The organism is Sphingomonas beigongshangi (genome assembly GCF_016820445.1).
Lineage (GTDB): Bacteria > Pseudomonadota > Alphaproteobacteria > Sphingomonadales > Sphingomonadaceae > Sphingomonas > Sphingomonas beigongshangi.
The window spans coordinates 55,762-169,570 of record NZ_JADHDT010000007.1 but is presented as its reverse complement, the minus strand read 5'-3'; the positions used below and the strand labels follow the sequence as shown (position 1 = coordinate 169,570).

Here is a 113,809-nt window from a genome sequence, read left to right as displayed (position 1 = left end):
GGGCGCCTTCGCCTATCCGGCGATGAACGCGACGCTGTCGCGCATGGTCGACGCGACGCGGCAGGGTGCGCTGCAGGGCGGCATCGGATCGATGAATTCGGTCGCGGCGATCCTGGGGCCGCTCATCGCCGCGCAAAGTTTGGGCTGGGGCGCCGCCCATGGATTCGACGGCGCCGCGTTCATGGTCGCCGCCGCGCTGATCGGCAGCGCCGCATCAATCATCTGGCTGCGCGTACCGACGGCATCGCCAGCGCCGGAGTCGCCAGCGGCGATCAGTCGCTGATCGTCCAGCCCTGCGCGCTGCGGCCGCGCACGCCCTGCTGCGCGAGCAACAGGCTTTGATAGCTGGTCGGCGGCACGGCCACAGGGACGAAGGCGGCGGTCTCGACGGGGGCGATACGCACCGGTGCGGCGACCATGACCGGCAGGCGTGGCGCGACGCCGCGCATGGCGACCCGATCCACCGTGAAGGCGTGGAATTCCTGCCCCGCTACGAAGCGCGCATGCTTGCCCTTGACGAACGCGCCCGCGACGATGCCGCCGAACGCCACCGCCCCGATCGTCGCCGCGGTCGCGCCGTCCCCTTCCGCGCGGAAGCGCCCCGTCACGGGAATGGAGCGGCCCTCGACCTCGACCGATCGCAGCGCGATCTCCAGCTTGCCGGACCGCCCATAGGCGCCCTTGCCGGAGCGAACCGCCACCTCTCCGACGCCGGGCGTACCCTGCGGGATGAGCAGGCGGCCATCGGCGTAGACATCCCGACTGACGGTGACGCCGAACCGCTGGCCGACGTGCGCACCCGCGGAACTGAGGTCCTGATCCAGCTTGACGGCAATGTCGCTATGCGCGGGCAGCGCGGCCTCCTGCGCCTGTGGCGTCGCCTGTGCCGGCATGGCCAGCGCCGCCGAGACGAGCCCCAAAGCGACCTTCCCCAAATTCGCCATCGTTCCCGCGCCTCCCATGCGCCGTCATGTCCATACGGTGCGGATCTAACCGAAAGGCCTTCGCGAGCCATGAAGCGCGATCGTCAACGCCGCGCTTACCATAGCCATCGCCGACGTAACCGAACCCGGGTTTTCGACGATTGCGTATGGTCGTGGCGGCCAAAGCCGCCTAGCGTCGCGTCATGATCGAATACCGCGAATCCGACCTGCCATGACCGGCCTCAAGACGATCCTCGACACGCTGGAGCCTGCGGCGGACGGGTGGCGTGGGACGATCCCGGAGACCTGGCTGCAGGGGAGGACGTGCTACGGCGGCCTGTCGGCAGCCCTCGCGCTGCACGCGGCGCAAGCCTCGGACGTCGACCTGCCGCCGCTTCGTTCTGCGCTGGTGGCGTTCGTCGGCCCGTTGAGCGGAACCGTCGTCGTCCGCGCGACGCGGCTGAGGCGGGGGCGCAACGCCGCCTTCGTGCAGGCGGATGTCGAGGGCGAGGCGGGGCTGGGCCTGCGCGCGACGTTCGTGTTCATGGCGCCCGTGCCGTCGCGCGTCGATCACCGCGTCGAGGCGCCCCTGCCCTTTGCGGTGCCGGAACCGGGAGCGCCGACGCAGAACGGTCACCCCGCCGTGCGTTTCTCGCAGAATTTCGACATGGTCGACGACGTCGCCGGCACCGGCCCGGCGGAATGGCGGCGCTGGGTGCGGCTGCGCGACCGCGACGGCCTGGACCCGGCGGTGGAGCTCATCGCCGTCGCGGACTGTCTGCCGCCCGCCGCGCTGAAACTGATCGGCGGTCCCGCGCCGGTGAGTTCGATGACCTGGCAGCTCAACCTGCTCGATACGCCGACCCCGCCGCGCGACGGCTGGTGGTTGCTGGAAAGCGCCACCGATCATGCCCGGGCCGGAACGTCGAGCCAGCGCATGGCGATCTGGTCGCCGGACGGCGGTCGCATCGCGGAGCAGATGCAGAGCGTCGCGCTGTTCGGGTAGGCCTCGTCCGGGCGCAAGGTCGCGGCGGACGCGACAATTTGCGACATTCGCGCGGTCGGACGACACATGCATGGGACATAACGATGGCAAAGGAGGCGCAAGCGTAGACGGGATGGGCCCGTTGCGCTGGAGATCCTGATCCGCATGCGTATCCCCTTCATCACGCTGGCGATCGCCGCGAGCGGCTTTGCCGCGACATTTGCATCCGCGCAGACCGCAATGCCCCCGGCATCGCCGCCTCCGCCGCCAGGCGGCGCCATGATGCGCGCCGATGCCAATCACGATGGCGTGGTGACGCGCGACGAGGCGCTCGCCGAGGCCGGCGCCCGGTTCGACGCGATGGACGCCAACCACGACGGCTCGCTTTCCGCGGCGGAGCGCCAGGCGTTCCGCGCCTCGATGCGCGCCCACTGGCGGGGCCAGATGACCGGCAACGCGGCGCCGCCGCCTGCGCCACCGGCCCCACCGGCCCCTCCCCAGCCCGCCGCCGGCGGAAACGACGATGGTCCCGCGGTCGCGCGGGCCGACTATGTCGCGCGGGCCGGCATGCGGTTCGATCGCATGGATGCCAATCACGACGGCAAGCTCGACGCGACCGAGATGGCGCAGGCGCGTCCCTACGGGCGTCGTGGCATGCGTGGTGGCGACGCGCCGCCGCCCCCGCCCCCTGCCGACGCACAGTGACGGATCCGGACCGGGCGGCCGCAGGACGCCCGGCCGGCTTGCGGGAGGGCGCACGATGACTAATGCGGACGGAATGGGAGACATGCCGCATCTGCTGCTCGTCGACGACGAGCGCTCGATCCGCGAGCCGCTCGCGCATTATCTGACCCGGCAGGGCTTTCGGGTCACGCAGGCGGCGGACGCCGAAAGCGCCCGCACGCGGCTGGCCGCCTATGCCATCGATCTCGTGATCCTCGACATCATGATGCCGGGCGAGGACGGCCTGTCGCTGTGCCGCCACATCGCCGCGACGAGCGATACGCCCGTCATCCTGCTGACTGCCAAGGCGGAGGAGACCGACCGCATCGTCGGATTGGAGATGGGCGCGGACGATTATGTCGTGAAGCCGTTCAGCCCGCGCGAGCTGGCCACGCGGGTCAAGGTGGTGCTGCGTCGCCTGACCGCGGGCGGCACGCGCCAGCACGCACCGGAGAGCGGCTCCTATGCCTTCGCCGGCTGGGTGCTGAAGACGGGCGAGCGGACGCTCGTGGATCGCGAGGGCGTGTCGGTGCCCCTGTCGACGGGCGAGTACAATCTGCTGCTCGCGCTCGTCACCCGGCCGCGCCAGGTGCTGACGCGCGACCAGCTGCTCGACCTGACGCAGGGGCGCGAGGCGGCGGCCTTCGACCGCGCGATCGACAATCAGGTCAGCCGTCTTCGCCGCAAGATCGAGACGGACGCCAAGGCGCCGGAAATCATCAAGACCGTGTGGGGCGGCGGCTATACGCTGGCGGCGGAAGTCACGCGGCTGTGAGCGGCGCGATGGACGGCGCGGCGAACGGCGCGACGCGGCGCCTGTGGCGGCCGCGCACGCTGGCCGGACAGCTCGCGCTGCTCGTCGCGATCGGCCTGTTCATCGCGCAGGCGATCAACTTCGGCCTGCTGCTGCGCGAGCGGCGGGGGCTGCGCCTGGAGCAGACGACCGGGCCGGTCGTGGCGCGGCTGATCGACGCGGTGGAGCGGCCGGTGCGGCCCGGACGACTGCGCGGCGACCGCGAGACGCACGCGCGGGTGCGTCGCTACGCCGCCAATCCGATTCCCACGGCCGCGCAGCGGCTCCCCGAGGTCGAGGCCGCGCTGCGCGAGGCGCTGGCGGAAACGGGCCTGCGGCCGGGCCGGATCGTCACCGGCCTCGGTCGTATCGATCCGGCGAACCCCTGGCTGCGGCGCATGCCGCTGAAGCGCGCGGAGCGCCTCATCGCGCGCGGCAACGAGCTGCGCATCGCGGTCGAGCGGCCGGGACAGGACTGGCTGGTGCTCAACACCTTCTGGTTGAGCGACGACCGCGACCTGGTGTGGCGGCTGGCCGGGCAGACGGCGGTCCTCTATCTGCTCGTGCTGGTGCCGCTCCTGCTCGCGGGACGCCAGCTGTCCCGCCCCCTGCGCGACCTGACGCGCGCAGCGGAGCGATTCGGCCCGCGCGACGAGGGTGAGGCCGTACCGCCGAGCGGTCCGGAGGACGTGCGCCAGCTCATCACCGCGTTCAACGACCTGCGGCTCCGCGTCACCGCGATGCTCGACGAGAAGGACCGCATGCTGGGCGCGATCGGCCATGACCTGCGCACGCCGCTCGCCGCGCTGCGCGTGCGTATCGAATCGGTGGAGGACGACGCCGACCGCGCACGGATGGCGGACACGATCGCGGAGATGAACCGGACGCTCGACGACATATTGTCGCTGGCGCGGATCGGGCGGCCAAGCGAGGCCCCGACCGAGGTCGATCTCGCCGCGCTGGTCGATGCGGTGGTCGAGGATTTCCGCGATCTGGGGCAGGATGTCGCCTTCGAGGAGGCGGCGCGGCTGAAGATGCGAATGCGACCCGCGCTGATGCGGCGCGCGATCCGCAACCTGATTGAGAATGCGGTGAAATATGGCGGCGGCGCGGAGGTGCGGCTGGTCGTCGCGCCGCGCGAGGTGGCGATCGAGGTCGCGGATCGCGGCCCCGGCATTCCCGACGCCCGGCTGAACGACGTGTTCGACCCCTTCACGCGGCTGGAGACCTCGCGCAATCGCGACACGGGCGGCATCGGCCTGGGCCTGGCGCTGGCGCGGACGATCGTGCGCGAGGCGGGCGGCGACATCCGCCTCGCCAACCGCGACGGCGGCGGACTGTGCGCGACGATCGCGCTGCCGCGTGGATAGGGCGTGAATCATTTCTGGTAAGGCGGTGCCGGCCCTCACCGCCACCCGGCCGCCCACTCAGCATATTCTGGATGAGCGGCCGGGTGGCGGTGAGCGCCGGCACCGCGCCGATCCAGGTTCGCTGGATCACATCCCGGGCTTCAGTCCTCGACGATCGCACTGTCGACACGCGTGTCGCGCATCCGCCAATAGGTGACGAGCGAGACGGCGATCATCGCCGAGACATACCAGTAGAAGGCGTTCTCGGCACCGGCCTGCTTCAGCCAGAGCGCGACATATTCGGCAGTGCCCCCGAACGCTGTATTCGCGAGCGCATAGGGCAAGGCGACGCCAAGGGCGCGGACGTGCGCAGGGAAAAGCTCCGCCTTCACCACCGCGTTGATCGCGGTGTAGCCGGTGACGATCAGAAGCGCGACCATCACCAGCGCGAAGGCGAGTACCGGGCTGCGCACGGTTTCCAGCAATGTGAAGATCGGCACCGTCGCGATCATGCCGGCGATGCCGAAACCGATCATCAGCGGGCGGCGGCCGATCCGGTCTGACAGGGCGCCGGCAAGCGGCTGGAGCGCGGCATAGAGCGCCAGGGCGCCGGTCATGATCCAGGTCGCGGTCTCGCGGTCGAAGCCCGTGGTGTTGACGAGGAACTTCTGCATGTAGGTCGTATAAGCGTAGAAGGCGAGCGTGCCGCCGGCGGTGAGCAGCACCACGGTCGCCGCCTCGCGCGGATGACGGCTGAACAGCAGCCAGCCGCTCGACCGGGGCTTGTCGCGGGCGTTCTCGAACGACTGCGTTTCCGCGAGGCCGCGGCGGATGCGAAAGACGAGGATCGCGAGCAGGCCGCCGAGCGCGAACGGCAGCCGCCAGCCCCAGGCCTCCAGTTGCGCCTCGCTGAGCGCCGCCTGCAGCAGCAACAGGGTGAAGAGGGCGAGCAACTGCCCCGCGATCAGCGTGACATATTGGAAGGACGAGAAGAAGCCGCGGCGGTCCCGGCCAGCCATTTCGGACAGATAGACCGCGCTCGCGCCATATTCGCCGCCGACGCTGAGCCCCTGCATCAGCCGGGCGACGACGAGGAGCGCCGGTGCGCCCCAGCCGATCGTCGCATAGCCGGGCGACACCGCGATCAGCAGCGCGCCCGCGCACATCAGCGTCACCGACAGCGTCAACCCTGCCTTGCGCCCGTAGCGGTCGGCATAGATGCCCATGATCCACGCGCCCACCGGCCGCATCACGAAGCCGACCGCGAAGATCGCCGCGGTGTTGAGCAATTGCGCGGTCGGATCGCCCTTCGGAAAGAAATGCGGGGCGAAATACAGGCCGAAAGCGGAATAGACGTACCAGTCGAACCATTCGACCAGATTGCCCGCCGACCCGCCGAGGATCGAGCGCAGACGATGATGGCGGTCGGGTCGATCGGTCATGGCGGGATCATAGCCCGCCCGGCCGCAGCGTCACCCCCTTCGCGAGGCGCCCGCTACCAGGACCGGACCCGGACGAGGCCATGCCCCCGACCGATGCCCCGATCGATGCCGCAGCGCAGCCGGTAATGCGCCTCGTCAATAGGGCGTCATCGAATAGGGCCGGTCCGCCTTGGCGGTCGCCCAGGCGCGGTTCGGCGTCGCCTGCATGGTGAATCGCAGCTCGCCGCCCGCCATGATCTGCTGATGCGTCAGGTAGCTGCGCTCGAGCGCCTTGCCGTCGAGCGTGACGCGGCCGACATAGCGGTTGGCGTCGCTCAACCCGTCGGCGACGATCACGAACCGCTTCCCGTTGGGCAGCGCCAGCGTGGCGCGGCGCACGAACGGGCGTCCGATGACATATTGTCCGGAAGCCGGCGTGACCGGGTAGAAGCCGAGCGCGGTGAAGACGAGCCAGGCCGACATCTGGCCGAGGTCGTCGTTGCCGGACAGGCCGTCCGGCGTCGGCTTGTACTGGCTGGCGACGATCTGGGCGAGCCGCTCCTGCGTCCGCCACGGCTGACCGGCGAGCACGTAGAGATAGGCGACGTGGTGGCTCGGCTCGTTGCCGTGGATATACTGGCCGATCAGCCCGGCGATGTCTTCCGCATGGCTGTAGTCCAGCTTCGAATTGTCGTAGTCGAACATGGCATCGAGCTTGGCCACGACCTTCGCGTCGCCGCCGAGCAGGCGGAACAGGCCGCCCTGGTCATGCGGCATGAACCAGCTATATTGCCAGGCATTGCCCTCCGTATAGTCGGAGCCGTAGTTGATTGCGGTCGGATCGAAGGGCGTGCGGAAACTGCCGTCGCTCTTGCGCGCGCGCAGGAAGCCGGTTGCGCCATCGAAGCTGTTGCGCCAGTTGGCGGCGCGCCGGTCGAAGGTGGCGGCGATGTCCAGACGCCCCATGGCACGCGCCATCCGAGCGATCGTCCAGTCGTCATAGGCATATTCGACCGTCTTGGACGCCGCTTCGGGCTCCTTGTCGATCGGCACATAGCCGCGCTTCATATACTCGCCCAGGCCGCCATAGGGCGCGTAAGTCGCGCTCGCGACCATGGCGTCCAGTGCCTCGCGGGCGTCGAATCCGCCGATCCCCTTCAGATAGGCGTCGGCGATCACCGGCACGGCATGATAGCCGATCATCGTCCATGTCTCGCGACCCGCGAACTGCCAGACCGGCAGGATGCCGTCGGGGCTGTAGCGACGGCTGTCGACCAGCGAGCGGACGACGTCGGTCGACGTCTGCGCCGGCTGGATCAGGGTCAGCAGGGGATGCTCGGCACGGAAGGTGTCCCACAGCGAGAAGGTCGAGCGGAAGGTGTAGCCCTCGGCGCGGTGCACCTGATCGTCCGGACCGCGATACCGCCCATCGGCGTCGCTCCACACGCTGGGGGCGAGCAGACTATGGTAGAGCGCGGTATAGAGGCTGGTGCGCATCGGCGCGTCGGCGTCGATTTCGACCGCGCCGAGCGACTTGGTCCAGGCGGCCCGCGTCGACGCGAGGATCGCGTCGAAGCCGCCGGGCTCGGCGTCCAGATTGGCCACCGCCCCCGCCTCGTCGACACCCGACAAGGCGACGCGGACCTCGAGCGACCGCAGCTTTCCGAAGTCGAGCCGCGCCTCCAGCTGCCGTCCGAGCTTTTCCGCGACCGCGTCGCTGCCACGCCCCGGCCCCGCGAACCCGCTATAGGGTATGCGGCTGTCGCGATCGACGAACGCGTGATCGGTGAGCGGCGCGGAGAAGCGCATGGCGAAGAAGAGCTTGCGCCCGGGCGCCCAGCCGCGCGTCTCGCGGAAGCCGGTCAGCGTGCCGTCGGGGCGCAGATGCAGGCCGGACCAGAGGACCTTGCCGGGATAATTGTAGAGCGACGAGCGCAGATCGATGACGATGTGCGCAGGCTTTCCCCAAAAGGTGTAGCGGTGCACGCCGACGCGGGTGCCGGCGGTAAGTTCGGCGCGCACGCCGTAATCGTCCAGCATGACCGAGTAATAGCCGGGGCCGGCGGCCTCGCGGGCGTGATCGAAGGCGGAGCGATACCCGGAATGCCGGACCGACGGGTCGCCGGGATCCATCTTCACGTCATCGCCCGCGACGGGCATGACCAGCACGTCACCGAGATCGGAATGGCCCGCCCCGGAGAAGTGCGTGTGGCTGAACCCCTGGATCGTCGGGTCTTCGTAGCGATAGCCGGCGGCGTGGCCGTAGCATTGGCGGATCTCGCAACCGGTATCCGTGTCGGGGCTGAGTTGCACCATGCCGAACGGCGCCGTGGCACCGGGGAAGGTATGACCCTGTCCGCCCGTGCCGATAAACGGTCGCGCCGGGGGCAAGGGATCGCGACGGGCCGTCTGTCCGAGGGCTGTCGATGCGACGAGCATACCGCCCGCGGCGAGGAGGAAAGCGCGCATATCCCGCGTTAGAGCATGACCAGCCGCGGCTGGAAAGGGCGTGCCGTCGCTAAGCTGCTGCGATCAGGGGCACTTCCAGGCGCTGCAGTCGGAAAAGAGATAGTCCGGCTCGAACTCCGCGACGATCGCGAGACGGCGTTGATCGAGGATCTCCACCTGCCCTTCGCGAAACACGAGCAGTTCCTGCTCGCGAAGCACGCGCAGCGTACGATTGACGTGCACGCCGGTAAGGCCACAGGCCTCCGCCAGGTCGGGCTGGGTCAGCGGCAAGCCGAAGCGCCCTTCGCGCGCGAGCCCGACCATTTCCATGCGGGCGTTCAGCTCGCAGAAGAAGTGGGCGAGCCGCCCTTCCGCCCCCAGACGCCCGATCCGGAAAATCCACTCGCGGTGCATCGCCGCATCGGTCAGCGTCGAATACCACAACATCCGCGTCAGCCGCGGATGGTCCTCGGTGATCCGGGTCAGGACCTGGTGATCGAAGAGAGCGACCTTGACTGGTCCGAGCGTACCGACGTCATGATCGAGACGACCGGTGGGAAAGCCGTGGAGGTCAACGAAATCGCCGGGCACCTGGATCGACACGATCTGACGATATCCCTCGCGGTCGTCCATGTAGCGGCTGACGTACCCCTCGACGAGGAACATGCTGCGCTCCACGGGCTCGCCGCGCCGGACGAGGAGATGGCGGGGCGGGAAGGTCTTCACCTCGCCGGCCGCATCTTCCAGGACGCGGCACTCGTCGGACGTCATCCGATGCCGGCCGCGGCCCATCAGGAAGCGGCCCGTCAATGGATAGCTGACCAGATCGTCGCCAGGATCGTCCCTCATGGGGCGCTAAACCGATACGATCGCGCAACGTTCCCTGCCCGGACCTTTACACGAGGCAGAGGATTGCGAGGAGGGGCGGATCGATCGATCGCGCAGCGGATCGAAGCTCAAAGCCGCTAGACCGAAACGCGCTCGACCGGCGCGGTGGCCGGCGATCTTAACCGGTCGCGCGACGGCCGATCCGTCCGCGCCTTGCCGTCGATGGCCTCGCGCAGATGCGCTTCGAGTTCGACTGCCCGGTGATCGGAGTCATGCGCGGCGAGCACGCGGGCGCGAGCGGCATGGCCCATCGCCGTCGTATCGCGGGCCAGCGCGGCGATCACCTGCTCCGTCGTATCGGCCAGGATGATCTCGCGGTCGGGCGCGAACAGCTGGTCCAGCCCCTGCCAGCGGTCGGAGATGATCGGGGTCGCGCAGGCGGCGGCCTCGAACAGCCGTACGGAGGGCGACCAGCCGGCCTCGATCATGTCGGCACGGGTGACGTTGAGGGTGAAGCGGCTCGCGGAATAGAAATCGGCATGCTCGGCCGGCGGCAGGTGCGCGATCCGCTCGACGTTCTCAGGCCACTCGATCGTCGCGGGATATTGCGGCCCCGCGACGGCGAAACGACGGTCCGGACAGGCGCGCGCGACATCGATCAGCAGCCGCGTCAGTGTCGGCTGTCGATCGTCGCTGTAGGTGCCGAGATAGGAGAGGTCCCAGCGGACGGGCACGTCGCGCGGGCGATAGGCCCGGCTGTCGACGGAGCAGTAGAGCGCCCGTGCCCTCGGGCTGCCGAACTCCCGTTCGAGACGGGCGAGCGTCGGCCCGCCGGTGAAGGACAGATACAGGTCGTAGCCGGGGATGATGTCGGGCGCGAGATATTCGAAGTCGCCGCGCGCGAGCTTTGCGAGCGTCACGGGCGTATCGATGTCGTAGAACGCGGTGACGCCGCGCGCGACGCGCTGGACATGGCGGCCGACAGCGACGCCGTCCGGAACATAGCTGCCGACGATCACCGCATCCGCGGTCGCGATCTCCGCGCGCCATCGGTCGAGGTCTTCGAGGTCCCGATAATAGCAGAAGCGGCAGAAGCCCGGTTCGGGAAGGTCGCGATGGTCGCCCGCATACCATGGCACCTCCCGCTCCAGAAACACTACGTCGTGCCCCCGCGCCGCGAAGGCGGCGAGCAGCGCGCGATAGGTGGTGGCATGGCCATTGCCCCATGACGATGCGAGGCTGAGGCCGAGCACGACCAGTTTCATGCCGCAACCTCCATCAGATGACGGCGGAACAGCATATCGACGTCGCGCGCGCGAAGGTCGTAGGTGTGTTCGGCCAGCACGCGCGCCAGCGCGGCGCGCCCGATCGCCTCCGCCCGCGCCGGAGTCAGCGCCGCAAGATGGTCGGCGACGTCCTGCCCGTCGCGGGCGACCAGAATTTCGCTGTCCGGCTTCAGGAACTGCTCGATCCCCACCCAGTCGTCCGTGATGAGGCAGGCCGCGGCGCCCGCCGCCTCGAACACGCGGGTCGCGGGCGAGAAGCCGATATGCGCCATCGAATCCCGCGCGACGTTGAGCACGGCGCGCGGCGTGCAATTGAACGCATTATGCTCGGCGGTGTAGACATGGCCGCGGTGACGGACGTTCTCGGGCATGGCCTTCGTCTCCCAGCCGTTGCCACCGATCAGGAAGCTCTGATGCGACAGCGCCGCGGCGGGCTTGAGGAAGAATTCCTCCACCCGCGCCTCGCGGTCGGGCAGCCGGTTGCCGAGGAAGGCGAGGTCGCACGCGAAGCGTTCGTCGCGCGGCACCGGATGATGCGTCTCGGGGTCGAGCGCATTATAGACGGGCACGCACCGCGCCGCGCCGAAGCCGCGATAGGCCTCCACCACCGGGGGGCCACCGCCATAGGTGAGCACCATGTCCAGATGCGGCAGCGCGCGAAGCACGGGATGACCGGCGTCGGCGCGCATCTCGTCGAGGGTCGCGGCAGCGTCGACATCCCAGAACACGCGCAACGCACCGGGTCGCGCATGGCGGACGATGCCGTCGAGCAGCTCCGCGTCGAACACGCCGACGCCGTTCGCCTTGACGACGATGTCCGCCCCGCCCGCCTCGGCCAGGACAGCGTTCAGGCCATCGGTCGTCGCGGGATAGACGACCGAGCGGGCATAGGGCGGCGGGTCGATGTCGCGATGCTGCTGCCGGTCGAAGGCGTCTGGCTCGTAGAAGGTGATGTCATAGCCGCACGCGTGCAGCGCCTTCAGCATGCCGCGATAATAGGTGGCCGCGCCGTTCCAGTAGCTCGACACGAGGCTGGAGCCGTAAAAGGCGATCTTCATGCGGCGTCCTTTGCGGGATGGGCGGCGATCCTGGCGACGATGGCGAGCAGTTCGTCGACGCGGTGCGCGCAGGTGTGGCGGGCGAGGATCGTCTCCCGGCCCGACTTGGCGAGCGCGGCACGCGCATTGGCGTCGTCGCGCAGCAGACGCAGCGCATCGGCCATCTCGTCGCCGGACCGGACCATCAGCAAGTCCTCGCCTATGCGGAACAGTCCCTCCGTATCCGACCAGGGCGCCGACACGAGCGGAATGCCGCAGGCGAGCGCCTCGAACACGCGGATCGTCGGGATGCCGGGCAGCAGCGTCGTATAATAGCGGCGCGGCACATGGACGGTGGCGAGGGCGCTGGCGAACAAGGCGGGCGCGGCGGCGTTGGGCGCCCATCCGTAATAATGCGCGCCGTAACGGGCCAGGGTCGCGCGGGCCTCGTCCGGATAGCGGACGCCATAGATGTCGAGCGGCAGGCCCGCCTCCCGCGTCGGCGCTAACAGGAAGCGTTCGAGCTCCTCGGTCCGCTCCCCGTCGCCCCAGTTGCCGATCCAGACCAGGCCCTCGCGAATGCCCTCCAGCGCGGGCGGGCGGAAGCGGCGCGTGTCGGCCGCCTCGTGCCACGTCCAGACGCGGCCGCCCCATCCCCAGCCGCTATAGACTTCGCTCAGCGTCTCGCCGAACGCGAGGACGCCGTCATAGCCGGACAGGTCATAGGCGCGCATCTGCGCCGGCGCGCTGACCGCGCGATGATGCGTGTCGTGGAACAGCAGGGTCCAGCGTGCGCCGCGCGCCCGCAGCGCGCCGAGGTCGGCGACCACCCTGTGCGCATTCCATTCATGCACGATGACCAAATCCGCGCCATCGACCAGCGCCTCGACATCGGCGTCCTCCGGATAGCTGACCGAGTTGAGTTCCGGATAGGCGGCTCGATAGGGATCGAGCCCCTCCGCGCCATGGTCCGCGAGCAGGTTAACGAGGCTCCAGCCGTTTTCGGGCGCATAGACGCGTACGTCATGGCCCCGGTCGATCAATTCGCTGATCACGCCGCGCAGGAAATGCGCGTTGCCGTGGTTCCAGCACGAGGCGAGGCTGTGAGTGAAATAGACGATGTTCATGCGGCGACCCTGCTGGCGGACGGACGAGCGGCGATCAGTTCGCGATAGAGCGCGAGCATGCGGGCGGCGGTGGCGGCGGGCGTGTAGCGCGCGGCGCGGTCGCGGGCGGCGGCGGCCAGATCCCGGCGGCGCGCAGCGTCCAGCATCAACGCCTCGATCGCGTCGCACCAGGCGGCATGATCCTCGCCGTGCGCGTCGAGCGGCACGAAGAGAGCGGCCTCCTCCCACAATTCGCGGAACGTGGGGGTATCGGACAGAACGAGTGCGCAGCCGGCCTGCGCCGCCTCCAGCACGGCAAGGCCGAAGGGCTCGAACCGCGCCGCCGACACGAAGATCGGTCGCTGGGCCAGGTGGCTGCCAAGTTGCGCGGCGGACAATTGCCCGAGCGGCCGCAGATGGTCGAGACGCACCGTCTCGCCATGCGGCCCGCGAACCGCGCCGGCGGCCAGGAACGGGATCGGCAGGCGCGCCGCGACCCGATCGAGCAAGGCGGCGTTCTTGACCCCGTCCCACAGCCGGCCGACGGTGAGCGCAAGATCGCCGGGCGGCGCGTCGGGCTCAGGCAGGCAGAGCGGGCTGCGCCCGTTGTGCACGGTGACCGGCGCCTCGGCGAGGCCGTAGCGGCGCTGGACGATCGCGCCATAGGCGGCGCTGGGTGCGACGACGCGATCGACCGCGCGCAGCCCGGCGGCGGTCAGCACGCTGTGCCAGCGATAGTCGCGCGCGAGCGGGACGCCGGGCCTCGCCGCCTCCCACCAGGTGCCGACGCATCCGTGCGTGACGGCGATGGTCGGTACCGGCATCGGTCCGGCCGCCGCGAGCGTCGGCATGTTGAGCTGCACCAGATCGACGTTGAGCGCGGCCGCGAGCGCGGCGATCGCCTGTCCTGCGGCGAGCACGGGCGCCGCGTCGGCGCAGAGCCAGTCGAGCGGCAGGTCGGTTTCCATCAGCGTCACCGACCCGGCCTGCGCATCCGCCCCGAGGTGCTCGTCGGGCCGGATCATCGCGCGCTGGGACGCGCTGGGCGGTGGCCCAAGGCAGGCCACGATCACCTCGACCCCGCTGCGCGCCAGTGCGTGCGCGAGTTCGACGGTATATTCCCAGACGCCGCCGACCGCGTCGGAGGTGACGAGCAGCCTCATCCCGCCGCCTGCATGACCGGCGCCGGAGCGAGGATCGGCCGGTTCAGCCCACGCTCGACCGCGAGCCATTGCGCCAGCGCCGCAACGCCGTCGCGCCAGCCGACCTTGGGCGAAAGGCCGAGCGCGGCCTCCGCCGCGCGCGTGTCGGCGACGAAATAGCGCTGGTCCCCGGCCCGCCAGTCCGAAAAGCGTACCTCCACCTCACGGCCGATCAGGTCGCCGATATGCGCCAGCAACCGGCGGAGCGAAATGGCGTTGGCGGGGCCGCCGCCCAGGTTGAAGGCGCGGCCGGCGACGCGATCGATCCTGCGCCAGGCGTTGCAATAGGCCTCCACGGCGTTCGACACGTCGAGAATGTCGCGGACCTGGCAACCGTCGCCGTAGAGCGTGATTGGCTTGCCCTCGAGTGCCCGGATCAGGAAGTGGGCGACCCAGCCCTGATCCTCCGTCCCCATCTGGCGCTGTCCGTAGATACAGCTCATCCGGAGGACGGCGGCGGGTAGGCCGTAGCTGCGCGCGTAATCGAGGACATATTGATCCGCCGACCCCTTCGACACGCCATAGGGCGTGTGGAAGTCGAGCGGGCGCCCCTCGCCCACGCCATGGTCGCGCACCTCCCGGTCGAGCGGCACGTATCGCTCGTCCTCGCGCGCGAAGGCGAGATCGGCCAGGTCGCCGTAGACCTTGTTGGTCGACGCGAACACGAGCGGCGTCCCCCGCCCCTTGCGGCGCAGCGCCTCGAGCAGGTTGAAGGTGCCGAGGATGTTGATCTCGAGATCGTCGCGCGGATCGTCGAGACTGGTGGTCACCGCGACCTGTGCCGCCATGTGGAATACCGCCTGCGCCTCCGCGACCGCGCGGGACAGCGCGTCCGCGTCGCGGACATCCGCCCGGATCACGGTGATCCTGCCGCCGTGACGGTCCTGCAGCCAGGCGAGGTTGCGTTCGACACCCGGTCTCGACAGGCGGTCGTAGACGATGACGTCATGGCCCTCGCCCGCCAGTCGATCCGCGATGTTGCTGCCGATGAAGCCGGCGCCGCCCGTGACGAGGATCGGCGCCCCGGTCATGCGGACACGCCCCACGGCGCGCGGGCAACAGGAGGCCGGGCGTGCGCGCGAGCGGCCGCAGCCCGGCGGCGTGACGTGGCGCCCGCCCTCACGCGACCAATCCTCTCTTCTCGAGCTCGGCGCGTGCCTGCGCGACCCTGTCCTCCGCCGTCTGTTCTCCGACCCAATCGGCCAGCTCGGCGAGGCCGGCGATGAAGTCCGCGCGCGCGGTGAACCCCAGTCGATCCGCCGCCAGCGTCGTGTCGCAGAAGCAGTGGCGGATATCGCCGATCCGCGCCTTGCCGACGATGTCCGGCTGGGTGTCGTTGCGGCCCATCGCCTGGGCCAGCGCCCGTGCGACTTCGGTGACCGACCTGTCGTGGCCGGAGCCGATGTTGAACGTCTCGCCCGCCGCCTGCGGCAGGACGAGCGCATCGGCGAAGGCGCGGGCGACGTCGGTGACGTGGACGAAGTCGCGACGCTGCTCCCCATCCTCGAAAATCATCGGCCGCTGACCGTTGAGCAGGCGCGAGGCGAAGATCGCGAGGACGCCTGTATAGGGGTTCGAAAGCGCCTGTCCCGGGCCGTAGACGTTGAACAGGCGCAGGCACACGCCCTCGATGCCATAAGGCCGCGCCATGATATGCGTCGTGCGCTCCTGCACATATTTGTTGAGCGCGTAGATCGAGGCGAGATTGGGCCGCTTCCATTCGGGTGTCGCCACGGGCGACAGCCGCCGCCCCTCGCCGTCGACCGGATCCCAGTCGGCCATGCAGTCGCGGACCATACCGCGCTCGACGTCCTCGCGCAGCGCGCCGTCGGCGTCGCTGTACAATCCCTCGCCATAGATCGACATCGAGGATGCGGTGACGACGCGGCGGACGGGCTGGTCGATCAGCCGCTCGAACAGCACCGCGGTGCCGACGTCGTTGGTGGAGGTGTAGCGCTCCACCTCATACATCGACTGGCCGACGCCGACCTCCGCGGCGAGATGGACGACGCTGTCGACCCCGCGCAGCGCCCGCGCGACGGTGTCGCCATCGCGGACATCGCCGCGGATCAGTTCGACCTCGTCGGACAGAAGCGGCGGACGTTCGACGTCGCCGTGGACCTGGGGGATCAGGCTGTCGAGCACGCGCACGCGATCGCCCCGCCGCAGCAGCTCGTCGGCGACGAAGCGGCCGATGAATCCGGCCCCGCCCGTGATCAGAACGGTCTCCGTCATGCTCCGCGCACCTGCGCACGAAAGCGTACACTGATCGAGATAAAGGACAGCGTTGCTGCGATTGTGTCTGATCGGCTCATCAGGCGCCCCTCCCATCGTGCAAAACATTTGTCACGATAGCGGAACGAAGGTTCTTCTTCCTTGTTCCTAATCACTTAAGCAACAAACCTCCTAACCAATGTCAATAACATCGATGAGGGACTCGCGGGGGAGCGACGGTTGACGGTCACGTTTCTGCTCATTCGACATGCGGCGCACATCGATCTCGACAAAAGGCTGTCGGGGCGATTGAGCGGCGTCCCGCTGAGTGCGGCCGGCATGGAACAGGCCGCGGCACTCGGCCGCGCCCTCGCGAATACGTCCTTCGACCGGATCGAGTGCAGCCCGCTCGAGCGGACTCGGCAGACGGCCGCGGCGATCGCCGCGGCCATCGGCGCTCCGGCACCGCGCGAGGCGGATGCGCTCATCGAGATCGACATGGGGGATTGGACGGGCGCGTGCTTCGCCGATCTGGCCGGCCAAACGGCATGGGACCAATGGAACAGGGAGCGCGGCACCGCGCGCATTCCAGGCGGCGAGACGATGGCGGAAGCGCAGGCCCGCATCGCGAGCCATATGCGCGAGATCGCCGCAACGAGTCCCGACGGCGCGACGATCGCGCTCGTCACGCATTCCGACATGATCCGTGCAGCGGTGGCGGACGTCATCGGCCTCCCGCTGTCGCAGGTCGTCCGTTTCGCGATCGACCCCACGTCGGTCACCCGCGTCGCGATGGGCGATTGGGGCAGCTATCTGCACAGCCTCAACGAAAGGCTCGCCGTATGACCCCCGACACTCTGCGCGCGGAGGTCGGCCGGCTGGCCCCCTGGTTCCACAACATCGATCTCGGGCATGGCATTCGCACCGCGCCCGATCATTTCCTGGGCGACTATCCCAGCTTCAAGTTCGCGCGCTTCGCCGATGCCCTTCCCGCAGACATGACGGGCAAGAGCGTGCTCGACATCGGCTGCAACGCCGGATTCTACGCGATCGAGATGAAGCGACGCGGCGCCGCGCGCGTCCTCGGGATCGACAGCGACGACAGATATCTCGCGCAGGCGAGGCTGACGACGGATACGCTGGGATATGGCGACGTCGAACTGCGCAACCTCTCCGTCTACGACGTGGCGGCGCTGGGCGAGCGGTTCGACTTCGTCATCTTCATGGGCGTGCTCTACCACCTGCGCCACCCGCTGCTCGCGCTCGACCTGATCCGGGAGCATGTCGCCGGCGACCTGATGCTGTTCCAGACGATGCAGCAGGGCAGCGAGGCGATCGAGCCGGTGCCGGAGGACCATCCCTTCCACGTTCCTGGCACGCACCGACCGCCCGCCTATTTCGATGCGCCCGGCTATCCCAGGATGCACTTCATCGAACGCGCGTTCGCCGGCGACTGGACCAATTGGTGGGCCCCCAACGCCGCCTGCAGCCGCGCGATGCTGCGCGCCAGCGGCTTCACGATCCTCGGCCAGCCGGAACCGGAGGTCTACCTCTGCCGCGCCGCGCCCGTTCCTTACGCGGAATACGGCCCGGCGGCCGTCTATCCCGCAACCACGCCGCAGGGGGAGCCCGCATGATCGAAGCCGCGATGATCTGGAACGAACCGAACAACAAGTCGCACTGGGATCCGGAGGTCGATCCCGACTGGTCGCTCTTCGCCGATCTGGTGATCCGCGCCGGCGGCGCGATCCGCGACGTCAATCCGGCCGTCACCCGCGTGCTCGGCGGGATGAGTCCGATCGATCCGGGCTGGGTGCAAAGGATGCGGGGGCATGGCGCGCTCGATGCGATCGACGTGGTGGCCGTGCACGGCTTCCCGCTCGACTGGAACCTGTGGCCGATCCACGCCTGGCCCGACAAGATCGCCGAGATCGAAGCGGTATGCCCCGACAAGCCGATCTGGGCGACCGAGGTGGGCGTGGGCAGCTTCGGCGCGGAGGAGGTGCAGGTGTTCGGCCTGAAGCGCACCGCCGAGCTCTTGCTCGATCGCGTCCCGCGCACTTTCTGGTATTCGCTGTACGACCTGCCGCATGCCTGGGGCGCGACGACGCGTCATCGCGAGGCGGAAGGGTCAAGCTATTACCGCCATTTCTACATGGGGCTGATCCGGGAGGACGGCACGCCCAAGCCTGCGCTCGACGATTATGCCGCGGTCGCCGACCGCATGGGGCTGATGCAGTGGTTCCACTTCGAGGACCCGCGCCTGGACGATGCCGTCGCCTGGATGAAGCGGCTCGGCACGAAGCAGCTGCGCACGGGCCTCAGCTGGGCGGACAGCTTCCGGCCGAACGCGGTCGACTGGTTCGATCGCCAGATGGAGGCGCTCGCCGACTTCGACGTGACCGTCACCTTCTGCTTCACGCCCGAACATCTCGGCATCCAGCCGCATCACACCAGCGCGGCGCGCGATCCGCAGGCCTTTGCGGACTTCTGTGCGTGGATGATCGATCGCTACGCCCCGTCCCGGCCCGCCGCGGTCGCCGCCGAATGATCGCGCGCGTCCAGCGCGTCGAGCACCTGCTCGGGCGCGACATCGCGCTGGATCTCCTGGTCGGCGGGGTCCTCGATCGGCACGCCGACGGCCGCCGCGACCCGCGCCACGAGGCCGGCCAGCCGCGTCAGCTCGTGCTCCGCGAGGAGATTGATATGGAGGTCGAGATCGGCACGGCGATCGGCGGCGGCCGCCATGCGGTTCTGGCTGATCAGGACGAAGGTCGACAGGAAGATCGCTTCCACCGACGCCTCGGATGCGAGGATGACGAAGGTCGGATCGAACCGCGGCACCGCCGGCAGCCACCCGAGATTGGCGACGACCCACAATCCGTACACCACGAGGTGCAGCAGCACGAAGGTCATCGATCCGGTGAACGCCGTGATGCGATCGGCGACGCGCGCCGGCCATGGCGCCGCCGCCTTCTCCCGCGCAGCACGATCGGTCAGGCGCGCGATGTTGGCTTGCAGCGTCGAGGTCATTCCGGGCTCGATCATGGATGATAAATTGATGTTGGATCAGATGGTTGCGCCAAGGATAAGAGCAGCGGTGTTAAGTGCCCCCGGCCGGATCGACGTGGTCGAGGCCCTACGACCCGAGCCCGGACCGGGGGAAATCCGCCTGAGGCTGGAAGGCTGCGGCGTCTGCGCGTCGAACCTCGAACCCTGGGCGGGACTGCCGTGGAGCGACTATCCCGGCGAACCGGGGGGACTGGGGCACGAAGGCTGGGGCGTCGTCGACGCGCTCGGTAGCGGCGTCGCCGGACTGGCGGTGGGCGATCGTGTCGCCGCCCTCTCCTACCGCAGCTTCGCCGAGCATGACGTCGCGCGCGCGGACATGGTCGCGCGCCTGCCGGAGGCGCTCGCCGGCCAGCCGTTTCCCGGCGAACCGCTGGGTTGCGCGTTCAACATCTTCCGCCGCAGCGCCATCCAGGCGGGCCAGTGGGTCGCGATCGTCGGCATCGGCTTCCTGGGCGCGGTGCTGACCCGGCTCGCGACCGAGGCGGGTGCGAAGGTCATTGCGATTTCGCGCCGGCAGGAGAGTTTGGACCTCGCCCGTCATTATGGCGCGGCGGAGACGATCGTGATGGATGACCATTGGGCGATCATCGATCGCGTCAAGGCCCTCACCGGCGACGCCATGTGCGCGCGCGTGATCGAGGCGGTCGGCAAGCAATGGCCGCTCGACCTCGCGAGCGCACTGGTCGGGTTCGGGGGACGGCTGGTGGTCGCCGGCTACCACCAGGACGGCCCGCGGCAGATCAACATGCAGGACTGGAACTGGAAGGGCATCGACGTCGTCAACGCGCACGAACGCGATCCCGCGGTGCAGATGCGCGGCCTGCGCGAGGCGATCGACGCGGTGGCGAGCGGCCGGCTCGATCCCACGCCGCTCTATACGCACCGATACCCGCTGGAAGGACTGGGCGAGGCATTGGATGCGACCCGCGACAAGCCGGGTGGCTTCGTCAAGGCGCTGGTGATGATGGCGTGACGCACCCTCGCCGGGGCGGAGCACGGATGTGTCGGAGGATCGGGCAATGAACAGGCCGCGCGTGGGCTTTCTCGGCACGGGCTGGATCGGCCGCCATCGCATGGCGGCGATGATCGCGACCGGGGCGATCGAGGCGGCAAGCGTGTGCGACCCGTCGCCCGAATGCGTCGGCGAAGCGCTGGCGGTCGCGCCCGCCGCGCGCGTCGCCGACGATTTCGAAACGATGCTGGCGCAGGATCTCGATGCCGTCGTCATCGCCACGCCGAGCGCCCTGCACGCCGCGCAATCGATACGAGCGCTGGAGGCTGGCCTCGCGGTCTTCTGCCAGAAGCCGCTGGGCCGCGACGCCGCGGAAGCGCGGGCGGTCATCGCGGCGGCGCGCGCGGCCGACCGGTTGCTCGGCGTCGACCTGTCGTATCGACATACGGCGGCGATGCAGGCAATCCGCCCGTTGATCCGCGACGGTGCGCTGGGCGAGATATTCGCGGTCGATCTGACCTTCCACAATGCCTATGGCCCGGGAAAGCCATGGTTCTTCGACCGCAGGCAATCCGGCGGCGGCTGCGTCGTCGACCTGGGGGTGCATCTGGTCGATCTCGCGCTGTGGGCGCTGGCATTTCCGGAGGTCGACGACGTATCGGCCGCACTGTTCGCGAAGGGGCGCCCGCTCGGCCCGGACGGCGTGGAAGATTATGCCAGCGCGCGCTTCCGGGCGGGGGGCGCGGACGTGCGGCTCGCCTGCTCGTGGAACCTCAACGCCGGACAGGATGCGGTGATCGCCGCGCATTTCTACGGCACCGAAGGCGGCGCGGGCTTTCGCAACGTCGGCGGCTCCTTCTACGACTTCACCGCGCAGCATTTCATCGGTACGCAAGCGCGCGAACTGGCCACGTTCCCCGATCCCTGGGGCGCGCGGTCGGCGGCGGTCTGGGCACAAGCCCTTGCCGCCGAACCGCATTTCGACCCCGCGGCCGAAGATTTCGCGCGAAGCGCCGAGGTCCTCGACCGCATCTATGGACGCTGAACCGCCTATGCCCGATCCCGGCCGCTCCGTATGGCGCAACGACCAAGCCGACCGGTTCGCGGTGGTGATCGACGCCGACCGCTATTTCGCGGTCGCGCGCGAGGCGCTTATGCAGGCCGAGCGGCGGATCATGCTGATCGGCTGGGATTTCGACGCACGCATCCGGCTCGCGGGCAGCGGCCAGACGCTGGAGGGGCCGGAAGTGATCGGCAAGTTCCTCTACTGGCTGGTCGAGCGCAATCCCGCGCTGGAACTGTACCTGCTGCGCTGGGACATCGGCGCGCTGAAGGGGCTGTTCCGCGGCACCACCGCCTTCACCGTGCTCAAGTGGATGCGCCACCCGCGCATCCATGTGAAGCTCGACGGCCACCATCCGACGGGATCGTCGCATCATCAGAAGATCGTCGCGATCGACGACTGCCTCGCCTTCTGCGGCGGCATCGACATGACCGCGGAGCGGTGGGACACGCGATCGCATCGTGACGACGACCCCGGCCGGGAAACCCCGTCGGGCAAGCCCTACAAGCCATGGCACGACGCGACGACCGCCATCACGGGCCCGGCGGCGGCGGCGCTGGGCGAGCTCGCGCGCGAGCGGTGGCGCGTCGCGACCGGCCACGTCCTCGCCCCGATCGAAGCGAAGGGGCCGTGCTGGCCGACGTCGCTGACGCCGCTGTGCGAGGACGTGACGATCGGCATCGCGCGCACGCGCCCGGAGATGGCCGACCAGTCCGCGGTGCACGAGGTGGAGACGCTGTTCCTCGACCAGATCCGCAGCGCGCGCCGCTACATCTATTGCGAGAGCCAGTATTTCGCGTCGCGGCGCATCGCGGAGGCGATCGCGGCGCGGCTCGACGAGGCGGACGGGCCGGAGATCGTCATCGTCAATCCGGAAAGCGCACAGGGCTGGCTGGAGCCGCTGGCGATGGACACCGCACGCGCGCGGCTGGTCGAGGCGTTGCGCCGCCGCGACCGGCATGGGCGCCTGCGCCTGTACCACCCCTATACGCGCGGCGGCGCGGCGATCTATTGCCACGCCAAGATCACGGTGATCGACGACACGCAGTTGCGGATCGGGTCGGCGAACATCAACAACCGCTCGCTGCGGCTCGATACCGAATGCGACGTGGTGCTGGATGCGTCGGACAATCCGGGTCAGGATCTGGCCGCGACGATCGCGAGCGTGCGCGACGACCTGATCGCCGAACATCTCGACGTCGCGGCCGAACGCGTGTCCGCGGTCCTTGCGGAAACGGGGTCGCTGATCGAGACGATCGAGCGGCTGCGCGGGCCTGGCCGCACGCTACGGCCGTATCAGGTGCCCGATCTGCCCAAGGTCGAGAAATGGCTCGCGGACAACGAGGTGCTGGACCCCGAAGGGCCGGCCGAGATGTTCGAGCCGTTGTTCAAGCGCGGCCTCTTCCGCGGGCGGTTGCGGCGAAGCTGAAGTCAGATCGACTGAAAGCGGTACCGGCCCTTTCCCCCCGCCCGTCCGCCCACTCGGCGTATCGTGGGCGGGCGGCTGGGTGGAGGTGAGGGCCGGTACCGCGCCCGGTTCAGCTTTGCTGGATCGCACGCTAAAGATTGGCCTGCTCTTCCTTCGGCAGGTCGGCGTCGGGCGGATAGTAGAGCGTCGCGCATTCCTCGCGCAGGCAGCCGCCCTCGATGGCGATATCGTCGCGATAGGCGTCGGCTATGAACGACAACGTGTCGACATGTCGAGCCTCAAAATACATCGGGTGGACGTCCTCTCGGCCGGCCCCGTACACGACGCGCCCGACCTTCGACCAGATCGACGCCATCGTGCACATGCCGCACGGCTGGAGCGTCGAGTAGAGCGTCGCGCCGCGCAGCTCTAGCGCCCCCGTCGCCTCGCACGCCCGGCGGATCGCCATCATCTCCGCATGCGCCGTCGCGTCCGGCAGTTCCTCGGTCTGGTTTCGCTCGGCGCCGATGATGCGGCCGTCGAGCACGATCACCGATCCGAGCGGCGAGCTCGCCGGATCGGAGCCCTTCGACCGGGCGACCGCGATCGCCTCGCGCATCCAGCGTTCGTCTTCGTTCGTCATGGCATCACAACGCCGGGACGCGCGAAGCGCTCCGATCCGGGATCAGCGACCGATGGCCGAGGCGGCCAGACCGCGTACGTCGACGCGTGCCTTGAGCCGGGCGGCGAGCAGCGCGGTGCCGCTCACCTTGCGCTGGACGAACAGCGTCTCGACGTGCGGCACGTGCCAGGTGTCGCGGTCGGCGATCATGTCCTTCGCCTCCTCCCGCACCACGGGGACGAAGGCGCGATCGCCGAAGTCGAACGGCCCCGGCCGATTGAGCGCATCGTCGATCGCCGCGATCATCCTGTCGACCGAGGCTTGGTGCCGCGCCGCCGCCGCCGCGCCGAGGAAGCCTGTCTCGATCGCGACCTCGCGGATGCGGGCGCGGTCGCGCGCCAGTCCGGCCTCGATCAGACGGCGATAGGCAGCGACGGTGTCGCCAGGCACGTCGCGCGCCGCGCCGAAATCGAGCAGGACGAGCGCGCCCGTTTCCGGCTGCCAGCGGTAATTGGCGAAGTTGGGATCGGTCTGCATCACCCCGAAGTCGAACAGCTCGCGCAGGACGAGCGTGACGAGCGCCGTCATCGCGGCGTCGCGTGCGGCCTGATCCGCCTCCGCCAGCGCCTCGATCGGCCGGCCCTCGACGAAATCCATCGCGAGGACCCGGCGCGTGGTGAGTGCAGGTTCGAGCGCCGGCACGACATAGCGGGCATCGCCCGCCAGCCGATCGCGGTAGCGGCGCAGCTGCTCGCCTTCGCGGGTATAGTCCGCTTCCTCCGCCAGCTGCCGTTTGGCCTCGGCGAGCAACGGACGGATGTCGATGCTGTTCGGAAGCAGGTTGGAGACGCGCAGCAGCGTCGCGACATTGTCGACGTCGGCATCGATACTGTCCGCAACGCCCGGATATTGCACCTTGATCGCCAGAACGCGCCCGTCGGGCATCGTCGCGCGATGGACCTGTCCGATGGAGGCGGCGGCGATCGGCGCGGCATCGAAATGACGGAAGCGGCGTCGCCAGTCCACGCCCCATTCCTGACGCAGCACGCGGTCGAGCTGCGCGGGCGGCATGCGATAGGCCTGGTTGCGCAGCCGGGCGAGGATCGTCGACAATTCCGCCGGCAGCATGTCGCCCGCGTCCATCGAGATCATCTGGCCCAGCTTCATCGCCGCGCCGCGAAGATGCGACAGGCGATCGGCGACCCGCGCGGCATTGCCGGGGGTCAGGACGAGGTCGCTCATCCGCGGCCGCTCGCCCGCGGCGAGCCGTCGCGCCCCCTCCGCCAGCATGCCGCCCGCGACGCCCCCCGCCAGCCGGCCGAAGCCGCCAAGCCGCGCGAGGCGTCCGCTCGGCACCGCACGATGCCGCGCATTGTGTTCCATGTCGTCGCTCATGACCCTTCAACGCGGCGAGGCGCACCCAAGGTCCGCGCGTCGGCCGTCATCGCGTGCAGATCAGCGACACCGCACTTTCGCTATCCGCGAAGCGCAGCCTGAAGCCGTGGAGATCGGCGATCGCCTTGACGAGGCTGAGGCCAAGCCCTGCGCCTTCCCGGTCGGTGCGGACACGATAGAAACGCTGCGTGACGAGCGCGCGTTCGTCGGCGGGAATGCCCGCCCCGTCGTCGGCGACGGTGACGACCGGGCCCTCGCTGGAGGCGGTCAGCACGACGCGCACGGTGCCGCCAGGCGGACCAAATTTCATCGCATTGTCGATGAGGTTGGCGATGGCCTCCATCAGCAGGCTGGCATCGCCATGGACGGTGCCGACGGGCGTCAGATCGCACGCGAGCGTGATCCCGCGATCTTCCGCCAAGGGGCGATGGAGGTCGCACGCGTCGTCGACGAGGGTCGCCAGATCGACGGGCGCGAAACGGCTGCGACGCGCATGGTCCTCCAGCTCGCGCAGGCGGAGCAGCGCGGCGACGATGCCGAGCAGGGCATCGACCTGGACCAGCGCCTGGTCGGCGACCGCGGCGAAATCCTGCGCGGTCGAGGCGTCCCGCAGACCGCGATCGAGGCGCGCGCGAAGGCGCGTCAGCGGCGTGCGCATCTGGTGCGCGATGTCGTCGCCGACGCCGCGCATGTCCGTGATCAGCAGCTGCAACCGATCGAGCATCGTGTTGATGTGCGCGCACAACACGCCGAAGCTGTCGGGGTGCGCGGCCACCGGCAGGCGCTGCGTGAGATCGCCGGACATGATCCGCTCCGTCAGCCGCCGCACCGTATCGACCTGACGCGCGGCGCGGCGCCCCGCGACGAGCCCGAAGCCCAGCGCGAGCACCAGCCCCGGCACCAGCCCGAGCAGCAGCGACCGCCAGACGAGGCGCAGCGCCTCCTCGGTGTCGTCGAGGTCGACGCCCGCCAGCAGACGCATGTCTCCCGACAGGGGGCAGACGGTGACGCGCGCCTGGTCGATGCGCTTCCCCGGCAGTTCCGTCGGCGCGACGTCGGCGACGAACGATGCCCCGGCGGGCGTTTCGGCGGGCAGCCGGGCGACATTGCCCGCGATCAGCGCGCCTTTGGCGTCGAACAGGCCCAGGAACCGGTCGCGGTGGATATCGCGCGCGAGCTTCTCGCGCAGTTCCTCGCCGCGCTCTTCGGGCGGGGTGAGACGAAAGAAGGTGCAATCGTCGGCGAGCGCATGCTCGATCGCACGTCGGTGGCTGCCGTTGGCAAGCGCCCAGAAGGCGGCGGCGAGCGCCAGCGACTGCAGCACCAGCAGCGCGGCGAGCGCGCCGCCCCATCTCCATGTCGCGCGGCGTCGCGGATCAGTGGGGAAGATCAAGGATGTAGCCCTGGCCGCGGACATTGCGGATCAACTGTACCTCGCCCTCGGCATCGACCTTGCGACGCAGGCGCCCGATATGGACATCGACCACGTTGCTGTTCGGTTCGAACGTATAGCCCCAGACGTCCTGCAGCAGCATCGACCGCGTCACGATCCGGCCGGGGCGTCGGGCGAGATAGTCGAGCAGCTTGAATTCGCGCGGCAGCAGCTCGAGCGGTCGATTGCCGCGTGTCGCGCGTCCGGCGAGCAGGTCGAGATCGAGCGGCCCGGCGATCAGGCGGGTGTCGCGGCTTTCATCCGGCCGGCGCAGCAGCGCTTCGACCCGGGCGACGAGCTCGACCAGCGCGAACGGCTTGGCCAGATAATCGTCCCCCCCAGCACGCAGGCCGCGCACGCGATCGTCGAGGCTGCCGAGTGCGCTCAGCACCAGCGCCGGCGTTCGCCGCCCCTCGCCGCGCAGCGTCTCGATCAGCACCAGCCCCTCTCCGTCGGGCAGCTGGCGGTCGACGATCAGCAGGTCTATGCCGCCGCCGCGGGCGACCGATGCCGCCTCGACCAGCGTCGTGCGAAGCGTGACGCCATGGCCCGCCGATGTCAGCTCGAGTCGGATTTCATCGGCGGTCACCGCATCGTCCTCGATCAGCAGGATCTGGGTCATGCCCGTGCGTGTCGGCCGCCGGGCCATGTCCGTCAACTGACCATCGAAATCTGAACACGGTTTTAGTCGACGTCGAAGGACCCATCCCGCTACGGCGGACGCGGGGCGGGACACGGAGACACTTGCATGCGGCTGGCCGCGCTTCCCCTGTTGCTGTGCGTCGCGACACCCGTTTTGGCTCAGACCGCGCCGGCCATTTCCCTCGACGCGCTGACCCAGGACGTCATCGCCAACAACCCCGAACGCCAGTTCTACCAGCGGCAGATCGATGCGGCCGGCGTCGAACGGCAGGCGGCGGGTCGCTGGGCCGATCCGGAGGCGGTGGTCGAATTCGGCCAGCGTCGTGCCAACGACATCACCTCCGGCGCATTGACCGGCGAGGGGATCACCTACGCGGTATCGGTGGTCCAGCCGATCGAGTTCGGCGGTCGCATCGCCCTGCGGCGCGCGATCGCGGAGCGGCAGGTGGCGCTGGCGAAGATCGGGCTTCAGCAATTCGACGCCACGCTGGCGGCCAGGGTCCGCTCGCTCGGTTATGGCCTGTTCGCGGCGGACGAAAAGGCGACTGCCGCGCGCACCGTCGCGGCGCGGATGCGCACGCTCGCCCGCGTCATCGTGTCCCGCGATCCCGCCGGCCCCGCGCCGCAGCTGGAGGCGAGTTCGCTGCAGGCGAGCGCGATCGGCGCGGAACGCAGCGCGGCGGCGGCGGATGCCGAGGCGAATTCCATCCTCTACGAGCTCAACCAGCTGCGCGGAGCCCCGTTCGCGGCGCGCATCCGCATCATTCGGCCGGACATGGCGCTGCCGGCGCTGCCGGCGGGTACGATGCTCGCCGCCAACGCCACGGCCAACAATTTCGAGCTGAAAGCCCTGCGCGCGCAATTCGAGCAGCAGGGATTGCGCGTCGATCTGGCGCGGAAGGCGCGGATCCCGACGGTCAGCGTCGGCCCCTATTACGATCGCGCGCGATCGGACATCCGCGAGACCAACTACGGCGTCCGGCTGTCGACCAGCATTCCCCTGTGGAACCGCCAGGCCGGCGACGTCGCCGTGGAGGAGGGCAAGCAGGCGCAGGCCAATGCGACGCTCATCAATGCGGAGCGGCGGATCGCCCGCGACGTGTTCGACCAGGCCGCCCAATATGAGGCGAAGCGCGAGGCGCTGGCGAAATGGGACGGCGATTCCGCGCGGCGGTTCGCCGCGGCGGCGGAGGATGCCGACCGCAATTACCGGCTGGGGGCAATCCCGCTGACGACCTATACGCAGATGCAGCAGGCGTATGTCGAGGCGACGAACGCGGTGCTCGACACGCGTCGCGAGGCGATCGAGGCGCTGCTGCAACTGCGCGCGCTCAACGGCGGCAACGCGCTGACGCGATGAAGACCTGGCTTCTCTGGGTGACGCACCACCGTCTCGCGGTGGCGCTGACGGCCGCGTTGATCGCGGCGATCGGCCTCTGGTCGTTCGCGAACCTGCAGATCGACGCGATCCCGGACATCACCGGCGTCCAGGTCCAGATCAACACGCAGGTCCCGGCGCTCGCGCCCGAGGAGATCGAGCGGCTGGTGACGCTACCGATCGAGCGGGCGATGGGGGGCCAAGCCGGGCTGGACCAGACGCGCTCGTTGACCAAGACGGGCCTGTCGCAGGTCACCTTGCTCTACAAGGACGGCACGGATCAGCTGAAGGCGCGGCAACTCGTCACCGAGCGCCTCAACGCCGTGCGCGACCAGCTGCCGCCCGGCAGCACACCGCAGCTCGCGCCGATCACGACCGGGCTAGGCGAAATCTATTACTACACGCTCGAATGGCGCCGCCCGCCGCCCGGAATGGACGGACAGCGGCAGCTGATGGAGCTGTACGAGGCGCAGGAATATACCGTCCGCCCGATGCTCCGCGCGGTAGAGGGCGTTGCCGACGTCAATTCGAACGGCGGGCTGGAGGAACAGTTCGTCGTCCAGCCCGATCCCGTCCGGCTGACGATGCACGGGGTCACCGCCGGCGAGCTCGCGGCGGCGGTGGCGAAGAATGTCGAGAATGCCGGTGGCGGTATCATCAGCCGCGGGCCGGAACGCTTCACCGTGCGCACGGACGCACGCGTGATGAACGCGGCGCAGATCGGCGCGATACCGGTCAAGTTCGCCGGCGGCGTGCTGCCGCTGACGGTGCGCGACCTGGCGGATGTGGTGATCGGCTCCGCCCCGCGGCAGGGCGCGGCGACGCAGAACGGGCGCGAGACCGTGCTCGGCACCGTCATGATGCTGGTCGGCGAGAACAGCCGCGAAACCGCGGTGGCGGTCGAGAAGGCGCTGCCCGGCATCCAGGCCGCTCTGCCCAAGGGCATGATCATCGATCGCCAGTACAGCCGCGCCGACCTCGTCGAGCGGACCATCCATACCGTCGAACGCAACCTCGGCGAAGGCGCGCTGCTCGTCGCGCTGGTGCTGCTCTTGGTGATGGGCAACTGGCGCGCCGCGCTGATCGTCGCGCTCGTGATCCCCCTCGCCTTCCTGGTCACGGTGACCGGGATGCATGCGATCGGCCTGTCGGGCAATCTGATGAGCCTCGGCGCGCTCGACTTCGGGCTCATCGTCGACGGATCGATCGTCGTCGTCGAGAACAGCCTGCGCCTGCTCGCGGTACGGCGGCGGGAAAAGGGAGAGGACCTGGACGGCGAGGAACGCCGGACGATCATCGCGGAGGCGGCGCGACTGGTGGCGCGGCCGACCTTCTTCGGCATCGCGATCATCGCGCTCGTCTACGTGCCCGTGCTGAGCCTGGGCGGGGTCGAGGGCAAGCTGTTCCAGCCGATGGCGCAGGCGGTGATGCTCGCGATCGGCGCCGGCCTGGTCTGGACCTTCACCATCGTCCCCGCGCTGTCGGCCTGGCTGTTGCGCGCTCCAGCCGGCGAGGAAGGGACGCAGGACAAGGGTTTCGTCGGCGTCGCCAATCGTGCCTATACGCCCGTGCTCGACCGCGCGTTGGCGCATCCCGCGATTTTGACGATCACTGCGCTGGCACTGCTCGCGGTCGCCTATCTGGCGTTCGGGTCGCTTGGCTCGCAATTCACGCCGCAGCTGGACGAGGGCGCGATCACGGCGATGGTCTATCGCCCGGTCGGCATGTCGCTGGAGCAGAGCCTGGCGATCGAACGCCAGACGGAGGTCGCGATCCGTCGCGCCTATCCGCAAGTCACGCACACCTTCTCGCGCATCGGGACCAGCGAGGTGGCGACCGACCCGATGCCGCCGAACGAGAACGACCTCTACATCTTCTACGGCCCCGAGAAGGATTGGCCGAAGGGCGACGGCAAGCCGAAGACGAAGCAGGATCTGATCGCCGGCATCGAGAAGGTCGCGCAACGCGTCTACAAGGGCCAGAACTTCGAATTCGCGCAGCCGATCGAGATGCGCTTCAACGAAATGCTGGAGGGCGTGCGCGCCGACGTGTCGGTGAAGATCTATGGCGACGATTACGACGTGCTGGAAAAGGCGGCGGCCAAGGCGAAGGCATTGCTGGAGAAATTGCCCGGGACCGAGGGCGTCGAGTTCGAAACGGCAGGCCGTCCGAAGAGCGTCGTGGTCGAACTGGACCATGATGCGCTGCTGCGCCTCGGCCTCGGCACGCAGGAGGTGAACAACGCCATCCGCGACGCGCTCGCCGGCGCCCAGGTCGGCTTCATCCCGCACGGGCCGGCACGTCATGCGATCGTGATCCGCATGCCCGAATCGCTGCGCGCCGATCCGTCCGCCATCCTGGCCCTGCCGCTTCGCGTCGGCGAATACGGCATGGTGCCGCTGTCACGCGTCGCGCGCCTCAGCCAGACGCGAATCGTCGAGCCGATCCTGCACGACGGCGGCAACCGCCGCGCCGCGCTGATGGTCAACCTGTCGACGAGCGACCTTGCCGGCTATGTCCAGCGGGCGCAGGCGACGATCGACGGACAGGTCAGGCTGCCGCCCGGCTATCGCATCGAATTCGGCGGCCAATATCATCAGTTGGAGGCGGCGCAGAAGCGGCTGTCGATCGTCGTGCCGGCCGCGCTGATCCTGATCTTCGCGCTCGTCTACGCCGCGCTAGGCAGCGTGCGCGAGGCCGCGATCGTCTATACCGGCATCCCGTTCGCGGTGACCGGCGGCGTACTCGCCTTGTGGCTGCGCGGCATGCCCTTCTCGATCACCGCGGCGATCGGCTTCATCGCGCTGTCCGGTATCGCGATGCTCAACGGGCTGGTGCTGATCGATCATATCAACAGCCTGCGCGACGGGCGGGAGGGCGATCCGCTGCCTCCGGAGGACGCGGTGCGGCAGGGCGCGCACGATCGGCTGCGGCCGGTGCTCTCGACGGCGCTCGTCGCCTCGGTCGGCTTCATTCCGATGGCGATCGCGACGGGCGCCGGCGCCGAGGTGCAACGCCCGCTCGCGACGGTCGTGATCGGCGGCATCGTCACGTCGACCATCCTGACGCTGCTGCTGCTGCCGAGCCTGTATGCGTGGGTCGAACGCCGCGTCGCGAAGAGCCACGCGGCAAAGTGACGGCTGGTACCTGAGCCGGGCGCTAGGCCGCCTTGGGTCCGGCCTCCGGTGCGCCGTGCCAGCGGATCGCGGTGACACGGCGGCCATGCGGCGTGCGCTCGAGCTGGACCACGACATCGACCAGCCGGGCGATGTAGCGCCGCAGGTCCGGACCGTCGATGCGCGCGCCGGAGTGCAATGCGAGCATCGCCAGCTGGTCGAGCGCACGCTCCGGATCGTCGGCGTGGATTGTGGTCATCGAGCCGGGATGCCCCGTGTTGACCGCCCGCAGGAAAGTCAGTGCTTCCGGGCCGCGGATCTCGCCGAGCAGGATGCGATCCGGACGCAGCCGCAGGCTCGCCTGCAGCAGGTCGTCGGCATCGACGTCGGCCTCGCCCAGTCGGCCACGCGCCGCGATCAGCCCCAGCGCATTGGCATGGCCGAGGATCAGTTCGGCACTGTCCTCGATCGCGACGAGCCGTTCATGCGCCGGCACCTCGCGCAGCAAGGCGTTGACCAGCGTGGTCTTGCCCGATGCCGTGCCGCCGGAGATCAGGATCGTCTTCCGCCGCGCCACCGCCGCCGCGAGGAAGCCGACATGGTCGCCGGCGGCGTAGAGTTGTGCAAGGGTCGCATCCCGCGTCCCCTCCATGCCCATTACCGCGCCGTCGAACAGCGCGGCACGGGCAAGATCGGTCAGCGATGCATCGGCGCGGACCTGACGCCGGAAGGCCATCGCCACGCCGCCGCGCGTCGCTGGCGGCGCGACCACCTGCACGCGCGTTCCGCACGGCAGCGCGGCCGACAGCAGCGGCGCGGCGCGGCTGATCCCCTGATGCGCGACCCGCGCGATCTGCTGCGCGAGCTGCCACAGCCAGTCGTCCGTCAAAATCGCGACGTCGTGCCGAGCGGCTGCGTCGCCGTTGCGTTCGACCCAGATTTCACCGGCACGGTTGACGAAAAGGTCCGTGACGTCGGCCGCGTCCAGCCAAGGGCGGAGCGGCGCGAGGAAGGTGTCGAGATAGTCCGGGAGGATCGGCGCGTGGATCATCGGACGGCCGGCACGCCTGAAAAGTCGAGATCCCGCGCGACGAACACGCCGATCGCGGCGCCGGCCGGCACCGACACCGTCGGCGGCTCGTCCGCCCCGGGGACGAGGTTCTGGCCCATGACGTTCGACACCTGCGACGAATTGGCGACGATCACCGATCCATTGCCCGGCCGCGACGCGACATTGACGCCGATCTGCAGCGCCGATTGAAGCGCGGCGTTGGCGAAACGGGCGAGGAAGTGCGTATCGACCCGCCCGGGCATACCGGTGCCGCCGGTCGAATCCGCCGCGGGGGAGTCGATGCGGATCGCCACGCCGTCCGGCCGGATCAGCCTGGTCCATGTCGCCAGCACCCTGCGGCGGCCCGCCGCCGGATCGGCGCGATATTCGCCGACGAGGCGGCTGCCGCGCGGAATGAGGACGCGGCTGCCGTCGAAGCTGCGCACGTCGCGCGCGACGATCGCGCGGATTGGACCGGGTCGGCTGGACGATACCGGCGTCTCCAGGGTCGCGGGCAATATCTCGCCCTGGGCGACGACGGAAGGGCGATTGCGGATCAGGCTGGCGCGGACCGCCCCTTCTCCGGGCTTGTCGTCCCCCAGCCCCGCGCCAGCGGTGCCGGGGCCGCCGTCGTACACCACGGCCGAGCCCCCCGCGGGCACGCCGCGACCCGCGGCGGCACTAATCGGGCCGCCCGGCATCGGCTGGGTCGGGAAGCGCATGCCGGCGGGGCCGCCTTCGGAACCCGCGATCGGGGCGCTTGGCGGCGCATCGAATGCCGCCTGCGGCATCGCGCCGGCGAGGCGGGGACGGATCGCGATCGGGGTAGCGAAGGGCGCCTCCTCGGCCGCGGCGTCGAGCCGGGCAGAGGCTGAGCCGGCGTTGGAACCCGCGTCGGAACGGGGCTGCAACAGTCTGGCGCTCGCGTCGATCAGCGAGGGTGGCAGCGCGGGCGTCGCCGGTCCGACATAGGTCGCAGCGATGCCGCTGTGCACGCGCGCCGTGCGGCGTCCGTTCAACACCAGCAGCACCGTCAGGCCGAGCGCGAGCGCGAGCAGCGCGAGGACCCACCCCGGCACGCCGCCGGTGGGCGGCGCAACCAGCGGCCGACAATCCCGTTCGTCCAGCGCTTCGGGGCTGGCGGCCTCCACCGCCGCGACACGCGACAAGGTCATCGGATCGCCACCGGGGGCAGGCGCCGCGCCTCTGCCCGGGCATGCCCCAGGCGCAACACGTAGCGCGGCCAAACGCGGTCGACGATCCACATGTCATCGACCTGTCGCGCGGTGACAAGGACTTCGCGACCCTGGTCGTCTATCGCATAGATCGCGGGCAGGCTCGACGCATCGGGAAAGGCGAAGCGCGTCCGCACGCCGTCGTCGTCGATTGCCGACGGCCGCACGCGCCGATCCCCCGAAACCCGGTATCGGAACGGCGCACTGTCCACCTTTGCCTCGATCGGCCCGCCGGCGGCCACCGCCGGTCTGCTCGCCAGTGCCGGATGGTCATAGTCGAACGCGAGCCGGAACGCCGCCTGTGGATCGGCGGCGAAGGTCGGCCGCAACAGGAAACTATACTGCCGCTGGTCGGTGACCACCTCCAGATTGGTCGTCACGCCGGCGATCAGCGAACGGACGAACAGCCGATCACCGCTCTTGCTGGGCGTGACCTCCCATGCCGCCGCATTGCCAACGGCGACGCTGACCACGCGTTCGTCGGGACCAAGAACGATCGTCGTGACATAGCCACCCGCGACAGGCACGGTCGTCACCGTGTCGGGCACGAAGGACACCAGCTGCAAGCGCGGGTCCCCCTGCCCCCCTGCCGCGGCCTGCGCGAGCAGCGGCGCGACAAGCGCGGCCAGGCCGAGCCCGATCACAGGCCACCGCCCTGCTGTGCCGTGGCGGCGGGGGCCGGAGGCGTCTCTGCATCGACGCGATACGACTTGACCGCGAAGCCGAGCGGATTGTCGAGCCGATCCTCGATCCCCAGCGGTTCGCCCCGGAATTGGTAGGCGATGGTCGCGGCATAGGGCCGTGGCGTGCCCAGCCGGCCCGAATAGTCGACCGGCGCGACCTCGAACCGGACCAGCGCACTGCCGTCTGACAGCGGCGAAATGCCGCGGATGCGGGCCGCAAGGCCGATCTCGCGCTTCGCGGCGGAGAGCATGGTCGCGGGCGGATTGTGCCGCATCTGTTCGAGGTAGCTCGCCCGCGCCTGACCCGAGGACCAGAGCGCGACCTTGCGATAGGCGGCACGTATGCCGACGGGGTCGAAGCCTTCGCGAGCCGTGACATATTGCGCGAGCAGGGATTGCTGCAGCGCCTGATTGGCGAGCAGGGCGCGCGGCTGGTCCAGGTCGACGCGCTCGACGTTGCCGGTCGTCCGGTCGACGAGCACGGCGATCGGCTCGATCTGCTTGAGCGGCATCGCCAGGGCGAGCGCGGCCGCCTCCAGCGCGGCGATCGCGGCGGCGATGCCCGCGATCGTCCAGGCGAGACGGCGCGAGCGGGCTGCCGAAGCGTCCCGCTCGTCGGCCCAGCCGCGCGCGAGGTCGAAATAGGTGCTGTCGATCTGTTCGGTCATGATCCCAGTTCCAGACGCTTACCGGAGACGCTGCGGCGGCCGGCGCTGCGTAACGCTCCCTCGACCATCCGCATGCCGCGCCGCTGGCCGGTATCGAAGATCTCGATGACATTGCCGCTGTGGTTGCCGTTCATGGCGATGGTAACGGCCCTGGCGGCGCTGACCCGCGCATCGGCCGCCCGTGCGATGGCGAGCGCACGCGAAGGCGCGACCGGCACGGGTGGCGCGCGGTGTACGAGCGGCCGCGGCGGGTCGATCGTTGCCGCGGCAGGAGGATTGGCACGCGCGGGCGCGCCCTCGCCTGCAACGATCCGAAGCACCGCACGCGGGATGACGAGGCCGCCCGCCATGCGCTGTGCCGCGACGATCAGGGCAATGTCGACGATCACGAAAATCCACAGGATCGGTGCGATGCCGGGTATCTGCGCCAATCCGTCGCGTGCGGCGGCGCGGACCGGGCCTGCCAGGACCTGCAGCTCGAACGACACGCTCAACGACACGGCGAGGCTCGCCAGCGCCGTTCCGACGAGCGCACGCAGCCAGCCGAGTGCGAACCCCGCCGAGCTAGCGAACAAGGCGGCCGCGGCGGCGATCGGGCCGAGCGCGAGCAGCAACGCGAGGACGAGCCGCACTGCGATCCAGGTGCCGCCGGCGCTGATCAGCAGCAAGCCCGCCGCACCCTCGCGGCTCGATCCCGGCAGGCCGCTTCCCCCGGGCATGGCGGCGGCGGTCCGTTCGGACGGGATTGCCGGCTTGCCCTGCGGCTGAGGGTCGGTGGCGGGTGCGACGATGGGGCTGGCGAGGATCGCGCTATAGGCATTGGCGAGGCGTATCGTCAGTCGCGAACCGTCGATCGCAGCCGCGGGGAAGATCACGCCCGCCAGTTCCGCCGGGCCTTCAATGGCGACGCGATAGACGACGCGATCATAAGCGTTCCAGCTCGTCGCCAGGGCGATGACGATGCCGATCCTGGCCAGCAGCCGCACCGCATCGGCAGGGTAGACACCGCCGCCGCTGGCGAGCAGGGAATATCCCTGCCGGGCGACCGCGAGGACAAGCAAGCCGGTGAGCAGGCTGGCGAACAGGCCGCTGCCGGACAGCGCGTGCCAGCCCTCGCGGCCGAGCAACGTCGCCTGGCAATCGGCGACCGTCAGCAGGCTGCGGACGAGGTCGGCCGCATCGGTGGTGCCGCAGCCGGTCATGCCGCCTCCAGCAGGCGTGGCACCCAATGAATGGGATCGTCGCCGACCTCGGCGCGGATCGCGTCGAGCCGCCGCACCGTCGTCTCGCGTCCGGACAGGATGGTCAGCAGATCGGCCTCGCCGGTCAGGTCCAGCTGCGCGACGACGCTGTCGCGCCCATGTTTGATCAGGAAGGCGCGCGACGTATCGGGCAGCACGCGGATGATCTCGAACTCATGGGCGGTCAGGCCGAAACCGCCGCAATAATGCTCTGCCTTGGCGCGCGGATTGGGCATGAAGATCTGCGTCGCGGCCTGGTCGACGATCGCGGAGGCGATACGGCTCTCCAGCGCGTCCTCCGCGCTCTGCGTCGCGAAGCCGATGATGCCGTTGCGCTTGCGGATCGTCTTTTCCCAATCCCGGATGCGGGCGACGAACACGTCATCGTCCAGCGCCTTCCAGCCTTCGTCGACGACGATGATCGTCGGGCTGCCGTCCAGCCGCTCCTCGACGCGGTGGAACAGGTACATCATCGCCGGGGTTCGCGTGCGCGGGTCGTCGAGCAGCTTCGTCATGTCGAACCCCAGGATCCGGCTGTCGACGCCCAGCGTGTCGCGCGCATTGTCGAACAGCCAGGCGTGCTCGCCGCGTCCGATCCATGGCGCGAGCCGCGCGGCGAGGTCTCCGGCATGGGGACGCGTGCGTCCGCGCAGCAACTGGGCGAACGCGCCGAGCCTGCGCAGGTGCGGGGGCGCCGCCATGCTCACCGCGACCGCATGTTCGATCGCGGCGGCATCTTCGGGGTCGAGCGGCTTGCCATCGTCGACGAGCCGGCCGATCCACTCCACGAGGAAACGGCGGTTTTCGCTCGTATCGTCCAGCAGCAGCGGGTTGAGACCGGACGGCTGTCCGGGCCGCAGGACGTCGTAGACGCCGCCCATCGCGCGCAGGAACGGCTCCGCGCCGCGATCCTTGTCGAAGAAGACGACGCGCGGCGACAGGCGCTGCGCCTGCGCGAGCAGGAAATTCAGCACCACCGTCTTGCCCGATCCCGACGGGCCGATGACGGTGAAATTGCCCAGGTCGCCCTGATGGAAATTGAAGTGATAGGGTCCCGCAGCGGTCGTCTCCAGCAAGGCGATGGCGGGGCCCCAGTGGTTGCCGCGCGCGCGCCCCGTGGGGAAGCTGTGCCAGCTGGCGAGGCCGGCGAAATTGCGCGTCGATACCAGCGCGCGCCGCGCGATGAATGCCTCGTTGCCGGGAAACTGCGCCCAGAAGGCGGGCTCCAGACCGACATCCTCGCGCACCGCGACCATCCCGAGGTCCGTCAGCGTCGCCTGCACGTCCGCCACCGCGGCGTCCACCGCCGCAGGGCTGTCGGCGTGGACGGCGATCGTCAGATGATGCGCGCCGAACCCGGCGCGGCCGGACGCCACCGCATCGCGCGCTTCCGCCAATTCCTCGCGCAACGCCAGCGCCTCGTCGTCGGCCGCCTTCATGCGGCGCAGGGTCAGGTTGAGCCGCGACAGCGCCGCCGATCGATCGACGAAGGCAAAGCTTTGCGTTACCGTGAGCTCGACCGGCAGGCGGTAGAGGCTGTCCAGCATGCCCGCCGCGGTCAGGCCGGGATAATCCTTGACCGACACGATCGCCTGGAACTGGCGCGGCCCGCGCCCGGTCGCGGACAATTCGAGTGTCTGCGCGCCGAAGCTGACACGCCGGCCCGGCAGGTGCTCGCCGACATCGCCGTGCGGCAGGCGGACGCGCAACGCCTCCGCATTGTAGAGCGCGGCGAGATATTCCAGTGGCTGGGAGCCCGTCCCATGCGGCGTTTCGTACGTGCCGAGCAACGCCGGGCGGTACGCGGCCAGCGCGGCCGTCAGCGCCTCGCGCGCGGCGTCGAGCGCGCGTATTTCCGCGGCCCGATGCGCGTCCAGCTCCCGATCGCGGGCGAGGCGTCGTGCGATCCAGCTTCCCACGCCCCGCGCGCCGCCTTCGGGCCGGCGGATGATCGCCACATAGAGCGCATTCGCGAACAAGGCGCGACGGGCCCGCCGCTCACGCCAGATCGCGTCGAGGCTTTGCGAGAAGGCGTCGTCGAACTGGCCCGGAAGGTGGGGATCGACCCGTCGGCGCAGGACATGATGATAGAGGGCGAAGCGCGACGATCCGATCGCCTGCAGCATCGCATCGCGCAGTTCCTTGCGATAGTCGATCTCTTCGCCGTCCGCCGTCTCGAACAGGAACCCGTCGAGGCGCAGCACCTGCATCAGTCGTCCATCGCGCAGGACGATTGTGTGCGGGTCGATCTGCGCCGCATAGGGCAGCATGCTGCCGGCTGAGCGCTCCTGCGCCGCCCGATGTGCGGGAACTATGCGCGGTACGAGTTGCATCGCCAGTACCGATAATTGCGCACGCGGGGGCAGCGTCGTACCCGAACGAGCCACAGGTCGATCAGGCGCGGTTCGCGCAGGCAGGCCAGCCAGCATGCCAGGTGCGCGGCCGCACCCGCCGCGATCACCCACGGCGTACGAAAGATCAGGAACAATTCCAGCATGCCCACCGCGTTGCCGATGACGAAGCCGTAGGGCACGCCCGCGAGCATCGTCGGGCGCGTCATCGCGACGAACAGCGGATCGCTGCGCAGGCCGTCCATGACCGAGCCTCAGACGCCGGTCTGCGCGGCCGACTGGATGCCCGCGACGATACCCGCGGCGCCGAACAGGATGAAACACCCCAGGATCACCGCCGCGCCATGGCGCCAGTTCATCCGACCGGTCAGCATCATCAGGCCGACGAACGCGACCGCGATCACCGCGATCGTGGTCGCGACGGTGCCAAGCAACGTGCCCTGCAGCCACTGCACCGCGCCGACGATCGCGCCCGATCCGCTGGGATCGCCACCCATGCCGCCTTGCGCCGACACGGGCGAGGCCACCAGTGCCGAGACTGGCAGTGCGGCAAGTTGACGTGGCAGCGAGCGGACGACGAACGTCGGACGAGGCATCGGGCAAACTCTTTCGACCGGGGCGGGCATGATCGCCAGCCTTTCCGTCCGAAATGGGTACACCCGCATTCCTAACATCCCCTAAACTATCCCACCGCAAACGGCGGTGGGATGTCGCGAGGTCATCGGGCGAATATGCCGCCGGCCGTATCGGTGTAGACCAGCCGCGTCGCGTTCGGCGTCGCGACGGAGACGGCGCGTATGCCCAACGGCGTCCAGGCCTCGACCGCGTCGTCGGCGTTCTTCCGCCAGACCGATCCGTCGACGCTGACGGCCGTGACGGTACCGCTCGCCGATGCTGCGATAGCGGTGACATTGCGGCCGACCTTCACCGGCGCGGACACCATGTCGGACCGCCACACGTTGCCGTCGAGCCCGACATAATAGAGCGAGCCACGCTTCACGAGCGCGATCTGTTTGGCATAGACGCCCGGCGCCTGGGTCCATCGCACCGTATCGTCGTCGCCGCTTTTCACCCAGACGGTGCTGAACGTCGCGTTGATGACCGCGACCGTGCCGTCCGAAGCGGCGGTCACGCTCTTGGCGTCACCACCGACGACCCGCCAGCGACCGGTTGCCCAGCGATAGACCTGCCGATCCGTGCCGACGCCGTAATAGCGATCCGCCCCGATCGTCGCGGCATCGACATACTGGCCCGGCAGCATGGCCCAGTTCGTCCCCATCTGCGACACCCACAGCTGATTGTAGATGTTGACGGTGGTCAGCGTCCCGTCCGCCGCTGCATCGAGCGTGCGGGCCCCTGCCCCGATCTGCGCGCCCCCCTGGCCGATGACCGGCGCGGCCGGCTGTGATGGCGGCGAAGGCGGCGGTGGTGGCGCGGGCGGAGGCGGCGGGGGCGGCGGCGGGGGCGGCGGCGGGGGCGGCGGCGGGGGCGGCGGAGCCGGGGTCGGTGTCGGGGCGGGCGTCACGATCGTCGCCGGAGGCGCGGCAGCCGCGATCGAGACGATCGTGGCGGTCGAGGGCACGCCCGCGGTATTGACGACCGCAAGCTCATAATAGCCTGGCGGCGCCAGGTTCGCCGAGGCGGGCAAAGTGACGCGAATGCCGCCGTTGACCGGCACGAACGCGAGCTTCATCCGCCGCTGGTTGGAATTGAAGCTGTGCGTGCTCGATGCGGTCGCGATCAGCGACACCTCGCGGACCGGGTCACCGGTGGCGAGCTGCACGTCGATCGTCTCGCCATAGTTGGCGCTGTTACGGGAAAGACTGACCATCCGCGGCCGCTGCGCCAGCACGGAACCTCCGCCCTGGCTGGTGAAGAGATAGGCGGGATAATAGACGTCGGCGTTCAGGTTCGTGACGGGTCCAGGTACGCCGCCGCCGGCGACGAGCACCGCCCCGTCCAGCAACAGCGTCGCCGTCGAGTGATAGCTTCGGTAATTGCTCGTCGCGGCGCCCATACGCCAGCTGTTGCTGTTCGGGTCCCAGGTCTCGGTCGTGTAGACGCCGGCCTCGAAGCGATCGCCCTGCCCCGTGCCGCCGGTCACCAGCACCTGCCCGTCGGGCAGGACTGTCGCCGAGGCCCATTGCCGGGCCGCGTTCATCGGTCGCGCTTCGGTGATCGCGACGTTGCCCGATCCGATGTTATTGATGTCGAATATCGTCGCGCTGTTGCTCGACAGCGAGTCGTACCCGTTGAAATAGCCGCCACCGCCGACCTGCAGGATCTTGCCCGTGTCGTACATGACCGCGGTGGAGGTCGGACCGGCATTGACACGATTGGTCAGATCGGGCGCCGTCTTAAAGGTTGCCAGCGTGCGGATCGACCCCTGCCCTTCGGTCCGCAGCTCCCAGATCTTGTCGGTGGATATGCCGAACACGGAGCCGGTCGGCGAGACCCACTGGCGCGGATACCACCAGCGCGCGTTGTTCGCGCCGAATGCGTCGGTGCTGAAGGCGCCGAGCAGACTGCTCCATCCCTGTCCCGGGGTATAGACTTCCGGCGTCGACGACACGTCGTTGGCGACAGAGGCGCGGTTGGGATCGGCGGCCGTATAGGGCGCGCCGCCGCCGGTGATGAGGGCGCGGCCGTCGGGCAGCTTTGTTACCGTCGCATACCAGCGTTGCGCGGTCAGATTATAGTCCCGGGTCGGCGCCGAGGATCGCCAATCGACGATCGTGCTTTCGCGGCCGGAGAAGCCGCTCGAGTAGCTGGCCCCGCCGGAGACCAACAGCCGGCCATCGGACAGCAGCGTCGCGGAGGAACAGAAGCTGTCGACGTTCTGCGCGTTGGGCAGGACCTGAAACGCGCTCTGATCCAGACCCTTGCGGGGATCCCAGAAGACCAGGGTCCGTCCATCCTGCGCCGTTCCGCCGGGCGCCGCACCATAAGTCAGCACGCGGCCATCGGGCAGCATCGCCGCGTGGATGGCGACGATCGGCCACGACGCCGTCCGCGACCACATGCCGGCCTGCGCCGCATCCGCGGGGATCTGCAGGTTGGCGAGCAACGGGTCGGGCGTCTGATCGACGAGGACCGGAAAGATGGGTGCGGGTGTCTGCGATTGGGCGAACGCGGGTGACGCGGTCAGCATGGTCGCCGCGAGCATCGCGCGGAACATGGCACGACGGGCGAGCGGATGACGAATCTTTGTCATTGGCGCGATTCCTTGACTTGCGGAATAGGATCGATCGAAGGGTAGAGGCGGCATCGCAGTCATGCGCGGGCGCCCGACAGGGTCATCAGGTCAGCGCGAAGCTGCGCCGCGGCGAGGGGCGCGCCCGAGTAACGCTGCAGCATGCGGCCGCGCGCATCGAACAGGCGCACCTCGCTGCTATGCAGCGCTTGGCTGGTCACATCGGGGCGGATGGCGGCAAAGGCGCGGGTGACACGCAGGATATCGGGCAGACTGCCGGTCAGCAGGCGCCACCGGCGATCGGCGATGCCCATCGACTTCGCGTAGGTGCGCAACGTCGCCGGGTCATCGTTGGCGGGGTCGACACTGATCGACAGGATTGTCAGACGATCGCGAACGGGGGCCGGCAGGGTGCGCCGAAGCTGTACGAGATGTGCCGTCTGGGTCGGACAGGTCGATCCACACCCGGTGAAGATGAAATTGACGAGCACCAGCCGGCCCCGCACGGAACCGGGATCGAAGCCGCGTCCGTCCTGATCGACGAGCCCGGCAAGCACCCCGGGAAAGACGTTGGCGGCCTGCCCAGCCGATGCCTTGGCGGGACCGTGACCAAGGGAGAGGGTCGTGACGAGCAGAAGCAGAGCGGCGATCGGCGACTTCATGATTTAGTCCGATATCGATTGATCTCGCCCCGACGGCTGCTCCATCCGATCTCGACCGGTCAACGGTCGCGGACGACGGTTAACGTCCCGCTTGTGTCCGGGTGATACAGGACAAGGTTAACGCGGGGGCCTTGACGTGCGGCGAGTTCGCCACGCCGACACGCCGCTCACCGGTCCAATCGATTGTTATTGCCTCTCTATCCAAGCGTATCGCGGTCGTCTCCGGCGGCGTCGGGATCAGCTTCCGACCGACCGGAGCTAATCGCGTCGACCTGCGGATTTTACGGTATTCGAGACGCGATCGATCAACAGCGCGCCCGCGGCCGTTGGTCGCGTTAGGCAGCCCTGTTAAGATTTGCCGGTTTCGCGCCGCGATGCGTACATCGCCCTGCGATGCGATTCGCCCCTGCCCGACTGGCTTTGGCAGCGTCGGCGGGAGACCATGCGTCGGGCCGTCACCGCCGGCCCCTGCGGCGCATCATGTCGGCCGACCAAGGCACCGGTCGGCGCGGCGTCACTCCCCGCGTTGCAGGGCGCGGTCACGACCGGCGCGACGCCACCGGGCACTCACTTCCACTTCATCGAACAGGTGGCCTCCCAGCAACGTTGCAGCGCTGCCCAGGCTGGCCGACAGAAACGCGATCAGCGCCAGCAGGAAGGCAAAGGCATCGGCGCCGCCCGAGGCGATATGCAGAGCGATCAGGCGTCGCAACGCCAGGCCGGAAATTACCAAAAGGCATAAACCCCCTGCCCTTAAACTAAGATCGGCGCGCCGCGACCGATGCCAGACCATGCCGCCCTCCTCGTTGCGGCGATCCAGCTATCGGCCGGGGCATAGTATTGCGAGAGCGAATGGAGGCTTTCGCATAGTGCGGGCATAGCCGCGCGCCGATCAGAATTTGCCGGCTCCCGCGGTGGCGATGATCGTAGCCGACAGCCCCGTCGTCGGCTTCGCGACATAGGCGTAGGATGCAATCGGCAGCCAGCTCGCTCCCGACACAGCCGGATATTTCGCGAGGAGCGGCGTGGCCACATCGACGCTCGCGCCATTCAGCACCGTTCCCGTCGCCACGAAGGTCGCGGCACAATCCGCCGTCGTGTACCCCAGTCCAACGCAGGCACTGGTGCGCGCGGCGTTCACCGACACGCTCCACAGGCTCGCCGCTGCGGCCGTCGCATCTCCCCCCGTGATCTGGAACACGTTGTTCTCGGCGTAGATCTTTCCGCTCTGTCCCACGGTCCAGCCGACCAGCCAGGGATAGTCCGCCGCCGGATCGAGCGTCCCCTCGTAATAGTTGTTGTAGACGTGGACCTGTCCGAAGCGAACGCGCGGCTGACACTGGCGCAGGCTGCGGAGATAATTGTCGTGGAACGTCACCTTGAGCACGGTCGGATTTTCCGCCGTGCGGCTGGCCGTATCGGTGCCGCCGATCAGGAACGACTTGTCGTGGTTGAAGAACAGGCTGTTCGAGATGGTGACGAGGTTGCCGAGCTTGGTGACATCGACGAGCCCGTCGTGATGCTGGACCTTGAAGTCGCTGCCGCGATAGTCGACGTCCCCAACCGTCTCGCTCCAGACTGACGGATAGGTCTTGTCGAGGCGGGCGCCGTCGCTGAACGTGCTGCGATCGATCCAGATATGCGTCGCATACAGCACGGAGATGAGGTCGTAGGCCGAGTTCCAGCGGCCGGTCGTGGAATCGGTCGGGTCCCATTGCGGGAAGAAGTCGAACGCGTCCTCGAACGTGACGTTGCGGACGACGATATTGTCGACGGGCGCGCTGCTGGTGCCGAGGATGAGATTGCCGTGGACGATGCGTGCGTCGCTGCCGAGCCCGATGATCGAGGTGTTCGACGGCACGTTGACCATCACCACCTTCTTCTGCGCGGCAGCCGCACAGGCGCGGGCGCTTTCCGGCGTGCCGGAGACGATCGTGGCATTGCCCCAGACACTGGGCCGGAACGCCGCGTAATAGGCCGCCCACAGCGCGGCCTCGCTGGCGAAGCCATATTGCGTCGCGGCGCACGAGCCCTTCACGAAATCGTCGGCACGCTGTTCGACGAGGGCTTGGTTGACGTTGAGGCTGATCGTCCCCTTGACGTAGATGATCTTCCGATCGGCATCGAGCGTGCCCGTCACGCCCCCGTCCGCGGCGATCGTCGCGGTGCCGCCGTAGAGCGCCTGCAGCAGCTCGTTGCGGTTGGTGACGGTATAGGTCTTCGCCGACGTCGCACCGTCGCCGCCGGTCGTCCCCCCTGCCGTGCTCGCCCAGCCGTCCGCACCCAATGAGCCGATCGCGGTGGCGCTGGGCGAAGGCGATGCAGACGGCGAGGGAGACGCGTTCGTCCCGCCGCCATCACTGCCGCACGCCACGAGTGCGAGCGCGGACGCGGGGATCAGCCAGCGCCCCAGTCGTCGATCGGTCATGTCTCTCTCCCTTAACGGCGGCTCTGTCGCGATCGGCCGCTCATCCCAATCCGTGCGTCTGTGCCCAGCGATGAAAGAGCTCCGGCCAGATCGCGACCGGCCGCCCCTGCGCGCGGCGCAGGCCGAAGCCGTGACCGCCCTCCGCGAACAGATGCGTCTCGACGGCGACGCCGGCCGCCTTCAGCGCCGCGCGCATGGCGAGCGTATTGTCGATCGGCACGACATCGTCATCCTCGGCGTGCACCATGAAGCAGGGCGCAGTCGCGCGCGTCACATTGTGGGCGGGCGTGTGCGCCCGCTCGCGCGCGGACGACGCATCGGCGCCGATCAGCAGGTCGCGCGACCCCTTGTGCGCCATCGGCGCCGCCATCGACTGGACGGCATAGATGGGCGCCGCCACGTCGGGACGCGCCGACAAGGCATCGGCCGCATCGACCGGCACATAGACGCGCGCATCGTATCGCGTGGCGAGATCGCCGCAGACATGGCCCCCCGCCGAAAATCCCATGGCCGCGACTCGATCGGTCCTTAATCCATAGCTGGCGGCCCGCTGGCGGATCAGCCGCATCGCGCGCTGGGCATCGGACAAAGCGACGTCGGGTCCCGCCGCCCAGCCGTCGCCCGGCAGACGGTAGAACAGGACGAAGACGGTATAGCCGCGCGCCGCCAGCCAGCGTCCGATCTCATAGCCTTCCTTGTCGACGACGACCCAGCGATAGCCGCCGCCCGGCGCGACCAGGACGGCGGTGCCATTGGGCGTTGCGGGGCGGAACACGGCGAGACGAGGCCGCACGATGCCGCGTACCGCGCGATCGGGGGCCTGCGCATCCTTGCTGCGCTCCTCGATGGTCTCGACCGGGGGCGTCGCCGGCATACCCGGCGCCAGGCCCGGCCAGAGCGCGATCGTCTCGTCGGGCTCGACGCGCGCAGGCGTCGGGGCAGCGGGCAGACGTCCCGCGATACTGGCGGCGAAGGTGGCGACGAGCGCCTGCCTGCGATCGATCGAAGCCATCACGTGTCCCGATGACGAAGCGGCGCGCCGGCCGCGATCGGCCGGCGCGCCAGGGGAGGATCACATCTTGAAGCGCGCGCCGATCAGCACCGTGCGGCCGAAGTGGTTGTACTCGTAGATCCGGTTGGCATCGAGGTCGGTGTAGCGATCACGATATTCGTCGGTCAGGTTCGTGCCTTCGAGCGAGACCTCGACGTTCGGCGTGAGCTTGTAGCGGACGGAGGCGTCGACGTTGATCGTCGAGTTATACCCTTCGAACACGTTGCCCGTACCGCTGTTGGCGTCGATGTACGGCCCGCGGTAGCTGACCGATCCGCGCGCGCTGAACTTCGCATCCTCGTAATAGAGCGTGCCGTTCACCGCCCGCTTCGACAGGCCGAACAGCGTCGTGGTGCGGCGCGCCGCGACGTTGGGGCCGAAGGTGCAGGCGCTGGCCGGGTTGGCGGCAGGCACGCAGTCGTTCACCGTCGGACCCGCCACCGTATAGGTCGCGTCGGACCCGATCAGCGAGGCATTGGCGATCACGCCGAAGTTCTTCAGGAATCCCGGCAGGAACCGCAACGCCGTCTGGAACGAAACCTCGACCCCCTTCAGCGACGCGCCGGTGCCGTTCGTGACCGAATTGATCGTCCACAACTGCCCTTCCGGGTTGGCCTTCGCGGGCGAGCTGGGAGGAATGATCGACGTCGGCAAACCGGTGGATGCAAAGGTCCCGCTGGTCGTTAACGATACCGGGAAGCTGTCGATGCTCTTCTTGAACACGGCGACCGAGAACAGCGATTGCGGGGCGAAATACCACTCGGCCGCAAGGTCGTAGGCGGTGGCGCGGAACGGCTCCAGGTTCGGGTTGCCGAAGGTGATGCGGTAATTGAACCCGTCGATCGACCCCCCCGGCGTCAGATTGCCGAGCGTCGGACGGGTAATTACCTTGGCGATCGCTCCGCGAAGGATGATCTGATCGCTCGGGAACAGCGCCACGTTCAGCGCGGGCAGCCAGTCGCCATAGCCCCGCTGGATCGAAACGGGCGTACCGCTGCTGAGACCCGTCGAGCTCTGATCGGTGTGGACGTAGCGCATGCCGGCGTTGGCCGCATAGCGCAGGCCCAGCACGTCGCCCTTCACGTCGAATTCCAGGTAACCGCCCGTCACCGTCTCCACGACGCTGCGGATATTGCCGGCATCGGGCGTCAGCGCGCGATTGTAGAGGCCGGTATAGGCCGCCGATGCCGCGATGTTGGGAATGAGCCATGTGGTCGTCGTGCCACCCGGCTGGCCGGCATTGCCGAGCGTGAAGCTTTCGGACAGGCCAGTCGCCGGATAGCCATAGACCGCGCCCGCGCCGAACTGGCTGGGCGCCGTGCAGGTGATCGTGCCGAGCACGGCGTCCTTGCCCGCTGCCGGGCAGACGACCGCGTCGCGGGTATAGCCCTTGGTATCAAACGAGAAGCGCCGGTAGACGCCGCCCGCCTTGATCTGGAAGCCGTCCGTCACATCCCATTCGGTGCGCAGCTGCGCGTTGCGGAACCTGTTGACGGTGTCGGACGGCCGGTCGCGGATTTCGGCAAGCTGGAAGTTCGCCGGATCGGTCATCGAGGTGCCGAAGCTCAGCACCGGGCTGCGCGAATTGGTATAGTCGTAGCTGTAATTCTGCGCCGACCGGTTGTCGAAGACGAAGGTCGTCTCGATCGGGATCGACGCGTCCGATTTCGATATGCCGCCCAGGAAGGTGAAACGGAACGTGTCGGTGACGTTCTGATCCCAGCTGCCGCCGATCTGGTAGAACTCCGTTTCCGACCGGCGGAGGTAATGTTCGGTGCGAACATAGGCGTCGTTCAGCGTCGCCGCGACCATGTTGCCGTTCGAATCGTACTTGGGGTTGAGCACGTCGATCGAGCGTTCGTTCGACCGGAGCAGCACCTCGCCCCACTTTTCCTCGCGGTCTTCCTTGAAGCGCGAGTAGAGGCCGTCGATCGACACCTTCGTCGCCTCGCTCGGTGCGAACTGGATGCTGCCGGTGATGCCCAACCGCTCGCGATCATGGCGGATCTCGCCGTAGCGCGGGATGCGCGGATGGAAGGCGAGCGCCGCCTGGGTACAGGCCGTGCTGGGCCGGTAGAAACCGCCGGCATTGGCGACGCGCGTGCTGCTGGTGTTGCTGGAATAGAAACAGGGAACGCCATCGACCGAGTCGAAGCGCGCCTGTGCCCAGCGCGTCGTGTTGTTGCCGAGCTCGAGGTTGTTGGTCTTGCTATAGGCCGCGGAGACCGAGGCGCCGAACGTGCCCGCCTCGTTCTTGTAGGACAGCAGGCCGGCGATGCGCGGCCCCCAGTTCTTCGAAAGGTCGTTGTAGCTCGCCTGCGTCGAGCCGACGAGCGTCACGCCCCGCTTCCCGCCCAGCGGATTGCCGGTGTTGAGGTCGACAACCGCACCGAGCGAGCCCTCGTCGAGGGAAGCCTCGGCGGTCTTGTGGACGACGATCGAGTTGAACAGCTCGGACGCGAAGACGTTGAAGTCGAACGCGCGATCGCGATTGGCACTGGCGCCGTCGGTGGAGGTGGCGACCGTCTCCATGCCGTTGACGCGGACGCGGGTGAACTGCGCGCCGAGTCCGCGGACGGTGATCGCCCGCCCCTCGCCCGCGTCGCGCTGGATCGAGATGCCCGGGATCCGCTGCAGCGATTCCGCCAGGTTCTGATCGGGGAATTTCGCGATATCCTCCGCGACGATCGCGTCGACCGCCGCGACCGACTCGCGCTTGACGTTGAGCGCCGCGTCGAGGGACCGGCGAAAGCCGGTGACGACGATATCGGGCGCATTGGCGTCGTCCTGCTGCGGCGCGGTGACCGCGGCCTCGTCCGCCGCCTGCGGTGCCGCCTCGCCCGGCGTGGCGGCGGGCGGGACGACCGCGGTCTGCGCCGGTGAGGGATCGACATGGGGCGGATTGCCCGGCGTGGGCGTAGCCGGAACCTGCGCGGCCTGCGCCAGCGCGATACCCGGCATGGCAAGCGCGAGCATCAGCGCACCAGCCGAAATCCCCCGCAACTGACGCGTGCGCGCCGTCTTCAGCACCGCGAAACCGTCCGCCATCTCACTCTCCCCTGTGCCTCCTGACGGAGGCGACTCGTTCTGACACCGGTTACGCACATGACGTGAGCAACCGGGAGCAAATCCATGTCCAGGGAGGGTCTTTCACGCGAAGCCGTCGCGTTTTTCCTCGATCCTCCCCGGGGTTAGCAGGTCTAGGCCCGCTTCACCCACGCTGTTTGTGCGCGCTACGGTAACCGGTGTCAACACCGTTTGGGATAGTCCTTCGAAACAATTTGAGGGTCCTTCGCGGCTGCGCCGGATCAGGTACCCGGCTGGACGTAGGGAACGCGCGCGAACAATTCGCGCTGCCAGCGCCGAGGGTCCTGCTCCACGCGGGACCGCGTGTCGAAGATCATCGTCGCGCGGCTGTCGAGCGCATAGCGGGGCCAGCGCATCAGTCCGGCATGGTTGGGATCGCCGGTGCGGGCGAAGGCGACGAAACTGTCCTGCATGGCCGCGCTGGCGCTACGAGCATCCGCCGCGGTTCCGGTCTGCGATCCGGCCGCGCCCAAGGTGCCGAACACGAGCGGGATGTCCATCGTGTGGAAGGCGCGGCGCCGCGGATCGGTACGCGAGGTGAAGTCCACCTGATAGACGAAAGCGGGCACCCCGGCGGCGGCGCGCGCCTCCGCCTCGATCACCTGGCCCCGCCAGCTTCGGCCCGCGGTGGTCGCGTCGTAGAAGATGTCGGTGGGCGACCAGTCGGGATAGCGCGCGCGATACTGCGCGACGACCCATTCGGGAAGGATGTCGATCTTCAGCTCCGGCGCCATCCGATCGGCGAGATTGTCCCAGGTCAGGCCACGCACCAACGGCGAGTCGGGCGACAGGAACGCGCGCGTCTCGTCATGCACGTTGCCGAGCATCATGGGGATGGAATTGCCGATCGGATCGCCATCGGGCCAGAAGGGATGGCGCGTCAGCCATGTCATGTCGAGCACCGGGCCGAAATACAGCCCGCCGCCCAGGATCGGATCGCGCGCGTCGAGCGCCTCGACAAGCCGCGGCACCGGCACCGCGAGCAAGGCCGACAGATCGCGCTCGGGCACCTTCAACGCCGCCAGATACGCGCGCGCGCGCTCGGTGGCGTGGAGCGGACCGGACGCGGTGACCTGTTGCCCGCTCATCGTCGCCGCGCGGTGGAACAGGCCGCGTGCCGCCACCATGCCCATCATCGTCGCGATCTTCGCGCCGCCGCCCGATTGGCCGAACACCATCACGCGGGACGGGTCGCCGCCGAACGCGACGATATGGTCACGCACCCATTTCAGCGCGAGGATCAGGTCGAGCTGGCCGGCATTGCCGCTGTCCGGGAAGCGAGGGTCCAGCCGGACAAGATAGAGATAGCCAAGCGCGTTGAGACGGTGATTGACCGTGACCACGACGACGTCGCCCCGGGCGGCGAGTAGCTGCCCGTCGTTCAGCGGGTCGGTGACGCTGCCATTCGAATAGGCGCCGCCGTGGATGTAGAGCATCACCGGCTTGCGCGCCCGCGCATCCGGCTCGGCGGTCCAGATATTGAGGTAGAGGCATTCCTCGTCCTGCGGGGCGTAGGGGCCGCGCTGCGGACATACCGGGCCGAAGGCGTCGGCGGCGAAGGTCCGCCCGGGCGCGGCGAATGCGACGGGCGCGCGGAAGCGCGGCGCGCTGCCGTAGCGAATGCCCCGAAAGGCGCGGACGCCGCCTTCGCGCGTGCCGACGAAATCGCCGGCCCGCGTGTGTACGGCGCCCGTCACGGCGGCATGGCCCGCGCTCGCGGCGAGCGCCGCACCCGCGCCGATGACGCCGCGCCGCGTCCAGCTCTCAGCGACGGACATCGAGACCCCCGTCGAGATAGGCCTGGATATCCGCCTCGCGGAACAGCGACGCGTCGCCGGGCAGCGAATGCTTGAGCGCGGCGAGCGCGAGGCCGGTGCGCGCCTGCGTCTCTAGGTCGTCGCCGCGGCGGAGCGCGTGCAGCACGCCCGCCGCGAAGGCGTCGCCCCCGCCGATCCGGTCGACGATACCGGCCAGCTCGACGTCGGCGGTCTGGACCTGCGCATCGCGCGTGTCGATCCGCGCGGCGAGGCGATGCAGGTCGACATGCGCGACGTGGCGCGCGGTCGACGCGATCATCTGCAGGCGTGGAAAGGCGGCAAAGGCGGCTTCGGCCGCGGCGCGGCGGCGGTCCTCGCCGTCTCCGCCGAAATCGTCGCGACCGAGCAGCAGCGCGACGTCGCGATGGTTGCCGAACATGACGTCGGCATGGTCGACGAGGCGGGTGAGGATCGAGCGCGGATCGCTGTCCCAGCGCTCCCACAACTTGCCCCGCCAGTTGCCGTCGAACGAGACGGCGATGCCGCGCGCGGTCGCCGCCTCCGCCGCCGCGATCGCGGCCTCCGCCGGAACGGGCCCGAGCGCGGGCGTGATCCCCGACAGGTGCAGCCGGTCGACCCCGGCGAGGATCGCCCCCCAGTCCCAGGACGCGGCCGGCGCCTTTGCGAAGGCCGAACCGGCGCGGTCGTAGATCACTTCGGTGGCCCGCAGGCCCGCGCCGGAGGTGACGAAGTACAGGCCCATGCGCGCGCCGCCGAGCTGGATCGCGGCGGTGTCCACGCCATGGCCCCGCAGCGTCGTGATCGCGTGGCGTCCCAGGTCGTTGTTGGGGACGCGGCTGGCGAAACCGACGTCATGGCCGAGCCGCGCGAGCTGCGTCGCGACGTTCGCCTCTGCCCCGGCGACCCAGACGTCGAAGCGCGGCGTCTGCAACAGCAGCTCGCGGCCGGGGGGCGAGAGCCGCAGCATGATCTCGCCGAACGCCAGGAATCTGCCCATGCCACCCTCTCCTTACTTTCGTCCCACTCCTGCCTCGCAGGCGACGGGAGGCGGGGCAGCGCGGCAGCGCCTGCCCCTTCCGCCGCGCGCGTCGAGAGCCCCCCCTGCCCGCGGCGCGAGGCGGATCGTTACCGTGTCACCGCGCCAGCCAGCCGCCGTCGACCGCCAGGATATGGCCTTGCACATAGGCGGCCGCATCACTCGCCAGAAACACCGCGGCGCCGCCGAGATCGGCCGGATCGCCCCAGCGGCCCGCCGGGATGCGATCGACGATCGCGGCGTTGCGCGCCGCGTCCGCCTGCAGCGCGGCGGTGTTGTTGGTGGCGATATAGCCGGGCGCGATCGCGTTGACGGTCACGCCATGCTTCGCCCATTCGTTGGCGAGCAGCTTGGTGAGGCCGCCGATCCCGCTTTTCGAAGCGGTGTAGCTCGGCACGCGGATCCCGCCCTGGAAGGTCAGCATCGACGCGATGTTGATGATCCTGCCGCCGCCGCTGGCGATCATGTGCCGCCCGGCCGCCTGGCACAGGAAGAACACCGACTTGAGATTGGTATCGACGACCGCGTCCCAATCCGCCTCGGTGAAGTCGACCGCGTCGGCGCGGCGGATGATCCCGGCATTGTTGACGAGGATATCGAGCCGGCCCAGCTTGGCGACCGTTTCGTCGACGACGCGCGCGACGGGCTCGATCGTGGAGAGATCGGCGCTCACGATCTCCGCGCGGCGCCCGATCTCGCGAATGCGGGCGACGGTCTCCTCGGCGGGCGTGCGGCCGACGCAGGCGACGTCGGCGCCCGCCTCCGCGAGCGCCACCGCGATCGCCTGGCCGATGCCCGTATTGGCGCCGGTGACGACCGCGATCCTGCCGCTGAGATCGAAGGGGTTGCTGCCCATTGCGGTCAGGCCAGCTGGCAGATGTCGAGGACGTTCATGTCGGTATAGTCCTGGTTCTCACCCGCCATCGCCCAGATGAAGGCATAGGCCTTGGTGCCGGCGCCCATGTGGATCGACCAGGGCGGACTGATCACCGCCTCCTCATTCGCCATGACGATGTGGCGCGTGGCCTCGCCCTCGCCCATGAAATGCATGACGCGATCGGTGTCGAGATTGTCGAGCTCGAAGTAGAAATAGATCTCGCTGCGCCGCTCGTGCACGTGCGGCGGCATCGTGTTCCACACGCTGCCGGGCTTGAGCACGGTCAGGCCCATGACCAGCTGCGCGCTGTCGCACACGCCCGGAATGACGAGCTGGTAGATCGTGCGCTCGTTCGATTCCGCCAGGCTGCCGCGCTCCAACGCATTGGCGTCGGCGATGCCGAGCTTTCGCGTCGTGAACGCCCGATGCGCCGGGCAGGAGGCGAGGTAGAACCGCGCGCCCGCGCCGGAGAATTCCACGTCCTTCGCGCCCATCGTGACATAGAGGCAATCCTTGTTGCCCAGCGTGAACGTCTCTCCGTCGACGGTGACGACCCCCTCGACGCTGCCGACGTTGACGATCGCAAGTTCGCGGCGTTCGAGGAAGGGATGGCCCTTGGCGGACGCGGGCTCCGTCTGGTCCGGCAGCCTGACGGCGCCGTCCGCGACCGCCACGCCGCCGATCACGAACCGGTCGGCGTGCGTATAGTTCAGCACGCATTCGCCGTCCCGGAACAGCCCCTGGATGAGATAGCGGTCGCGCAGTTCCTCGTTGGAGACGCATTCCATCATGTCGGGATGCGTGGCGTAATAGGTGCGGTCGAACATGGCGTTTCCTCAGGCCGCCGCGGCGGCGGGTTCGGGTTGATCGATACGATAGGCGCGACGGACGAGGCCGCTGGTCAGCTCGTGCGCGAGTTCGGCCGCCTCCCAGTCCTCCAGCCGATGCTCGGCGACGAGGCGGGCGAGGAACGCGCAGTCGATGCGGCGCGCGACGTCGTGGCGCGCGGGGATCGACAGGAAGGCGCGCGTATCGTCGTTGAAGCCGACGGTGTTGTAGAAGCCCGCGGTCTCCGTCGTCATCTCGCGGAAGCGCCGCATCCCCTCGGGGCTGTCGTGGAACCACCACGCCGGCCCCAGCTTCAGGCAGGGATAATGGCCGGCAAGCGGCGCCAGCTCGCGCGCGTAGCTGCTCTCGTCGAGCGTGAACAGGATGATCGACAGGTCACGCTGCGTCCCGACGACGTCGAGCATCGGCTTCAGCGCATGGACGTAGTCGGTGCGGGTTGGAATGTCCGCGCCCTTGTCGCGCCCGTGGCTGGCGAACAGGCCGGCATTGTGGTTGCGGAACGAGCCCGGATGGATCTGCATCACCATGCCGTCTTCCACGCTCATCCGCGCCATTTCGGTGAGCATCTGCGCGCGGAAGAGCTCGGCATCGGCGGCGTCGGCATCGCCGCCGACGATGCGCGCGAACAGCGCCTCGCATTCGGCGGTCGAGAGATTGGCGGTCTGCGCGGTCGGATGGCCATGATCCGTCGCGGTGGCGCCGGCGGCGCGGAAATCCGCCCGGCGCTTGCGATGCGCGGCGAGATAGCCGCGCCAGTCGTAGACGTCCTCGCCGGTCAGTTCGGCGAAACGGCGCATCGCGCCCGCGAACTGCTCATGCTCGACGTCGATCACGCCATCCGGGCGATAGGTGGTGACGACCCGGCCGCCCCAGCCCGAGGCGCGGATGCGGTGATGCGCGTCGAGACTGTCCTGCGCGCCCTCGGTCGTGGCTAGGAAATCGATATGGAATGAATCGAACAACGCGCGCGGCCGGAAGGCAGGCGTCGCGAGCCGGTCGCCGATCGCGTCATAATAATGGTCGGCGGTGCCGGCCTCCAGCATCTGGTCGAGCCCGAACACGTCGGCGAAGACATGGTCGAGCCACAGGCGGGACGGCGTTCCGCGGAACAGATGATAGTGGCTCGCGAACAGCCGCCACGCCGCGCGCGGATCCGTTGCAGGAACGCCGGCGCGATGCGGGATCGCCAGCGCGTCGAGGTCGACGCCCTGGCTGTACAGCATACGAAAGATATAGTGATCGGGCGCGAGCAGCAGCTCGGTCGCGTTCGACCAGGCGGCATCCTCGGCAAACCACCGTGGGTCGGTATGCCCGTGGGGACTCACGATCGGCAGGCCGGCGATGTCCGCGTAGAGCGCCCGCGCGATCGCACGGGTGTCCGCATCAGCGGGAAACAGGCGGTCGGGATCGAGGCGTAGCGCCCTTGGCATCGTGATCCTCTCGAAAACGCTTATCGGTTAGCGATGGGTCATGGGGTAACCGGTGTCAGGCGCAGGCGCAACCCCCGCGCTCATTCGCGCGGCACGGCAACCGAGCCGCGTCGGATGAGGGTGGACAGGAACAACGACGGCTCCTCCACCGCCGGCTCCTGCTCGACGCCGCCGGCGATCAGCTTGAGCGCCGCGGACCGCGCCATCGAGGCGATCGGCCATCGCACCGTCGTCAACGGCGGCCAGACATGCGCGGCGATCGGCGTGTCGTCGAAGCCGACGATCGAGAGGTCGCGCGGAATGTCGAGTCCGCGCTGGCGCGCGGCATGGATGACGCCCGCCGCCATCTCGTCGTTCGAGGAGAAGATCGCGGTGGGGCGTGGCACGACGTCGAGCAGCCGCTCGGCCGCGACCAGCCCCGAATCGAACGTGTAGTTGCCGTCGGCGATCATCGAGCGCGGCAGGGCGATACCCGCCGCCGCCAGCGCATCCTCGAACCCCTGCCGACGTTCGCGCGCCGACCGGAACCCGTGCGGACCGGCGACGAGGCCGATGCGGCGATGGCCCTGCTCGATCAGGAACGAGACCGCGGCATGGACCGCCTCGCGGTCGTTCGAGGCGACCATATGATCCGTGTCGTCGAGCATCGCCGACCCCATGCGCACGTACCGGCAACCGATGTCGTCGCACAGCCGCGCGACCGAATCGTTCTCGCTGATCGGGGGCATCAGCAACACGCCGAACAGACGTTGCCGCTCCAGGAAATGACGCAGGTCGTCGAGCATCGTCGCCGAGCCGCGATCCAAGGGCCGCACGACCATTTCGAACTCCGTCCCGTGGAGCGCCTCCAGCATGCCCTGCTGCACGTTCATGACGGTCTGCGCATTGGGATTGTCGTGGACGAGCCCGATCAGGAAGTTGCGACGGAGCGCCAGCGCCCGTGCCTGAGGATTGGGGATATAGCCGAGTTCGGCGATCACCTCTTCGACACGCCGCCGCGTATCCTCGTTGAGGAGAGGCGAGCGGTTGATGACCCGGCTGACCGTCTTCTTGGAAACGCCGGCGATCCGCGCGACATCGTTGATCGTGGACTGCCCGGTCTTCTGCATGGCGCGAGGTGTATCGTGGCGATCGTGATCCCGCCAGTCCCGCCTCCTTGCTTTCGCGGCGCAACGGGACCAAAATGTGACACCGGTTACCAAGGATCAGGCATGACAAGGGCTTTGCGGGTCGCTCCCGAGGACACGGTGGCGACGATGCTGGACGACGGTGCGGCGGGTGAGATCGTTTCGGTCGATGGCGGTTCGATCGCCTTGGCGGAAGACGTCGGCCGGGGCCACAAGGTCGCGCTCGTCCCGATCGCGGCAAACGCGGCGGTGCTGAAATACGGTTCGCCGATCGGCCGCGCCACGCAGCCCATCGCCGCGGGCCGGCATGTGCACAGCCACAATCTGGCGACGTTGCTCGACGCGACGCTGGACTATCGCTTCGCGCCGCAACCGCCGGCCGCCCTTCCCTCCGCGCCGGAGGCATCGTTCCTCGGTTACCCTCGCGCGGATGGCCGCGTCGCGACACGGAACGAGATCTGGATACTGCCGACGGTGGGATGCGTCGCACGTACCGCCGCGCGTATCGCCGCGCACGCCGCCCCTATGGTCGAAGGGTTGGTCGACGGTGTCCACGTCTTCGCGCATCCGCATGGCTGTTCGCAGCTGGGCGACGATCTGGGTGGAACGCGGGCGATCCTGGCCGGGCTGGCCAGCCATCCCAATGCGGGTGGCGTGCTGATCGTCGGCCTGGGGTGCGAGGAAAACCAGGTCGCCGCCCTGATCGAGGCGATCGCGCCGCATCATCGTGCCCGCATCGCCACGCTGATCGCGCAGGACTGCACGGACGAGGTCACCGATGGCGTCGACGCGGTCGTCGCGCTCGCCAGGGCTGCGGAGGCGAAACGCGTCCCCCGCCCGCTGTCGGACCTGGTGATCGGCGTCAAGTGCGGGGGGTCGGACGGCCTGTCGGGACTTACCGCCAATCCGCTCGTCGGCCGTATCAGCGACCGCGTCGCCGCCGCCGGCGGGCAGGTCATCTTCACCGAAATCCCCGAAATCTTCGGCGCCGAGCAGATGCTCATGGACCGCGCCGTCGATCACACGGTGTTCGACGGCATCGTCGGCGTGGTCAACGGCTTCAAGCAATATTTCCTCGACCATGGCGAACCGGTGTCCGAGAACCCGTCACCGGGCAATGTCGCCGGAGGAATCACGACGTTGGAGGAAAAGTCGCTGGGCGCCGTACAGAAGGCGGGCCGCGCGCCGATCGCGGACGTGATCGGCTATGGCGCCGCGGCGACCCGGCGCGGGCTGACGCTGCTGGAGGCGCCCGGCAACGACGCGGTGTCGTCGACCGCGCTCGCAGCCGCGGGCGCGACGGCGATCCTGTTCACGACCGGGCGCGGAACGCCGCTCGGCTTCCCCGTGCCCACGCTCAAGATCGCATCGAACAGCGACCTTGCCCGGCGCAAGCCCGGCTGGATCGACTTCGACGCGGGCCGGGTGCTGGACGAGGGGTTCGGCGCGGCATCGGCGGCGCTGCTCGACACGATCGTCGCGGTCGCGTCGGGGACGGCGACGGCGGCCGAGCGCAACAGCGAACGCGAGATCGCGATCTGGAAGCGGGGTGTCACGCTATGAGACTGTCACGGACCACATTGGCCAGCATCCCCGCGGACATCGCGACGCCGCTCTGGCGAGCGGAGCCCGCGATCGGCATCGTGCATTTCGGGCCGGGCGCCTTTCACCGCGCGCATCAGGCGAGCTATATCGACGACCTGCTGGCGCGGGATCCGCGCTGGGGAATCGCCGCGGTATCGCTGCGCAGCGCGGGAACGACCGAAGCGCTGGCGGCGCAGGACGGGCTGTACTCGCTGGCCGTGCGGGACGCGACGCCGACCATGCGCGTCATCGGTGCGCACAAGCGCTTCCTGGGCCCCGGCGACCATCGCGCGCTTGCCGGACTGCTGGCGGACCCCGCGGTCCAGCTGGTGACGATGACGGTGACGGAAAAGGGCTATTGCCTGCGCGCCGACGGGACGCTCGACCTGGCGCACCCGGACATCGCGCACGACCTGGCCGGCGGCGTGCCGCGCAGCATCGTCGGATGGCTGGTGGCTGGCCTGGCCACGAGGCGCGCGGCAGGCACGCCGCCGTTCATACCGATGCCCTGCGACAATCTGGCGAACAACGGCACCAAGTTGCACGCGGCGCTCGTCGCCTTCGCCGCCGAACGCGATGCGGATCTCGCCGCCTGGATCGCCGCCGAGGTACGCGTGCCCTGCACCATGGTCGACTCGATCACGCCGGCGACGGACGCGGCGCTGATCGCCGACACGACCGCGGCGCTGGGGATGGAGGATGCCATACCCGTGCAGCGCGAGGCGTTCCGGCAATGGGTGATCGAGGATGTCGGCGGCGAGGCGCTCGCGGCGCTGGCGAGCGTCGGCGCGACGGTGACGAACGACGTCGCCGGTTACGAGCGGGCAAAGCTTCGCATCCTCAACGGCTCACATTCGACTCTGGCCTATCTGGGTCTTTTGCGCGGCGCGACGGATGTCGCGGGGGCCATGGCGGACGCGGAACTGGCGGACTTCGTCTCGCGCATGATCCGGCAGGACATCGTGCCGACGCTGCCGGACCTTCCCGGCCTGGACCTCGGTCAGTATGCGGAGGCGATCTTGGCACGGTTCCGCAACCCGGCGATCGTGCATCGGCTCGATCAGATCGCGCAGGACGGATCGCAAAAGCTGCCCTACCGCCTCGGCGATACGCTGGCGGCCAACCGCGCGGCGGGGCGGATGCCGGATCATGCGGTGCGGGCCCTTGGCGGATGGGTCGCGTTCCTGATCGCGCGGGTGAATACTGACACCGGGGTCATCGATCCCGCGGCGGAGCGTTTGCGCGCGATCGCGGCGGCGCGGGACCCCTATGCCGTCGTCGACGGTCTCGTCGCCGCGGGTTTCCTGGTCCCCGCCGCGCTGTCGGGCGATCGCGCCGTCCTGTCCGCGATCGGCGATGCGGCGAGCGCTGCGTCGGAAAACCGCTGGACGGATTTTTTCGCGTGACCATCGGGTCGGGCGACTTGTCAATGACACCGGTTTCCCTTACCGATCAAGCAACACCGGAAAGGTGGGACGAACATTCTGGAGGGGCGGCCGTGAAGCCGGACAGCGATACGGCGCAGATTGCGCAGGCCTTTGTCGAGGCACGACGAACGGCGACCGCCTTGCCGGATTATCCGGGCCGTATCCCGGCCGATCTCGCGCAGGCCTATGCCGTGCAAGATGCGGCGCTCTCGCTGTCGTCCCGGCGTGTGGCGGGCTGGAAGGTCGGCCGCATCAATCCGCCGGTGGAAGGATTCGATCGCCTCGCGGGCCCCATCTTCGTCGACCAGGTCACCGACGTCGCGCATTGCGAGATGCCGATCTTCGTCGATGGCTTCGGCGCGGCGGAAGCGGAATTCCTGCTGCGCATCGGCCGCGTGCCGGATGCGGCGCAAACCGACTTCACGATCGCCGACGCGCGGGCGATGATCGACGCGGTGCATGTCGGGATCGAGATCGCGAGCTCGCCCTTTCCCGGCATCAACACGAACGGCCCGACCGCGACCATTTCCGACTTCGGCAACAACAACGGCCTCGTGGTCGGCGCGGCGATCGAAACATGGCGCGAGACGGATCTCTCGCTCTGGCCGGTGCAGCTGTTCGTCAACGACGCGGTGATCGGCGAGGGCATCGCCGCCGACATGCTCGACGGCCCGTTCGGCGCGGCGGCGTTCCTGTTCCGGCATCTCGCCGCGCGCGGTATCCGTCCGGAAGCGGGCCAGTGGATTTCAACCGGCGCGGTGACCGGCGTCCACCAGGTCGGCGTCGGGGATCGCGTCGAGGCGCGGTTCGACGGGCGGCTTTCCGTTCACTGCACGATCACGGCACAATAACCGATACGGCCCGCACAAGAGGCCGCGCAACACAGGAGAGACACGCCGATGGCAACGATCGACACGCCGGAGGTCGGGGCGGACCCGACGAGCGCCGCGGCCGGTGTCGGGCGCTATCGCTGGGTGATCTGCGGCCTGCTGTTCGCGGCCACCGCGATCAACTATGTCGACCGGCAGATGATCGGCGTGCTCAAGCCGACGATTTCCGCTGAACTCGGCTGGTCGGAGACCACCTATGCCGACGTCATCTTCTGGTTCCAGGCGGCCTATGCCATCGGCTATCTGACCTTCGGCAAGATCGTCGACGCGGTCGGGGCACGGATCGGCTATTCGATCGCCTTCGTCATCTGGACGATCGGCCACACGTTGTGCGGCTTCGTCGGATCGGCCTTCCAGTTCTCGGTCGCGCGCTTCGTCCTCGGGATCGGCGAGAGCGGCAACTTCCCGGCGGGCCTCAAGTCGGTGACCGAATGGTTTCCGGCGAAGGAGCGCGCGCTGGCGACCGGCATCTTCAACGCCGGGGCCAATGTCGGCGCCGTGGTCACGCCGCTGATCGTGCCGGCGATCACCCTCGCCTTCGGCTGGCGCATGGCGTTCATCGTCACCGGCATCGCCAGCCTGGCGTGGCTGGTCGCCTGGATCGCGCTCTACCGCCGCCCGCGCGAAAGCACCAAGGTGTCACCGGCCGAACTGGCCTATATCGAAAGCGATCCCGCCGATCCGGTACGCAAGATCGGCTGGCTGAAGCTGCTCGGCTATCGCGAGACCTGGGCCTATGCGCTCGGCAAGTTCCTGATCGATCCGATCTGGTGGCTGTTCCTGTTCTGGACGCCGGATTTCCTCGCCAAGACCTATCATCTCGACCTCGTCAGCTTCGGGCCGCCGCTGGTCGTCATCTATCTGATCTCGGACCTCGGCAGCATAGCGGGGGGCTGGTCGTCGTCGCGGCTGATGAAGCGTGGCTTCACCGCCAATGCGGCGCGCAAGTCGACGATGCTGGTCTGCGCCCTGCTGGTGATGCCGATCTTCTTCGCCCAATATGTCGACAATCTGTGGCTGGCGGTCGCGATCGTCGGGCTCGCCACCGCGGCACATCAGGCGTTTTCCGCCAATCTCTACACGATCCCGTCGGACATGTTCCCGCGCGGCGCGGTCGGATCCGTGGTCGGGATCGGCGGTACCGTCGGCGCGATCGGCGGCATGATGATGGCCAAGTTCACCGGCTACATCCTGCAGACGACGGGCAGCTACACGATCATCTTCGCGGTGGCCGGCAGCGTCTACCTGCTCGCGGTCGCCGTCGTCCATCTGCTCAGTCCGCGCCTCGCACGCGTCGACGCGCTCTAAGGGTCTCTCCCGATGACGGTCCGCCCCCTCACGTCGCTGCTTGCGCTGGCGACGGCCTCCCTCGCCGCGCCGACCGCTCTTGCCCAGACCGGCGCCGCGCAGCCCGGCCTGTTGTTCCACGCGCCGCTCGACACAGGCTTCGACGCCACCGTCGCGGCCGGCGACGCGACCCCAAACTTCCGCGCCAACGTGTCGATCGTGCCGGATGGCGCGGTTGGCGGCGCGGCGCGCTGGGCGGACGACGGCTATGTCGCCTGGCGCGCGCCCGGCAACATGCGCAGCGCCCGGGGCACGCTGGCCTTCCACTGGCGCGCGCGCCAGCCGCTGGGAGAAGCGCCGTTCGTCATCTTCCGGGCCGGTTTCGCCGATCACAGCAGCTGGGACATGGCCTTCCTGCGCATCGACTGGAACGGCCACGGCTTCGACGCTTTCGTCACCGACGCCAATCTCTCCCGCATCCGGCTATCGTGGCGCATGCCCGCCGTGCCCGACGCACAGGCATGGCAGCATATCGCCTTTGCCTGGGACGAGACGGTCGGCGTCCGCCTGTACGTCGGCGGGCGCGAAGTCGCGCGCAAGGACCAGAAGGCGGATCTCGATACCGGGCTTGACCAGTTCGGGCTCGCGGGACGGGTGATGTCGCCGCATCAGGTGCAGAGCCGCTACAATTTCATGCGCGGCTCCGACGTCGACGACATCCGCGTCTACGACCGGATGCTGTCGACCGCGAACGTCGCGGCGCTCGCGGCAAAGACCAAGCCGGGCCCCCTTCCCACGCCCGACGCCGCCGCCGACCGTCAGGCGTGGCTGCACCGCTATGGCTGGGACAAGGCGCTGCCCCCCCTGCTCGATGCGCCCGTCACGCGCATCCGCAAAGTCGAGTTCGCCGATGCGAAGGACCTGAAGGAGTGGATGTGGAAGGGTGTCGACGGCATCGCCGAGACGACCTGGCCGGGCGTCTACAATCGGTCGCGCCTGCCGGGGCGCGACGATTATTTCGAACTGCCCGACTGGAACGTCTATGTCGAGGGCGGGAAGCGCTACGATCTGACCGTGCCCGCGGGCGAGCGCGTCAATCGCGTCGAGCTGCGCGGTGCCGCCTATGGCACGCTGAGCTGGAGCGACGGCGGCAAGGATAGGGTGCTGGCGACGCGGCCGAAAGGCGTCGTGCGCAGCGTCGACCAGTTCGCGTCGCGCACCGGCGGCACGCTGCATTTCACCAACGTGATGCAGGAGCAGCCGATCCAGGAACTCTGGGCCTATGACGTGGGCGCGGGTGCGGAGCCGGGCGGCAGCTTCAAGCTGGACTATACGATCCGCACCGACGCCGCGCCGACGTTGGCCGCCCTCGCCCCGTTGAACGCGTTCATCGCCGGACGCTTCGCCCCGGACGAGCGCGCGACGGTCGTTGCGATGCCGACTGCGGGCGTCAAGGCGGCGGTGGGCGCCGCGGCGGCGGGCGCCGGCGGCGGCGTGGCGCGGCGTGCGGGCATGGCGCCGATCGTCCATGTGCTGATCCCCGCCAGTCTCGGCGACGCGCAGCCCGACCAGCCGGTCGCACGCGCGTTCGATTATGGCTGGCAGAACCTCCGGGATGGTCTCGACGGTGTCGCCATCGACCTCCCCGCCCTTGCCGGCAGCAAGCCGGTCGCACTGAACATCCGGATCAAGGATCCGATCTGGCCGGAGCGCGACATGATCGACGTCTCCGTCTCCGTCACCCCGGGCAAGACGCGCACGCTCTGGCTCGACCTGCGCGACCGGATCCTGTCGAACGACAGCCTCTATCTCTCGATCGCCGCGTCCGATCCGGCTTTCTCCGCGGCCAGCCTCGACGGCACGCGCATCCGCCTGGTGTTCAAGCCTCGCGCGGAGGCGCTCAAGGAGCATGTCGCGGATCGCTTCAACCAGGTGAAGGACAATTGGGGTTTCCTCGTCGAGGAGCATACCGCGTCCAAGCGCATGGGACTGTACCGGCGGCTCTACGCCGACATCACCGACCTGCTGCGGGTCGATCCGGACAACGCGCTGGCGCAGGCCTATTGGGCGGATATCGACTATCGCCCCGAAAACCTGCCCGCCTTCGCCCAGCCAGCACCGACGAAGGGGGAGCCTCTGTGGGCATTCCGGCAGCTGGAGGATCTGCGTTACGTCCGCCGCTTCGTCGACTGGTGGATCGACCATCGGCAGGTGCCTTACGGCGACTTCGGCGGCGGCATCTCCGACGACACCGACCTGACGCAGCAATGGCCGGGCCTCGCCCTGATGGGCGTCGAGCCTGACAAGGTGAACGCCTCGCTCCGCGCGCTGTCCGACGCGGTCTACGCCAATGGCATGCGGGTCAACGGTCTCGGCTATATCACCACCGACGAACTGCATGCCTATGAGGAGGGGCTGAATTCCGACGCGGAGCGGCTGTATCTCAACTGGGGCGAGCCAAAGGCGGTCGAGCGGCTGATGGCGACGACGCGCGCGCTGCAGGACGTGATCCTGAAGAACCCGGCCGGGCACATGCACTTCGCCTCTAGCTGGTATGGCGGCCGCAAGATCTATCGCGACGCGCCCTGGGCGTGGCAGAAGCCCTATGCCTTCACCGTCATGCATGCGCCGATCCTGGTCGGCTTGTACAACGGCAACAGCGCCGCCCGCGGACTGGTCACCGGGGTGATCGACGGCTGGATGGCGCACGGCAAGCAGGACGCAAAGGGTGGCTGGAGCTATCCGAACGAGATCCACTGGGACGACGACAAGGAACGGGTCGGCGACGGCGGCGGCCTGACCACACCGCTGCAAAGTGCGTGGAGCGCGTGGCGATTCACCGGCGACACCAAATATCTCCGCCCGATCCAGAGCCGCATCGCCAAGGCCGGACCGGCCGCCCTTGCGGAGTTCAACGAGAACGGCTTCGCCGTCCTGCCAGGCGGGACGACGTATCGCGACGCGCTCGCCGCGCAGGCGAAGGACGATCCGTTCGCGCTGTACACGCGCTGGGATGCGACGGGAGACGTCGTCGCGCTGGAGGCGCTGCATGCCGACGCGATCGCCGACAAGGCCCGCCACGAATATATGTACACCGAGGGCCATTGGTGGTCCGATCGGGTCGAGCAGCCCAACGAGATTCTGCAGCGCGAGCGGCTCGGCGGCATCGCCCTGCGCCGCAACCAGACCTGGCCAGGCAATACGGTGTCGTGGCGCTTTGCCGAGCCGGACGCGGCCGGCGAGGTCGCGATCCTGATGCCGGGCGCGACGCCGGACCGTTTCCGCGTCATCGCCTATAATCGGACCGACCGGGTGCAGCAGGCGGTCATGACGGGCTGGTCGGTGACGGCGGGTCAATGGACCGTGCGTCGCGCGACAAGCGGCGACGGCGGCAGGACGCTGTCGCCGGATGGCGCGCCCTCGACGATCCCGCTGGAGCGCAGCCTGGGAACGACCGTCGCCTTCGCCCCTCACACGACCACCGTCTACGATTTCGCGCTGGCCACGCCCTCGACTCCCGTCGAGCGGCGCGCGGACCTCGGTATTGGCGCCGACGATATCGTTCGCGACCATGGCGGTCTTTCGGTCACCGTGCACAGTCTCGGCGCGCTGCCGACGCCGGGCGGGACGCTGACGGTGCGCGGCGGCGACGGCGCGATACTCGCGACCGCGGCAATCCCACCGCTCGACGCGCCGACCGACCTCAAGCCGCGCACCGTCGTGGTGCACGTGGCGCTGCCACGCGGGACGGCGCGGACGGTCGCAGTCGCCCTGCCCGGCAACGCGGCGGAGGTGACGCGGCTCAACAACGAGGTTGTGCTGGATACCGGACGATGACGCCGTCGCGGCGCGGTGTGCTGACCGGCATCGGCGCCGCGGCCGTCACGCCGGCGGGCGCCACGACGCGGGGCGGCAACACCGAGATCGGATTGGCGCTGGATGCAGCGATGGCGCTGCCTGTCGATGACGCACTGTCCCGACTGGCGCCGTTCCGCCTTGACGACGCAGGTCCCGGCCGGCGCCTGGACCTGCAGGCCGCGCGGGCCGGGCTGGCGATCGATCGCGCGCTGACGGCGGCGCGGGGCGAGGCCGCATCCTTCTCGCTGCGGTTGCAGCGCATCGTCGGCAACGACGCTACGTTGGATCGCGTCGCGCGCGACCTGGACGACGCGCACCGCGCTTCTACCGCCGCCGCCGACCGCCTGTTCCAGCGGCTCGGCATCACCGGTCGCAGCAGTGGGGCGAGGTTCGAGGCGTTGTGGCGCAACCCGCGCTGGCTGTTCGCCGACGACGACGCGGGACGCGCATCGGCGGTGACGGCGATGCGCGCCACGCTGGCGGCGATCCGGCCCCGGCTGCCCCACGTGCTCGGCCCGCTGCCGCCCGAATGCCTCGCCGTCGACGTCCGCGCGCTCGACGCGGCGGAGATCGCCGCCGGCAAGGGCGGCTATCGCGTCCTGCCGTCCGCAGGCAGCCAGGGTCTCTACGTCGTCGACCTGAAGGAGGTGCGCCGCCGCCCCCTTTTCACATTGCCCAGCGTCGTCGCCCACGAGCTGCTGCCGGGTCATATGACGCAGATGCCGCTCGAAGCCCTTGCCCGGCCCCATCCACTGCGCCTGCGCTATGCCGCGGCCTTTTCCGAAGGCTGGGGCATCTATGCCGAGCGGCTGATGGCGATAGACGGCCTCTACACCCGCCCCGAGGACATGCTGGGGCACCTCCACTGGATGCTGTTCCGGATCGCGCGCGGCCTGGCCGATATCGCTATTCACGTCCGGGGCATCGCGCCCGATCAGGCAGAAGCCGCGATGCGGGAGACGCTGGGCGAGCCCGCCTATTTCGCCCCCTTCGCGGGCGACGTGGCGCGGATCGTCGCGGAGCCCGCGACCCGGGCGGGCGAGGCGTGGCTGCCGCTGCGCCTCGACCGCACGCGGCCGACGTCGCGCGCCGGCTGGCCGGCCTGGCACGCCGGACTGTTACGCCACGGGCGCCTGCGCACGGACATGATCCGGTCGCGCTGATGCGCGGCGCGTCACAGGGCGAAGCGCAAGGTCCCGCCGATCGTCCGCGGATCGCTGGGCGTGCCGACGATGAGGCCGGAATTGCCCGCCTGGATCGTCAGGTTCTGGATGTACTGCGCATCGAACAGGTTGCGCGCCCATACGATCGCCTCCAGCCCGCTGGCGAAGCGGTAGCCGATATTGGCATTCGTCAGATTGTACGCGCGGATATAGGTGAAGCGCGACAGGGAGGGATCGCCGTTGAAGCCGCTGCGCGAGGCAGTGTCGATATGCACTGAAACCTGGCCGCGTCCGAGGCGACGCCGATAATCGATCCCCGCGGTCAGCGCGAAGCGGGGCAGCGAGGCCAGGCGTCGGCCCGTCAGGCTGCATTTCGTCGTCGCGGCGGTCTGCACCTCGAGCGGACAAGGGCCCGCCGGATAGTCGCTGTAGATCCCGTCCGAAAAGGCGAAGCCGGTGCGGACAGCGAGTCCCGGCAGGATCAGCGCGGTGACGTCCGCCTCCACGCCTTTCACCTCCACCGCCGGGATATTCGACAAATAGCCGCGCAGCTGCACCGTCTGCGTCAGCGAGTTCTCGACGATGGTCGCCTGGAAATCGCGGACCTTCGTCAGGAAGCCGTCGATGTTGAAGACCAGGCGGTCGCCGAGCAGGCGGTTTTTCAGGCCGATCTCGTAGGTCTGGTTGCGCTCGGGGCGGACGACCGCGGTGGCGGTTACCGGCTGGTTGTTCGCATCGAGCGGCAGGCCCGACATGTTGATCCCGCCCGACTTGAAGCCTCGCGCATAGCTCGCATAGGCCATGGTCGCGTCGGTGACCTGCCAGGCGAGGTTGCCGCGCCCGGAAAGGCTGCCGTCGCTGTCGCGCGCGGCATAGCTCTGCGGGCGCAGCACCCCCAGCCGTGCGGCGATCAGCGCGGCGTTGGTCGTCGCCGGTCCACCGGAAACGGTGGTGCTGTAATAGCCGTGCTTGTCTTCCTGCGTGTAGCGCAGCCCGACGGTCGCGGTCAGGCGCGGCGCCAGCCGGTAATTGACCTCTCCGAACGCCGCATAGCTGGCGCTGCGGAAGTCGGTGCGGCCATCCTGTCCGTAACCGTCGAGCAGATTGCCCGGCACCGGCGTATTATTCGCCCCGGTCACCGTCCCGATCAGATATCGCGCCGCGGCGGGTCCATAGATGCTGATCGGCCGCCCCGTCAGCCGCTGACCGAAACCGTAGAGCCCGACGACATAGGTCATGGCTCCGCTGCCGTTGGAGGCGAGCCGGAGTTCCTGGCTGAACTGGTCCTGGCACGAGGGAATGTGCTGTGACAGCTGTACCGGCAGGCCGGTATAGTCACGGTCGTTCTCCGCATCCCAGTTCCAGAAGCGCCAGGCGCTGACCGAGGTCAGCGTGGCCGGCCCCAGGTTCCAATCGGCGATCGCGCTGATGCCGCCCTCGTTGGTGTCGACGCCGAGCGGACCGTCGATATCGGTCTTGCGCGCATAGGGATCGATACTGGGCGGCGCGTAGCCGAATTGCGCCGCAAGCCCACCGGGGCCGCCGAACTGACGGCTGGCGGCGCGCAGGCTGGAGCCCGTGCGCAGATAGACTTGCGTGCAGCAATAGGCCTGGAAATTGGTGAAGTCGGCGATGACGCGCAGGCGGAACGCGTCATCCGGCGCGAAGAGCAGCTGCCCGCGCACCGCCTGCGTTCCCAGCGTGTTGGCGGCGCGGCCGGTGCGGACATTGTCGAGAATGCCGTCGCGCCGGGTCGAAACCCCGGAGATGCGATAGGCCAACGTATCGGTGATCGGCCCCGACGCCCAGCCCCTGGCCTGGACGAAGTCGAAGCTGCCATAGGATAGCTCCGCGAACCCCACTCGCGTGAAGGTCGGCGCGCGGGTGGTGATGTTGAGCGCGCCCGCGGTGGTATTCTTGCCGAACAGCGTGCCCTGGGGTCCGCGCAGCTCCTCGACCTGGGCGATGTCGGCAAAGTCGAAGGCGGCGGTCGCGGGTCGCGCGTGATAGACCTGGTCGACGTAGAAGCCGACCCCTGGCTCCAGCCCATCGTTCGCCTGGCTGACCGCAACCACGCTGGAGCCGAGCCCGCGGATGGTGAAGGCGGTGTTGCGAGGATTGGCCGAGCTATAGTTGAGCGTCGGGATCAGCGTGGTCAGCGCCTGTGTGTTGACGGTGTAGCTGCGGTCGACGAGGGCGCCGGACACCACGGAAAGCGCGGCGGGCACGGCCTGCTCCCGCTCGTCCCGGCGGCGGGCGGTCACGACCACGTCGGGCAGGCGAACCGCCGGTTTATCCGGCGACACCGAAGCCCCCTCAGGCGAAGGCGCAACGCCCGTGACCTGCGCCTCCGCCCCGGCAACCGGCATCGCCGCAGCGATCGCGCAAACAGCCGCCAGCATGCGATGAGACATGGTCGATACCCCGATAGCCACGGCCGTTCGCGCCGCTTTATATCCGAGCGTATATCGACACTGTATTCCGTCGTATATAACAGTTCGACCGGTCAGTCGGATGCGCGCGGCTCCGTACGAAGGTGCTCGCGCAACCGCACATAACCCGCCGCCTGGGCGGTGGCGGCCACTTCCCGCTCCATCTCGCGATAGGCGTCGAGAACGGCGAGCCCGGTCGGCGTGACGCGTGCGCCGCGCTCCGTGCCGCCACCGCGGATCGTCTCCACCAGCACCGGGTCGAAGCAGCGGTTCATCTCGTCCACCAGCAGCCAGGCCCGGCGGTAGCTCATGCCGAGCGCGCGGCCGGCGGCGCTGATCGACCCGTGCGCGACGATCGCGTCGAGCAGATCGGCCTTGCCCGGGCCGATCGCCAGGGCATCGCCGCAGGCGATCTGGATTTTCACCCAGAGCGGACCCAGCTTCACGTCACCGGCCCGCGATGCAGGCGGCCGCCGCACGAACCGGCGTTGATGCCCTGGCATGATGGCGGAGGGGCGCTGAGGCGGTCCGGTTACGCGCGTCGATCTGCACGGCAGGTCCTTCGTTGAAGCCCGGCACCCGCGGCGGCGCCTCGCCGCACCCTATCGCCCTTGTGCGCGGACCGCCACGGTTCCGGCGCGCTGCCCGATCCGCTGCGCCATTGACCCATTGGCCGCACCAGACGTTCTGGCCCCCATGAAGACGATCACCTTTCCCGATGGTGCCAGCGTTCCGGCGCTCGGCCAAGGCACGTGGATGATGGCCGAGGATCACGCCCGCCGTGCGGAGGAGATCACCGCGCTGCGCGAGGGGCTGGCGCTCGGCCTGAGGCTGATCGACACCGCCGAGATGTACGCCGACGGCGAATCCGAGCGGCTCGTGGGCGAGGCGATCGCGGGCGCGCGCGACGAGGTGTTCCTCGTCAGCAAGGCCTATCCGCAAAACGCCTCGCGCGATCGCCTGCCCCGCGCCTGCGAGGCCAGCCTCGCGCGGCTCGGCACCGATCGGATCGACCTGTACCTGCTGCACTGGCGCGGCCGCGTCCCCCTGTCCGAGACGATCGAGGCGATGGAGCGGCTCGTTGCCGCGGGCAAGATCCTGCGCTGGGGTGTCAGTAATCTCGATACCGACGATATGGACGAGCTCGTCGGCAGCGGCGGCCAGTCCTGCCAAACGGATCAGATCCTGTACAACCTGACGCGACGCGGGCCCGAGTATGACCTCCTCCCCTGGCTGAATCGCCATCATATGCCGGTCATGGCGTACAGCCCCGTCGAACAGGGCCGCCTCGTCGCCCATCGCGATCTGTTGCGGATGGCGGAGGAGCGCGACGCCACACCCGCGCGGGTCGCGCTGGCATGGCTGCTGGCGAGGGACGGCGTCATTCCCATTCCCAAGGCAGGAACGGTCGCGCATGTTCGGGACAATCGCGCCGCGCTGGACATGACCTTGTCGGAAGCGGAACTCCGCCGCCTCGACGCGATCTTCCCGCCGCCGAGCGGACCGGAGCCGCTGGCGATGCTCTAGCCCGATACGGGCGCGCGCCGCGGCCTCAGCCCAGTGACGAGCCGCATCGCGACATGCTTCGTCAGCTGGTCGATCTCCAGCGTCGTCTCCAATTGGCGCAACCGGTCGAGCTCGAGCAAGGTATAGCCGTGTAGCGTCGACCAGACGGTCACCACGGCGGCGGATACATCGTCCTCGTCGTCGACATCGATCGAGAAGATTCCGCTCCTGCCGCCTCGGATCAGCAGGTCGCGCAGGACATGGCGCGCCCGGTCCGCGGCACCGCGCAGTTCCGGCGAGAGGCTGCCGTCGGGATTCCTGACGTCCTTTCCGATCATCAGGGCATAACGCGATCGATCTTCCAGCGCGAAGGCGACGAAAGCTCCGATGAGCGCCGTCAGTCCCTCCGCCGCATCCGGTGCGCCGGCAGCCGCGCGCTCCACCGTCAGTCGCAGTCGATCGTAACCCGCCGCTGCGACCGCCGCGAGCAGTTCGGCCTTGTCCCTGAAATGACGGTAGGGCGCATTGTGACTGACCCCCGCGCGCCGGGCGACCTCACGCAGTGACAGGCTTGCAGCTTCGGACTGCGCGAGCAGTGCCGCAGCCGCGTCGATCAGGGTCGTCCGCAGGCTTTCGGTACCAGATGTCGCTGGGTGCGCTTCACTCATCCCGCATATTCGCGACACCTGTTGACACTGTCAACGTTTCGATCCATGTTGACACTGTCAACAGGGGCGAGTCGATGACCTCCTCAATCAGCAACGAGGCGTTCGCTGACGTGCGTGGCGCCGATCGATCGCCTGCCCCCCGCGCGAAGGGTGACCACGGTGCGCCGCCTTCGGCGCACCCGTCGCGCGCGCCTCCGCAAACGTCCGTCATGCCGCTCCCATCAGTTCCCAACTCCTCCGAAATCAGGCTCAAGGATATGACAATCATCGCCAATCCCGCGGTTCGCCACACCGTTGGCGACTTCATCGTGACCGCCCTATCCGATGGATATGCCGACCTGCCGCCACCCCTTCTGGTCGATGGGGACGGATCGACGCTGCCGGGGGCGGACGTTCCGCTTCGCGTCGAGGTAAACGCCTTTCTCATCCAGGGGCGCGGACGGACGATGCTGGTCGACACGGGCGCAGGTCACTTCATGCAGCCGAGCCTGAATCAGCTCGACGCGGCGATGCGCGCGGTGGGCGTCTCACCCGATGCGATCGATGCGATACTCCTGACGCACCTGCATCCCGATCATGCCGGCGGTCTCGTCGACGCCGCCGGTGCCGCCGTGTTCGATCGGGCGGAGCTATGCGTGCATGAGAACGAACTCGCGTTCTGGGACGGAGACGAGAATCTTAGTCGCGCACCGGTGGCGATGCAGCCCGGCTTCTACGTCGCCCGCACGGCACTGGCCCCCTACCGCACCCGCCTGACGTCGTTCCGTGATGCCGAGGTCTTGCCCGGCATCACGCCGTTCGCGCTTTTCGGCCACACGCCGGGCCATTGCGGGTTTCTGGTCGATGGCGGCGGCAGCGAACAGCTGCTGATCTGGGGCGACATCATCCATCGACTGGACGAGCAATTGACGAACCCGGACACGGGCGTCGCGTTCGATTGCGACCGCCATGCCGCGCGCGCGGTCCGGCGCGCGACGTTCGACCGTATCGTGGCGGACGACCTCACCTTCACCGGCATGCACGTGCCGATGCCGCAGATCGGCAAGCTGTTCCGCGACGGTCACGGGTTCGCCTACCGGCCGGTCGAGACCGTCGTCTGCTGACGCGGGGCGGCTCCACACTGTGGCAAGGGCCGCGTTAGCGTTGGCCCCGACCAGGACGGCGTGGATGAAACAATCCACCGGCAACCCGCATCGCCGGTGGCCCGCTCACCGTTCGGCCCGGAAAAAATCGCGGCCCCGGCCCGTCAGAGCGACCAGCCGCCATCGACCGAGATCGCCGCGCCCGTCACGAACGCACCCAGATCGGAACACATCCACAATACGGCTTCGGCGATCTCCTCCGGCTTTCCCAGACGCCCGACCGGCTCGAGATCGATCGCCTTCTGGATATCGCCGCCGGTGAAGCGATCCATCATCGGCGTTTCGATGTTGCCGGGCAGGACGGCGTTCACCCGGATGTTCTGCTTGGCATAATCGAGCGCGGCGGATTTGGTCAGGCCGATGATCGCGTGCTTGGATGCCGTATAGGAGGCTCCACCGGGAACCCCGCGGACGCCAGCGCCCGAGGAGGTGTTGACGATCACGCCGCCGCCTTGCCGTACCATCTGCGCAAGCTCGTGCTTCATGCACACGAACGTACCGCGCAGATTGATGTCGAGGATGCGATCCCATTCGGCGAGCTCGATCTCGTGGACAGGGGCGGCCGTGTTCTCGACGCCCGCGTTGTTGAAGGCGACATCGAGTCGGCCGAACGTCTCGATCGCCTTCGCGACCGCCGCCCCGACCTCGTCGGGCTGTGCGACGTCGCAACCGAGCAACAGGGGTTCGGCGCCCGCGTCGCGAACGGCGGCGGCGGTGCCGGACAGCGCGTCCTCCGTACGATCGAGGATGGCGAGGCGCGCGCCCTCTCGCGCGAAGGCGATGGCCGTCGCGCGGCCGATGCCGCTGGCGGCGCCGGTGATGAAGGCGACCCTGCCTTCGAAGCGCTGGGTTGTGGGCATGACGATAAACCTTGTGCGAATGGTCTGATCAGCCGGGCTCAGCCGGCGGTTTGCGCCCCGGCCGCGGGGCGTGGCTTGCCGAACACGGGAAAGGCCCGGGCCTCGCCATAGTCGAATGCCGCGATCGGATGGCCGAGACGCGCCATGTCTTCCGGCGCGATCTCGAAATCGATGTCGACGTTCTGCCGCAGATGATCCGGGTCCGTCGACTTGGGCAGCGGCACCAGGCCGAGCTGCAGGCAGAAGCGGATGCAGAGCTGCGCGACGTCGACGCCGTATCGCGCCGCACAGGCCGAGATGTCGGCGTCGCGCAGCGCCGCGCCGTGCGCCACCGGCGAATAGGCCTCGACCAACACGTCCTGCGCACGGCAATAGTCGATGAGGTCGAAGGGCATGTTGCCGACATGCGCCAGCACCTGATTGACGGCCGGCCGTACCGTCCCGTGCCGCAGAATGTTGTCGAGATCCGCGCGTTCGAAGTTGGAGACGCCGATCGCCCGGATCTTGCCGGCGCGATGTGCCTCCTCCAGCGCCCGCCACGCCGCCAGGTTGCCGGCATCATAGTCGCCGTCTTCACGGAATTCGGCCCATGGCTGCGGGCTGTGGATCAGCATCAGATCGATATGGTCGAGGGCCAGCGCCCGGAGCGAGCCGTCGATCCGTGCCCTGGCATCGGCGAGAGTCTTCGCCTCCGCCGCCAGCTTCGTCGTCACGAAGACGTCGTCACGGGGGATGCCGCTGGCGCGCAGCCCCTCGCCCACCCCCCGTTCGTTGCCATAGGCTTGCGCCGTATCGACGTGCCGATACCCGATGGCCAGCGCGTCGCGGACGACCCGGCTGACCGACGTGTCATCGATCCGCCAGGTACCGAGGCCGATGACGGGGATCGCCACGCCGTTGGCGAGCATGAACGTCCGGTCGAGGATCATGGCCGTTCCTCCGCGTCGGCGGGCGGCTCGCCGTAGCCGGGACGCTTGGCGAGGCTTGTCCACCTGGCCTTGATGTCCGGCTCGTACACGCGGGCGTTCCACTGCGCCGGCGGGACCTCCTCGAACGCGACCGACACGGCGTCCTCGTCGTAGTCGAGCGTGTCGGTGACACCCTGCACGATCGTCGCGGCAAGGCGACGCTTCTGGTCTTCGGTCTTGCCGGGCCAGAGCTTTACGATGACGTGAGGCATCGCCTCACTCGCTTCCGAGCGGTGCGAGATACTCCTCGTCCGTCACCTTCTCCATCCAGGTCACCGGCGATCCTCCGACGGATTCCTGGATCGCGATATGCGTCATGCCCTCGTGCGCCGTGGCACCGTGCCAATGCTTGTGCTCGGCCGGGCACCACAGGATGTCGCCCGCACGGAATTCGAGCTTCGGGCCGCCCGCGATCTGCGTCCAGCCGACACCCTCGGTCACGATCAGGGTCTGGCCCGCCGGGTGCGTATGCCAGGCGGTGCGCGCGCCAGGCTCGAAATGCACGATGGCGCCGGACACACGTGACGGTGCCTCGCGCTGGAATTGTCCGGTGATGGTGGCCTTGCCGGTGAAATAGTCGGTCGGCCCGTCGACGGTCTTCATGTCCGTCTTGCGTTCGATCGCCATATCCGTCTCTCCTTTCTGAGCCTGGACGCCGGCGGGCAGCGACAGCGCCGCCAGGCAGATGCCGAATGTCCTCATGCTGGTGTCCCTCGGCGCGATCGCCCGTCCCGATGACGGGCGTCGAGGACGACTATCTAGGGCACGCGGCCTCCCGTGATTACCGACGCCAAAGGCAATGAACTGGTGAACCAAGCTCAACAATAAGCTATGCCGGGACGATGCAGATCAGCCGTTCGGACCTGGCGGACTTCGCCTATTTCCTGGCCATCGCGCGGCTCGGCAGCTTTCGGCGGGCGGCAACCGCCATGGGCGTCACGACATCGGCGCTGAGCCATGCGATGACGGCGCTCGAAGCACGGCGCGGCGTCAGACTGTTGAACAGGACGACGCGAAGCGTGACGCTGACCGCCGCCGGCGAGGAGCTTCGCGCGAGCATCGAACAGCCGATGCAGGCGATCGAAGACGCCGCGGGCCGTCTCGACCGGTATCGCGACGCGCCCGCGGGGCGGGTCCGCATCAACGTGCTCGAGGATGCGGTCGGCCTGATCCTGGAGCCGGTCATGCCCGTGTTCGTCGATCGCTACCCCGACGTCGCGATCGACGTCAGCGTCAGCAACCGGATGATCGACATCGTCGGCAGCGGCTTCGACGCCGGCATCCGTTACGGCGGTACGGTGCCGGAGGACATGATCGCGCAGCGACTGTCGCCCGACCTGCGCTGGATCGCCGCAGCGGCACCCGCCTATATCGCGCGCTTCGGCATGCCCCGCGTTCCGGACGACCTACGCGCGCATCGCTGCGTCGGTATCCGCCTGGGCAACGAGAAGCTGTATCACTGGGAGTTCGAGCGGGACGGCCAGGCGATCGCGATCGCGACGCCCGGCCCGATCACGGTCGACGCGAGCCACGCGGCCGTCGCCTTCGGCCTGCGTGGTGCGGGGATCATCTACGCGACCGAAGCCGTGCTCCGCCCGTTTCTGGACAGCGGCACCCTGCATCCCGTGCTGGACGACTGGTCGCCGATAGGAAGCGGCTTCCATATCTATTACCCCGGCCGCCGGCACCTTCCCACGGCGCTACGTCTGCTGATCGACCTGATCAGAGAGGTTCGGCCGCTTCGCGGCTGAGTGAGCGACGGCGCAGCGTCCATCGCGATCGGCGGATGCCGACCTGCCTCAGTCCGTCCCGGTGACCGCCAGCGCGGCGAAGCTCGCGAGCCAATGTTCGCCCATATAGTCGCCCGCCAGCTCGCCGATCCCGGCCGCGAGATGGTCGGCGGCGGCGGCTTGCAGGGCCGCCTGCAGCCGGCCGTCCGACGCGCCCGCGAGCGCGCGCATGGCCCATGCGCGGCTGAGGTTGAGGCCGTCGAGATGCGCGATCCGTCCGTCGGCGCGATCGCTGACACGGGCGGGTGTCGCCAGGGTCTCGGGCAACGAAGGCAGGAAGCCGGCGAACCAGACGGCGAACGTCTCGGCCGGCAACAGGCACTGCATCGCCATCGCCTCCATCAGCGTCGGGGACAGGAAGTCCTCGCCGCTCGGCTCCCACGCCTGCGCCTGCCGATCGCGGCCGAACCAAAGCTGCGCGCGCTCGGCCATGGCGTCTCGCATCGCCGCATCGCCGGCGACGCGGGCATAGCGATCGGCGAGGACCAGCGCGAAGGCGCTGTTGGCGTGCGTGCCCGCGCGCACCGGATAGGTCATTAGCGGCAGATGCGCGCGCCATCGCGCCGCGAACGCGTCCGCGAGCGGCCGCAGCGTGGCGGCATGCGGCAGTCCCGCAACGACCAGTTCGCTGTACAGCATCAGCAGCCATGCCCAGCCATAAGGGCGCTCGAAGCCGCGTGCGTCCGGGCGGTCGAGATAGCGGCATTCGGCGGCGACCTTCGCGGGCGAGAAGGCATCCGCGAAGAGGGCATCGATCGCCGTGGCCTCCGGCAGGTCGGGAAACAGGCGGCGGACGCGGGCAAGCAGCCAATAGCCGTGGACGCAGCTGTGCCAGTCGAAGCTGCCGAAGAAGATCGGATGCAGGTCGCGCGGCGTGTAGATATCGGCGCGATCGGTCATGATATGGTCGGATTTGTGCGGATATTCGCGCGTCACATGGCCAAGGGCGATCCGCGCGAACGCCGCGGCCTGCTCGGGGGTCATCGCCACCCTCCGGGAAAGGCACACAGGGCCAGCACCGCGATGTTGAAGGCGAGCAGCATCAGCGCCGTCGGCCATTGCACCCGGATCACCCCGAACCGGTCGCGCAGCTCGAGGACCGCCGCAGGCACGAGGTTGAAATTCGCCGCCATCGGCGTCATCAACGTGCCGCAGAACCCCGAAAGCATGCCCAGCGCCGCGACCACCGCGGGATCGCCGTTGAAATGGCGGATCAGCAGCGGCAGGCCGATCCCCGCGGTCATGATCGGAAAGGCGGCGAAGGCATTGCCCAGCACCATCGTGAACAGCGCCATGCCGACGCAATAGGCGATCGTGCCGGCGAGTGGCGTGTCGAGCGCGACGACATGGACCATACCGCCCGCGACCACCTTCCCCACGCCGGCCATCGCGAAGACGCCGCCCAGGGCCGCCAGCATCTGGGGCAGGACCATCGCCCAGCCGATCGAATCGACCAGCCTGCGCGCCTCCGCGACGGGTGCGGCACGCGGCGGACGGGTCAGCACGACGGCCAGCGTCAGCGCGACGACCGCGCCGATCACCAGCGCCGCCAACGTCACCTGCTTCGGATCGATCAGCGCCACGCCCGCGATGCGACCGTCGCCGACGAGCAACGTGCCCGCCAGCGTGACCGCCGGCAGCATCAGCGCGGGTACGAACAACCACGCCCCCAGCCTCGCAGCGTCGGCACGACGGCGATCCGCACCGCTGCTGGCGACGTCCGCCGGGCGAAGGCCGAGCGTCGCCAGGGCGACCATCGCCAGGACCAGGCACCCGTCGACGAGGTCGGGCAGCCATGACCCCGCCCCGAGCAACAGCGCGAAGATCCCCCAGAAGCCGGCATTGCGCCACCGCGTGGGCGCACCGCGGTCGCGAGCATGATGCACGGCCACCGCCGCCGGCAGCGTCGCCGCCGCCACGCCGATGGCATCGAGCCCGATCACGGCCGCCGCCGCAATCGACGATCCAGCAACAGGAGCCGGACGCCATGGATCAGGAAGGCGGCGATGGCGGTGGGTATCGCCCACACGGCCACCGAAAGCGGCGCCACCGTCACGCCATCCTGTTCCAGGATCGCCCGGATGAGCAGGATGGAGCCGATCGCGACGAACAGATCCTCGCCGAAGAACATGCCGATATTGTCGGCGGCGGCCGCATGCGCGCGAATATGGTCGCGCGTCGCGGGGGCCAGCGGCGGCCGGTCGTCCCGCTCCTCCGCGCCCTCGGCCATGGGGGCGATTATGGGGCGGACCATCTGGACATGGCCGCCAAGCGACACCAGCCCGAGCGCCGCCGTGATCTGCCTGAGCGCGAGATAGCCGAGCAGCACCCTGCCGGTCGTGGCCCGGCGCAGCCGACGGACGAAGTCGCGGGCCTTGTCGCGCAGGCCGGCCCGTTCGAGCAGTCCGATCGTCGGCAGCGCCAGGAAGGGGACCGCGAGGAACCGGGCGTCGACGAAGGCCCTGCCGATCATGGCGATCACGGCGATCGGCCCGTAGCCCGCCGCCGCGGCGCTGGCCAAGGCGGCGACGGTCACGACCAGCAACGGGTTCACGCCCAGCGCGAAGCCGATGACGATGATCACGATCCCCGACAGGACGAGCATGGCAGGCGGTTCCCGCTAGAGCGTGGCGGCGGCGCGCGCCGCCTGATTGTATTGGCCGGACAGGCGCCGCAACAACTCGGCCGCGGCAGACAGGGCCGGGCCGTCCGGACCGTCGGCGGCGACGGCCGTTGCCAGGACGCCTTCGCGGATGTCGCGATAGCGTGCGCAGAAGGAGCGTCCCGCATCGGTGGCGGACACCAGCTTCTCCTTGCCGGACCGCTGCGTGGCGACCAGTCCCGCCCGCTCCAGCTTGCGGATCGCATAGGTGATGAGATGCGTGTCCTCGACGTCCAGGACGAGGGCGATGTCGGCGAGTCGCTTGGCGCGGTCGCGATGCCGGACGGTGTGCAGGATCAGCACCTCCAATGGCGCCAGCGCCAGACCTGCGGCCGACGCGCAGCGCGCGATCCACCGCTGATACGCCGCCGCCGCCAATGTCAGGCTGAATTCGAGCTCCGAGAGCGCTGGCGTCGCGCCGTCCGCGAGATGCGCCGACGATACGATCGGCCGCCTGTCTTCCGCCATGCCGACCTCCTCCGCATCAGGGTTGCGTTCTTTGCGAAGCGTGTCAATCCAAGCCGCTTTTTATCGATAAATCGTATTCGAATCGGTCGGGAGAAGAACGCGATGGCTGGCTGGTCGTTCTGGGTCGATCGCGGCGGCACCTTCACCGACGTGGTGGCGCGTGCGCCCGACGGCACGCTGACCACGGCCAAGCTGCTGAGCGAGGCGCCGGAACGCTACGCCGACGCCGCCATTGCGGGCATCCGCGCGATCCTGGGCCTGGATGAGCAGGAACCGTTGCCGGTCGACCGGATCGCAGAGGTCAAGATGGGCACGACCGTCGCCACCAACGCGCTGCTGGAACGCAAGGGCGCGCGCACCCTGCTGGTCGTCGACGCGGGCTTCGCCGACCTCCTGACGATCGGCGACCAGACGCGGCCGCGCCTGTTCGACCTTGCGATCGATCGGCCGGCGCCGCTGTTCGACGGCGTGATCGAGATCGGAGGACGGATCGCGGCAGATGGTGCGCTCGTCCTGCCGCTGGACGAGGCGGAAACCGCCGCGCTGCTCGCCGCACGTCGCGCGGAGGGGTTCGAGGCGGTGGCGATCGCCCTCACCCATGCATGGGCGCATGGCGAAACGGAGGCGCGCGTAGCGGCACTGGCGCGGATCGCCGGCTTCACCCAGATTTCCGCCAGCCATGCCGTCAGCCCGATGATCGGCCTCGTCACCCGAGGGCGAACGACCGTGGTCGACGCCTATCTGTCGCCAGTCCTGCGTCGCTACGTCGACCGCGTCGCCGACGCGCTGGGTCCGATACCCCTCCATTTCATGCAGTCCAGCGGCGGCCTCGCGGAGGCGCGCGTCTTTCAGGGGAAGGACGCCATCCTGTCAGGACCGGCAGGCGGAGTCGTCGCGGCGGCACGCACCGCGCAGGTCGCCGGCTTCGACCGCGTGATCGGCTTCGACATGGGCGGGACCTCGACTGACGTCGCGCTCTATGCCGGACGGTTCGAGCGCGTGCTCGACGCGGAGGTCGCCGGCGTCGCGATGCGCGTGCCGATGATGGCGATCGACACCGTCGCGGCGGGCGGAGGATCGATCCTCCATTATGACGGGTCGCGCTTTCGCGTCGGGCCCGACAGCGCGGGTGCGAACCCCGGCCCTGCCTGCTACCGCCGCGGCGGACCGCTGACGGTGACCGACGCCAACCTGCTCGTCGGCAAGATCCAGCCCGAGCATTTTCCCGCCGTCTTCGGACCGTCCGGCGACCAGCCGCTCGACGGCGAGGCGCCGCGGCAAGCTTTCGCCGCGCTCGCCGACGCGACGGGTGCCGACGACCCGCGTGCGGTGGCGGAGGGGTTCCTGGACGTCGCCGTTGCCAACATGGCGGCCGCGATCAAGCGCGTCGCGCTGGAACGAGGCAAGGACGTGGCTGATTTCGCGCTCCAGTGTTTCGGCGGAGCGGGTGGCCAGCATGCCTGCCGCGTTGCCGAGGTGCTGGGGATGCGCACGGTGCTGATCCACCCGCTTGCAGGCGTGCTCTCCGCCTATGGCATGGGCCTCGCCGACCGGGTGGCGATCCGGCAGCGTTCGGTGGAGCGACCGCTCGGCGAGGCGCTGGACGACATCGTCGCGACGCTCGGCAGCGCCGCGGCGGCGGAGGTCGGCGCCGACGCGGAGCGGGTGGCGACCGTGCACCTCCGCTACGCGGGGACGGATACGGCGCTGCCCGTCGCCTGGGCCGCGACGGACGTCATGCGCCTCGCGTTCGAAGAGTCGCATCGGGCGCGCTTTGGCTTCGTCAGTCCCGACCGCCCTATCGTCGTCGAGAGCGTGATGGTGGAGGCGGTCGTCGCCGGCGAGCGGGCGACGCCGCTGCCGCTACCACCCCGTGACGGCCCGATGCTGGCACCGCTCGCGCACGTCACCGTGTGGACCGGAGGAAAGGAGCACAGCACGCCGATCCACGACCGGGCGGCGCTGCGGCCCGGCGACCGGATCCATGGGCCGGCCCTGATCCGCGAAAAAATTGCGACCACCATGGTCGAACCGGGCTGGCTTATCTGCGTCGGCACGGGCGGCGAACTGCGGCTGACGCATCATGCAGGCGACAGGCAGCGCGTGCCCGACCCGCTCACCGTCGACCCGGTACGGCTAGAATTGTTCAACACCCGCTTCATGGGCATCGCGGAGCGGATGGGAGTCGTGCTGCGCAACACGGCGAGCAGCGTGAACATGAAGGAGCGGCTTGATTTCTCCTGTGCGCTGTTCGACGCCCAAGGACGGCTGGTCGCCAACGCCCCGCACGTCCCGGTCCATCTTGGCGCAATGGGAGAAAGTGTCCGCGCGGTCATCGCGGCGCGAGGCGACACGCTGAGGCCGGGCGACGTCGTCGCGCTCAACAATCCGTTCAACGGCGGAACGCACCTGCCCGACGTGACGGTGATCGCGCCCGTCTTCGACGAGGAAGGCAGGGACATCCGTTTCTTCGTCGCAAACAGGGGTCATCATGCCGACATCGGCGGGCTGACGCCGGGATCGACGCCGCCCCTATCCCGCACGCTCGAGGAGGAGGGCGTCGTCATCGACGACTTCCTTCTCGTTGACGGCGGCACGATGCGCGAGGCCGCGTTCCGTGACCTCCTGGCCAAGGCGCGTTTTCCCGCGCGCAGTCCTGACACCAACGTCGCCGACATCAAGGCGCAGCTCGCCGCCAATGCGACCGGCATCGCCGAGCTGAAGGCGCTGGTCGCGGCCAGCGGCTGGCCGATCGTGCGTGCCTATATGGGCCATGTCATGGACCACGCGGAGGAGAGCATCCGCCGCGTCCTGTCGCGGCTGGAGGACGGGACGTTCACCTACCCCATGGACGACGGCACGTGCTTGAGGGTCGCGGTCACCATCGATCGCAAGGCGCGCGCGGCGACGATCGACTTCACCGGCACCGGCCCGGCGCGCGACGGCAATTTCAACGCGCCGCCCGCGGTGACAAGGGCCGTCGTCCTCTATGCCTTCCGATGCCTGATCGGCGAGGACCTGCCGCTCAACGAGGGCTGCCTCGCCCCGCTCACCATCGTGATACCCGCCGGCAGCTTCCTCGCGCCGCCGCCCGGCAGCGCGGTCGTCGCCGGCAATACCGAGGTGAGCCAGGCCGTGTGCAACGCCTTGCTCGGGGCACTGGGCGCCTGTTCCGCGTCGCAGGGGACGATGAACAACTTCCTGTTCGGCAACGCGCGCCACCAATATTACGAGACGATCTGCGGCGGGACCGGTGCCGGACCGGGCTTCCACGGCGCATCGGCGGTACATAGCCACATGACGAACACGCGGATCACCGATCCGGAAATTCTCGAGCTTCGCTATCCCGTCAGGCTGGATCGGTTCTCCGTGCGACGCGGCTCCGGCGGCGGCGGGCTTTTCCGCGGCGGCGACGGTGTCATCCGCGCGCTCACCGCGCTGGAGCCGCTGACCGCCACGATCGTCGCCTCGCGCCGCACCGTGGCGCCGTTCGGCCTGGCGGGCGGAGCGGACGGCGCCGTCGGTCGGCAGCGCCTGGAAAGACGGGGCGGCACGCATCGGGAACTCGACGGCGTGGCGCAGATCGAGTGGGCGGCCGGCGACCGCATCGTCATCGAAACGCCCGGTGGCGGCGGCTTCGGCGGCGGTTGAGCGGTGTCGGCGGGGCCTTCAGTCGGAACCTTGACGCCTATCCGGCATCGGCCGCGCCGTCGCCGGCGATACCAGAATGTCATTTGCCGGATCCGCCGATACCGGTACCATCCCGTCGTCCGGATCGGCATATCCAGAAAGGCTTGGCAGATGGTACGCTCAAGTTTCGTCTTCGCCGCCATGCTGGCCGCGGCCCTTGGCGCACCCGCGCAGGCGCAGAATCAGCCGCCGGCGAAGGACGCGGGCCACGCGGCCAGGGACAGGGACAGGGACATCATCGTCACGGGCAAGCGATCCAGGCTCAGCAGCTGGAAGCAGGCCGATACCGATCATGTCTCGCTGATCGGCGACGGGTCCGAGGCCGAGCTGTCGCGCATTGCCCGCAACGTCGAGCGGTTGCACTGGCTGCTGTCGGGCCTCTTCGGGCGCAGCGATCAGGCCGACGACGTCGTCAAGATACGCATCACCCTGATCGGCGATACGGCGGAGTTTTCCGCTATGGACCTGCAGAACACGCGCTGGCAGCAGGGGCCGTTCAACGACCTGTTCCAGGTCACCCGCTATTACGACCCGCGCGAGGACGGCGCCGTCATGGCGACGACGCGGGTCGACCAGCGCACGGTGATCGAGCGAACGCCGATCAACCTGCGGTCCATTCAGAGCGCGGTCTCTTCCCTGGCGATGACGGCGGCGCCGCCGACGACCGGCGCGCCGGACGCCGGGGGCGCCAATGCGATGGGCGCGCTGGCGCAGCAGTCCGCCCTGATCGGCGACTTCGCGGCGGCGGGGCTGCGTGGCCCGCACGACCTGACGGTGACGGTCAACGCCAAATCGATCGACGTGCCGGCGACGAGCATGATCTACGCGGGCTACGCCCAGCATTTCCTGATGACGTACTTCCCGGCGGCCTATCCACGCTGGTACCTCGACGGGTTCGGCCAGATCTTCGCGTCGTTCGCGCTGCAGGGTCAGAACCAGCTCATCTTCGGCCGCTCCCCCGCGGGTGCCGGCGCGGTGTTCGACGAATTCGGCGGCTATCCGCTCGGCAAGGTGCTCGACGACAGCTATCTGGCGGAACAGCCCCGCAAGACGGGATGGACGCCGATCCACGCATGGCTCCTGACGCATTATCTGCTGTTTTCCGATACGCGGCGGCCGCAGCTCAACCGCTATCTGGCGATGCGCGCCAATGGTGCGGGCGCGGCGGAGGCGGCGAAGGTATTCGGCGATCAGAAACAGCTCGCGGCGGAGATCCGCAAGTACATGTTCGCGCGCAAGCCCTATGAGCAGGTGATCTACACCCCCGCCAAGGACGATGCGCCGCTCGTCCGACGCCTGACGGAGGGAGAGGCGGCGTTCGTCAAGGGGCGGCTGGAGCTCGGGTCGCGCATCGCCATTCCCGACGCGCCGCAGCCAAATACGCCCCCCGGCGTCGCCCAGGCGATCGAGAAGCAGCGCGCCAGGGCGCTGGCAGGCCGCGACCGGTGGCTGGCGCGATTGCGCATGACGGCGATCCGGTGGCCGAACGAAGTGGGCGCGCACCTGCTGCTCGCCGAGGCAGAGTGCAAGAGCGACCATGCGCCGGAATGCCTCGCGGCGGCGGAGCGGGCTCGCGCCCTCGCGCCCGAGGCCGCCGCCCCGATGGCGTGGCAGGGCATGGCGCTGGTGCTCGAAGCCGCGCAGGCGCCGGCTGACGAGCGACCGGCGCTGATCGCGCGCGCGCGGAGCGCGATCGCGGCGGCGAACCGGATCGACGGCGAGGCGATCGAGCCGCTGCTCGCCTATCATGCCAGCTTCGCGCAGATCGGCGCCACGCCGCCGACCCGCGCGCTCGACGCCCTGCAGAAGGTGATGACGGAGGTGCCGAATGCCCCCGCCCCGCGGCTCAAGCTCGCATCCGGTCTGGTCGGCGTCGGCAATATGGCGGCGGCGCGCACCGTGATCCTGCCCGTGGCGGCGGGCGCCTACGACAGTCCGGAACGGCCGGCAGCGCGCGCGTTGCTGCAGGCGACGGCCGCGCCGGCGATCGGGCACTCCTCGCCCGGCGCCGACACGCCGGGCAGCGGCGATGCGCCGAACCGTCCGGCCGTGCCCTGATCAGCTGACCGGTTGGCGCGTTTTCGCGCGAACCCGGCGGCCGGACAGGGATCCGGCCGCCGCTTCACGCACCGTCACCTGACTGCGCCCGGCCCGACGATTTTGTATTCCTTGGGCGGCGTCGCCCCCATCAGGTTCTCGACAAAATAGTCCCAGCGCCGCCGCATCATGTAGCTGGAGGTATCGCCATAGCCGTGATGCGCGCGCGGAAAGAGAATGAGGTCGAAGTCCTTGTTCGCCTTTTCCAGCGCGTCGACGACGAGCAGCGTCGAGGACACCGGCACATTGTCGTCGAGCAGTCCGTGCGCCAGCAGCAGCTTGCCCTTCAGGTTCTTCGCAAGATCCTGATTGGCCTGCAGGTCGTAATTCGACGTCTTGCCATCGCTGGTCAGCAGACCGAGATATTTCTCGTAATAATCGTCTTCGTAGTTCCGGTTGTCGTGATTGCCGCTCTCGGCGATCCCGACCTTGAAGAAGTCGGGAAACCGGAACATCGCCGCGGCGGTCGCATTGCCGCCCCCCGAATGGCCCCAGATGCCGACGCGATCGAGGTCCAGCCACTGATATTGCGTGGCGAGATCCTTGATCCCGGTGACCTGGTCGGGAACGGCCTGTTCGCCCATGTCGCGATAGTAGAAGTCCTGGAACGCCTTCGACCGGCGCGGCGTACCCAGCGCGTCGATCTCCACCACCGCAAAGCCGAGCTGTGCGAGCGCGTTCGCGTCGCCCATCGACGGGGAAAACTGGCGGGAGGCGATCGTCCCGATGAACGGCCCCGGATAGATATAGTCGATCACCGGGTATTTCCGCTGCGGATCGAGCTGCGCCGGCTTGAAGAGCAGGCCATAGCAGAGCGTCCGGCCGTCGCTGCACCGCACGGCGATAGTCTCCGGCGGCTGCCATCCCGCGTTGCGCAGACGCGTCGCGTCGCCCTTCGCCAGTTCCTCGACCACCGATCCGTCCGCCCGTCGCAGCACCGCGCTCTGCGGCTGTTGGGGGGTGGAATAGATGTCGACGAAATATCGTCCGTCGTCCGACGGCACCGCGATATGGTCTTGCTTCTCCGGCGTCAGCAGCTTCGGCTTGCCGCCGTTCAGATCGACCGCGTAGATGCTCCGGTAATAGGGATCGACTCCCGGCTCCCGCCCGACGCCGGCGATCAGCATGCGTCCGCTGCGTTCGTCGATATGGACCGGATGGTCGACGTTCCACCGGCCCTGCGTCACCTGCCGCACCAGCTTGCCGCTCGCCGCGTCGTACAGATAGTAATGGCCCCAGTCGTCGCGCTGCGACCACCACAGTATCTGGCCGCGCTCGGACAGATAGCGCCAGTTGATCCCCTCGTCATTGTAGCCGCTGTCGAACCAGGTCGGCACGGTCTCGGCGAACACGTCGCGCACCGCGCCGGTGCTCGCATCGGCGATCCGCACCGTCTCCACCTTGTGGTCGCGCGACGTCGAGACGAAGGCGAGCGTCCGGGCATCCTTCGCCCATTGCATGTCCTGCGGTCCCTCCCCGCATACCACGTCGTCGCACAACGACGAGCGGTGCAGGTCCGCCGGCATCTTGAGGCGGAGGACGCGCCCGTCGTCGACGTCGACGATCACCCGCTGGATGTGGATGATCTCCTTGTCCCCGACGAAGGGATATTTCCACATGTCCACGCGCGAATGGCCGACCTGCGTCGTGGTCGTCGAGAAATCGGCCACGGCGCGCTGATCCTGCTGAAAGGTCGCGACCTTCCGAGAATCGGGTGACCAGATCACGATCGGCTGGTCGGAATGCTTCCAGCCCGCGTTGTCGGTCGCATAGCCGAAATCCTTGACGCCGTCCCTCGTCAGCTGCCGCTCCGCCCCGCTGGCCACGTCGCGAACCCACAGGTTCCAGTCGCGCAGGAAGACCGCGCGCTTGCCGTCCGGAGAGAGCACCGCCGACGCTGCCGCGCCGCGTTGCACGAGATAGCCGGCGATCTGCCCCGCGCCCAGCGCGGGAAGCTTGGTGCAGACATAGGGGCGAGCCAGCCCGCAATCATATCGCTCGCCACCGATCGACACGATCGCGCTGGTCTTGGCGGCGTTCGGTTCCAGGTTTTCGAAGCCGAGCTTGGTCGCATCCCGTTCCTTCAGGCCGGCTGCGTTGAGCGACGCCAGCAACCCAAGGGTCTCGAACGCCGGCGCCTTCGTGCCAGCGACCGCATCGCCCAGCATGATCGTTGGCACGCCGTGATCGCTGTCCACGTACCAGAAGCGCCGCGCGTCGATCCAATGCGCCGAGCGCACCGCATGATCGACGAGGGGCACCGTCCACGGTGCCAGCTGATGGTTTGCGCGGGTATAATCCGCGACGGTCACCTGCGGCTTGTCCTGCGCGGCGGCCGATCCGGCGATCATGACGGCACATAGGCAACTGGCGATCAAACGCATCGGGCAGCTTTCGGCAAGAGGGGATCGGACGGCCCGCGCGTGGACGAACAAAGGGGTTCCTGAATCCCGCCGCTCCCCATACGCGATCCCGCCGCGGCAGGTACGATCTACTGTCATTATGCAGACCACGGCGGCGATCACAATAGCTTGGCGGGCAAGGTCTGCCGGCGCCGCCGAACGCCGTCGGCGACGGCTGCGGGGACCAGGAACTCCGATGCGCCCTGCCCCATCCTCCCATGCGCCGGCGGCCGTGCGATCCCGCCAAGGCCGGGTTCGCGCACGCGACCGGGACCGCTTTGCAGGAAGACGCCGCCGGCCGCCCCACGCCGTGATCGTAACGGTTGATCGGCAACGCCTTATGCTGTCACGGTGACGCCATGCGCGATCGAATCGGGTGGCGCATGTCTGAGGGGGTCCACATGCTCAAAACCGTTGCCGCCGCCGTCCTCGCGCTCTGCGCATCCGCAGCGGGAGCGGAGACCTACGCGATCCAGGCCGGTCGCTTGATCATCGACGCATCGGCGCCAGCACGCGGCCCTTCCACCGTCATCGTGACGGACGGCCGCATCACGCGCGTCGAGACCGGCGCGGTCGCGCCCGCCGGCGCGACGATCGTCGACCTGCGCAACAAGACGGTCATGCCCGGGCTGATCGACGTCCACGTCCACCTGACCAGCGACGCCAATTTGCCCTGGTATGAGACGCTGCGACCCAAATATTCGGACAGCTATGCCGCGGTCACCGGCGTCAAGAACGCGCTGATCACGGCGCGGGCCGGTTTCACCACCGTGCGGGACGTCGGATCGAGCGGGACGTCCGCCATCGCGGTACGCGATGCGATCCGCGACGGCAGCGTGCCGGGACCGCGGATAGAAGTGTCCGGCCAGCCGCTGTCGATGATCGGCGGCCATGCCGACCCCGCCGTCGGACTTTCGCCGACGCTTCGCGACGCGCTGGAGGCCACGCCGGAGATGTTCACGGTGTGCACGGGCACGGAAGAATGCAGCAAGGCGGTCCGCCGCCTGGGGGCGCAGGGCGTCGACGTCATCAAGTTCATGGCGACGGGCGGCGTGCTCGATCCCGGCGATATCGGCCTGGAGCAGCATTTCTCCGACGCCGAGATGAAGGCGATCATCGATACCGCCCACGCGCTCCACCTGAAGGTCGCGGCGCATGCGCACGGCGCCAAGGGCATCGATGCCGCGGTACGTGCGGGCGTCGACTCGATCGAACACGGCACCTTCGTCGATGCCGCCGGCATCGCCGACATGAAGACGCGCGGCACCTTCTACGTCGGGACCTTGCTGGCCTTCCGCGGCGCGGTGCAGATGGTCGGCAAGGGCCTGCTGCAGCCATCGAGCGAGAAGAAGGCGCGGCAGGCGTTCGAAGCCTGGGGCGTCGGCCTCAATCGCGCCTACAAGGCCGGGGTGAAGATCGCGCTAGGTACCGACGCCGGCGTCTTCCCGCATGGCCAGAATGCGCAGGAGATCGGCCTGATGGTGACGAAGGGTGGCATGACGCCGCGCGACGCACTGATCGCCGCGACGAAGGGTGGGGCCGAACTGATGGGCTTGGCCGCGGAGACGGGCACGCTCGACAATGGCAAGAGCGCCGACCTGATCGCCGTCGACGGCGATCCGCTGACCGATGCCGATGCGGTGACGCACGTGTCCTACGTCATGGTGATGGGAAAGCCGATCCCGATGAAGTGACCCGCCTCCTCAGGCAAACGGGAGCGGAAGCGTCCGACTTCGGCCTGTCCAATCTTGGCCTGACCTCGCGGACGTCGCGTCGAGAAGCCACCGGCCGTCGGCTGTAGACCGACGGCCGGAAAGACCCCCTTACCGTGCGTCGCCCGGGATCACTGCGCCTGCTGATCCTTGGCGCTACGGGCGACCTCGGCCTTGCCCATCTGGGAGACGAGGACATCGCCTGATCCGCTGAAGTTGCCGGCGGGCAGGCTGGCGAGCCGGTTGCCGACGGCGACCGTCACCGCCTCGACCGCGCCGCTTGCCGTGGTGCGAACCGACTGAACCGTTCCGATCACACGCCCGCGCGCGTCGGCGACGTTCATGCCGCGTGTGACGGCGAAACTCCCCGCCCCCTCCGCGGCGGCGCTACCGGCCAGGGCCAACGGCCCGGTGCCAAGTCCACCCGCCACGCTGCCGTTTCCTGCCGCGCCACCGCCGGCCGAGAGCGTCTGTCCGGCTGCCTTCCGGGCGCCATTCACCGCCATGCCACCGACGCTGCGCACCTGCGACACCGCGCCGCGGGTAGCGGCGACGCCGCTGCGCGCCGCGCCTGTCAGCGCATCCGTCCCGACGAGCTGTGCATCCGCCGAGCCGCCCGCGGAGCCGGTCGCGCCGGCGGAGCCGCTGGCCGAACGTCCGCCGAGACCCGTGGCGCCGTGCAGCGCCGATGCTCCCGACGCGTTGCCGGAAGCGCTTGCCCGTCCGCTGCGGGTGTCGACGCTGCGCTGCGCCTGCAGCGAGCCGCTCGACGAGGCCGCGCCGGTGGCGCGTCCCATCGTGTCACCGAGCATTCCGCCGGCGCTGCCGGAGCCCGCACCGCCCAGAGCACCGCCGAGCATGCCGCCACCGGCACCGCCCAGCAGCTGCGCCGAGGCAGGCGCTACGGTCATCAGGCAGAGGGCCGTGCCGATCAGCCACTTGGTCATGTCATTCTCCTTCAGATGTTGCGTGTCTGATCGGAGAACGGATGCGCCGATGCGTTTAATCCCGAAAAAATTCAGCGAGGCTGCGTGCGGCAATCGCCACAGACGATACCGCGTCCATAGCGGGGACCGAGCGGTCGCGCTCCGCGATCGACGGACCCCAGTGCCGCCGCGCGACGGCCGGGATCGGTCGATGGATAGGCTCGGGCAAGCGTCGCGGCGACCAGCGGCGCGGCGAACGATGTCCCGCGTACGGCGATAGCCGCTCCGTCCGCTGCCGACGCCATCATGTCCGCGCCGGGTGCGGCATAATCGAGATGCGTGGCGCGCCCAGCTTCGATGAGAACGCGGTTGCGGGCGTCGACCCCGGTCACCGCGACGACCCCCGGATAGGATGCGGGAAAGCTCGGCGGCGACGCCGGGCCGTCGTTGCCGACGGGCGCCACGATCAGCATGCCCCTGGCCTGCGCCGCCGCGACGACGCGGGCGAGCAGCGGGTTGGCGGGGCCGACGAGACTGACGTTCACGACGGGGACGCCCCGTGCGGCCAGCCACGCCAGCGCCTTGGCGATGGCGGTCGCGTTGCCGCCGGCCGGATCGGCACCGTAAACGTCCGCCACGACGAGCCGGGCTCCCGGTGCGGCGCCACGGATCGGTCCCCTGCCCGCGATCAGCGAGGCCACCGCGCTCCCATGGGCGCTGGGCCTTGGAGCACCGATCGCGAAGCCGCGCTGGTCGGGCGCGTCGGCGACGCCGCCATCGATCACGCCGACTTGAAGCGCGGCCCCGCTCGGGCCGGCCGCACCGGCAGGGACGATGGGCGAGGTCGCGATGGCGCCGCTTTCGACGTGCAATTGATCGGCCGCGACGTCGCTGGCGCCGAGCCTGCGCAGATCGCGGATCGCCGCCGCGAGGCTGCGGCCGGGCGGGACCGCCAGCCGGGTGAAGCGCACGCCGAGAAGGTCCCCGCTCTCGATCTCGCGATATCCTTGCCGGGTCGCGGCGGCGACCAGCGCCGCATCGGGGTCGGTCAGGACCAGCTCGCCGGCGCGCGCCGGAAATCCTTGCGGGTCTTTCGCGATCCGATCGGGGTAGCGCCGGACCAACGCGGCGACACGGTCGATCCGCAAGGCCTCCAGCGCGCGGGCGCCGCGCTCAGGAATGCCTGCGACGGTATCCGCCACCGGACCGAGCGCCGGCGCCAGCTCACCGATACGGGGCATCGTGGGCAGCAGCTGGGCCTCCGCCGTCCCCGTTCCCGTGATCGACGCCGCCGCCAAGAGGGACGCTAGTCTCGCTTTCATCGCCAGGAATATGTCATCATGGGGATGAAACGGCCACCGGCATGCGTTTCATCCGCCAGAAGGGACATCGGAGCGACATTGGCGAGGTTCGAGGACGAATTGCTGGAGATCCTGCCGCGCCTGCGGCGCTTTGCCCGCTCTCTGTCGCGCGACGCCGCGGACGGTGACGATCTGTGCCAGGTGGCGATCGAAAAGGCATTGAACGCGCGCGACCAATGGCAACCGGGAACGAGGATGGACAGCTGGATGTATCGCATCACGCGCAACGCCTGGATCGACCAGGGCCGCGCCCGCACCCGCGCCGCGCAGACCTTCCTGCCCGAAGAGGCCGGGGTCGCGATCGGCGACGACGGTGCCCACGCGATCGAGGCGCGGCTGGAACTGGCCCTGGTCCAGCGCGCGATGGCGGAGTTGCCCGATGAGCAGCGGGAGGCGGTGGCGCTCGTCCTCGTCGAGGGGCTCGCCTACAAGGAAGCGGCCGCCGTGCTCGATGTGCCGATGGGCACGCTGACGTCGCGCCTCGTCCGCGGACGCCAGGCGCTGCTCGCGCGGATGGGAGAAGCGGCATGACGATCGACGATTCGCTGCTGATGGCCTATGCCGATGGCGAGCTTGATCCCATCGCCGCGAAACGGGTCGAACAGGCGATGGCGAACGATCCCGCGCTCGAGCGTCGCGTGGCGGACCATCGCGCGCTGCGCGATCGGATGGCCCGCGCCTTCTCGCCGATCGCGGAGGAGCCGGTGCCCGATCGCCTCGCCGCGCTGCTGACCAATACCGTCGTCGTACTGCCGCCGCGCCGCCCCCGCGTCTCGCCTTGGTGGCCGGCCGGAGCGGTGGCCGCCGGACTGGCGCTCTCCCTCGGACTGGCGGCGCCGTGGCGGCAATCGCCCGGCAGCGCCGATCATGCCGGCGGCGCGCTCGGCGAGGCGCTCGACACGCGCCTCGCGGCGATGGACGGCGATCCTCGGGTGCTGGTGAGCTTCCGTAACCAGCAGGGCGCCTATTGCCGTGTCTTCGCGGGCAGCGCGCGGGATGGCATCGCCTGCCGCGACGGCGAAGGCTGGCGGTTGGTGAGGACCACGCCGGGGAGCCATGCGGCGGGGACCGATTATCGCCAGGCAGCCTCGGGCGACGCGGCCCTGCTGAACGCAGCACAGGCGATGATGGCCGGCGACCCGCTCGATGCCGCCGGCGAGATCAGGGCACGGCAGCGCGGCTGGCGGTGAGCGTCGCCTGACCGGGGCCTGATTCACCTCCATGAAAGCGGGACCGGCATCGCCCCCGATCCAACCCTGACGGATCGTCCTCTAGAGGCGGACGCCGATCCGCATTCCCGCGCTCGCGGCGGGCGCGCTGCGGCTTACCCCGGTGCTGCCCTGCACGCCCAGCGACAGGCGTGACGACAGGTTAGTCTCCAGGCCGACCGCGACGTCCTGCCGGTCTCCCGTCGTCTCGGTGACGCGCGAGGCGTGATCGAAGGAGAGGCTGACCCCGCTCGTCCGCCCGACGCGAAGCGCGACGCCCCCTTTGGCGGTCGTGACATTCTCGAGCCGATAGGTGGCAGGCTGGCCCGTGACGGTATAGCCGAGCGCGGCGAAGGGCGTCACCTTGCCGGGTCGCGCTGCTTCCATCGTCACCGCAAAGTCGGCCTTGCCCGTGCCGAGGCCGCGGGCGGACGACGCCGTCGGCAGCTTGGCGCTGCCCGTCACGGCGAGTGCGACATGATGCCGCCGCGGCTCGACCAACTGGACCGAGGCGCCGACGACGGCGTCGCCAATGCCGCCGCGCCGCACGCGCGTCGCGGGGCGCGCGGGATCGACCAGGATCGGCAGGCCGAGCAGGCCGCCGGTCGAGACGACATTGCCGGGCGCATCGACACGGACGACGGGAAGGCTGGCGAAGGCGCTCACCCGCTTGCGCCTGACGCGCAGTCCGATCGAGGCGCTCGACGTCGTGATCCGCGCCCCAGTGCCATAGCTGCCGCTGCTATGATCTGCGCCGAGCGACGCGATGACCTGCGCCGCCGCCGGCTCGGCGGCACCCAGGCCGACCGCCATCACCGACAGAAAGATGGCTCCAGCGATCCGCTGCATTCATCGTCCCCCAATTCCAACCTTCTCGTGGTGGGAACGACGGGGGTCGTGGCTTTAATCCAACTTGGAACGTGTGACCGGCGCCGCTTCCCCGGCACAGGCTGTATTCGCGCGAGGCGCCCCTCACCCCTATCCTTCGTCGGTCGCGCCACGAAGCGCCAGTTCGTCCTCGGCGGCCTCGCCCGTCCGCCGAAGCGCGTCCAATTCCTCCGTCGACTTCGTCTCGATACCCGCCACCTCGTTGCGGGCACCCTGAATGGCGTAGACCAGCTCGTCGATCTTGAGGTGCAGCGCCTGCTCGGAGCGACGCTGCCCGTTCAGCACCATCTGGGTAAGGGTGATGGACAGTACCGACAGGATCAGGGTCAGTGCGTTCTCGCCGGCCGCGCCCGCCGCCAGAAACCAAATCGCGCAGAAGAGCGCGACCAGAACGATCGAAGCGGGGTGGCCGAACATGTCCGCGCCACGCCCGCAGATGCGGCAGCCCAGGTTGTAGAGTTTACGTCCCACCATCCGCCCTCGGCTGCCGCTATGCCCCCGCCCTAGAGGACGCGGTCGCCGTGCGTCGAGAGGGACGCGCGATCGCGCTCCACCTCGTCGCGCGTATAGGCTGGCGCGGAGGCGTCGAACGCGCTCCACCCTTGCGCGCGATAGGCGGCGCCGCGCGCGCCCGGGTCGACGGAACGATAGGTATCGAGGATCGCCTCCACCTGTCCCGGCGCTGAATCGTCGGTGCGCACGCTGACCAGCGTCCCCCCGCGACGGACGCCTTCCGAATAGACGTTGGCGTCCTCGTCGCTATGGCCCGCGGTCTTGAGCGCGCCGACGATGCTGCCCGTCGCCGCGCCGCCTGCCGCACCGATCCCGGCGCCCGCCGCGGTGGCAGCGAGCCAGCCTGCCGCGACGATCGGGCCGAGGCCGGGAATGGCCAATAGCCCCAGGCCGGCAAGCAGGCCACCGGCCCCGCCCAGGACCGCGCCGGTGGACGTGCCCCGGCTGACGTCGCCATGGTCGTTGACGCCTTCGTGCAAACCGTCGGCGCGCGCGCCATCGCCGATCTGATGGCGGCCGTCGGCATTGTTGGCGACGATGCTGATGTCGTCGCGCGCTACGCCATGGCTCTCGAGCGCCGCGACGGCAGCCTTGGCGTCCGCATAATCGTCATACAGGCGCGTGATCGTCCTGGTCATGATCTGTCTCCTGATTGGCTGTCCGGCCCGCCTCAGCGGGTGGTGATATTGCCCTTGTAATCAAGCATCACGGTCGCCTTGGCGCCGTTCTTGACCGCGGTGCCCTGCCAGACGCCGTTGCGATCCTTGGTCAGGCTGCTGACCCCGCTGAACCCCGCTTTTTCGAGGCGACCGCGTGCCTGCGCCTCGGTGAACGAATTGCGACCCTTCGCCGGCGCCGCCACGTCATGGGCGGTGGGGTGTTTCAACGCCGGGTTGTGCGATCCGTGCGCGCTCTGTGCGGACGCGCCCGCCGCAAGGGACGCCGCGACGAGTGCGGCGATGACGTGCCTGTGCATTGTGACCTCCTTGGTCGTAGGTTGCCGCCCCCCGCCCGCCGCACGCGTCGTGCGGACGGGAACCGGAAGGGAGCGACGGAACGTTCAGCGGACGGTGCCGCGGCGAAAGAGATTGACGATCCCCAGAAGGACCACCGCGCCCAGCAGCGACACGAGGATGGACGGCAGGCTGATGACACCGCTGGTGATGGGCGCGCCGCCGATCAGCGGCGTCAGCAGGAAGCCGGCGAGCATGGCGCCGACGATTCCGACCACCACGTTGAGGAATATCCCCTGCTGACCATCGGTCCGCATGATGATGCTGGCGACCCAGCCGATCAGCCCCCCGACGACGAGTAGAATTACCAAGCCCATGACACCCTCCACGGACGAACCGGCGGAATTGCCGATCATCGTCTCTGCGGGCGCTTAACCGTCTGCGGGACCGTGGCGTTCATTCGGCATCAACAGGTACGCGCGGCGGCATGGTCATTCCGTCACGATGGACTTGGTACTTCCGTCACATCGGAGCCGGAACCCGAAGCGTTGCCGGCGGCTTCATGCCGCATGAGCCAGCGACATCCGCATGCGTCCCACGCGCCCACCCTGCGCCATCTGGAACAGCTGATGGCTGGGCTTACCGTCGGCGTCATCCTCGTCGATCCGTCCGGCGCGATCGTCGGTACCAATGCGGCGGCGCTGGCGATGCATGGCGTGACGCAGGCCGAAGCGCTCGGCGCGACGGCGGACGAGTATTGCCAGCGTTTCTGCCTGCGCTATCGCAACCACCAGCGCCTCGCCCGGCGCGACTATCCGATCATGCGGATGCTGGCGGGCGAGAACTTCCCGGACGTCGTCGTCGAGGTGGCGCCGGTCGGCGTCAACGAACCGCGCTGGACGCATATGGTGCACGACGTCGTGATGGACGTCGACGGCGGCGATCCGGATTATCTGGCGCTCGTCATCCAGGACGTGTCCGAGCGCTACGACGCGGAGGCGCGGTTCGAGGCGATGTTCCAGGCCAATCCCGCCCCGGCCCTGATCCTGCGCCTCTCCGACCAGCGTTTCATCCGGGCGAACTCGGGCTTCGCCGAACTTTGCGGATGCTCGCGGGATTCGATCGAAGGGCGCCACCTTCGCGACCTGGACATCCTGGCCCATACCGAGCGTCATGCGCTAGTCGCCGAGCGGCTGCAGCATGGGCTGACCATTCCGCAGGTCGAGGCGGAATTGCCGTTGCCAGACGGGTCCTCGCGGCTGGTCATCCTGGCCGGTCAGCCGATCGAGGTCGGCGATCAGCGCTGCATGCTCTTCACCTTCGCCGATCTGGAGCCGCGCCGGCTCGCGCAACGCGCACTGGCGTCGAGCGAGCATCGCGCCGCCACGATGTTCCGGCTCGCGCCCGGCGGGATGGTGGTCACCGCCCTGCCCGACCACCGTATCGTCGAGGTCAACGAGGCCTTTTTGCGCCTGACCGGCCGGGGCACGCACGCGTTGATCGGGCGCGATGCGGACGAGATCCAGTTGTGGAACGACGCTTCGCAGCGAGAGGAGGTCGAGCGCGAGCTGGATCAGCGTGGCGGCATACGCACGCTCGACGTCCGGTTGCTGCCGGCCACGGGATCGCCGATCGACTGCCTCGTCTCCGCGGAGGTCATCGACGTGCGCGGCGACCGCTGCGCCCTATGGCTCTACCAGGACGTGACGGAGCGCCGGCATGGCGAGCTCGAACTGGTCGAGGCCATCGATGCGGTGATGAAGGACGCGAGCTGGTTCAGCCGTTCCATCATGGACAAGCTCGCCACCTTGCGCGGCGGTGGTGACGCGGAGCGGCATCCTCCGCTCGATCTCAGCAAGCGAGAGCGGGAGGTGCTCGAGCTGATCTGCCAGGGCGCCGACGACAAGGCGATCGCGGACCGACTCGGACTGACGGGCAACACGGTGCGGAACCATGTGTCGCGGCTGTATGCGAAGATCGGCGTCAACCGGCGCAGCGCGGCGGTGATCTGGGCACGCGAGCGCGGCATCGGCATCCGTTGAACGGCATCGTCCGCCCCGTCGCCCCGGGAGCCCGCCTTCTCGCTTACGTCGAGGCTGCGGCAAGCAAAGGGGCGCTGGTTCGCCCGCCCGAGAACGGGATGACCACGGGATCCGCGTTGCTTCGCCGATGCCGATGCCGCGTGCGCGGATCACTTAGGGGGGGCCGGCAGAAAAGTGCGGAACGCCTGTCAGCGCCGCTCAGCAAAAAACGGCTAACTTAGCGAAAAAGCTTGGCTGGGGCGGCAGGATTCGAACCTGCGTATGACGGTACCAAAAACCGTTGCCTTACCGCTTGGCGACGCCCCAGCAAGAAGGGCGGCCTTATAGCCGCAGCGGCGGGGTTGGGAAGCCCCGCCGTGCGTCTTTATCGCCGCCGGGCCGGGGTCAGCCGAGCCGCTGCACCCAGCCGTGCGCGTCGGTGCCGCGGCCGCGCTGGATCGCCGTCAGCGCGTCGAGCATCCGCTGCGTCGTCTGGCCGGTGCCACCCGAACCGATCGTGAAGTCGCCGTCCGCGCTCTTGACCTGGCCGATCGGCGTCACGACCGCCGCGGTGCCGCAGGCGAAGGCCTCGACCAGCCGCCCGCTCGCCGCGTCGGCGCGCCACTGGTCGATCCCGTACAGCTCCTCGCGCACCGTCATCCCCTGGTCGCGGGCGATGCGGATGATCGAATCGCGGGTGATACCGGGCAGGATCGTACCGGTCAGCGGCGGCGTGACGAGGCTGCCGTCGTCGAAGACGAAGAAGACGTTCATCCCGCCCAGTTCCTCGACCCACCGCCGCTCGACCGCGTCGAGGAACACGACCTGGTCGCATCCCTGCCGGATCGCCTCAGACTGCGCCGCGAGGCTGGCGGCATAATTGCCGCCGCACTTGGCCGCCCCCGTGCCGCCCGGCGCGGCGCGGCTGTAGTCGCGGCTGACCCAGATCGACACGGCGCGTGCGCCGCCCTTCCAATAGGCGCCCACCGACGAGGCGATGACCATGTAGATATATTCGGCCGACGGCTTGACGCCCAGAAAGGCCTCGCTCGCGATCATGAACGGACGCAAGTACAGCGCGCCGCCGTCGATCGTGGGGATCCAGTCGCGCTCCGTCTCCACCAGCTGCCGGCAGCTTTCGAGGAACAGCGCATCCGGCAGTTCGGGCATCGCCAGCCGGCGCGCCGAATCGCGGAAGCGCCGCGCATTGGCGTCGGCCCGGAACAGCGCGACATCGCCGTCGTCGAGGCGATAGGCCTTCAGCCCCTCGAAGATCTCCTGCGCATAATGCAGCACTGCCGTCGACGGGTCGACCGTGAGCGGCGCGCGCGCGGTGATCTGCGCATCGTGCCAGCCGCGCCCCTCCGTGTAGCGGATCAGCGCCATGTGATCGGTGAAGACGCGCCCGAACCCCGGGTCGACGAGGCGCGCCGTCCGCTCGTTCGCCGCGACGGGCGACGGGTTCGGATCGAAGCGGAAAGCGGGCAGGTCAGCGGACATCATCTCTCTTCTTCAGGCTTTCGGGGTTGCAGTCGCGTACGGGCGGTGGCTAAACCGGTCAACATGGCTGCCCCAGCTCCCTCCTCCGCTTCCGCCCAGTTCCTCCGCGAGCCCGAACTCCGTCGCGGCATGGAGCTTCTGTACTTCGGTCACAGTCACCTCACCCGTTCCGTCGATCAGGGTCTCGCCGCGCAAGGATTGGGCCGGGCCCATCACCGTGCGCTCTATTTCATCGCCCGCAAGCCGGACCTGACGGTCAGCGAGCTGCTGGCGCTGCTGGCGATCACCAAACAATCGCTGGGTCGGGTACTGAACGAGCTTACCGATCGCAAGCTGGTCGAATCGCGGCCCGGCGAGCGCGACCGGCGCCAGCGGCTGCTGCGCCTGACGGAGGCTGGTTCGGCGATGGAGGCGGAGCTGTTCGAGGCGGTGCGCACGCGCATGTCCGCCGCCTATCAGGCCGCGGGCCAGGAGGCGGTGTCCGGCTATTGGGCGGTGCTGGAGGGGATGATCCCCGAATCGGATCGTGCCCATGTCGAGGGTCTGCGCGGCTGAGCGCCACGAGCCGCGCGCTGATCTCGACCCTATCAGAAGTCTGACGCGCACCCCCGTCGCCCCCCTCGGCGCGGTTCCATGCCGTGCCACGGCGTATCATAGGGTCTGATCCACGGGCGTGGAAGCGGGACCGGCCGCATTGCAAACGTGCAATGTCCTGCGATCGGCGTTGCGCGCCACCGCGCGGCGTCGCAAGAGCGCGCAGCCATGCTGATCGCGTTTCTCTTCGTCGCCGCCGTCGTCGCCTTCGCGATCAGCACGATCGCCGGCGGCGGTGCCGGGCTCATGCTCATCCCCGTGCTCGCGCTGCTGCTGCCCGGCGTGGAGGTTCCGGCGGCGCTATCGATCGGCTCCGCGACCAGTTCGTTGTCGCGCATCGCGCTGTTCCGCCGCGCGATCCGCTGGGACATCGTGCGCTGGTTCCTGCCTGCCGCTCTGCCTGCGGCCGCGCTCGGCGCGTGGATGCTGAGCCGCTTCGATCCGATGTACGTGAAGCTGATCCTCGGCCTGTTCCTCGTCGCCAATCTGCCGCTGCTGTTCCTTCCGCCGCGTGGCGCGGCCGAAGCCGGCACAAGCGCGGCACGACCGGCGATGCTGCTGTCGCTGGGCGCCGCGGTCGGTTTGCTGTCCGGCTTCACCGGTGCGGTCGGCGTCGCGTTCAATCGGATCTATTTTCGGCTGCGGCTGGAAAAGGCGGAGATCGTGGCGACCCGCGCGATGAACGAAATCCTGCTGCACATCGTCAAGATCGCCCTGTACGCGACCTTCGGCGTGCTGACGACGCGGAGCGTCATCGCCGGGGCCGTCGTCGCGGCCGGCGCGATCGGTGCGTCCTGGATGATGGCCCGTATCCTGCACCGCATCAACGAAACGCTGTTCCGCCGCGCCAGCGCGATGGCGATGGTCGCCGCCGGAACGAGCATGGTCGCGAGCGCCGCCCCGGCGGCACTGGAACGCCAGAAGGCGGGCGTAGCCCTCACCAGCACGGCGGAAGAACGCGAGCTGCAAGCCTATTGGGGGCGTCATGGCTATGGGCTCGCCTGGTCGGCGCGGGACGGCATCGTGCTGGAGAAGCGGCTGTCGCTCGCGCACCTCAAGCCGCGCTACGCCCGTGCGCTGCCGCCGACCCCGTCCGGCGCGCGGATCGTCGCGATCGAGAAGTTCGCGCAGCTCGACCGCGAGGGGCTGGAGATCCAATATGCGCGCGGCAGCACGCGGTGGGAGACGGTGGTGGTGACGGAGCGGGATTAGCGTCGTATGCTTTTGCGTGGCGACGGCGAAGGCCGGAACCTCGGCTATTGGGACCGCGCCTGTTGCGCCATCTCGCGATTGCGCCGCGCGGACGCGGCAAGCGTTTTACCAAGAAGCGAGACCAGTCCGTCGGGTCGGTCAAGTACGTCGAGCCCCGCGCGCGTCGATCCACCGGGGCTGGCGACCCGATCGGCGAGAACATGCGGCGTTTCAGGTGAATCCGCCGCCATGATCGCTGCGCCCTCCAGCGTCGCCAACGCGAGCCGCGCCGCCTGATCCCCGGGCAGGCCGAGCGCCGCGCCCGCCTGCGCCAGCGCATCGGCGAAGCGGAAGACGAATCCCGGCCCGCATCCCGCGAGCGCGGTGACATCGTCGAACTGATCGGCGCGCGCGATCCACTCCACCAGGCCCAGCGGCCGCATCAGCGCTTCCACCGCCGCCCGCGCCGCCGCGTCGGCTCCGTCCGCGTTCAGTGCGACCACGCCCCGCCCGATCGCGACGGGCAGATTGGGCATCGCCCGCACGATCGATCGCGCGCGCGGCATCACAGCGGCGAGCGGGGTATGTTCGACGCCCGCGAGGATCGAGATCAGCACGCGCGGCGCATGGGCGGCGAGCGGGCCATCGCGAAATTGAGCGAGCTGCTGCGGCTTGAACCCCAGCATCACGATGTCGAACGGGGCCGCAGCATCGGCATGCGGCACGCTCGTGACGACCGAGACCCCCTGGGGCATCGCCCGCCCGCTCGGGCTCACGACAGTGACCAGGGACGCTTCCAGTCCCGCATCCAGCCAGCGACGCAGCATGGCGCCGCCCATGTTGCCGCAGCCGACCAGCAGCATCCTGCCATGGGGCAGATCGTGATTCATCGCGTCAGGCTTCGCCCTGGGTCTCGATCAGCGCCGCAGCGAGCGCCTCGCGCGGGCTCTTGCCGCCCCACAGGACGAACTGGAACACGGGATAGAAGCGCTCGCATTCCTCGATCGCCGATTCGACCAGCAGTTCGGCGGCGCCCAGCGACATTGTGCCCTCCTCGTCGCCGTCGATCATCGCCGCGTGGCGATAGAGCAGCACGCCCGACGAGGACCAAAGCTCGAAATGCCCGATCCACAATTGCTCGTTGACCAGACCGATCGCCTCATAGACCGCCACGCGGCGGTCGTCGGTGACCTTGATATCGGGAAAAGCGAGAAACTGCAGGACGCTGTCGTCCTCGCGCCAGAGCGCCCGCAGTTCGTAGGTGGTCCAGCTGCCCTTGACCGTGGCGACGATCTCGTCGTCGTGCCGTTCGTGTTCCCAGCCATGCGCGGCATAATAAGCCTCGAGCATGTCGATCGGGGCGGCGGCGTCCTGGTCGTGGTCGGCGTGGTCGAGCATGGCCATTGCTCCTTATCGCACGAAGAGGCTGCCGCGGCAAAACCGCGACGGCAACCCCGGTCGATAAGGTTGCGGATAAAACTGTGGAAAAGTCAGGCGTCGGTTCCCGTCGCGCCCGACGCCTGCTTCGCCTCGAGCGCGTCGAGCCGCGCCTTGAGCGCGTCGGCCTCGTCGCGCGCGGCGATCGCCATCGCCTTCACCGCATCGAATTCGTCACGGCTCACGAAATCTAAGCCGCCGATCCACTCGCGCGCACGTGCGCGAGCGTTCGATTCCGCCTCCCGGCCGACACCGGCGAGCGTGCCGGCGGCGCCGTTCACGAACTTGACGACATCATCGAACAGGCGGTTTTCGGTCTGCATGCTAGGTTCCGGTACGAATGGGGAAAAGCGTCTTCACAGCATCTGGGACGTGTGCGCCGCCGGCGCAAGGGTTCCGGCATCCGGGTTAAGCTGGCCGATCCGCCAGGTGAGCACCCCGGCAAAGCTGATCCAGACCAGATAGGGCAGGAGCAGCCATGCCGCCGTGACGCGGATGCGCGAGAAAGCGATGGTGGTGGCGATCGCCGCGACCAGCATCAGCACGATGACGAGCAGGGCCGCACCGATCTGGTGCATGCCGAAGAACAGCGGCGTCCAGATCAGGTTGAGCGCGAACTGCACGACGAACAGCCCGATCGCGAGCGGACGCCCGCGCGCACCGCGCGCGTGGAGGATCATCGCGAGCGCGAAACCCATCAGAATGTACAGCGTGGTCCAGGCGACGGGAAAGACCCAGCCGGGCGGCGTCAGCGCGGGCTTTGCGAGCGCCACGTACCAGCCATTCTCCATCCCCGAAGGCACCGCCCGCCCCGATGCGAAGCCGAGCAGCAGGATCAGCGGCACCGTCACCGCCGCCCAGCGCAGGAACGACATTCGAAGTTGATCCTTGGATGCGACGACGTTCACGCGATGCTCCATCCCTTCCGGTCGGCGTCCTGTGCCCTGCGCCGCAGCATCCGTAAAGCGTCCGCTATGAAGATCGTTCCGAAAGCGGTCCGATCCGCCGCGCAGCGACCAGAAATTCCACGTTGCCTTCCGGCCCGGTGATCGGACTGGGCACAACGCCGTCGACCGACCACCCTGCCCCGGACAGCCAGTCGGTGACCGCCGCGCACACCCGCGCGTGAACCGCCGGATCGCGGACGACACCGCCCTTTCCGACCTCCTCGCGTCCAGCCTCGAACTGCGGCTTGATCAGCGCGAGCAGCCGCCCGCCGTCGCGGACGAAGGACAAGGGGCGTTCCAGCACCTTGGCAAGGCCGATAAAGCTCGCGTCGCAAACGACGAGGTCGATCGGCTCCGGCACGTGCGCGTCGGTCAGGATGCGGGCGCTGGTCTGTTCGTGGACGACGACGCGGGGGTCCTGACGCAGCTTCCACGCCAGCTGGTTCGTGCCGCTGTCGACGGCATAGACGCGCGCCGCGCCGCGGGTCAGCAGCACGTCGGTGAAGCCGCCCGTCGACGATCCGACATCGATCGCGACCGCATCCGTCACGTCCCACCCGAAATGGTCGAGGCCGTGCGCGAGCTTGATGCCGCCGCGCGACACCCAGGGATGGTCGCGACCGCGCACGTCGATCGCCGCATCCGGGGCAAGCGCCTGCCCCGGCTTGTCGACCTTGCGATCGCCGACGAAGACGAGGCCCGCCATGATCAGCGCCTGCGCGCGCGTGCGCGATTCGGCGAGGCCGCGATCGACGAGAAGCTGGTCCGCACGGGTCTTTGCCATGCCGCTCGATAGCCGCTCCCCGCGGCCGCATCCACCCGGCGCGAACGGCCCTCCGCTCGGCGCTTCGCTATTGTCCATCGGATTAGTGGGTATAACTTGGCCGTTGATGGGGGGCGTGCCGGACGGCGTCGCTCGAGACGACAGGCCGGACATGCCCTTTCGTATTGGAGGGAGATGGCAATGACTGGTTTCGCGACGTTCGAATCCGCTGGCCCGACGATCCTGACCGTGCCGGGCCTCGGCGGATCGGGTCCCTCGCACTGGCAGACTCTGTGGGAAGAAGCGCGGCCGGATACAATCCGCGTCGAGCTCGGCATGTGGAACACGCCGCACCGCAACGCCTGGGTCACCAAATTGGACCAGGCGATCCGCGCCGCAGAGGCGCCGGTGATCCTCGCCGCGCACAGCCTCGGCTGCCTCGCGGTGGCGTGGTGGGCGGAGCTGAGCCCGCAGCCCTACGGATGGCCGGTGGCCGGCGCGCTGCTCGTCGCCCCGGCGGACGTCGACCGGCCCGACGCGCCCGAGGCGCTGAAGGGCTTCGCCCCTACGCCGCGCACGCCGCTGCCCTTCCCGTCGATCCTCGTCGCCTCGCGCGACGATCCGTGGATCACGATCGACCGCGCGCACAGCCTGGCAGCCAATTGGGGCAGCCATTTCGTCGACGCCGGGCCGCAGGGGCATATCAATGCCGCGAGCGGCCTGGGCTGGTGGCGCGAAGGGCAGGACCTGCTCGACCGTGTCATCGCCGCCAGCAGCGACAGTCGCGGCCACGCCCGCAGCCCCGGAGACGCCCGCGCCGTCCTGGCCATCAACGCCACCGACGCGGCACAGGCGCATTATCTGGGGCGGTGACCGATCAGCGACGGGTGTCGAAGGAGAGCATGGACGGCGTCGCCGAAACGCCGTCCACGCTGGCAAAGTTGCCGAAGCGCTCGGAATTGAAGCCGATCGCATAGGTCCGGCCGGCGACGGCGCTGCAGCGCATTGTGAACGTCCGTCCATCCGGCGATTGTTGCGGCTTCCCGTCACAGTCGGGATAGTCGCCGACGTTGCTGGTCACGAACGAATAGCTGCGTGCCCGCATCGGCCGGTCGAACGTGACACTGAGCGTATAGGGTCCGGCGGGGATCGTCGCGCCCTGCGCGGGGCTGGTCGAGATCATATGCGGCACCGTCGTTGGGATCCGCTTCAGGTAGACGACGAACGGGTCTCCCTTTCCCATCGCCTTGCCGCCGACCGAGAAAACGGAATCACCAAAGCCGAGATCGCGCACGCCCGTCAGCGAGAGCTGCTGCACCGCAAGCAGCGCCGGCCCCGAAGCGGACCCCGGACGCAACCGTCCGGCTACCTCGCACAATTTCGCCGCACACAGGACACGCAGACTGTCGACATTGGCGATGGCACCGAATCTGTTGGCGAGGGCTGCTTCCGCTTCGGTGGCCCAAGCCGAGTCCCGCGTCTCGCGCCGGACCTGCCCATGCAGCGTTGAAACCTGATCGGGATGGTCGACGGCGAGCGACCCGAGCAGCTGATCGGGCATCCCGCCGTTTTCCTTGACCGGATCGTTTTGGATCAACGTGCCGGTCAGAGTGGCCGCGGCGACCAGGCCGATGAGTATCGTCATGACAAGAGGACCCATTCGTAACAGCCCCGTCGCCCGATGCGGCGGGTCTGGCTCGACCTGTCCGGCATCGGGCGGCTGCGCCACCCCGATTTGCTCGTCACGATTTTCTTGGGCAATGAACAGACGCGCGAGCTCGCGACTGCTTGTAGCGCCGGTCTTGCGACGCGCTTCGCGCAGCCGTTCATTGACGGCATTGACCGACAGACCCGTCTCGGCGGCGATGCTCTTGGCGGTATGGCCGGCGGCGAGCCGACGCAGGATATCCTGCTCGGTCGCGGTCAGTGTGGCTAGCCGGTCCCCCTCCGCCGCCATCCAAACCTCACGCCCGCGCGCCCTCGGGCACCGCGGCGCTGTTGTGGCGCAGCGCCTTCAGCACCGTCTCGACGATGTGATCGGCGTCGAGCCCGGCTTCGGCATATTGCACCTCCGGCTTGTCCTGATCCTGGAAGACATCGGGAAGGCGCATCGTGCGCAGGCGCAGGCCCGCGTCGATCAGCCCCTCGTCGCTCGCCAGCGTCAGCACATGGGCGCCCAGGCCACCAACGGCATTCTCCTCGATCGTCACCGCAACCTCGTGCGTGGTGAGCAGTCGCCGGATCAGCGCCTCGTCGAGAGGCTTGGCGAAGCGCAGGTCGGCGACGCTGGTCGACAGCCCCTTCGCCTCCAGCACGTCCGCGGCCTTGAGCGCCTCGGCCAGCCGCGTGCCCAGCGACAGGATCGCGACCGTCTTGCCTTCGCGCACCAGCCGGCCCTTGCCGATCTCCAGACGCTGCGGCGTCTCGGGCAGCGACACGCCGGTGCCGTTGCCGCGCGGATAGCGCACCGCGATCGGGCCGCTGTCGTGCAGCGCGGCCGTATGCGTCATGTGCACCAGTTCCGCCTCGTCCGCCGCCGCCATCACGACGAAATTCGGCAACGTCGCCAGATAGGTGACGTCGAAGCTGCCGGCATGCGTCGCGCCGTCGGCACCGACCAGGCCCGCGCGATCGATCGCGAAGCGCACGGGCAGGTTCTGGATCGCGACGTCGTGGACGACCTGGTCGTAGGCCCGCTGCAGGAAGGTCGAATAGATGGCGCAGAACGGCCGCATTCCCTGCGCGGCAAGTCCGGCGGCGAAGGTCACCGCATGCTGCTCGGCGATGCCGACGTCGAACGTCCGATCGGGGAAGGCCTTCGCGAACCGGTCGACGCCGGTACCGGACGGCATCGCCGCGGTGATCGCGACGATCGTCGGGTCACGCTGCCCCTCCTTGACGAGCTGGTCGCCGAACACATTCTGATAGGCGGGAGGGCCAGGAGGCGCCTTCGCCTGCGCGCCGGTGATTACGTCGAATTTCTGGACACCGTGATATTTGTCCGCCGCCGCCTCGGCCGGGGCGTAGCCCTTGCCCTTCTTGGTGACGACATGGACCAGGATCGGGCCTTCCTCCGCGTCGCGCACATTCTCGAGCACGGGAATGAGATGCTCGAGATTATGGCCGTCGATCGGCCCGACATAGTAGAAGCCGAGTTCCTCGAACAACGTGCCGCCCATCGTCATGCCGCGGGCATATTCGTCGGTCTTGCGCGCGGCCTTGTGCAACGGGCGCGGCAGGCGGCGGGCAAGGCGCTTCAGCACCTCGCGCACGCCCAGGAACTCGCGGCTCGACACCATGCGTGACAGATAGGCCGACAGCCCCCCGACCGGCGGCGCGATCGACATGTCGTTGTCGTTCAGGATGACGACCAGCCGGTTGCCGGCGGCCTCGGCGTTGTTCATCGCCTCATAGGCCATGCCCGCGGACATCGAACCGTCGCCGATCACCGCGATCGCCTTCGACGGAGAGCCGGAGAGGCGATTGGCGGTCGCGAAGCCGAGCGCCGCGGAAATCGACGTCGAGCTGTGCGCCGCGCCGAACGGATCATATTCGCTTTCGGTCCGCTTGGTGAAACCGGACAGGCCGCCGCCCTGGCGCAGCGTGCGGATGCGGTCGCGCCGTCCGGTCAGGATCTTGTGCGGATAGCATTGATGGCCGACGTCCCAGATCAGCCGGTCGGTCGGCGTGTCGAAGACATAGTGGATCGCCACGGTCAGCTCGACGACGCCCAGCCCCGAACCCAGGTGCCCGCCGGTCGTGCCTACGGCCGATATCGTCTCGGCGCGCAGCTCGTCGGCGAGCTGGCGCAACTGCTCCGGCTTGAGCTTGCGCAGGTCGTCCGGGGTCTTGACGGTGTCGAGCAACGGCGTGGCGGGAAGGTCAGACATCCGAACCGCTTACCCCTTCCGATCCGAGGTGTCGATTGCCGGTCTGATCCTGGTCAATGCTTGGCCGCGGCGCAGTCGGCGCAGACGCCGCGCACCTCGACCACCGGGCGAACGGCCCTGAAACCCGCGGCTTGCGCGGCTTCGCGCACGCCCTGGGTCAACGGATCATTGTCGAGGTGCACGATCTGCCCACAGGAATCGCATACCAGGAAGATGCAATCGTGCAGGCAATCCGGATGCGCGTTCGCGACATAGGCATTGGCGCTCTCAACCTTGCGCGCCAGGTTGGCGGCGACGAAGACGTCCAGGATGCGGTAGACACTGTTCGCGGCGACCCGGCGTCCCTGCGCCTGCGACACCGCCTCCGCGAGGTCGTAGGCAGAGGCAGGCTTGGCGAATCCCGCCAGCGCATCGAACACGGCGGCGCGCATCTGCGTCCACTGTTCGCCCGCCCGCTCCAGCGTCGCCTGCGCGACCTCGGTCAGTTCATCGCCCTGCGGTTCGTGATGCTTGTGCGCCTGCGCCATGATCTGGATTTAGGATGCCGCCCGGGCGCGGGCAAGCGGATCAGGCGGTGGCGCGCCGGTTGAGATCGTGGCCGAAGGCGAGCAGGCCGACGCCGACGACGGTCCACAGCGTCTCCGCGCCGCCGCCGGCGTCGTGCGGCAGGCTCATCGCGCCCGCCATGATGCCGAGGCCGAGCGCACCCATCGCCGCGGGCATGACATAGCCATGATCGAGGATCCCCCGCCCCAGGGCGAAGGCGCCGAGCAGGATCGCAAACGCGAGCCCGACCTCGTGGAAGATCGGGTTGAGAAGCATCGCGCCCGCCGCGGACAGCATCGCGAGCAGCACCGCGCTGGCGACGCAATGGACCACGCACAGCCCCGACAGGCCGATCGCGAGGCGATCGAGCCCCGGCCACCACCGGCGCGAGGGAATCGTGGTCGTCATATCGCGTCGTCATCTAGGCGCATCGGGGGCGCGTTACAACATCACATGTTGCCTTTCGGCGCCGCCTTGCCGATCGCATCCCGCTCGCGGAGCCGGGCCGCGTCGTCGGACAGGGGCGGCGTGGCGCATCGAGCGCGGTCCGCCACGCTCATCGTCGGAGGCGGCGTGGCGCAGACGAAGCGCGCCTGCGGATCGGGGATGAGGTCGAGCGGCTCGAGGCTGGGATCGCGGCGTGCGATGACCGGCCCCATCTTCGCGAGGAAGGCCGCGTTACCCGGATCGGCGTCGCCGGTCGCGGCCAGCGCGGTACGCCGCATCGCTTCCGCCGCGTCGAACCGTCCGAGTTCGCGCAGCGCGTTGGCGGCGCGCATATCGACCCAGCTGCGCGCCTTCGCCGGCACATCCGCCGGCAGCTTGCGGGCGAGGCGCACGAATTCCTCCTGATAGGCACGCGCCTTGGCCAGGCGCGCCGGCGTCGCCGACGGAGACAGCGTGCCGCCCTTCACCTCCCAAGTGGCGCACAGCAGCAGCCACAGCACGTCGTCCGCCGGCCGGCCCAGCTTCGCCGCGAGCCAGTAGGCACGATAATAAGGCGTATCGCCCGCCGCCAGCAGATCGCGATAGCCCGAACCGGCGATCAGCGCCGGCAGCCGTGCGGTCTCCGCGGGCGTGAAGGTATCGAACATCACCAGCCTGTTGCCGGGGCACTCGGGCAGCGGGAGCGGGAACGGCAGGTAGCTGTACGGTCGCCCGTCGGGGCGCTGGCCGAACGTGCTGTACATCGTCGGCCGCCACGCGCTGAACGTCTCGCCACCGACCGCGCAGGTCATCGTGGCGGGGCCGCCATGCAGCGGCGGCAAGGGGGACTGCGGCGCCGCCGCCGCAGGGGGCGACGCCGCTTGCGCGAGCGTCGCGAGCAACAGGCCGAGCATGCGCGTCTCCTCGATGACGATCCGCTTGGCGCGGCATGCGCCAGGGTGTAACGCCCTGGCATGTTGCAGCCAAGCGCCGCCTTCCTCTCGCGTGCCCGGCCACGCGCCCTCTCCCGCTGGTTGTTCGCCGTCGCCGGCCTCATCGTCGCGATGGTCGTCGTCGGCGGCATCACGCGGCTGACCGAGTCGGGCCTGTCGATCACCCAGTGGAAGCCGATCAGCGGCATCATCCCGCCGCTGACCCAGGCACAATGGCAGGCCGAGTTCGACGGCTACAAACGCATTCCGGAATATGCCGCGTTCAATCAGGGCATGACGCTCGCCGGGTTCAAGGCGATCTTCTTCTGGGAATATGTCCATCGCCTGCTCGGTCGCGTGATCGGCATGGCGTTCGCGCTGCCGCTGCTGTGGTTCGCGGTGCCTCGGCGCATCCCGTCGGGCTATGGCTGGCGGCTCGTCGCCATACTCGCGCTCGGCGGATTCCAGGGCGCGATCGGCTGGTGGATGGTGGCGAGCGGCCTGTCGGTGCGTACCGACGTCAGCCATGTGCGTCTCGCCGTCCACCTGCTGACCGCGCTGACGATCCTGGCGGGTATCGTCTGGACGGCGCTCGACCTTTACGCGCTGCACCGCGATCCCCTCGCCCGCCCCGCCCGTCTGACCCGCGTCGGGGCGATCGCGCTGGGAGTATTGTTCGTCCAGATCTGCTGGGGGGCCTTCACCGCCGGGCTGGACGCGGGCTATGCCTTCGCCAGCTGGCCGCTGATGGGCGACAGCCTGTTCCCGGCCGGCGTGCCGATGCTCGCGCCGGAATGGCGCAATGCGGTCGACAATCCCGTCGTCGTCCAGTTCATCCACCGCTGGTGGGCCTTCGCCGCCGCCGCGGCGCTGACCGTCCTTGCGGTCCGGGCGACGCGGGCGGGATCGCGCGCCGGCTTCCTCGTCGTCGCGCTGGTGGTGGCGCAGATCATCCTCGGCATCGCGACGCTGGCCAGCGGCGTGCAGATCGTCGTTGCGGTCGCGCATCAGGCGAACGCCGCGCTGCTTCTGATCGCGTCGGTATGCGCGGCGCATGCGGTCGGCCGTGGCACGATGCGCGCTGTGGCATGAACGCCATCGCGCTCGTCCAGGCGACCTTTCCGGACGAGGAGGAAGCGCGCGCCATCGGCGGCCGGCTGGTGGAGGAGCGGCTCGTCGCCTGCGCCAACGTGTTGGGGCCGTGCCTGTCGGTTTATCGCTGGGAGGGCGCGGTCGAAAGCGGCGCGGAGGCGATCGCGCAGTTCAAGACGCTGCCGCAGCGGGTGGAGGCGGTCGTCGCGCGGATTGCGGAGCTGCACAGCTATACCTTGCCTGCCATCGAGCATTGGACCGTCCAGACGAACGAAGCGGGCGCCGCCTGGGTGCGGGATTGCCTGACGGGGTGATGCACCGACCACGCAGGCGAGGCCGACCAGACGTCATGGTATTATTTTACCCGTCGCGAAACCCGCGCTTTGCTTGACTTCGCCGACCTCTTCCAGCATTAGCCCGCTCGTTCGCGCCGCCTCTCTCGGGCGGCGCGTTTCGTTTCGAACCGGAAAGGTCACGCCATGAAGGCGCTCATGAAGACCACCAAGGCGGCCAAGCCGCACGAGGTGGAGAAGAAGTGGCACATCGTCGACGCCACCGACCTCGTGGTCGGTCGCGCTGCGACGATCATCGCCAACGTTCTGCGCGGCAAGCACAAGCCGAGCTTCACCCCGCACGTCGACTGCGGTGACAACGTCATCGTCATCAACGCCGACAAGATCCGCTTCACCGGCAACAAGGCCGCGCAGAAGGTCTATTACAAGCACACCGGCTACGCCGGCGGTATCAAGGGCGTCACCGCCGCGAAGGTACTGGAAGGCCGCTTCCCCGAGCGCGTGCTGGAAAAGGCCGTCGAGCGCATGATCCCGCGCGGCCCGCTGGGCCGTCAGCAGATGCGCAACCTGCGCATCTTCTCGGGCGCCGAGCATCCGCACGAAGCGCAGAACCCCGAGGTCCTCGACATCGCGGGCATGAACCGCAAGAACAAGGTGGGCGCATAATGTCCGACAACCGTCAGTCCCTCGCCGACCTCGGCGCCGCGCTGAACCAGCAGCGCGATGCCGCCCAGGCCGATTCCGACACCCGCGCCGATGCCTATCTGGCCGGCGAGCTGAACGAGCCGACGCAGACCGCGCCGCTGCGTGCGCAGGAGCTCGACAAGTTCGGCCGCGCCTATGCCACCGGCCGCCGCAAGGACGCGGTCGCCCGCGTCTGGCTGAAGCCCGGCACCGGCAAGATCACGATCAACGGCCGCGACCAGGAAGTCTATTTCGCGCGTCCGACGCTGCGCCTCGTCATCAACCAGGTGTTCGGCATCACCGAGCGCGAGGGTCAGTATGACGTCGTCTGCACCGTCAAGGGCGGCGGCCTCTCGGGCCAGGCGGGCGCGGTCAAGCATGGCATCAGCCAGGCGCTGACCAAGTACGAGCCGATCCTGCGCACGCCGGTGAAGCGCGCGGGCTTCCTGACCCGCGACAGCCGCGCGGTCGAGCGCAAGAAGTACGGCCGTGCGAAGGCACGTCGCAGCTTCCAGTTCTCGAAGCGCTGATCCGGCGGCTTCGGCCAAGGTCCAAGCGAAGGGGCGGTCCGGCAACGGGCCGCCCTTTTCGTATCGGCCGACCATCGCCGCCCTTCGCCCTGCCCGATCGATCCGGATCGACGTCGGCCGCCCTGCGTTCGACAGGCGGACGGCATCATGCAACGGAAAGGGCAGGCGATGGACCGCACCACCCCATGGCCCCTTGGCTCCAGCGCTATGGCCGAGCGGATCAGGGCGTTCGACTGGTCCGCCACGCCGCTCGGTCCGGTGGCCGGCTGGCCCGCCATGTTGCGCGACACGGTCCAGCTGGCGCTGCATCATGCGATGCCGATGGCGGTGCTGTGGGGCGACCAGCGGATCCAGCTTTACAACGACGCCTGCATCCCGATCCTCGGCAAGCGCCACCCGGACAGTCTTGGCCGACCAGCCTTCACCAACTGGCCCGAAGCGGCGGGCCCGGCGGAACCGCTCCTCACGCGCGCGATCGCGGGAGAGACGGTGACGCTGGCAGATGCACCGCTCCGCCTCGATCGCGACGGCCGGGACGCGGAGGCCTGGTTCAGCATAACGACCTCGCCGCTGATCGACAGCGACGCGGGGCCGCGCGCTGCGGGTATCCTCGTCACCGCGTTCGAAACGACCGCCACCGTCATCGCCGATCGCGAGCGTGCCGCTGCCTTCGCCGTCCTGCGCAAGCGCGAGGCGCAGCAGCGCGTGATCCTGGAGGTGCTGCCGGTTGGCGTCGCCGTGGTGCGACCCGACGGCGAGCTGGAACAATGCAATGCGGTGATGCGGCATTTCCTGCCTACGGAGACCATGCCGTCGCGCGATCCCGAACGACAGGGACGATGGCAGGGCTGGGACGCGGAGGGACGGCCGATCGACGTGCGGGATTTCCCCGGTGCCCGGGCGCTGCGCGGCGAGAGCGTGCTGCCCGGCACGGAGATGCTCTACACCGAGGATGATGGTCGCCGCGTCTGGGTGCGGGTCGCCACCGTCCCGCTCATGGACGCCGAGCGCCGGCCGCAGGGGCAGATCACCGTCGTCCACGACGTCGATGCGATGAAGCGCGGTGCGGAGGCGTTGCGGGCCAGCGAATCCCGCTTTCGCAGCCTGGTCGAAGGGATTCCGCAGCTCGTGTGGCGCGCCAGGGAAGGTGGCCTGTGGACATGGGCCAGCCCCCAGTGGACCGCATTCACCGGCCAGTCCTGCGCGGACAGCCTCGACATGGGATGGCTCGATGCGGTGCACCCGGAGGATCGCGACGATGCGCGCGCGTTATGGGAAAAAGCGGCGGCGAGCGGCAGCCTGGCGATGGCGGGACGTCTGCGCCACGCCGCGAGCGGCGAGTATCGCTGGTTCCAGACCCGGGCGACACCGGTGCGCGACGCCGACGGCACCATCATCGAATGGCTCGGCACGTCGACCGACGTCCACGAACTGCGCGCGCTGAAGGACCGCCAGCAGATCCTTGTCGCCGAGCTGCAGCATCGGACGCGCAATCTCATGGGGGTCGTACGCTCCATGACGCAGAAGACATTGGAGACCAGCGTCGATCTCGACGACTTCAGGGCGCGCTTCTGGCACCGGCTCGACGCGCTGGCGCGCGCGCAACAATTGCTCTCCCGTCTCGACGACTATGGCCGCGTGACCTTCGACGAGCTGATCCGGACGGAGATCGCGGCGATGGACGGTGGTCCCGAGCGGGTGACGCTGGATGGTCCGATGGACGTCCGTCTCCGCTCCCCAAGCGTCCAGACGCTCGCGATGGCCCTGCACGAGCTGGCGACCAACGCGGTGAAATATGGGGCGCTCGGACAGGCGCAGGCGACGCTGGCGATCCGCTGGTGGGTGGAACGGGCAGCGGACGAGGATCGACCCATGCTGTGGGTCGACTGGCGGGAAAGCAACGTGCGGAATGAAGGTGCGCAGCAGGGCGACCGCTGGGGGCACGGCCGCGAACTGATCGAACGCGCGCTTCCCTATCAGCTCGACGCCCGGACCAGTTTCGCGCTTACCCCGGACGGCGTGCATTGCACGATCGCCGTCCCGGTCTCGCACACGACCGCGGCCTTCATGGACATGCCGGGGAAGGATCATCGATCCGTACGATCCGCGTCGCGAGGCGGCTAGCCTCCTCCGGATCGTGCGTGACCATCAGGATCGGCAGGCCGACGTCGTCCCGCACGCGCTCGATCGCCACCATGATTTCCTCGCGGCGTGGCCGATCAAGCGACGAGAGCGGCTCGTCTAGCAGCAGGAACGCCGGATCGCTGAGCAGCGCCCGCCCGATCGCGACGCGGCGTGCCTCACCACCCGACAGGGTGCGCGGCCAGCGATCGAGCAACTGGCCGATGCCCAGCATCGCGACGACA

Annotated in this window: 102 protein-coding genes and 1 tRNA gene (2 of these 103 running past the window's edge); 36 read left to right on the top strand and 67 right to left on the bottom strand. The window is 68.8% G+C overall.

What is annotated here, in order from left to right; all coding sequences use genetic code 11:
* A protein-coding gene (locus IQ292_RS13920) for an MFS transporter (RefSeq protein ID WP_203310918.1) crosses the window boundary here: on the top strand, positions 1-283 show its 3' end. It extends 947 nt beyond the left edge of the window; the window shows 283 of its 1,230 coding nt (coding positions 948-1,230); its start codon lies beyond the left edge, outside the window; it ends in the stop codon at positions 281-283.
* Here the strand turns inward: IQ292_RS13920 and IQ292_RS13915 are convergent.
* Entirely contained in the window at positions 273-944 is a 672-nt protein-coding gene (locus IQ292_RS13915) for a hypothetical protein (RefSeq protein WP_203310917.1), read from the bottom strand. The genes IQ292_RS13920 and IQ292_RS13915 overlap by 11 nt on opposite strands.
* Before the next feature lie 211 nt (positions 945-1,155).
* On the opposite strand from IQ292_RS13915, the gene IQ292_RS13910 reads away from it, so the two are divergent.
* The 4 genes from IQ292_RS13910 (at position 1,156) to IQ292_RS13895 (ending at position 4,794) form a co-directional block, all read left to right on the top strand.
* A complete protein-coding gene (locus tag IQ292_RS13910; RefSeq protein WP_203310916.1) occupies positions 1,156-1,929 on the top strand; it encodes a thioesterase family protein in 774 nt (257 codons plus the stop codon).
* Between the two features lie 144 nt (positions 1,930-2,073).
* Positions 2,074-2,613: an EF-hand domain-containing protein gene (locus IQ292_RS13905; RefSeq protein WP_203310915.1), complete on the top strand. Its 540-nt coding sequence runs from the start codon at positions 2,074-2,076 to the stop codon at positions 2,611-2,613.
* Positions 2,614-2,686: 73 nt separating this feature from the next.
* Positions 2,687-3,406, top strand: coding sequence for a response regulator (locus IQ292_RS13900; protein ID WP_203310914.1), 720 nt, complete (start codon positions 2,687-2,689; stop codon positions 3,404-3,406).
* Positions 3,407-3,414: 8 nt separating this feature from the next.
* A complete protein-coding gene (locus IQ292_RS13895; protein WP_203311044.1) occupies positions 3,415-4,794 on the top strand; it encodes a sensor histidine kinase in 1,380 nt (459 codons plus the stop codon).
* A 140-nt stretch (positions 4,795-4,934) separates the two neighbouring features.
* Here the strand turns inward: IQ292_RS13895 and IQ292_RS13890 are convergent, their stop codons facing one another.
* The 9 genes from IQ292_RS13890 to IQ292_RS13850 all read right to left on the bottom strand — a co-directional run bounded on the left by IQ292_RS13890 (position 4,935) and on the right by IQ292_RS13850 (position 16,336).
* Positions 4,935-6,215: an MFS transporter gene (locus IQ292_RS13890; RefSeq protein WP_203310913.1), complete on the bottom strand. Its 1,281-nt coding sequence runs from the start codon at positions 6,213-6,215 to the stop codon at positions 4,935-4,937.
* Positions 6,216-6,350: 135 nt separating this feature from the next.
* Positions 6,351-8,663, bottom strand: coding sequence for a GH92 family glycosyl hydrolase (locus tag IQ292_RS13885; RefSeq protein WP_203310912.1), 2,313 nt, complete (start codon positions 8,661-8,663; stop codon positions 6,351-6,353).
* Between the two features lie 63 nt (positions 8,664-8,726).
* Positions 8,727-9,491, bottom strand: coding sequence for a Crp/Fnr family transcriptional regulator (locus tag IQ292_RS13880; protein ID WP_203310911.1), 765 nt, complete (start codon positions 9,489-9,491; stop codon positions 8,727-8,729).
* 116 nt (positions 9,492-9,607) lie between these two features.
* Positions 9,608-10,735 (bottom strand): CgeB family protein, encoded by a 1,128-nt coding sequence (locus IQ292_RS13875; RefSeq protein WP_203310910.1) that lies wholly within the window; start codon positions 10,733-10,735, stop codon positions 9,608-9,610.
* Positions 10,732-11,814 (bottom strand): CgeB family protein, encoded by a 1,083-nt coding sequence (locus IQ292_RS13870; protein WP_203310909.1) that lies wholly within the window; start codon positions 11,812-11,814, stop codon positions 10,732-10,734. Before IQ292_RS13870 ends, IQ292_RS13875 begins: the two co-directional genes overlap by 4 nt.
* Positions 11,811-12,920, bottom strand: a complete 1,110-nt coding sequence (locus IQ292_RS13865) for a CgeB family protein (protein WP_203310908.1) — start codon at positions 12,918-12,920, stop codon at positions 11,811-11,813. The genes IQ292_RS13870 and IQ292_RS13865 overlap by 4 nt, the downstream gene beginning before the upstream one ends.
* Positions 12,917-14,062, bottom strand: a complete 1,146-nt coding sequence (locus tag IQ292_RS13860; RefSeq protein WP_238941099.1) for a glycosyltransferase family 4 protein — start codon at positions 14,060-14,062, stop codon at positions 12,917-12,919. The genes IQ292_RS13865 and IQ292_RS13860 overlap by 4 nt, the downstream gene beginning before the upstream one ends.
* Positions 14,059-15,132: an SDR family NAD(P)-dependent oxidoreductase gene (locus IQ292_RS13855; RefSeq protein WP_203310906.1), complete on the bottom strand. Its 1,074-nt coding sequence runs from the start codon at positions 15,130-15,132 to the stop codon at positions 14,059-14,061. Before IQ292_RS13855 ends, IQ292_RS13860 begins: the two co-directional genes overlap by 4 nt.
* Before the next feature lie 88 nt (positions 15,133-15,220).
* Positions 15,221-16,336, bottom strand: coding sequence for an NAD-dependent epimerase/dehydratase family protein (locus IQ292_RS13850; protein ID WP_203310905.1), 1,116 nt, complete (start codon positions 16,334-16,336; stop codon positions 15,221-15,223).
* A 219-nt stretch (positions 16,337-16,555) separates the two neighbouring features.
* Between IQ292_RS13850 and IQ292_RS13845 the strand changes: the two genes are divergently transcribed.
* The 3 genes from IQ292_RS13845 to IQ292_RS13835 are packed head-to-tail and all read left to right on the top strand — an operon-like array spanning position 16,556 to position 18,866.
* Complete coding sequence (locus tag IQ292_RS13845) at positions 16,556-17,161, top strand: histidine phosphatase family protein (protein ID WP_203310904.1); 606 nt, start codon at positions 16,556-16,558, stop codon at positions 17,159-17,161.
* A complete protein-coding gene (locus IQ292_RS13840; protein ID WP_203310903.1) occupies positions 17,158-17,952 on the top strand; it encodes a TIGR04290 family methyltransferase in 795 nt (264 codons plus the stop codon). The genes IQ292_RS13845 and IQ292_RS13840 overlap by 4 nt, the downstream gene beginning before the upstream one ends.
* Positions 17,949-18,866, top strand: a complete 918-nt coding sequence (locus tag IQ292_RS13835) for a glycoside hydrolase 5 family protein (RefSeq protein WP_203310902.1) — start codon at positions 17,949-17,951, stop codon at positions 18,864-18,866. Before IQ292_RS13840 ends, IQ292_RS13835 begins: the two co-directional genes overlap by 4 nt.
* On the opposite strand, the gene IQ292_RS13830 is transcribed toward IQ292_RS13835, so the two are convergent.
* Complete coding sequence (locus IQ292_RS13830; protein ID WP_238941098.1) at positions 18,827-19,348, bottom strand: DUF1003 domain-containing protein; 522 nt, start codon at positions 19,346-19,348, stop codon at positions 18,827-18,829. The genes IQ292_RS13835 and IQ292_RS13830 overlap by 40 nt on opposite strands.
* A gap of 67 nt (positions 19,349-19,415) precedes the next feature.
* On the opposite strand from IQ292_RS13830, the gene IQ292_RS13825 reads away from it, so the two are divergent.
* The 3 genes from IQ292_RS13825 to IQ292_RS13815 are packed head-to-tail and all read left to right on the top strand — an operon-like array spanning position 19,416 to position 22,831.
* Complete coding sequence (locus IQ292_RS13825; protein WP_338057635.1) at positions 19,416-20,360, top strand: MDR/zinc-dependent alcohol dehydrogenase-like family protein; 945 nt, start codon at positions 19,416-19,418, stop codon at positions 20,358-20,360.
* Positions 20,361-20,406: 46 nt separating this feature from the next.
* A complete protein-coding gene (locus IQ292_RS13820) occupies positions 20,407-21,384 on the top strand; it encodes a Gfo/Idh/MocA family protein (protein WP_203310899.1) in 978 nt (325 codons plus the stop codon).
* Positions 21,385-21,391: 7 nt separating this feature from the next.
* Positions 21,392-22,831, top strand: coding sequence for a phospholipase D-like domain-containing protein (locus IQ292_RS13815; RefSeq protein WP_203310898.1), 1,440 nt, complete (start codon positions 21,392-21,394; stop codon positions 22,829-22,831).
* A gap of 130 nt (positions 22,832-22,961) precedes the next feature.
* On the opposite strand, the gene IQ292_RS13810 is transcribed toward IQ292_RS13815, so the two are convergent.
* From IQ292_RS13810 to IQ292_RS13795, 4 genes are read right to left on the bottom strand one after another with little or no spacing between them, the layout of a single operon-like run.
* A complete protein-coding gene (locus tag IQ292_RS13810; protein ID WP_203310897.1) occupies positions 22,962-23,453 on the bottom strand; it encodes a nucleoside deaminase in 492 nt (163 codons plus the stop codon).
* Between the two features lie 42 nt (positions 23,454-23,495).
* A complete protein-coding gene (locus IQ292_RS13805; protein ID WP_203310896.1) occupies positions 23,496-24,827 on the bottom strand; it encodes an ABC1 kinase family protein in 1,332 nt (443 codons plus the stop codon).
* A gap of 46 nt (positions 24,828-24,873) precedes the next feature.
* Positions 24,874-26,220 carry a sensor histidine kinase gene (locus IQ292_RS13800; RefSeq protein WP_238941097.1) on the bottom strand — a complete coding sequence of 449 codons (1,347 nt, stop codon included), beginning with the start codon at positions 26,218-26,220 and terminating at the stop codon, positions 24,874-24,876.
* Positions 26,204-26,881, bottom strand: a complete 678-nt coding sequence (locus IQ292_RS13795) for a response regulator transcription factor (protein WP_203310894.1) — start codon at positions 26,879-26,881, stop codon at positions 26,204-26,206. The genes IQ292_RS13800 and IQ292_RS13795 overlap by 17 nt, the downstream gene beginning before the upstream one ends.
* A gap of 126 nt (positions 26,882-27,007) precedes the next feature.
* Here IQ292_RS13795 and IQ292_RS13790 point away from each other — a divergent pair, with 126 nt between their 5' ends.
* Both IQ292_RS13790 and IQ292_RS13785 read left to right on the top strand, forming a co-directional pair.
* Positions 27,008-28,261, top strand: coding sequence for a TolC family protein (locus IQ292_RS13790; protein WP_203310893.1), 1,254 nt, complete (start codon positions 27,008-27,010; stop codon positions 28,259-28,261).
* Positions 28,258-31,416 carry an efflux RND transporter permease subunit gene (locus IQ292_RS13785; protein WP_203310892.1) on the top strand — a complete coding sequence of 1,053 codons (3,159 nt, stop codon included), beginning with the start codon at positions 28,258-28,260 and terminating at the stop codon, positions 31,414-31,416. The genes IQ292_RS13790 and IQ292_RS13785 overlap by 4 nt, the downstream gene beginning before the upstream one ends.
* A gap of 22 nt (positions 31,417-31,438) precedes the next feature.
* On the opposite strand, the gene virB11 is transcribed toward IQ292_RS13785, so the two are convergent.
* From virB11 to IQ292_RS13685, 20 genes are all read right to left on the bottom strand, one after another.
* Positions 31,439-32,446 carry a P-type DNA transfer ATPase VirB11 gene (virB11, locus tag IQ292_RS13780; protein WP_203310891.1) on the bottom strand — a complete coding sequence of 336 codons (1,008 nt, stop codon included), beginning with the start codon at positions 32,444-32,446 and terminating at the stop codon, positions 31,439-31,441.
* On the bottom strand, positions 32,443-33,621 hold the full coding sequence (locus tag IQ292_RS13775; RefSeq protein ID WP_203310890.1) for a TrbI/VirB10 family protein: 1,179 nt from the start codon (positions 33,619-33,621) through the stop codon (positions 32,443-32,445). The genes virB11 and IQ292_RS13775 overlap by 4 nt, the downstream gene beginning before the upstream one ends.
* Positions 33,618-34,325 (bottom strand): TrbG/VirB9 family P-type conjugative transfer protein, encoded by a 708-nt coding sequence (locus IQ292_RS13770; RefSeq protein WP_203310889.1) that lies wholly within the window; start codon positions 34,323-34,325, stop codon positions 33,618-33,620. The genes IQ292_RS13775 and IQ292_RS13770 overlap by 4 nt, the downstream gene beginning before the upstream one ends.
* Positions 34,322-35,032: a VirB8 family type IV secretion system protein gene (locus IQ292_RS13765; RefSeq protein ID WP_203310888.1), complete on the bottom strand. Its 711-nt coding sequence runs from the start codon at positions 35,030-35,032 to the stop codon at positions 34,322-34,324. Before IQ292_RS13765 ends, IQ292_RS13770 begins: the two co-directional genes overlap by 4 nt.
* The gene (locus IQ292_RS13760) at positions 35,029-36,234 is read right to left on the bottom strand and encodes a type IV secretion system protein (protein WP_203310887.1); all 1,206 of its coding nucleotides are present in this window, start codon (positions 36,232-36,234) and stop codon (positions 35,029-35,031) included. Before IQ292_RS13760 ends, IQ292_RS13765 begins: the two co-directional genes overlap by 4 nt.
* Positions 36,231-38,606: a VirB4 family type IV secretion/conjugal transfer ATPase gene (locus IQ292_RS13755; RefSeq protein ID WP_203310886.1), complete on the bottom strand. Its 2,376-nt coding sequence runs from the start codon at positions 38,604-38,606 to the stop codon at positions 36,231-36,233. Before IQ292_RS13755 ends, IQ292_RS13760 begins: the two co-directional genes overlap by 4 nt.
* The gene (locus IQ292_RS13750; RefSeq protein WP_203310885.1) at positions 38,585-38,869 is read right to left on the bottom strand and encodes a VirB3 family type IV secretion system protein; all 285 of its coding nucleotides are present in this window, start codon (positions 38,867-38,869) and stop codon (positions 38,585-38,587) included. Before IQ292_RS13750 ends, IQ292_RS13755 begins: the two co-directional genes overlap by 22 nt.
* Positions 38,870-38,878: 9 nt before the next feature.
* Positions 38,879-39,220 (bottom strand): TrbC/VirB2 family type IV secretion system protein, encoded by a 342-nt coding sequence (locus IQ292_RS13745; protein ID WP_203310884.1) that lies wholly within the window; start codon positions 39,218-39,220, stop codon positions 38,879-38,881.
* Between the two features lie 122 nt (positions 39,221-39,342).
* Entirely contained in the window at positions 39,343-41,838 is a 2,496-nt protein-coding gene (locus IQ292_RS13740) for a galactose oxidase-like domain-containing protein (RefSeq protein WP_203310883.1), read from the bottom strand.
* A 59-nt stretch (positions 41,839-41,897) separates the two neighbouring features.
* Positions 41,898-42,479 (bottom strand): SCO family protein, encoded by a 582-nt coding sequence (locus IQ292_RS13735; RefSeq protein ID WP_203310882.1) that lies wholly within the window; start codon positions 42,477-42,479, stop codon positions 41,898-41,900.
* 514 nt (positions 42,480-42,993) lie between these two features.
* The gene (locus tag IQ292_RS13730; protein ID WP_203310881.1) at positions 42,994-43,272 is read right to left on the bottom strand and encodes a hypothetical protein; all 279 of its coding nucleotides are present in this window, start codon (positions 43,270-43,272) and stop codon (positions 42,994-42,996) included.
* Positions 43,273-43,371: 99 nt separating this feature from the next.
* Positions 43,372-44,907 carry a pectate lyase family protein gene (locus IQ292_RS13725; protein ID WP_203310880.1) on the bottom strand — a complete coding sequence of 512 codons (1,536 nt, stop codon included), beginning with the start codon at positions 44,905-44,907 and terminating at the stop codon, positions 43,372-43,374.
* A 40-nt stretch (positions 44,908-44,947) separates the two neighbouring features.
* Entirely contained in the window at positions 44,948-45,919 is a 972-nt protein-coding gene (locus tag IQ292_RS13720; protein WP_203310879.1) for an alpha/beta hydrolase, read from the bottom strand.
* A gap of 60 nt (positions 45,920-45,979) precedes the next feature.
* Positions 45,980-49,006: a TonB-dependent receptor gene (locus tag IQ292_RS13715; protein WP_203310878.1), complete on the bottom strand. Its 3,027-nt coding sequence runs from the start codon at positions 49,004-49,006 to the stop codon at positions 45,980-45,982.
* Between the two features lie 260 nt (positions 49,007-49,266).
* Positions 49,267-50,823 (bottom strand): carboxylesterase/lipase family protein, encoded by a 1,557-nt coding sequence (locus IQ292_RS13710; RefSeq protein ID WP_203310877.1) that lies wholly within the window; start codon positions 50,821-50,823, stop codon positions 49,267-49,269.
* The gene (locus IQ292_RS13705; RefSeq protein ID WP_203310876.1) at positions 50,810-51,820 is read right to left on the bottom strand and encodes a sugar kinase; all 1,011 of its coding nucleotides are present in this window, start codon (positions 51,818-51,820) and stop codon (positions 50,810-50,812) included. Before IQ292_RS13705 ends, IQ292_RS13710 begins: the two co-directional genes overlap by 14 nt.
* 136 nt (positions 51,821-51,956) lie before the next feature.
* Positions 51,957-52,715, bottom strand: a complete 759-nt coding sequence (gene kduD, locus IQ292_RS13700; protein WP_203310875.1) for a 2-dehydro-3-deoxy-D-gluconate 5-dehydrogenase KduD — start codon at positions 52,713-52,715, stop codon at positions 51,957-51,959.
* A 5-nt stretch (positions 52,716-52,720) separates the two neighbouring features.
* On the bottom strand, positions 52,721-53,563 hold the full coding sequence (kduI, locus tag IQ292_RS13695) for a 5-dehydro-4-deoxy-D-glucuronate isomerase (RefSeq protein ID WP_203310874.1): 843 nt from the start codon (positions 53,561-53,563) through the stop codon (positions 52,721-52,723).
* 9 nt (positions 53,564-53,572) lie between these two features.
* Positions 53,573-55,015, bottom strand: coding sequence for a glucuronate isomerase (gene uxaC / locus IQ292_RS13690; RefSeq protein WP_203310873.1), 1,443 nt, complete (start codon positions 55,013-55,015; stop codon positions 53,573-53,575).
* A gap of 80 nt (positions 55,016-55,095) precedes the next feature.
* Positions 55,096-56,124 (bottom strand): LacI family DNA-binding transcriptional regulator, encoded by a 1,029-nt coding sequence (locus IQ292_RS13685; RefSeq protein ID WP_203310872.1) that lies wholly within the window; start codon positions 56,122-56,124, stop codon positions 55,096-55,098.
* Between the two features lie 102 nt (positions 56,125-56,226).
* Between IQ292_RS13685 and IQ292_RS13680 the strand changes: the two genes are divergently transcribed.
* From IQ292_RS13680 to IQ292_RS13655, 6 genes are all read left to right on the top strand, one after another.
* Positions 56,227-57,705 (top strand): UxaA family hydrolase, encoded by a 1,479-nt coding sequence (locus IQ292_RS13680; RefSeq protein ID WP_203310871.1) that lies wholly within the window; start codon positions 56,227-56,229, stop codon positions 57,703-57,705.
* On the top strand, positions 57,702-59,132 hold the full coding sequence (locus IQ292_RS13675; protein WP_203310870.1) for a mannitol dehydrogenase family protein: 1,431 nt from the start codon (positions 57,702-57,704) through the stop codon (positions 59,130-59,132). Before IQ292_RS13680 ends, IQ292_RS13675 begins: the two co-directional genes overlap by 4 nt.
* A gap of 92 nt (positions 59,133-59,224) precedes the next feature.
* Positions 59,225-60,004 carry a 2-keto-4-pentenoate hydratase gene (locus IQ292_RS13670; protein WP_203310869.1) on the top strand — a complete coding sequence of 260 codons (780 nt, stop codon included), beginning with the start codon at positions 59,225-59,227 and terminating at the stop codon, positions 60,002-60,004.
* 48 nt (positions 60,005-60,052) lie between these two features.
* Positions 60,053-61,351 (top strand): MFS transporter, encoded by a 1,299-nt coding sequence (locus tag IQ292_RS13665; RefSeq protein WP_203310868.1) that lies wholly within the window; start codon positions 60,053-60,055, stop codon positions 61,349-61,351.
* A gap of 12 nt (positions 61,352-61,363) precedes the next feature.
* Positions 61,364-65,167 (top strand): LamG-like jellyroll fold domain-containing protein, encoded by a 3,804-nt coding sequence (locus tag IQ292_RS13660; RefSeq protein ID WP_203310867.1) that lies wholly within the window; start codon positions 61,364-61,366, stop codon positions 65,165-65,167.
* Entirely contained in the window at positions 65,164-66,351 is a 1,188-nt protein-coding gene (locus IQ292_RS13655; RefSeq protein WP_203310866.1) for a DUF885 family protein, read from the top strand. The genes IQ292_RS13660 and IQ292_RS13655 overlap by 4 nt, the downstream gene beginning before the upstream one ends.
* Before the next feature lie 11 nt (positions 66,352-66,362).
* On the opposite strand, the gene IQ292_RS13650 is transcribed toward IQ292_RS13655, so the two are convergent.
* The gene (locus IQ292_RS13650; protein ID WP_420853702.1) at positions 66,363-68,753 is read right to left on the bottom strand and encodes a TonB-dependent receptor; all 2,391 of its coding nucleotides are present in this window, start codon (positions 68,751-68,753) and stop codon (positions 66,363-66,365) included.
* A gap of 104 nt (positions 68,754-68,857) precedes the next feature.
* Complete coding sequence (locus tag IQ292_RS13645) at positions 68,858-69,229, bottom strand: LysR family transcriptional regulator (RefSeq protein ID WP_203310865.1); 372 nt, start codon at positions 69,227-69,229, stop codon at positions 68,858-68,860.
* 250 nt (positions 69,230-69,479) lie between these two features.
* On the opposite strand from IQ292_RS13645, the gene IQ292_RS13640 reads away from it, so the two are divergent.
* Complete coding sequence (locus IQ292_RS13640; protein ID WP_203310864.1) at positions 69,480-70,310, top strand: aldo/keto reductase; 831 nt, start codon at positions 69,480-69,482, stop codon at positions 70,308-70,310.
* On the opposite strand, the gene IQ292_RS13635 is transcribed toward IQ292_RS13640, so the two are convergent.
* Entirely contained in the window at positions 70,307-70,957 is a 651-nt protein-coding gene (locus IQ292_RS13635) for a TetR-like C-terminal domain-containing protein (RefSeq protein WP_203310863.1), read from the bottom strand. The two genes, IQ292_RS13640 and IQ292_RS13635, sit on opposite strands and share 4 nt — an antisense overlap.
* Positions 70,958-71,214: 257 nt before the next feature.
* On the opposite strand from IQ292_RS13635, the gene IQ292_RS13630 reads away from it, so the two are divergent.
* Positions 71,215-72,060, top strand: coding sequence for an MBL fold metallo-hydrolase (locus tag IQ292_RS13630; RefSeq protein ID WP_203310862.1), 846 nt, complete (start codon positions 71,215-71,217; stop codon positions 72,058-72,060).
* Between the two features lie 143 nt (positions 72,061-72,203).
* Here IQ292_RS13630 and IQ292_RS13625 read toward each other — a convergent pair whose 3' ends face one another.
* Genes IQ292_RS13625 through IQ292_RS13610 form a run of 4 tightly spaced genes read right to left on the bottom strand, consistent with a single transcriptional unit; the run spans position 72,204 to position 74,629 of the window.
* A complete protein-coding gene (locus IQ292_RS13625) occupies positions 72,204-72,959 on the bottom strand; it encodes a glucose 1-dehydrogenase (RefSeq protein ID WP_203310861.1) in 756 nt (251 codons plus the stop codon).
* Positions 72,960-72,997: 38 nt separating this feature from the next.
* Complete coding sequence (locus tag IQ292_RS13620) at positions 72,998-73,888, bottom strand: aldo/keto reductase (RefSeq protein WP_203310860.1); 891 nt, start codon at positions 73,886-73,888, stop codon at positions 72,998-73,000.
* Positions 73,885-74,139 (bottom strand): tautomerase family protein, encoded by a 255-nt coding sequence (locus IQ292_RS13615; protein ID WP_203310859.1) that lies wholly within the window; start codon positions 74,137-74,139, stop codon positions 73,885-73,887. The genes IQ292_RS13620 and IQ292_RS13615 overlap by 4 nt, the downstream gene beginning before the upstream one ends.
* A 4-nt stretch (positions 74,140-74,143) precedes the next feature.
* Positions 74,144-74,629, bottom strand: a complete 486-nt coding sequence (locus IQ292_RS13610) for a (R)-mandelonitrile lyase (RefSeq protein ID WP_238941094.1) — start codon at positions 74,627-74,629, stop codon at positions 74,144-74,146.
* A gap of 140 nt (positions 74,630-74,769) precedes the next feature.
* On the opposite strand from IQ292_RS13610, the gene IQ292_RS13605 reads away from it, so the two are divergent.
* On the top strand, positions 74,770-75,678 hold the full coding sequence (locus tag IQ292_RS13605) for a LysR family transcriptional regulator (RefSeq protein WP_203310858.1): 909 nt from the start codon (positions 74,770-74,772) through the stop codon (positions 75,676-75,678).
* 48 nt (positions 75,679-75,726) lie between these two features.
* Here the strand turns inward: IQ292_RS13605 and IQ292_RS13600 are convergent, their stop codons facing one another.
* Genes IQ292_RS13600 through IQ292_RS13585 form a run of 4 tightly spaced genes read right to left on the bottom strand, consistent with a single transcriptional unit; the run spans position 75,727 to position 78,847 of the window.
* Positions 75,727-76,701 carry a DUF2891 domain-containing protein gene (locus IQ292_RS13600; protein ID WP_203310857.1) on the bottom strand — a complete coding sequence of 325 codons (975 nt, stop codon included), beginning with the start codon at positions 76,699-76,701 and terminating at the stop codon, positions 75,727-75,729.
* Positions 76,698-77,660: a 5-oxoproline transporter, DUF979 family subunit gene (locus IQ292_RS13595; protein WP_203310856.1), complete on the bottom strand. Its 963-nt coding sequence runs from the start codon at positions 77,658-77,660 to the stop codon at positions 76,698-76,700. The genes IQ292_RS13600 and IQ292_RS13595 overlap by 4 nt, the downstream gene beginning before the upstream one ends.
* Positions 77,657-78,322: a DUF969 domain-containing protein gene (locus tag IQ292_RS13590; protein WP_203310855.1), complete on the bottom strand. Its 666-nt coding sequence runs from the start codon at positions 78,320-78,322 to the stop codon at positions 77,657-77,659. Before IQ292_RS13590 ends, IQ292_RS13595 begins: the two co-directional genes overlap by 4 nt.
* A gap of 15 nt (positions 78,323-78,337) precedes the next feature.
* On the bottom strand, positions 78,338-78,847 hold the full coding sequence (locus IQ292_RS13585; RefSeq protein WP_203310854.1) for a winged helix DNA-binding protein: 510 nt from the start codon (positions 78,845-78,847) through the stop codon (positions 78,338-78,340).
* Positions 78,848-78,949: 102 nt separating this feature from the next.
* On the opposite strand from IQ292_RS13585, the gene IQ292_RS13580 reads away from it, so the two are divergent.
* Together IQ292_RS13580 and IQ292_RS13575 are read left to right on the top strand one after the other, a co-directional pair.
* Positions 78,950-82,498, top strand: a complete 3,549-nt coding sequence (locus IQ292_RS13580; RefSeq protein WP_203310853.1) for a hydantoinase B/oxoprolinase family protein — start codon at positions 78,950-78,952, stop codon at positions 82,496-82,498.
* A gap of 150 nt (positions 82,499-82,648) precedes the next feature.
* Positions 82,649-84,595 (top strand): hypothetical protein, encoded by a 1,947-nt coding sequence (locus IQ292_RS13575; protein ID WP_203310852.1) that lies wholly within the window; start codon positions 82,649-82,651, stop codon positions 84,593-84,595.
* Positions 84,596-84,669: 74 nt separating this feature from the next.
* Here the strand turns inward: IQ292_RS13575 and IQ292_RS13570 are convergent, their stop codons facing one another.
* Complete coding sequence (locus IQ292_RS13570; protein ID WP_238941093.1) at positions 84,670-86,985, bottom strand: S9 family peptidase; 2,316 nt, start codon at positions 86,983-86,985, stop codon at positions 84,670-84,672.
* Positions 86,986-87,437: 452 nt separating this feature from the next.
* Here IQ292_RS13570 and IQ292_RS13565 point away from each other — a divergent pair, with 452 nt between their 5' ends.
* Positions 87,438-88,730, top strand: a complete 1,293-nt coding sequence (locus IQ292_RS13565; RefSeq protein WP_203310850.1) for a metal-dependent hydrolase family protein — start codon at positions 87,438-87,440, stop codon at positions 88,728-88,730.
* 149 nt (positions 88,731-88,879) lie between these two features.
* Here the strand turns inward: IQ292_RS13565 and IQ292_RS13560 are convergent, their stop codons facing one another.
* Positions 88,880-89,695, bottom strand: a complete 816-nt coding sequence (locus IQ292_RS13560; protein WP_203310849.1) for a hypothetical protein — start codon at positions 89,693-89,695, stop codon at positions 88,880-88,882.
* Between the two features lie 71 nt (positions 89,696-89,766).
* Complete coding sequence (locus IQ292_RS13555; protein WP_203310848.1) at positions 89,767-90,996, bottom strand: S8 family serine peptidase; 1,230 nt, start codon at positions 90,994-90,996, stop codon at positions 89,767-89,769.
* Between the two features lie 78 nt (positions 90,997-91,074).
* Between IQ292_RS13555 and IQ292_RS13550 the strand changes: the two genes are divergently transcribed.
* Together IQ292_RS13550 and IQ292_RS13545 are read left to right on the top strand one after the other, a co-directional pair.
* Complete coding sequence (locus tag IQ292_RS13550) at positions 91,075-91,566, top strand: RNA polymerase sigma factor (protein ID WP_238941092.1); 492 nt, start codon at positions 91,075-91,077, stop codon at positions 91,564-91,566.
* Positions 91,563-92,225, top strand: a complete 663-nt coding sequence (locus tag IQ292_RS13545) for an anti-sigma factor family protein (protein WP_203310847.1) — start codon at positions 91,563-91,565, stop codon at positions 92,223-92,225. Before IQ292_RS13550 ends, IQ292_RS13545 begins: the two co-directional genes overlap by 4 nt.
* A gap of 81 nt (positions 92,226-92,306) precedes the next feature.
* On the opposite strand, the gene IQ292_RS13540 is transcribed toward IQ292_RS13545, so the two are convergent.
* The 5 genes from IQ292_RS13540 to IQ292_RS13520 form a co-directional block, all read right to left on the bottom strand.
* Positions 92,307-93,092, bottom strand: coding sequence for a transporter (locus tag IQ292_RS13540; RefSeq protein WP_203310846.1), 786 nt, complete (start codon positions 93,090-93,092; stop codon positions 92,307-92,309).
* Between the two features lie 129 nt (positions 93,093-93,221).
* Positions 93,222-93,605, bottom strand: coding sequence for a low affinity iron permease family protein (locus tag IQ292_RS13535; protein ID WP_203310845.1), 384 nt, complete (start codon positions 93,603-93,605; stop codon positions 93,222-93,224).
* A 29-nt stretch (positions 93,606-93,634) separates the two neighbouring features.
* Complete coding sequence (locus IQ292_RS13530) at positions 93,635-94,282, bottom strand: general stress protein (RefSeq protein WP_203310844.1); 648 nt, start codon at positions 94,280-94,282, stop codon at positions 93,635-93,637.
* A gap of 32 nt (positions 94,283-94,314) precedes the next feature.
* Positions 94,315-94,620 (bottom strand): hypothetical protein, encoded by a 306-nt coding sequence (locus IQ292_RS13525; RefSeq protein ID WP_203310843.1) that lies wholly within the window; start codon positions 94,618-94,620, stop codon positions 94,315-94,317.
* 84 nt (positions 94,621-94,704) lie between these two features.
* A complete protein-coding gene (locus IQ292_RS13520; RefSeq protein ID WP_203310842.1) occupies positions 94,705-94,974 on the bottom strand; it encodes a GlsB/YeaQ/YmgE family stress response membrane protein in 270 nt (89 codons plus the stop codon).
* A 192-nt stretch (positions 94,975-95,166) separates the two neighbouring features.
* Here IQ292_RS13520 and IQ292_RS13515 point away from each other — a divergent pair, with 192 nt between their 5' ends.
* Positions 95,167-96,639 carry a PAS domain S-box protein gene (locus tag IQ292_RS13515; protein ID WP_338057634.1) on the top strand — a complete coding sequence of 491 codons (1,473 nt, stop codon included), beginning with the start codon at positions 95,167-95,169 and terminating at the stop codon, positions 96,637-96,639.
* 231 nt (positions 96,640-96,870) lie between these two features.
* On the opposite strand, the gene IQ292_RS13510 is transcribed toward IQ292_RS13515, so the two are convergent.
* Both IQ292_RS13510 and IQ292_RS13505 read right to left on the bottom strand, forming a co-directional pair.
* A tRNA-Gln gene (locus IQ292_RS13510) sits at positions 96,871-96,945 on the bottom strand.
* Between the two features lie 78 nt (positions 96,946-97,023).
* On the bottom strand, positions 97,024-98,118 hold the full coding sequence (locus tag IQ292_RS13505) for a branched-chain amino acid aminotransferase (protein WP_203311040.1): 1,095 nt from the start codon (positions 98,116-98,118) through the stop codon (positions 97,024-97,026).
* A gap of 63 nt (positions 98,119-98,181) precedes the next feature.
* On the opposite strand from IQ292_RS13505, the gene IQ292_RS13500 reads away from it, so the two are divergent.
* Both IQ292_RS13500 and IQ292_RS13495 read left to right on the top strand, forming a co-directional pair.
* Positions 98,182-98,673 (top strand): MarR family transcriptional regulator, encoded by a 492-nt coding sequence (locus IQ292_RS13500; protein ID WP_203310840.1) that lies wholly within the window; start codon positions 98,182-98,184, stop codon positions 98,671-98,673.
* 207 nt (positions 98,674-98,880) lie between these two features.
* Positions 98,881-99,924, top strand: a complete 1,044-nt coding sequence (locus IQ292_RS13495; protein ID WP_203310839.1) for a sulfite exporter TauE/SafE family protein — start codon at positions 98,881-98,883, stop codon at positions 99,922-99,924.
* Positions 99,925-99,968: 44 nt separating this feature from the next.
* Here the strand turns inward: IQ292_RS13495 and proC are convergent, their stop codons facing one another.
* The 5 genes from proC to IQ292_RS13470 form a co-directional block, all read right to left on the bottom strand.
* A complete protein-coding gene (gene proC, locus IQ292_RS13490; RefSeq protein ID WP_203310838.1) occupies positions 99,969-100,793 on the bottom strand; it encodes a pyrroline-5-carboxylate reductase in 825 nt (274 codons plus the stop codon).
* Between the two features lie 4 nt (positions 100,794-100,797).
* On the bottom strand, positions 100,798-101,307 hold the full coding sequence (locus tag IQ292_RS13485; RefSeq protein ID WP_476749646.1) for a type III secretion system chaperone family protein: 510 nt from the start codon (positions 101,305-101,307) through the stop codon (positions 100,798-100,800).
* Between the two features lie 86 nt (positions 101,308-101,393).
* On the bottom strand, positions 101,394-101,663 hold the full coding sequence (locus tag IQ292_RS13480) for an accessory factor UbiK family protein (protein ID WP_203310836.1): 270 nt from the start codon (positions 101,661-101,663) through the stop codon (positions 101,394-101,396).
* 33 nt (positions 101,664-101,696) lie between these two features.
* Positions 101,697-102,215 (bottom strand): TspO/MBR family protein, encoded by a 519-nt coding sequence (locus IQ292_RS13475; RefSeq protein WP_203311039.1) that lies wholly within the window; start codon positions 102,213-102,215, stop codon positions 101,697-101,699.
* 97 nt (positions 102,216-102,312) lie between these two features.
* The gene (locus IQ292_RS13470) at positions 102,313-103,071 is read right to left on the bottom strand and encodes a TlyA family RNA methyltransferase (protein ID WP_203310835.1); all 759 of its coding nucleotides are present in this window, start codon (positions 103,069-103,071) and stop codon (positions 102,313-102,315) included.
* A gap of 180 nt (positions 103,072-103,251) precedes the next feature.
* Here IQ292_RS13470 and IQ292_RS13465 point away from each other — a divergent pair, with 180 nt between their 5' ends.
* Positions 103,252-103,923 (top strand): RBBP9/YdeN family alpha/beta hydrolase, encoded by a 672-nt coding sequence (locus IQ292_RS13465; RefSeq protein WP_203310834.1) that lies wholly within the window; start codon positions 103,252-103,254, stop codon positions 103,921-103,923.
* A 4-nt stretch (positions 103,924-103,927) separates the two neighbouring features.
* Here IQ292_RS13465 and IQ292_RS13460 read toward each other — a convergent pair whose 3' ends face one another.
* Genes IQ292_RS13460 through IQ292_RS13440 form a run of 5 tightly spaced genes read right to left on the bottom strand, consistent with a single transcriptional unit; the run spans position 103,928 to position 108,826 of the window.
* Positions 103,928-105,007 carry a LuxR C-terminal-related transcriptional regulator gene (locus IQ292_RS13460; protein ID WP_238941091.1) on the bottom strand — a complete coding sequence of 360 codons (1,080 nt, stop codon included), beginning with the start codon at positions 105,005-105,007 and terminating at the stop codon, positions 103,928-103,930.
* 7 nt (positions 105,008-105,014) lie between these two features.
* Positions 105,015-106,940: a 1-deoxy-D-xylulose-5-phosphate synthase gene (dxs, locus tag IQ292_RS13455; RefSeq protein WP_203310833.1), complete on the bottom strand. Its 1,926-nt coding sequence runs from the start codon at positions 106,938-106,940 to the stop codon at positions 105,015-105,017.
* Between the two features lie 53 nt (positions 106,941-106,993).
* Positions 106,994-107,467 (bottom strand): Fur family transcriptional regulator, encoded by a 474-nt coding sequence (locus IQ292_RS13450; RefSeq protein ID WP_203310832.1) that lies wholly within the window; start codon positions 107,465-107,467, stop codon positions 106,994-106,996.
* 40 nt (positions 107,468-107,507) lie between these two features.
* Positions 107,508-107,894, bottom strand: a complete 387-nt coding sequence (locus IQ292_RS13445) for a MerC domain-containing protein (RefSeq protein ID WP_203310831.1) — start codon at positions 107,892-107,894, stop codon at positions 107,508-107,510.
* 41 nt (positions 107,895-107,935) lie between these two features.
* A complete protein-coding gene (locus IQ292_RS13440) occupies positions 107,936-108,826 on the bottom strand; it encodes a hypothetical protein (RefSeq protein WP_203310830.1) in 891 nt (296 codons plus the stop codon).
* 60 nt (positions 108,827-108,886) lie between these two features.
* Here IQ292_RS13440 and IQ292_RS13435 point away from each other — a divergent pair, with 60 nt between their 5' ends.
* The 5 genes from IQ292_RS13435 to IQ292_RS13415 all read left to right on the top strand — a co-directional run bounded on the left by IQ292_RS13435 (position 108,887) and on the right by IQ292_RS13415 (position 113,567).
* The gene (locus tag IQ292_RS13435) at positions 108,887-109,936 is read left to right on the top strand and encodes a COX15/CtaA family protein (RefSeq protein WP_203310829.1); all 1,050 of its coding nucleotides are present in this window, start codon (positions 108,887-108,889) and stop codon (positions 109,934-109,936) included.
* Complete coding sequence (gene cutA / locus IQ292_RS13430) at positions 109,933-110,250, top strand: divalent-cation tolerance protein CutA (RefSeq protein WP_203310828.1); 318 nt, start codon at positions 109,933-109,935, stop codon at positions 110,248-110,250. Before IQ292_RS13435 ends, cutA begins: the two co-directional genes overlap by 4 nt.
* 165 nt (positions 110,251-110,415) lie before the next feature.
* Complete coding sequence (gene rplM / locus IQ292_RS13425) at positions 110,416-110,895, top strand: 50S ribosomal protein L13 (protein ID WP_203310827.1); 480 nt, start codon at positions 110,416-110,418, stop codon at positions 110,893-110,895.
* Positions 110,895-111,443, top strand: a complete 549-nt coding sequence (gene rpsI, locus IQ292_RS13420) for a 30S ribosomal protein S9 (RefSeq protein ID WP_203310826.1) — start codon at positions 110,895-110,897, stop codon at positions 111,441-111,443. The genes rplM and rpsI overlap by 1 nt, the downstream gene beginning before the upstream one ends.
* A gap of 168 nt (positions 111,444-111,611) precedes the next feature.
* Positions 111,612-113,567 (top strand): sensor histidine kinase, encoded by a 1,956-nt coding sequence (locus tag IQ292_RS13415; protein ID WP_203310825.1) that lies wholly within the window; start codon positions 111,612-111,614, stop codon positions 113,565-113,567.
* Here the strand turns inward: IQ292_RS13415 and IQ292_RS13410 are convergent.
* On the bottom strand, positions 113,509-113,809 hold the final stretch of the coding sequence (locus tag IQ292_RS13410) for an ATP-binding cassette domain-containing protein (RefSeq protein WP_203310824.1). Its footprint extends 326 nt past the window's final position; the window shows 301 of its 627 coding nt (coding positions 327-627); its start codon lies beyond the right edge, outside the window; the stop codon is at positions 113,509-113,511. The two genes, IQ292_RS13415 and IQ292_RS13410, sit on opposite strands and share 59 nt — an antisense overlap.

Bases quoted from the DNA above. Each gene is read 5' to 3' on its own strand.
- IQ292_RS13720 (WP_203310879.1), bottom strand. From the start codon at position 45,919: ATGGCTTCGATCGATCGCAGGCAGGCGCTCGTCGCCACCTTCGCCGCC.
- IQ292_RS13890 (WP_203310913.1), bottom strand. From the start codon at position 6,215: ATGACCGATCGACCCGACCGCCATCATCGTCTGCGCTCGATCCTCGGC.
- IQ292_RS13860 (WP_238941099.1), bottom strand. From the start codon at position 14,062: ATGAGGCTGCTCGTCACCTCCGACGCGGTCGGCGGCGTCTGGGAATAT.
- IQ292_RS13480 (WP_203310836.1), bottom strand. From the start codon at position 101,663: ATGCAGACCGAAAACCGCCTGTTCGATGATGTCGTCAAGTTCGTGAAC.
- IQ292_RS13580 (WP_203310853.1), top strand. From the start codon at position 78,950: ATGGCTGGCTGGTCGTTCTGGGTCGATCGCGGCGGCACCTTCACCGAC.
- IQ292_RS13815 (WP_203310898.1), top strand. From the start codon at position 21,392: ATGCCCGATCCCGGCCGCTCCGTATGGCGCAACGACCAAGCCGACCGG.
- IQ292_RS13565 (WP_203310850.1), top strand. From the start codon at position 87,438: ATGCTCAAAACCGTTGCCGCCGCCGTCCTCGCGCTCTGCGCATCCGCA.
- IQ292_RS13440 (WP_203310830.1), bottom strand. From the start codon at position 108,826: ATGCTCGGCCTGTTGCTCGCGACGCTCGCGCAAGCGGCGTCGCCCCCT.
- IQ292_RS13665 (WP_203310868.1), top strand. From the start codon at position 60,053: ATGGCAACGATCGACACGCCGGAGGTCGGGGCGGACCCGACGAGCGCC.
- IQ292_RS13605 (WP_203310858.1), top strand. From the start codon at position 74,770: ATGCAGATCAGCCGTTCGGACCTGGCGGACTTCGCCTATTTCCTGGCC.
- IQ292_RS13470 (WP_203310835.1), bottom strand. From the start codon at position 103,071: ATGGCAAAGACCCGTGCGGACCAGCTTCTCGTCGATCGCGGCCTCGCC.
- virB11 (WP_203310891.1), bottom strand. From the start codon at position 32,446: ATGATCCACGCGCCGATCCTCCCGGACTATCTCGACACCTTCCTCGCG.
- rpsI (WP_203310826.1), top strand. From the start codon at position 110,895: ATGTCCGACAACCGTCAGTCCCTCGCCGACCTCGGCGCCGCGCTGAAC.
- IQ292_RS13760 (WP_203310887.1), bottom strand. From the start codon at position 36,234: ATGACCGGCTGCGGCACCACCGATGCGGCCGACCTCGTCCGCAGCCTG.
- IQ292_RS13820 (WP_203310899.1), top strand. From the start codon at position 20,407: ATGAACAGGCCGCGCGTGGGCTTTCTCGGCACGGGCTGGATCGGCCGC.
- IQ292_RS13830 (WP_238941098.1), bottom strand. From the start codon at position 19,348: ATGACCTCGACGCTGCAAGCCAACATCGCGCGCCTGACCGATCGTGCT.
- IQ292_RS13495 (WP_203310839.1), top strand. From the start codon at position 98,881: ATGCTGATCGCGTTTCTCTTCGTCGCCGCCGTCGTCGCCTTCGCGATC.
- IQ292_RS13610 (WP_238941094.1), bottom strand. From the start codon at position 74,629: ATGAGGACATTCGGCATCTGCCTGGCGGCGCTGTCGCTGCCCGCCGGC.
- IQ292_RS13545 (WP_203310847.1), top strand. From the start codon at position 91,563: ATGACGATCGACGATTCGCTGCTGATGGCCTATGCCGATGGCGAGCTT.
- kduI (WP_203310874.1), bottom strand. From the start codon at position 53,563: ATGTTCGACCGCACCTATTACGCCACGCATCCCGACATGATGGAATGC.
- IQ292_RS13560 (WP_203310849.1), bottom strand. From the start codon at position 89,695: ATGACCAAGTGGCTGATCGGCACGGCCCTCTGCCTGATGACCGTAGCG.
- IQ292_RS13540 (WP_203310846.1), bottom strand. From the start codon at position 93,092: ATGCAGCGGATCGCTGGAGCCATCTTTCTGTCGGTGATGGCGGTCGGC.
- IQ292_RS13855 (WP_203310906.1), bottom strand. From the start codon at position 15,132: ATGACCGGGGCGCCGATCCTCGTCACGGGCGGCGCCGGCTTCATCGGC.
- IQ292_RS13915 (WP_203310917.1), bottom strand. From the start codon at position 944: ATGGCGAATTTGGGGAAGGTCGCTTTGGGGCTCGTCTCGGCGGCGCTG.
- IQ292_RS13875 (WP_203310910.1), bottom strand. From the start codon at position 10,735: ATGAAACTGGTCGTGCTCGGCCTCAGCCTCGCATCGTCATGGGGCAAT.
- IQ292_RS13840 (WP_203310903.1), top strand. From the start codon at position 17,158: ATGACCCCCGACACTCTGCGCGCGGAGGTCGGCCGGCTGGCCCCCTGG.
- IQ292_RS13680 (WP_203310871.1), top strand. From the start codon at position 56,227: ATGACAAGGGCTTTGCGGGTCGCTCCCGAGGACACGGTGGCGACGATG.
- IQ292_RS13445 (WP_203310831.1), bottom strand. From the start codon at position 107,894: ATGACGACCACGATTCCCTCGCGCCGGTGGTGGCCGGGGCTCGATCGC.
- IQ292_RS13640 (WP_203310864.1), top strand. From the start codon at position 69,480: ATGAAGACGATCACCTTTCCCGATGGTGCCAGCGTTCCGGCGCTCGGC.
- IQ292_RS13850 (WP_203310905.1), bottom strand. From the start codon at position 16,336: ATGACGGAGACCGTTCTGATCACGGGCGGGGCCGGATTCATCGGCCGC.
- IQ292_RS13625 (WP_203310861.1), bottom strand. From the start codon at position 72,959: ATGCCCACAACCCAGCGCTTCGAAGGCAGGGTCGCCTTCATCACCGGC.
- IQ292_RS13705 (WP_203310876.1), bottom strand. From the start codon at position 51,820: ATGGGCAGATTCCTGGCGTTCGGCGAGATCATGCTGCGGCTCTCGCCC.
- IQ292_RS13505 (WP_203311040.1), bottom strand. From the start codon at position 98,118: ATGTCCGCTGACCTGCCCGCTTTCCGCTTCGATCCGAACCCGTCGCCC.
- IQ292_RS13600 (WP_203310857.1), bottom strand. From the start codon at position 76,701: ATGACCCCCGAGCAGGCCGCGGCGTTCGCGCGGATCGCCCTTGGCCAT.
- IQ292_RS13450 (WP_203310832.1), bottom strand. From the start codon at position 107,467: ATGGCGCAGGCGCACAAGCATCACGAACCGCAGGGCGATGAACTGACC.
- IQ292_RS13660 (WP_203310867.1), top strand. From the start codon at position 61,364: ATGACGGTCCGCCCCCTCACGTCGCTGCTTGCGCTGGCGACGGCCTCC.
- IQ292_RS13620 (WP_203310860.1), bottom strand. From the start codon at position 73,888: ATGATCCTCGACCGGACGTTCATGCTCGCCAACGGCGTGGCGATCCCC.
- IQ292_RS13740 (WP_203310883.1), bottom strand. From the start codon at position 41,838: ATGACAAAGATTCGTCATCCGCTCGCCCGTCGTGCCATGTTCCGCGCG.
- IQ292_RS13715 (WP_203310878.1), bottom strand. From the start codon at position 49,006: ATGGCGGACGGTTTCGCGGTGCTGAAGACGGCGCGCACGCGTCAGTTG.
- IQ292_RS13910 (WP_203310916.1), top strand. From the start codon at position 1,156: ATGACCGGCCTCAAGACGATCCTCGACACGCTGGAGCCTGCGGCGGAC.
- IQ292_RS13750 (WP_203310885.1), bottom strand. From the start codon at position 38,869: ATGGACGGCCTGCGCAGCGATCCGCTGTTCGTCGCGATGACGCGCCCG.
- rplM (WP_203310827.1), top strand. From the start codon at position 110,416: ATGAAGGCGCTCATGAAGACCACCAAGGCGGCCAAGCCGCACGAGGTG.
- IQ292_RS13460 (WP_238941091.1), bottom strand. From the start codon at position 105,007: ATGGCGGCGGAGGGGGACCGGCTAGCCACACTGACCGCGACCGAGCAG.
- uxaC (WP_203310873.1), bottom strand. From the start codon at position 55,015: ATGCCAAGGGCGCTACGCCTCGATCCCGACCGCCTGTTTCCCGCTGAT.
- IQ292_RS13885 (WP_203310912.1), bottom strand. From the start codon at position 8,663: ATGCGCGCTTTCCTCCTCGCCGCGGGCGGTATGCTCGTCGCATCGACA.
- IQ292_RS13535 (WP_203310845.1), bottom strand. From the start codon at position 93,605: ATGGTGGGACGTAAACTCTACAACCTGGGCTGCCGCATCTGCGGGCGT.
- IQ292_RS13790 (WP_203310893.1), top strand. From the start codon at position 27,008: ATGCGGCTGGCCGCGCTTCCCCTGTTGCTGTGCGTCGCGACACCCGTT.
- IQ292_RS13735 (WP_203310882.1), bottom strand. From the start codon at position 42,479: ATGAAGTCGCCGATCGCCGCTCTGCTTCTGCTCGTCACGACCCTCTCC.
- IQ292_RS13570 (WP_238941093.1), bottom strand. From the start codon at position 86,985: ATGATCGCCGGATCGGCCGCCGCGCAGGACAAGCCGCAGGTGACCGTC.
- IQ292_RS13530 (WP_203310844.1), bottom strand. From the start codon at position 94,282: ATGACCAGGACGATCACGCGCCTGTATGACGATTATGCGGACGCCAAG.
- IQ292_RS13870 (WP_203310909.1), bottom strand. From the start codon at position 11,814: ATGAAGATCGCCTTTTACGGCTCCAGCCTCGTGTCGAGCTACTGGAAC.
- IQ292_RS13685 (WP_203310872.1), bottom strand. From the start codon at position 56,124: ATGCAGAAGACCGGGCAGTCCACGATCAACGATGTCGCGCGGATCGCC.
- IQ292_RS13555 (WP_203310848.1), bottom strand. From the start codon at position 90,996: ATGAAAGCGAGACTAGCGTCCCTCTTGGCGGCGGCGTCGATCACGGGA.
- IQ292_RS13635 (WP_203310863.1), bottom strand. From the start codon at position 70,957: ATGAGTGAAGCGCACCCAGCGACATCTGGTACCGAAAGCCTGCGGACG.
- IQ292_RS13475 (WP_203311039.1), bottom strand. From the start codon at position 102,215: ATGTCGTTCCTGCGCTGGGCGGCGGTGACGGTGCCGCTGATCCTGCTG.
- dxs (WP_203310833.1), bottom strand. From the start codon at position 106,940: ATGTCTGACCTTCCCGCCACGCCGTTGCTCGACACCGTCAAGACCCCG.
- IQ292_RS13485 (WP_476749646.1), bottom strand. From the start codon at position 101,307: ATGGCCATGCTCGACCACGCCGACCACGACCAGGACGCCGCCGCCCCG.
- cutA (WP_203310828.1), top strand. From the start codon at position 109,933: ATGAACGCCATCGCGCTCGTCCAGGCGACCTTTCCGGACGAGGAGGAA.
- IQ292_RS13520 (WP_203310842.1), bottom strand. From the start codon at position 94,974: ATGGGCTTGGTAATTCTACTCGTCGTCGGGGGGCTGATCGGCTGGGTC.
- IQ292_RS13465 (WP_203310834.1), top strand. From the start codon at position 103,252: ATGACTGGTTTCGCGACGTTCGAATCCGCTGGCCCGACGATCCTGACC.
- IQ292_RS13730 (WP_203310881.1), bottom strand. From the start codon at position 43,272: ATGGTCTGGCATCGGTCGCGGCGCGCCGATCTTAGTTTAAGGGCAGGG.
- IQ292_RS13710 (WP_203310877.1), bottom strand. From the start codon at position 50,823: ATGTCCGTCGCTGAGAGCTGGACGCGGCGCGGCGTCATCGGCGCGGGT.
- IQ292_RS13525 (WP_203310843.1), bottom strand. From the start codon at position 94,620: ATGCACAGGCACGTCATCGCCGCACTCGTCGCGGCGTCCCTTGCGGCG.
- IQ292_RS13615 (WP_203310859.1), bottom strand. From the start codon at position 74,139: ATGCCTCACGTCATCGTAAAGCTCTGGCCCGGCAAGACCGAAGACCAG.
- IQ292_RS13905 (WP_203310915.1), top strand. From the start codon at position 2,074: ATGCGTATCCCCTTCATCACGCTGGCGATCGCCGCGAGCGGCTTTGCC.
- IQ292_RS13810 (WP_203310897.1), bottom strand. From the start codon at position 23,453: ATGACGAACGAAGACGAACGCTGGATGCGCGAGGCGATCGCGGTCGCC.
- IQ292_RS13745 (WP_203310884.1), bottom strand. From the start codon at position 39,220: ATGCCTCGTCCGACGTTCGTCGTCCGCTCGCTGCCACGTCAACTTGCC.
- IQ292_RS13795 (WP_203310894.1), bottom strand. From the start codon at position 26,881: ATGACCCAGATCCTGCTGATCGAGGACGATGCGGTGACCGCCGATGAA.
- IQ292_RS13835 (WP_203310902.1), top strand. From the start codon at position 17,949: ATGATCGAAGCCGCGATGATCTGGAACGAACCGAACAACAAGTCGCAC.
- IQ292_RS13590 (WP_203310855.1), bottom strand. From the start codon at position 78,322: ATGCTCGTCCTGTCGGGGATCGTGATCATCGTCATCGGCTTCGCGCTG.
- IQ292_RS13785 (WP_203310892.1), top strand. From the start codon at position 28,258: ATGAAGACCTGGCTTCTCTGGGTGACGCACCACCGTCTCGCGGTGGCG.
- IQ292_RS13725 (WP_203310880.1), bottom strand. From the start codon at position 44,907: ATGACCGATCGACGACTGGGGCGCTGGCTGATCCCCGCGTCCGCGCTC.
- IQ292_RS13655 (WP_203310866.1), top strand. From the start codon at position 65,164: ATGACGCCGTCGCGGCGCGGTGTGCTGACCGGCATCGGCGCCGCGGCC.
- IQ292_RS13895 (WP_203311044.1), top strand. From the start codon at position 3,415: ATGGACGGCGCGGCGAACGGCGCGACGCGGCGCCTGTGGCGGCCGCGC.
- IQ292_RS13765 (WP_203310888.1), bottom strand. From the start codon at position 35,032: ATGACCGAACAGATCGACAGCACCTATTTCGACCTCGCGCGCGGCTGG.
- IQ292_RS13805 (WP_203310896.1), bottom strand. From the start codon at position 24,827: ATGAGCGACGACATGGAACACAATGCGCGGCATCGTGCGGTGCCGAGC.
- IQ292_RS13650 (WP_420853702.1), bottom strand. From the start codon at position 68,753: ATGCTGGCGGCTGTTTGCGCGATCGCTGCGGCGATGCCGGTTGCCGGG.
- IQ292_RS13435 (WP_203310829.1), top strand. From the start codon at position 108,887: ATGTTGCAGCCAAGCGCCGCCTTCCTCTCGCGTGCCCGGCCACGCGCC.
- IQ292_RS13880 (WP_203310911.1), bottom strand. From the start codon at position 9,491: ATGAGGGACGATCCTGGCGACGATCTGGTCAGCTATCCATTGACGGGC.
- proC (WP_203310838.1), bottom strand. From the start codon at position 100,793: ATGAATCACGATCTGCCCCATGGCAGGATGCTGCTGGTCGGCTGCGGC.
- IQ292_RS13775 (WP_203310890.1), bottom strand. From the start codon at position 33,621: ATGACCTTGTCGCGTGTCGCGGCGGTGGAGGCCGCCAGCCCCGAAGCG.
- kduD (WP_203310875.1), bottom strand. From the start codon at position 52,715: ATGGGCAGCAACCCCTTCGATCTCAGCGGCAGGATCGCGGTCGTCACC.
- IQ292_RS13515 (WP_338057634.1), top strand. From the start codon at position 95,167: ATGAGCCAGCGACATCCGCATGCGTCCCACGCGCCCACCCTGCGCCAT.
- IQ292_RS13575 (WP_203310852.1), top strand. From the start codon at position 82,649: ATGGTACGCTCAAGTTTCGTCTTCGCCGCCATGCTGGCCGCGGCCCTT.
- IQ292_RS13675 (WP_203310870.1), top strand. From the start codon at position 57,702: ATGAGACTGTCACGGACCACATTGGCCAGCATCCCCGCGGACATCGCG.
- IQ292_RS13630 (WP_203310862.1), top strand. From the start codon at position 71,215: ATGACAATCATCGCCAATCCCGCGGTTCGCCACACCGTTGGCGACTTC.
- IQ292_RS13500 (WP_203310840.1), top strand. From the start codon at position 98,182: ATGGCTGCCCCAGCTCCCTCCTCCGCTTCCGCCCAGTTCCTCCGCGAG.
- IQ292_RS13865 (WP_203310908.1), bottom strand. From the start codon at position 12,920: ATGAACATCGTCTATTTCACTCACAGCCTCGCCTCGTGCTGGAACCAC.
- IQ292_RS13900 (WP_203310914.1), top strand. From the start codon at position 2,687: ATGGGAGACATGCCGCATCTGCTGCTCGTCGACGACGAGCGCTCGATC.
- IQ292_RS13585 (WP_203310854.1), bottom strand. From the start codon at position 78,847: ATGGCGGAAGACAGGCGGCCGATCGTATCGTCGGCGCATCTCGCGGAC.
- IQ292_RS13415 (WP_203310825.1), top strand. From the start codon at position 111,612: ATGGACCGCACCACCCCATGGCCCCTTGGCTCCAGCGCTATGGCCGAG.
- IQ292_RS13755 (WP_203310886.1), bottom strand. From the start codon at position 38,606: ATGCAACTCGTACCGCGCATAGTTCCCGCACATCGGGCGGCGCAGGAG.